Genomic DNA, 115,343 nt, shown 5'->3' with positions numbered 1-115,343 from the left:
TCGCTTTTTGTATTATCTGATTTATGTATAGGATTATCTTATGAGAATTATCGTATGCAAAATCTGAAGTAAGTTCATTATAACTGAAATGTACGATGTTAGGTGAATTGTTAATAAATTTAACCTTTAACCAATCAATTTCATACAATAATACTAATTTTTGAAAGTTGTCATCCGCATAAGGTAATTATGAAATTGATTCAAACATCTGCCTTTACACATGAATAACCTGAGCCATTGATTTTCTCGGACTCAGGTTATTTTTAAGAACATACTATGATTTATCCATCTAAATCCATTTTATGAAACAGAAGTAACGGCATTTTAAATACATATGCGGTTGCAATAAATACACCTAACGCCATCCCAATAATCACAATAAAACTACTAATTGATAGACCACCGATTCCTGGAATTACATTGGCAATATTGCATCCAGGTGCCATTCGTGATGCGATCCCCATCAGCAATCCTCCACCAATAGCATATGGCAATCTTACAAGCTTTGGCTTTCTAATTTTAAAGCTTTTACTTAATAGTGCTGATACAAAAGCACCAAATATCATAAAAATAATAAGCGTTTCTTCTGGTCCTAGCCCAATTGAAGGGAAGTCAGCAAACATACTGTTTAAATAAGCGTTTTGGTAGATAAAATCATCACCAAAAACAAAAGATAACAGTACACTAGCAATTCTTGTTTCAGGACCTGTAATACTAATGGAAGAAATAACAACAAATTGTATTGTTGCGATAATCCCTATTAATACAGCAACCATGCGAATATCCCAGTGGCTTTTGGTAAGCGGATTTCCTCTAAAATCTTTAAAGGACTCCTTTACTCCCTGCCCTAATTCCTTCCAACCAAATTGACGGACAGCTATTAGTAGCATTAATCCAACAACCAATATAGGAATTAATAAAAATGGCAGGTTTAATTGGTACAGGCTAAAACCTTGTTCTGTAAGTAGCAGAGGTTCAAAAAAATAACCTTCCACCCAAGGATCATAAACAAGTGCAAACAGTATATTTCCGACCATCATCGAAGCAATAACAATCCAAAACTGGATATACCCCATACCAGCACGATAAAGGGCACCAGATGCACAACTTCCTGCGATTGTCATACCAATTCCAAATATAACTCCGCCAATCAGATTGGAAAAACCGATTGGAACTGTCCAAACTTCACCTACTGTCTGGAGTCCAAGGGTTAGCACAAGTCCCCAGCCAATCATTGCTGTCGCGATTAACACAAGAACCCCTTTACCAATTCGACTATCACGAACACTAATCCAATCACGAATGGATGCTGTGAAGCAAAAATCAGCTTTTTGTAAAAGAAAGCCGTAGAGAAAGCCAAAAATTCCAGCAAGTATAAACATATCTAATATAAAACCCATGTTAATCTAACCCTTCGTCTTTACAACTTTTTCAAGAAGATTTTATACTCGCCACTTTGTGATAAGACACCTAATACTTCGGCAATTTTATTCATCTTCACAGCTGCTGGTATTGTCTTTGTTGCGATTGAATGATCTGTTTCTTCCATAACGATTTCACCTGTTTTTGCCTTTTTTAAAGCTTTTAACGCAATATTTAACGTGTGTGGACAAACTTCTCCGATTCCGTCCACGATATGATCTGGTTTTAGTATTGCTAATTCCTCATTACTTAAAGTCATTTTAAAAATCCTCCTTAATTAGTCAATTTCATAATCCTCAAACTATATGCGGATGACAATTGCTACATATGGTAATTATGAAATTGATTCTAATAAATATCTTTTACATCCTTCACAATATTTTCTTCGCCGACTTCAATAACCTCATCCCATTCAAGCATGCCGCCACTGAAGTTTTTCACATTGTCAATTTCGTTCATCTTGAAAAATTTCGATGTTTCCTGACTCCGTCTGCCACTACGACAAACAAGTACATATGCGCGGTCTTTCTCAAATTCATCAATTACGTCAATAATTTCACTCATTGGAATGAGTGGTAATCCTGGAATGTGAGCTGCCACATACTCCTCATGTTCCCTGATATCAATTACAATTGTTTCATTGTCTTTCAACGTTTCTTTTAGCTCTTTAACATCAATTTGAGTAATGCCTTCAATTTCAAATGCCATAATAATCACCTAGTTTTCTATATTTGTCGTTGGTGTGTTTCCATACTCAGCCCATGAACCTTCATACGGTTTAATAGAATCATAGCCTAATAATCTAAGTGTGAAATACGTATGTGCACCACGTACGTTTGTTTGACAATAAGGAATAATCGTCATATCTTTCGTTACACCTTTATCTTCATATAATGCTGTTAAATCTTCGAGTGATTTAAATGATGGTACACCATCTACTTCTGTAATAGCTTCGCTCCACTCAATGTGGACAGCATTTGGAATATGACCGCCACGTTCTGCACGCACATCTTCTCCAGAATATTCATCTTCTGATCTAGTATCTAAAATAATTGTATTCTCATTATCTGTTGAAGCTTGTAAGGTTTCTAAATCACAGACTAAATCCTCATTAATAGTAGCAACAAAATCACCTTCGACCGTTTCAGGTACTTCTGTGGATACATCTTTCCCTGAATTTAGCCAGGCTGTAAAACCACCATTGATTATTTTTAAATTTTGATGACCATAATATTCTAGTGCATAAAATAAACGGGCCGCAGTTAAACTTGAACCGTCATCATATAAGACAACCGTTTCATCCTGATTAATTCCAATTTCCTGCATCTTAGTTGCAAACGGATCAGCAGGTAATAATACCCCGTCAAATGCGCTGTCAGGGTCAACAATTTCAGAGGAAGAAAACTGTATTGCCCCAGGAATATGACCACCTTCATAGCCTTCACGACGTAAATCAATGAACTGGACATTCTCGTCATCCAAATGATTGGCTACCCACTCTGTATCAACTAATAAATCAGCATTTGGATAACTATCTGCTGATGCTTCGTTTTCTCCTGTCGTATCTTCAGCCGTTTCAGTTTGGTCCTGACCACAGCCCGCTAAAAATAGTGTTAGGATAATAGCTATTAAAAATAAACCACTTTTTTTCAACTTTACTTCCTCCTCGAGATGTATTATAGTTTTGATGTATAATAATAATACATTTAATCCGATAAGATTACAAGGGTTTAAAAGAACATCCGGAGGTCATAATTTATGAATAAACTTTACACCGTGATCATCATCATGATTATCCTATTACTATCAGGATGTGCAATGATTTCAAAGGAAGAAGCTCAAATGAGGGAAGATGCTGGCCAATTAACTAAAGTGCAATTTTATGTTCCAAGTGAGAATGAAGATAAAATAAGTATTATTGATATTCAACAAAGCCAACCAGTAGGGACAATTGACACAGGTGAGAAACCAACAAATCTAGTATTTGATAGCACGATGAGAACCGCTTATGTAGCAAATCAGAACAGCGGAACCATTGGTGTTATTAATAGCCAAACGTTAGAACAAGAATCTGAAATTGAAGTTGGACCTCTACCACATGGTTTAGTATTAAGTAACGATAATAAAACCCTTTATGTAGCAACAGTTGGAGATCAGTTTATCGATGTGATTGACACTGAAAAACAAGAAGTTGTTAATAGGATTGACCTTGGTGAAAATGCAAGATCAAATTATCCCTTGCTATCCGGAGATAAACTTTATATCACTGACCATGAAAATGATAGAGTTTATGTCATCGATACCGAAAGTCAATCAGTTATTGATACGATAGAAACTGGTCAAACACCACGTGTTCTCAGGTCAAATACTGATGGTACCAAACTTTATGTCGCAGCAAGTCAGTCTAACCAAGTGGAAGTATATGATGCATTGTCCTATGAGCAGCTTTCAATTATTAAGCTTAACGGGAATGCGACTGATGTTGTAATTTCTGAAGATGAGAGCATAGCCGTTGTCTCTGAGCTTGAAACTAATCAAGTGGAAATTGTTGATTTACAGACTAGTGAAGTAATAAAGACCATCCCAGACTTGGCTGGTGCTAAGCACCTATCTTTTAACCGTAAAGAAACAAAGGCCTACGTAACATTAAGTGGTACCAATGAAGTAGCAGTTATTGATATGGAAACAGAAGAATTAGTTGAGAGAATAAAAGTTGGAGATGCACCACATGGAATAGAAATTAAGGCCTTACCAGGAATAGGTGGTAGTTGTTAAGACTAATATTACCAAGCTACTAGTTTAAGCATTCCTTCCAGAAAATAATAAGATCAGGCTAATCCCTTTGTAAGGGGTTAGCCTGATCTTATTATTACAACCAATTAAAATTATTTCAGCTTTTCTGGCAAGGAAAGAATGGACTCTATCAACGTGTTTAGTTTTCCTTCCACTCGGTGTAACAAATAAAAGGTTACCGCAACAGGGAATCCGACGTCAGTGATTAATGCCACCCATGTTTCCTCCAACTTATGTCCTCCTTTCTTTTTATGATTTGGAAAAGGGAGCGACTATGCGCTCCCTCAAATTACACCTCGATATCAAAAACATTACGTTCAACGATTCGGGCACTCTTTTTGCTAACTAAATCACCACCAGATGAGTAGAAAGCATTTTGAGCAATGATTTCATCCATCGCTTGTTCGACTGCTACTGGATCAGCAGGTTCAATCGGACTATCTAATGTGATTGTCACTAATTTGTCTGTTTCATTTATGAATTTAAGTTCTAATGTTTTCACAACATTTCCCTCCTTTCTTTATAATTTAAACTGAATTATTCTTCTGTAACTAGTTCGGTATCGTTCCGTTTAATTGAGTAAAGTGTCTTTTGTTGTAATGCTACTAATGCAACGGTAATTGCTAGTAGTTGATCTGGAGTTGCTGAAGTTTTTATATTGTTAAAGCTTTTGTGCTTAACAATCACTCTACCTGTATTTGTAACGCCATCTTCAAATCCTAATTGTAGACGAGAATCTATTAACTGTGCTACTGCCATCTTACCTCACCTCCTTTTCATGTCTATAATCGATGAGAAGGGATGATTTGGTGTCTGTTAAATGGAGAATTAGGAAGATTGTAGCTCGGTATTAAAATAGAGCATTGTTTATTCAAGGTTTCCCCACCTTGAATTCTTATCTATTGACTCTATACAGATTTGTAAAAATATATACTAAAACAAGGAAATTAAAGAAGAATAACTAAATCTTTAGTCTCCCTCTTCTTTTTCAATGTCAAAATAGTGTACCTTTTTAGTCAATCTAGTTGCTATTCATTAGCTGTTTAAATCTTTATAATAAAATAATGAAAGCGATTACAAAAAGGTGGTGTAAAGATAATGAAAACAACTTTTGACAAGAGCACTAATTCTGAAACGGTTATAAAGACAAAAATGAAATCAATAACGAAGACCCAAAAAAGGATGAGGAAAATCCTGTCTTATGCTGCTTTTGTTGGACCAGCACTATTATTTTTCATTATCATTCAAATTATTCCTTTCTTCATGGGGGTTTACTATTCCTTTACTTCTTGGAATGGAGTTAGTTCTGCTGTTGAATGGGTAGGTTTTGATAATTACAAACAGATATTTACTAATGATGAACGCTATTATGATTCCTTTATTTTTACAACGAAATTTATGTTTGCTGCAGTTGTCATTAGCAACATAATTGGCTTCTCCTTCGCTTTAATCTTGGATGCAGCTCTGAAAACAAAAAATGTACTAAGAACTGTATTTTTTCTCCCTAACGTTATTGGAGGTCTACTATTAGGTTTTATCTGGCAATTCATTTTTGTCCGGGGGTTTGCAGCAGTTGGAGAAATTACAAACATTGGTTTCTTCCAATTACCTTGGCTTGGAGATGCAACAACTGCATTTTGGGGAATTGTTATCGTATTTGCATGGCAAATCAGTGGATATATGATGGTGATTTATATTGCTGCCTTACAAGGAATCGACACTTCTCTAATTGAAGCCGCAAAAATTGATGGTGCGAACTTATACCAAATGTTAACTAAAATCATTGTCCCCTTAATATTACCTGCCTTTACGATATGTTTTTTCTTAACAATTTCAATGGCATTTAAAATATTTGATTTAAACTTATCTCTAACTGGCGGTGGTCCATTCAACTCGACTCAATCTGTTGCCATCAATATCTATCAGGAAGCCTTTACTCTTAATAACTATGGCGTTGGATCCACAAAAGCTATTATATTCTTTGTTATTGTAGCAGTCTTTACAACTGTTCAAGTTATGTTAACGAAGAAAAAGGAGGTAGAAGCATAATGAGAGGAAAATATACTAAAAAGACATTCGCCCTTGAAATCTTTGCTATTTTACTGGCGTTAGTCTTCCTAGTACCGTTTTACTTTGTCATTGTTAACTCATTAAAAAGCTTTCCTGAAATTCTAGTGGATGCTGCCGCTTTACCTAGTAAACTACTGTTCTCTAACTACCGAGAGGTATGGGATATACTTAATTTCCCTAGGGTATTTGTTAATTCAATTGTTATTACTGTTTTCAGCAATATTGGCATTGTAATTATTAGTTCCATGGCTGCTTGGAAAATGGTTCGTTCGCCAGGAAATTTCAGCAAAATACTATTTGTCTTTTTTGTATCAGCTATGGTTATACCCTTTCAAACAGTGATGATTCCCCTTGTTAAACTCGGAGGACTACTTGGAATTATGAATAGTATTCCAGGAATTATCGTCATGTACTTTGGCTTTGGAGTACCGCTCTCTTTATTTTTGTATCACGGTTTCGTGAAATCAGTACCTATTGAAATCGAGGAAGCGGCAAAAATAGATGGATGTTCTCAGTTTCGTGTTTTTTGGAAAATTGTTTTCCCATTACTAAAACCAATAACTGTAACAGTTATTATTTTAAATACGTTATGGATCTGGAATGATTACTTGTTACCTTTACTTGTCTTACAAGATGCATCTTTAAGAACGATTCCATTAGCCACAAGTTCATTTTTTGCTCAGTACACAAAACAGTGGGATATGGGCCTAGCAGCATTAGTAATGGGTATAACCCCAATTATTATCTTTTTCTTATTTCTGCAAAAACATATTATTAAGGGTATTGCTTCAGGTTCTATTAAGTAACTTTATTGGTTTCAATCTTTTGTAGCCTTATGCTGCAAAAATGAAATAGAGTAAGATAACAATATAGGAATAGGGAGGTCATTATGTATGAAAAAAATATTCATGATTATTGCAATGTTGTTGGTTTTAGGTATTTTTGTAGGATGTTCAGCTGACGATGTAGATAGTACAACTGAAAATACAGATACTGAAACTGAAAAGACTGATTCCAGCGAAGATACAGACAGCACCGACGCCGAGAAGGAGGAAGTAACCCTAGATTTCTTCCAATTTAAAGTGGAAATCGCTGATCAATTACGAGCTATGTTAGATGAATTTGAATCAGAGTACCCACATATTACAGTAAATCTCGAAACAGTAGGTGGTGGAGCTGATTATGGAGCTGCACTAAAAGCGAAATTTGCTTCTGGGGAAAAGCCTGACATCTTTAACAACGGTGGATTTAATGAATTGGACTTATGGTTAGAGCATTTAGCTGACCTTTCGGATGAGCAATGGGTTGACAATTTACTTCCAATTGGTAAGGTACCAATGACTGGTGAAGATGGAAAACTTTATGGAATGCCAGTTAACCTTGAAGGTTACGGTTTTATTTATAACAAGGAATTATTCGCAGAAGCCGGAATCACAGAACCACCAGTAACATTTACAGACCTCCTTGCTGCTGCTAAGAAACTTGAAGAAGCTGGAATTACAGCATTCTCGGCTGGATATGCAGAATGGTGGGTTATCGGACAACATTTATTAAATATTCCTTATGCTCAACAGGATGACGCTGTCGCATTTATTGAAGGTTTATCTGAGGGATCAGAGTCCTTTATTAGTAATCCAAAATTTGAAGAATTCAAAAAGGTCATTGACATGGAAATCGAATTTGGAAATGATAATCCATTAACAACAGACTACAATACACAAGTAACTCAATTTGCGTCTGGTCAAACAGCGATGCTTCAACAAGGTAACTGGACAGAAAATATGATCTATGAAGTCAATCCAGACATTGATATGGCGTTCTTACCAATTCCATTAAATGATGACGCCAATGCAGACCGTTTACCAGTAGGTGTCCCAAATAACTGGGCTCTTCATAAAAACTCTGAGAATCTTGAGGAAGCAAAGTTACTTCTTGACTGGATGGTATCCTCTGAAACTGGTAAACGTTACATGACAGAAGAGTTTGCATTCATTCCAGCATTTGATAACATCGAGCCTTCAGGTTTAGGGGCATTGGGTGAATCAATTCTCGAGTACTCCGTTGAGGATAAAACCATACCTTGGACATGGTTTAGATGGCCAGACGGTGCGAACCAAGAATTTGCTGCCTTTATTCAAGAGTACGTAGCAGGACAAATTGATTATGACCAGTTACTTGAAAAGTTTCAATCTACTTGGGATAACTTAAAATAAAAATATACGAAGATACTCACAACTATAATCTTCCAAGTATTACAGCTTATTTTTGAATATCAATATACTAGGAAGCATGCTCTATACAGGAGCATGCTTTCTATCTTATACTGAGCATATAAATGAAAATTCAAATTGGTAGCGTTCTCTTCTCTTCCCACTACTTTGCAGATGAAAAATCGGATTTTTACTGCTGTTAGTGCCTTATAAATAATACCGGAGGCGATCTTCAATTGTTTAAAAATAGCATTCGAAATAAATTGATCGTCATACTATTATTAATTACGGTTATCCCTTTTGGAACCTCCATTTTTGTTACATTCCTTTACACGAAAGAATCATTAAAGGAGCAATCTGTCCAAGAAAATATTAACCTTCTATATCAAGGTAAGATTAATGTAGAAACTTATCTTAAAGAATTGAATAACCTTGTCCTATCCAATTATAACAATCAAGAATACATACACTACTTACGAACAGCTAATTCCACAAACAACTCTTCATCAATGAAATCTGTAAACCAAGTTTTACAATCTACTTTATATGGAAATGACAGTGTACAGAAAGTCTCCATGTCCATTGTGGGTAATAATAGATTAGTAACCACATCTAAACAGTCCACCATTATTTACTCTGAGCATGCTGGTAATATCAATACCGATAATTATAAGGTTGCAAGAGAAAGTGACTATAACCTTCACTTGGAATTATTACCTAGTGAAAATAAATTTATACTGCATCGTGCATATAAAAACGTACCCTCAGACGAAGTTCTCGCCTATTTTTCCATGGAAATTAAACTAGAAAAGATAAATCAACTAAGTCAAAACCTCTATATTCACGGGACAGAAGAATTTTATATACTCACACCGGAAGGGCAGTTCGTATTTAGTTCTGAACCATTTAGTCCTTCTAGTATGGAAGTTCCTTGGAAAGAGGAATTAATTAACGCAACTGAAGAAAACGGTCAACTGGAGTGGAATGATTCCTCTTTTCAAGGTGTGATGGTCTTTGACAAGATTTCTCAGGCTCAAGGTGGGTGGGTAATAGTAAAACGGCTACCTTTTACCACCTTATACGAGAGCGCCTACAGGGTTGCTACGATAAATATTGTTTTTGGTATTCTTGGTTTATCTCTTGTTATTTTTGCATCTATTTTAGTTTCATTCAAAATATCTAAGCCAATTAGGGTACTCGTTCAAAACATTAAACAAATTGAGAAAGGAAATATGAAAGTCCAATTTTCATCTCTAGGCAACGATGAGATAGGTATTTTAGGTCACAGATTTAAAATGATGGTAGAAAGACTTAATGATTACATTAATAGGGAATACAAACTTGAATTAGAAAATAAAACAAACCAATTAAAGGTATTACAATCACAGGTGAATCCTCACTTCTTATACAATACCTTACAATCTATCGGTACAATGGCACTTAAAAGTAATGCACCTGACATATATTCTTCATTGACCCACCTATCACAAATAATGAGATATAACATGAATATGGAGGAAAATATTGTTCCTTTAGTAAAAGAAATTAATTATACAAAATCTTACATGCTACTACTAAAGCAACGTTTTGGGGACGATTTATTCTACGAATTAAATGTTAATGAGGAAACCCTTGACGTGAACGTGCCGAAAATGATTTTACAACCAATTATTGAGAACTATTTTAAGCACGGCTTCCATGCTAGAGATTCTATCGGAAAAATAAATTTAGAGTGCAAGAAAAGTAATGATTATTTGTATATAAATATCTATGATAATGGTGTTGGTATGACAGAAGCAAGATTGAATGACATTCGCCAAGATTTATATTCAGATAAAAATAGCAACACTAACAACCACCATATTGGATTAAGAAATGTCCATAGACGGCTAAAACTCTATTATTCTGATCAAGCTACTCTAGAACTTGAAAATCGATCTGAGGGCGGCCTGCAAGTATCAATGAGGCTTCCACTAGGGATGGAGGATGGAATATATGAAGGCAATCATTATTGATGATGAAATACATGTAAGAGAAGGATTAATTCTATTAGCTGAATGGGAAAATTTTGGAATTACCACTATTTTAGAGGCAGCAGATGGCCTGGAAGCGATAAAGCTGATTCGAGAGCACGAGCCAGAGATTATATTCACCGACATGAACATGCCCAAATGCGATGGAATCGAACTAATCAAATGGATTCGTACAGAAAATATTAATTCAAAAACAATTGCTGTAAGTGGATACGATGATTTTAAGTATATGAAAAATGCTATTATGTATGGCGTTTTTGATTATTTATTAAAACCCATTCATAAAAATGACCTGAACGAAACCTTAATGAAGGCTGTAGAAGAATGGAAAAAGAAAAATAGCCTTCGATTGTTCAATAAATCAAACGATCAAGTAGTTTGGGATCATCTTCTTTCTGATGTATTAGACAAACCAAAGCTTACTATTCCAATAATAGAAGATATTGAAAAAGAATATCACCTGGATGTCTCCCATGAACCGTTTACAGTTGCCTTACTATCTATTAGAATGCACCGCACCAAAAAAGACCAAGAGAATATGGGGGTAGTTTTTTCTTCCATTCTATCTATATGTAACGAAGCAATAAGTAGGTATAAAAAGGGGATTGCTTTTCGGAACATGAATAAAGAGGATGAAATTGTTTTACTTTTATGGAAGCTGAACGACGAACATTATGTTATAAATCAAATTATTTCACAAATAAAACAGGCAACAAACCTACATTGTACGATAGCTTTAGGTCAGCAATTTTTGCAGCTCGTTGACGCCTATCAATCAGCACGACAAATATATGATAAACACAATTTAATAGAAATGAATTCACAAACTATTTTATCAACAATTCCAAAAAATGACCAAAAGCATATAAAACATCTCCTCGACTACTCTGAAGAAATTAAGTGGGCTATTCAAAGTGGCAGTATGGAACAACTAGATAAGGTTTTGAAGCAAATTTATGTCTCTTCTGAAAAGAATGAAATTTTCACTATGGAACAGCTAGAATTATGGGAATCACAATTTGATATACTGAAAAAACACTGGCTGAAAGAGTATGAAATAAATAAGCACAGCGATTTATACAAAGGTAATGATTACTGGGATGATCATGGATGTTTTGATTTCACTCGATTCCAAGAAGAGAAAAGAAAAGAATTTAATGGATTATTGGAAATGATATTTCAGGTTAATTTCAAGAAAGAAAAAAACAGCGTTCTGCTAATTGAAGAGTATCTGAGAAACAATTATCAAAAGGATATAACACTAAGTGATATTTCTGAACAATTTTATTTAAGTCGAGAGTATATTTCAAGAAAATTCAAACAACAATTCAATAAAACTATTACAGACTATGTCACAGCATTAAGGATTGAGAAAGCTAAGGAGCTGTTGGAGAATCCTTATTTAAAAGTATATGAAATTGCAAGCTCCGTTGGCTATCTAAACGATAAGTATTTTATTAAAGTTTTTAAAAAAACAGTGGGAATTACCCCAAAAGAGTTCCAAAAAGAATACGTTGTTAAACGAATGAACGTCTAAAATACAAAGTGCCAGTTACCTATCTATAGACGTTTGTACATAGATAGATAGGTAACTCACCCTGATTGCTTTCTATGAATTTCTAGAAAAATCTATAATCATTTCATGCGCTTTTTGTACTTCCTCATCAGGTACAATTAGATACCATATACCACCGATGTACGCACCATCACCATTCAACTGATAAGTATCGGTATTTTCTCTGGCACCACGATAGTCAGTTACTAATGTACTCATATCGGAAAAGTCCATGTTTGTGCTGACATTATCGCCTAACACATTCATTATTTCATTGATTTTACTTACTCCACTAAAACTAGCACCTCTACTGATGACACCCTCAATTACTTGGCGTTGCCTTTCATTACGTCCAATATCCCCTTGAGGATCTTCTTTTCTCATTCTAACAAAGGCCAATGCTTCTCTTCCATCAAGTTCTAGTTCACCCTTTGGAAATTCGAAACTACCATTTGTAAAAGCAAGATTATTATTTACTGTAACACCATCCACTGCATCTACTAGTTGTTGAAGTCCTTCCATGTTCACTCTTGCAAAGTAGTCAATTTCGATGTCAAGAAAATTTTCAACTGTATCAACCGACATATTACTGCCACCGAAAGCATATGAATGATTAATTTTATCTACGGTCCCGTGACCGATAATCTCAGTTCGCGTATCCCTCGGAATACTTACCATTTGCATACGATCATTTTGCGGATCTAATGTCATAACAATCATCGTGTCCGAACGACCTTTGTCATTTTCTCGTTCATCCACACCCAACAATAGTATGTTTAGGGGTTCTTTTCTGTCTGCTTTTTCCTTTGTCAAATCATTATCGATAGAAGTTACTGATTCATGTACATCGTTATCAACTGTGCTTTTCACATTATGATAGATAGAATAAAGATAAGCTCCTCCCCCTAATATAAAAAATGCAACAATCAATAATGTTATTTTCCACCAACTTTTTTTCTTTTTTTCCTTTTTCTTATGCTCTTTTCGATTCATACGTCCACCTCATTAAAATTAAGTAAATGCTACTCCTGATAGTATTTTCTAAGGGATATACTATCAAACAAATCAAATTTCACTCATGCAATTGTCCACAGCTTGATTATGATTGTAATGTTGATTATCACTAGTTAACCAAGCGACTTAAAGCTTGTTTTACATTAGACATCGTATCTAAAGAAGTTACATCGAGACGAGCTTCTACTGATTTCCTAGCAAGTTCAGGTCTTAATCCCGTATATACTAGAGAAATCCCTAATAATTTTATAATTGAGTCGATCTTATAGATGAAATTGACAACAATTTCATCTATATTATAAATTCCTGAAACATCTATTATTATATAATCCAGATTGTAATCTTGTAATTTTCGAGGAATGATTTCTAAAAGCTCTCTTGTTCTACATTCGTTAAGGTCCCCAATAAGTGGGATAACAGCAATCCCGTCATATACAGGAACAATAGGTGTCGCTACCTCACTCATTACTTGCTCAAGCTTTGATTCAGCTTCTCTTCTAGGTGTTATATCCCGAATAATAGATTGAATAGCTTTTGTTTCACCATATATAACTGGATGACAATAAAGCTCTACGTCAACGATAGTTCCATCAGTTCGGTAGATAGATGTTTCGATTAGCTCGCCAACTGATCTATCTTTTGATCCTTTGCGTATTCTTCCCACAATAAATTCGCGATATTGCTCTGTAAATACATCAACTACATTAGCTCCAATTAATTCATTTTTGCTTGCTCTTAGGAAATTAGCACCAGCTTCATTTATGTATAATACTTTTTGATTACAGTGAATAATTGTTGTCTCAAATGAATATTCAACTACTTGACGATATAATTCTTCTTTTTCTACAGTTTTCAAGCTGTTATTAAAGCTTTTTTCCAATTTTGCCACCCTCCTCATCAAGTACATGAAAGAATATACATTAAATGATACACCTTTTCTATTTTGTAATAAAGGGTTACTTTAGATCTACTTGCTCTTTCCCTCTATTTTTCTATGTTTATAATCTCACTTACGAGGGCGTAAAAAGACCTGACCCCGAACAAATAATTGTTACATGGTCAGGTCTTTTATTTTATTTTTCTGTTTTCCAAAACAATGCAAGCGTTCCTTCTCCTGCATGAACAGCTATAGAAGAACTGATTTCTCCAAAGACAATATCAACGCCTGGAATCTCTCGCTCAATCCTTTTCTTCAATTCAGTTGCTTTTTCTAACACATTACCATGCATAATCCCTACTTGTTTCACATTGGATTCTTCGCATGATTTTTTGAATAAATCTATTATCTTATTGGTCGCTTTCTTCTCTGAACGGACCCGCTCAAACATACCAAGCTCCCCTTCAGAATTAATACTAAGAATTGGCTTAATTTGTAGAACATTACCGAGTAAGAACTGGGCGCCTGACATTCTACCACCTCTATATAATTGCTCTAAGCTACCTAACAAAACCAAATTCTTAGATTTAGTTACTTCATCTCTAAGTTGATTGGCTATTTCCTTTATATCAACGTCTTGTTCTGCCAGTAAAATCCCTTTATCGAGAAGTGAGGTAATCCCGTGCGATATCGATAAGGAATCTATAATTTCCACATTAAAGCCAGCATGATCTTTTCCAGCACCAGAACTTGCAACTGTCCCACTTAATTTATTAGAAACATGAATGGCTATCGCATGATCATAGTCTATTTTCAGCTTTTCATATAGCTCTTGAAACTTACCAACTGATGGTTGAGAGGTTTTGGGAACATCTTTATTGTTACGAATCAGGTCATATAACTGTTCAGAGGATAGATCAATTCCATCTTCATATTCCCGTTCCTCTGAAATAACCACAATTGGCACCACATAAACGTCAGGATGCGCAAGCAATTCTTCAGTTAAATAAGCTGTACTATCTGTAACAAAAGCAACTCTTTTCTCTGCCATGTTTTTTCCTCCTCCTGAAATGAATCCGATTACTTTTTATTATACAGCGGATAATGAATAATACCAAGTATTAATATCAGGTGCTAAAAACAACATAGAACGAGCCTAATAAACTTCAATTTATTTACAATTATTACAATTTAATTTATACTTACTAGAAAACTGAGGTGATATGATTGGCGGTAGTTACAGTAGATTTTGATGGCACACTCTATCAGGGTAATTCCTTTAAGGTCATGTTTCAAATTGGTAAGAAGAGATTTACCATGAAAGAGTGGGGAGTTCTTTTCGTAGGACTGATTAAATCTTTAGGTTTAGGTCTTGTAAAAGGAAAAAATGCTTTCAAACACCAGTTTTTCAAGGCCTTTGCTAAGACATTCAAAGGGAAAACAAGTACAGAATTAGACGTATTTTTCCAAGATCTAGTCAATATCGGAAAAAAGGACGTCCACCAAGATCTCTTACTCCAAATCCAGAAACATCAAGAAAATGGGGATACAGTTATTATGGTATCAGGTGCTCTGCATCCATTTTTAGAAGCCTTCACAAAAGAACTTCAATTAGACGTGCATGTCATTAGTACCGAATTATTATTTGATCAAGATTCACTTTGCACTGGGGAAATTGGTGTGATTATTAATGGTGAGGAAAAAGTAACCAAAGTTCAACAATGGGTTGAACAGGAAAAATCCCTTTCAGATCAACCTATGGAAATCTGGGCTTATGCAGATAGCGAAAGTGATATTCCATTACTGAATTACGTGAATTATCCGATTGTTGTTAATCCAGACCACGAAATGAAAGTCATTGCCGATAGAAACAAATGGCCCATTTTCGCTTCTTAAAAACACTAAAACATGAAACAAGGAGCTTGTAATTACAAGCTCCTTGTTTCTGCAAATATATGACTAGCAATACATTCAGTAGTGAAATCACCATCACTAATTCACACATACTAGGCTGACTTTTAATTGATAGAATTCACTTTTGTTTCGTACTTCAAACCTAATCCATCTTCTATAATGACACGAAGTTCAACATTGTCCCCATGTTCTCCTATCTCTTTTCCAAGGCTTAGGGATTGATGGTAGGTAATGTTCTCACCTTTTGAATTGGAATGGAAATTTCGATTTTCTTTTAATAAATCTAATTCTTTTAATAGCTCTCCCTTTGCATAAAGAAAGGCTTTCGCACTTTTTATTTTAAAATCATCACTATTTTGAGCAAGCATAAATTCATGGTCTAAACGATTATGTATGTTTATATCCAATGTAAACTGTTCATGACCACTTGGATGTAAAAAAGCGTCTGTAATGATTCGATTATCCAACTGCTCCTTAAATTTTAACTCTAGTAAATCCTCACTTCTCTTTCCGTCGTCAGAAGTTGCTATTACTTGTGTTTGATAGTTTCCCTCCAAAGGGAATGTCCGGCTGGTTGAATAGTTTAGTCCATTATTATTTTTGACGTCAAGCTCCGTCCATTCATTCGTACTATCTTCACGATACAAAAATGATATTTCCTCTTGATCAAGTAAATCCCGTAAACTCCATTCCAGGGTTACGTCAATTGTATTTTTCTCTATATCAACTGCTGTTATTTGATATTCTTTTTCTGATATCCAGAGTTGTTCTTGTAAAAATTCGTCCATTTGCATATGTACTTCTCGGGATATACTTTGAACAGAACTATTCACATTTTGGATTTCATGTTGCATATTATCGATCGTATGCATTCGATTTTCTAGATTACTTATTTTGATGTAGCTTACAAGGCTAATAATAATTAGAGTCGCAAATACGATACTAAGACTAATATTTCGTTTCGACATTTTTTTCACTCCTCTTGAAAACAATATCTTTACCCCAGTTAAACTCTATATCTATGTATTTCACCTCAAATAATCCTATCAACTTCAACATATTACTACAAGATATCTGCTACCTCTCCTGAGCATGAGAAAAACAATTAATCAGTATTCATTTAGAATTAGAAAAGAAAGTTAACTAAAAAGTCAGTCAAATTTCAATCGATTGACAAATAATATTTAATAAGGATAATGGGATGTTACTCATCTAATTAAAACATTAGCAAGGAGCAGTATAATGAATAGATATTGGATATATGTTGTAATAGCTGCGTTATTTGAAATATTTTGGGTTGCTGGCCTTAAACATTCAACAAGTGGATTGGAATGGGGATTGACTATTCTAGCAATCATTACCACATTTACTATTCTTCCAGTTACCGCTAAATACTTACCGATAGGAACTGTTTATGCAGTTTTTGCAGGACTTGGGACCGCCGGAACTGTATTAATGGAAATTATTGTATATGGAGAGCCTTTCAATCTGTTAAAAGTTCTATTAATTGGAATCCTATTAATCGGGGTAATTGGTTTGAAATTAGTATCCGGTGAGCCTGAGAAAAGTAAAGGTGGTGCCTAAATGGATTGGTTTGCAATTATTGTAGCAGGTATTTTTGAGGTCATTGGAGTTATAAATATAAAGCGTTTAGCAATGAAAAAAAAGAATGCTGCCTTTTACCTCGTTACTACTTTTGGTGGGAGTCTCTTTCTTTTATCTTATGCCATGCAAACATTACCAATGGGTACTGTTTACGGTATCTGGACGGGTATTGGTACTGTCGGGTCGACGGTTTTGGGCATGTTATTGTACGGAGAACCTAGAGAGTGGAAAAGACTTTTGTTTATTGCAATGATACTCTCCTCTGCTGTAGGTCTCAAATTAATCTCATAATCAAAAAAATAATGTTTACAGTGAAAGGCAGTGGAATCAAACTTTGATTCCACTGCCTTTCATGAGTTTCATTTATTACTTCACTTTAGCCCCCATCTCAACAGCTAACATGACGATTGATTTGTTCAATTTCCAAACATAATAAAGATGGTGAATTAAATCAGGCTGAGACTCTTGTCCACGAGGGGCAAGGCGTTCAATTCGTTCTCTTTGTGCTGTTAAACTATAGACAATACCATAACTTTCCGTGCTAGTAATCAATTTGCTTAACAAATTAATGTTGTGATTCAATTGTTTTTCTATCTTTCTAAAATCCCCTTCTAACTCCTCTGGATATTCAAATTCTTTTTGATAGGAGGAAGCAACTAAATGCTTTGCATAATAATTAATTGCAGTAAATATTGTTATCCAATGGGCAAGCTCAGAATAACTAAGAGCACCTGGCCTCCTAAGAAGAGATTGAGCTGCATCCTTTATTAAATAAAGTTTTTGATCCAAATCAAAGGCATTTCCTGAAAGACGCTTTACATCCACATCTTCTCTAAAACTTCTTAAGTAGTCGTGAACATACGGATTCAGTTTAGTTAAATAATCAATAAAATTGTCAGAAACCTTCTCCGTTGTCTTTTTCGGAAAAACAAGTGCAGAAGCACCAAGAGCAATTCCAGCACCAACAATCGTGTCAATCACACGAGCAGCTAATAGTTGATAACTAATTCCGCCAAGTAAAATATCATACATAAACGCAATCAAAATTGTTATAAATAAACTCATTATCGTGTAGGATACTGTTAAAAAGTAAAACGCTAAAAACACAACTGCAAATAATAATGTTATTTGTATTTCCGTGTGGCCGGATATAATCTTTGCAAGTAAAAATCCTAAAATCGCACCAAATATCGTTCCTAGTGATCGTTGAAAACCCTTAATATAAGTTCGACCAACGGATTCTGTTCCTAGTAAAACAATAAAAGCAGTTAGAATAACCCAGTATGGCTGAATAGGTGAAATAATATAGCCAACAAAAATGGATAACGAACCGGCAACTAAAGCTTGATATGCCTTTCTTGTTGTCGGCTTCAAGCCTTTATCATTTTCCTCAGAAACCTCATTTCCTCCAAGTTCCTCCATATTTGATTCAACCATTTCGCCTACACTAAGGGACTGTTGAATACTTACCGCACTTTTAATAACATGATTGGCAATAGATTCTATTCGTCGAATTAAATATAGCCAATTTCTTGTTTTACTTGTATCTGCTTGAAGTTCTGTTAAGACAAGGCGGAGTCCTTGTACTGCTGTTTCAGCATCTTTTAAATTCTGTTTTTTATAGCTTGAGGCAAGCACCTCAGCATCGCGAACTGTTTTAACTACCCATGCCAGTAAGCGTCTCAATTCCTTCGTTTCTAGTGCATCTGCTGTTTTTAATTTTTCAAACGAATTTGTCAGTGTCTCGATAAGCATCGCTGTATCAAAAAGATACAGTCGTAACTGTGAGACGCCAAGACCTGGCCAAATCAATTGCACATCTTGTTCCGTTAGATCGTTTGAAACATTTCTCGCATATTCATTTAATTTGTGAACATTTTTTTCAAGGTTAGTTTTTCGTTTCTGACTCCTTGCTGGATCTTGGATCATTTCAATCAATATGTTAAGCGTAAGATTGGCTTGGATGTGATAGGACTGCATACTTCTTCTTAGCATGTGAGCAGAGTCTTTAAAAATGATAAAATTATACAAATAAGCAAAAAACACACCAAGTGCAATACCTAAATAAAACCATAAAAACTGATCTGGTGAAAGCTTTAAAACTGAAGCAATATAAGCCATCATAAAGCTAATCATACCAAGAGTGAAGTAACGAGATCCAAATCGTGAAAAATAAAAGGCACTAAACATAATAAGAACCATTAATGTTCCAATATAATAAGGGTTTTCTGCTAACATGGAGCCTAGCGTAAGTCCAATCGCCGCTGAAATACCTAATAATAAAGTAGTTCCTTTTTTTTCTTTTTTTCTTTCATCAGTAACAGCCATAATTCCAAACAAACCGATCATTCCGGCCACTATTGCAGGAGTAAATAATTCAAACCCTGAAATAGTCAAAATAAACAGCATGGAAAAAACTGATGATATCAAACTCATCGTTGCTTTTCCTGCTTGTTGAAACCTTTTTCTACCTGGATCAGACGCAACAAGTCTGCCAAGCCAGTGATACTTCATATGTAGTTGTTTCATTAATTTTATCAACCTTTTCAAAAACTTCATATAACGATCGAATAGAATAGTATCTTAGCCTATACTGAACGCTAATTCAAGTAGCGTCTACTATATTTCCCCCTTACCAATCGTCACTAAACAAGTTGTTTCCATCTATAGACAACATTTGATTTTAACACAACTAATTTCACTTAAAACCTATGTTTTTTAACTTGTCAAGAATATTTTTTAATCTTCACTAACTTGTCATAAATTTATTGCCTAATTGTGAAATTATGAACAAACTTATTTTATATACTTTTTATACATGTTAATATATAAATATAGAAAGACAACAAACAAGAATTCTTGAAGTTTTATATGTGAAATGATGAACAAATAAATTATAAATTGGGAGTGGATGAACATGTTTGAATTTTTAAGAAGAAATACTATTGTAGCTGGAGTATTAGCAATTATTCGTATCTATCTTGGGTATTCTTGGATTACAGGTGGTTGGGGTAAAATAACTGGTGGCGGTTTTGATGCAAGTGGATTCCTACACGGCGCCATCGCACAATCTACTGGAGATCACCCAGCCGTTCAAGGTTGGTGGGCAGCATTTTTAGAAAACGTCGCTTTACCAAATGCAGGACTATTTTCTTTCCTTGTTATGTGGGGTGAAGTACTTGTGGGTATCGCGCTAGTTCTTGGTCTATTTACTAACTTCGCTGCATTAATGGGGATTACAATGAATTTTGCATTCTTGTTCAGTGGAACAGTTAGCACAAACGGACAAATGATTTTACTAACAATCTTCTTACTAGTTGCTGGAGCAAATGCTGGAAAATACGGTTTAGATAGATATGCAATGCCTTACCTTAAAACGTTACTTGCTAAGAAAACGAATAAAGAGGTTAGAAAAACTGCAGAAGTTTAAAATTAAGCGTACAGCCATTATGGTTGTACGCTTTTTTATACATGTAACATTTAAGGCTGTTCCGCTAAAATTTTTGGACTCTCTTCTCTTTTAAATGCCATAAAATTGCAAGGGTACCTTCACCTGCATGAACAGCTAATGAAGAATTAACTTCACCAATTACAACATCAATCTCGGGTATTACTTTTTTAATTCTTTGTTTTAATGACTCTGCTTTATCTAAGACATTCCCGTGCATAATTTGAACTTGTTTAACAATGTTTTCTTCGGATGATTGCTTCAATAAGCCTACTATTCTATTTACCGCTTTCTTTTCTGAGCGGACCCGCTCAAACAGTCCTAGATTCCCTTCTGAATTAACGCTGAGAATTGGTTTAATTTTCAGGAAATTGCCTAGCAAAAACTGAATTCCAGACATTCTTCCACCTTTATACAATTGCTCTAAGCTATCTAACAAAATTAGGTTTCTTGACCGGCTTGCTTCTTCTCTTAGTTGATTAGCGATTTCCTTTACTTCAACATCTTGATTTACTAATTCTAGCCCTTTATCAATAAGTGTTGTAATCGCATAGGATAGGGATAATGAATCAACCACTTCTACATGAAAACCAACATGATTTTTTCCAGCGGTAGAGCTAGCTAAGGTACCACTTAACTTACTTGAAATATGAATAGCTATCGCATGATCATAATCCTTTTTCAGTTGCTCATATAACTTTTCAAACGTGCCTATAGACGGTTGAGAAGTCTTTGGAATTTCATTGTTACTTCGAATGATGTCATATAATTTTTCAGAAGATAAATTAACTCCATCTTCATATTGACAGCCTTCGGAAATAACAATAATAGGTACAACATAGACATCAGGATGCCTACGTAAGGATTCTGTTAAATAGACGGTACTGTCCGTTACAAATGCTATTTTCTTTCTATCCATCATATCCCCCGCTCCCTTTATTGTTTCCTTAAATTATACTGTAAATATCAGTAAGTATTAATACCAAGCGCTACTTTTTTGAATTAAAAGTGAATAAGCTTCCAAAATAAACTAAACCTGACTCCTCTGATGTTGGATTGTACTAACTTAACTAATCAATTACTGACCTGATACAGTATTGACAGGTGACATGAGGAACGTTACTATTATGTCATGCGATATATCGCGATACATAATAATGCGAATAGTAGAAGGTGATGAAATGCCAGGTAGCCAACCGACACCAATGACAGAAGCTATGTATTATGTTCTTTTAGCTTTAAGTAAACCACTTCATGGTTATGCAGTCATGGATGCCGTTAAACAGGTGTCAAATAATAGAGTAGATATGGGCCCTGGAACACTTTATGGTATATTGAAACGACTGCAAAAAGAGAAACTGATTGTCCTAGAGGAAGCAGATGGAAGAAGAAAGATCTATCAAATTTCTGAGCTTGGCCGACAAGCTTGGTTAAATGAATATCTTAGACTTAAACAGATGGTCTTGGATGGAAAGCTCTTATTTAAGGAGGAATAATCTAGTGGGGAATAAGCTAAAAAGAAAAGTAATGTGGCTTGATCTATGGGATATCGAAGAACAAGCAGACTGGTTTTCTCATATGGAATTAAGTGGATGGAAACTGATTGATATCGGCAAATGGATTGCAACATTTGAACAAACAGAACCACAAAAAGTGAAGTACCGCTGTGATGTATTTAAAATTCCTTATACATATGAAGATGAGAGAATTGAAATCTACAGACAATCAGACTGGAAACATGTAGCTTCTAGAGGATATATCCAGGTGTTTAGACAATTGAACCGGGAGTATAGTAATGAACTTCATACTGATCCATTTGAACAGGCGGAAACACTTAAACTCTTAAAAAAAGATCTTACTACTAGGGCAGTACTTGCTTTACTATTATCAACTATCATAATTGTATTAGCAATGTTAATGCTGCAAATTAGTCCGGTTAGAAATTATCTAGAAGATGACTTTCTATCACCATTTATAATAATAATATCCCATGTCTTTATAAGTTATACTATGGTTACTGGTATGATCCATATGTCAAAATTGATGAAACAGTTAGAATCTGGAACCTTACTTAAACACGGGGCGAACCATAATAAAAAAAGGAATCGAAATAAGTGGCTTGGAATGAGTTTAATTATCTTTCTATCTGCATTCTTAGTATTTAACATTCTTAAAACTATTAACCTTTCAGACAACTCATACCAGGATATACCAAATTATCAACTTCCTGTTGTCGAGATCTCTGACATCCTCGGTGAAACCAATTACAAAGAAATTCCGGATAATGACGAATTCCGTGGAAGCATTGATAATTATTATGCAGAGAATTCCAGCATTCTAGTACCTAAACAATATGAATTACAGCAAAAGGTAGAAGTTCCCGGTGTATTGTGGGAGGACGATAGTGGTACATATCAACCATCGATTAGGTCATATGGCTATCAGGTTAGAAGTGTCTGGCTAGCCAAACATTTCCTGCAAAATTTAAAGCAAGAAAACACCTATTTCAATGAGAACTATCAACTAGTAGATAGTCCATTTGATGAATTGTGGATTAAAGAAGAGGATACTATGATTGGTTTGATTGCCAGAAATAACAACATTGTCTATCATATTAGTTATTATGGAATGAATTCAACAAAAGATATAATTGCAGTGACAGAGGCTAAGGCTTTCTCCCTGAACTAATAGACTAAAAGAACAGGTGGATCTTTCCGCCTGTTCTTGCTGACAAGTTAAGCACTCATCCGTTCTAGAAATAGCACTTTTAATTGTTTCCTCGCTCTGTAAATCCTTGTTTTTACGGTACATGGTTTAAGGTCTAGGATACGCGCAATCTCTTGTTCCTTTAGCCCTTTCCATAACCGAAGGCTGAGCACATCTTGATAGTCGACCGTCAAGTTTTTGATGATGCTTTTAACTTGGTCAATGAATACAGCGACTTCAACTTCTTCCTCCACATTTTGCTTCATTTCTTTCCCTAAGAATTCAAGCATCTCCTGGTCCATAGGTATCCCCTGTTTTTTCCTCTCCTTGCGAATAAAATCAATCGCAGTTCTTGTTGCTATCACAGATAACCAAGCACCAATTTTGTTTTCTTCTTCAATTGATTTAACATGCTGCATCGCTTTGATAAAGGTTTCTTGAACAACATCCTCTGCAAGCTGTCGGTCTCTAATAATCGAGTAACTCAAATGAAACAACTTCTTATAATGCAAATGATATAAGTCTGTAAAATCAAACGTGCTCACAAATCTCGCTCCCCCAATCTAACGAAAAAATTAATTATCTTATTCCTGTAAATTCAAAAAGATACTTACCTTAAACAAATCACCATCAGTCTCCATCTCAAGACTGCCTCCATGAAGGTCGACGATCGATTGCGCAATCGCAAGTCCAAGCCCTGAACCTTCAGTGTGTCGAGATGTATCCCCTCGTTTGAATCGTTCAAATAGTTCATTATTATCCTCTGCAAGTTCATATTTCGAGATATTCTTAAAGGTAAGAACGGCCTGATTATCAAGTGTTGAAAGATTAATATAGACGCGTGAGTTTTCCAACGAATATTTAAGGATATTTCCTATTAAATTATCGAATACACGCCATAGCTTTTGTCCATCAACTTGTGAGTACACTTGTCTTTTAGAATTGGTTACTCTGAACTTAAGATTAGAGTCAATTATCGTGTCATCATATTCTGCTAACGCTTGTTGTAGCAACTGAACAAGATCCACCTTTTCCTTTTTCAATTCGATATTACCGCTAGCCATTTTTGATACTTCAAATAAATCCTCAATTAACACCTTCAAACGCTTTGATTTACGATCTATGATCTCAAGGTATGCTTTACTGTCCTCATTTGTTATTTCAACTGTTTTTAATAGCTCGGTATAAGTAATAATCGATGTAAGTGGTGTTCTGAGATCATGACTTACATTAGTTATCAACTCTGTTTTCAATCGTTCACTTTTTGCTTGTTCATTTTGTGATACTTTCACCCCATGTTTTAGCACATTAACATTACTAGCGAGCGTTGCAAGTGCAGATTTTCCTGTTATTTGTAGGTCTTGACCTAAATTACCAACAGCCAATTCATTCGTCTTTTCGATGATCCGATTAAAATAGCCAATACGATTAATCAAAACAATCGCTAGTGGTAGTCCAACAGCCCCAAGCAAGATGATATAGAAAATAACAAAAACCGGATGTACAAAAGTCATAATTGATGCTAATCCCAAGCCAAATACAATTCCTAATACGATAAACACTTGTGTTCCGGTACTCTGGTGTAAAAATGCTTCACTTAAGCCTCGGATGACTTTATTAAAAAACAGTTTTAAAAACTGCGTTGCTTCAAATAGGAAGCTTTTCTCCCATTCGTTTTTTAGATTCTTCCAATCTTTTACTTGTTCAATTAGAAATTTCGCTTGAATAAATGTTAGTGCCCAACCAATTGATGCAATCATCATTCCAACAGCTAAAGGCACTCCATAACTCAGTGGATAGTCGAATATATTATAGGATTGATCTGCTATTAAAAACATGGCAATAATAGTCACAATAGTTGTTAGTCCAAAAACAACTGCTCGCACGTCGATGGGAATCTTGTTGTAATATGACCTCCATTTACGAATCTCTTCGCGCATTCCCTTCCTAGTTTTCATTAAATAAAAGGATAGAAACAGCGCGACAATACTTGTTGCTACAACTGTCCAAAATATAATTTGCTCTACTTTATAGTTTTCATATTTCATCATATATTGGTTCGCAGATGTTAGTGAGTTAGGAATCCCTATCTTTCCTTCAAATGTTCCAGTTTTAGGATTTAATGAGAGTACAAAGTCTGGATAGCCTCTGCTATTGTTTAAGTGCGCTCTATATTCTTCGCTCATCTGATAACCGGTTAGATATATCATGTTTGTTTTATTTATATCAGCTAACGACGGTTCCCCTTCCACTTCATTCAAATTGGTATATACTTCCCCACTTGAGCTATTTTCAAAGTAGTACTGAAAGGTTTTTTTGTAGCTTGTGAATTCCTCTCGTTGATTTTCACGTTCCTCGTAATACTCCTTTAATTGTTGCTCTTTTTCAGCAACAACCTTTGCTTCGACATGCTCATCACTCTCAAAATTCTTAGTAATGTCATTAATTTTTTCATCTCTTTCAGCTATGTAAGCGTCCGCTACCTGCTGATTATCAGTATCAAGAGCCCCTTGAATTAAGTTTTGATATTGAAGATTTATCTCATCAATTTGTTGCGGGAGATCACCATATCGGTAACGATGTTCATTAATTTCTTCATCTGATACTGTTATTGATTTCTTTGCTTCCTCTAACGGGATATTATTTAGTTCATAGATAGTTAAATACCTTGTAAATTCATCAATGTCAGCTCGAAATTCAGATGTTTCAAAGTAATTTTCTTGAGCGTAATAATAACCGTTATTCGAAAGAAAAAAGAATCCACTTAAGCCAAAGGTAAACAGGAAAGCCGTTAGAATAATAGCAACTTTACTTTTCCATTTTGTAGCCAATTCCCCACACCACCTTTAGATATCTTGGATTTTTTGCATCAATTTCAATTTTTTCACGAATCTTGCGAATATGTACCGCAACCGTATTTTCTGCGTTATAACACGGTTCTTTCCATACTCGCTCATAGATTTCATTAATCGAGAACACCCGACCAGCATTTGTCATAAGAAGTTCAACAATTTTGTATTCAATTGGTGTAAATTTAACTACTTCCCCGTCAACCGCTACTTCTTTTGCAGATTGTTCTAATGTCAAACCATTAAGATTAATTACTTTGTTTATTCCTTCAAACGTCCCAAATGTTACATATCTTCTTAATTGTGATTTGACACGAGCAACGAGTTCCATTGGATTGAATGGTTTGGTAATATAGTCATCTGCACCCACCTGAAGTCCTAGTATCTTATCGGTATCCTCACTTTTTGCGCTTAAAATAATAATCGGTATGTTTTTCTTTTCCCGAATTTTATATGTAGCAGAAATCCCATCAAGCTTGGGCATCATGATATCTAAAATAATCAGATGGACTTGATGTTCACTTAATAGTTCCAATGCCTCAATTCCATCTTTTGCTTTTAAAACGGTTATGCCTTCATTTTTCAAGTAGATTTCAATACCATCTCGTATTTCCTTCTCATCATCCACAACTAAAACGTAATAATTGTCCATTTTCACCCTACTTTCATGCATCTGTATCACTAACCTAATAGTAAACAATAATTCTTAACATTTAGTTACTATAATTCTTAAGAATTTCTTAAGGTTTTTTAAAATCTAAATTTTTTCTCTATTAATCCTAAACTCTATTATATAATTCCTTAACAAAATAAAAATACCTGTATTCAAATTTCATCCTTAAAAAGATACCACACTTTCTCGGCAGTTTGGCTCTTTAACTTTTACAATGTTGGTTAGGAGTTTTAAACTGTAGTTACGACTATAAAAAAATTATCTACTAGAAAGAGGAGTGTTATAAGATGAATGTATCTACAAGTAGTTCATTACGTCATTTAGGACAATCATCAACAAAAATCTCTGCCTTGGGGTTAGGCTGTTGGCAATTTAGCAAAGGGCGCGGTATGGTTGGACGTTTTTGGGCCGCAATGGAGCAAAAAGATATTAATGAGATTGTTAGAATGAGTCTAGAAGGTGGAATAAACTGGTTTGATACAGCTGAAGTATATGGAAAAGGCGAATCAGAAAAAGCATTGTCTGAAGCACTTGATCACATCGAGCAACCTGGAGATGAACCGTTCATTGCAACCAAATGGTGGCCTGCTTTTCGTACTGCATCATCTATAACCAAAACAATTGATAATCGGTTGGGTGCACTAAATGGAAGACAGATTGATTTATACCAAATTCATCAGCCCTTTTCCTTTTCAAATGTGGAGCATGAAATGAAAGCTATGATTGAACTGCTTCAAAAAGATAAAATCAAACATGTTGGGGTGAGTAATTTTAATCCAACTAAAATGAAGCAAGCTCATCAAGTTTTAAAAGACGCCGGCTATTTCCTAGCTTCAAATCAAGTGAAATATAGTCTGTTAGACCGCAGAATTGAAAAAAATGGGACCTTGGACGTTGCTAAAGAACTAGGAATTACTATCATTGCCTATTCACCACTTGAACAAGGGATATTATCTGGCAAATTTCATAACAACCCTGAATTGGTCAAAAAAATTCAAGGTCCTCGCAAATATACATCCTTTTTTAAAGCTTCAGGCTTGAAAAAGACTCAGCCTTTAGTTGATTTATTGGCAGAAAAGGCTAGAAAATACAAAGTCAGCCAAACACAAATAGCTCTTAATTGGTTAATTCACTTTCATGGTGAAACCGTGGTAGCAATTCCAGGTGCATCAAAAATTCATCATGTGCAAGAAAATGTTGGCACACTACAATTCACATTATCAAAAGATGACCTTGATGAAATAGATAGGATGTCTCAACAGATTGCAATATTCGAGTAATATTTTGTTAACCTGAGTTTAATTTATCAACCTATCAAAATCCATTTTATCTAGATTTAACGTTATAAACAGTATTAACCACTATCACTTTTAATCAAACACCTTTATAATAGTACAAGTCTGAACTTTTTAAAGGAAAAGGTGTTTAACTATGAGTTTACTAACAGTTAGTAATTTAAGTCACGGATTCGGAGATCGTGCTATCTTTGATGATGTTTCTTTTCGTTTGTTAGCAGGGGAACATATTGGGCTTGTTGGAGCCAACGGTGAAGGTAAATCTACTTTTATGAATATTATTACAGGCAAATTAGAGCCTGATGCTGGAAAAGTTGAATGGTCAAAACATATTAGAGTTGGCTACTTAGACCAACACACTGTTTTGAAGGAAGGCATGACGATTAGAGACGTCTTAAGAACTGCTTATCAGTATCTTTTCGATATGGAAAAAGAGATGAATGGTCTATTTGGTAAGATGGGGGAAGTTGGCCCAGAAGAACTTGAACAGCTTCTTGAAGAAACTGGTCGAATGCAAGATTCCCTCACGAACAACGACTTCTATATGATCGATGCAAAAGTCGAAGAAGTTGCCAACGGGCTTGGGTTGAATGAATTTGGATTAGACCGTGATGTCAACGATTTAAGTGGTGGCCAACGAACGAAAGTATTGCTTGCCAAGTTGCTATTAGAAAAACCTGATATTTTAGTACTTGATGAGCCGACAAACTATCTTGATGTTGAGCATATTGAATGGTTGAGAAATTATCTAATTGCATACGACCATGCGTTTATACTAGTTTCTCACGATGTGCCATTTTTAAGTAGTGTTGCTAATATAATTTATCACATGGAAAACCAAGAACTAACTCGTTATCCTGGTGGTTACGATGAATTCTTGCGTATCTATGAAATGAAAAAGCAACAACTGGCATCAGCTCATAAGAAACAACAAAAGGAAATCTCCAACCTAAAAGACTTTGTCGCTAGAAACAAAGCAAATGCTGCAACAAGTAAGCAAGCATCATCTCGTCAGAAAAAGTTAGACAAAATGGATGTAATTGAATTAGATGCAGAAAAGCCAAAACCTCAATTTCGCTTCAAACAAGCACGAACACCTGGCAAGTACTTGTTTGAAACGAAGGATCTTGTAATTGGATATGATGAACCACTATCAAGGTCCCTTGATTTAGCGATGGAACGCGGACAAAAAATCGCCCTATCTGGAGCCAACGGGATTGGTAAAACCACTCTACTTCGAAGTATTCTTGGAGAAATAAATGCCGTCTCAGGTTCTGTTGAATTAGGTGAACACCTGCATATTGGCTACTTCGAACAAGAACTAAAGGAAACTAGTCAAAACACATGTATCGAAGAAATATGGGATGAATTCCGTCACCTCACCCAACAGGAAGTTCGTTCCTCATTGGCAAAATGTGGCCTTACCAGAAAACATATTGAAAGTAAGGTTCAAGTGCTAAGTGGTGGTGAAAAAGCAAAAGTACGATTATGTAAATTAATTAATAAAGAGACTAATTTACTCGTACTTGACGAACCAACCAACCACCTGGACATTGATGCGAAAAAAGAACTAAAACGCGCGTTAATAGATTATAAAGGTAGCGTTCTCCTTATCTCCCACGAACCAGACTTCTACCAAGGAATTGTCACAGACGTCTGGAACTGTGAAGATTGGACAACGAAAGTATTTTAATTTTTCTAAGTAAGCCTAATTTCTCATTGTTGAAAAAGAAATTAGGCTTACTTTTTTATTTTCACAAGATAGAACGGTAAGTATAGTAAAGAAAATGTAATTAGCGCGATAATTTCTAAAGAAATAATATAAAATGGCCATGATCCTAAATAATCAAAGACAGATGGATTAATAGGTTTTTTCATAATATACATGTAGTTTCCATTTATAGCGCTGTTTACAATAAATATCAGTAATGCATAACCATTCAGGTATAATATCGCCTTGAAAATAGACTTAAAAGTAGGTCGATAGCCTGTAACAAATATCATGAACATATTAGCGATCACAATTCCCCCATGAGAAATAAAGAAGTGAACATATCGAAAATGAGGGAACGTATAGGCGTGAATATCTGGTGTAACCATTGCTTGAATAGCACTTCCTATTCCAGCAAAATAAGTAAATTCGAACAGTCGATAGTTTTTTGTTATTAATAAAAGACCTGACAATAACAACGAAATACTACTTAAGTGAAGCGGCAAAGAATACCTAATTGACCAAGTTCCGATATAATTCTGCCACCAAATCAAGCTTACTTCAGAAAGAAATAAAACTGATGCTAATGAATATCTAAACACTTTGTTGGTTAACCCATACCTTAATTGTTTTCTGAAAAAATAAATCCCAAATGAAAGAGCAAGAATAATGACTAAAGTTAACAAGTGGGTGATTGAAAATAAAACGAATGGTTCACTTCCATCCTTAACGAATAAAGCGCTCATAATTCTCTCCTTTATTCCTCATGGTAAGACATTAACTTATTGCAATAAACCTGTCTCTTCTATTAATATGTGTCCCCAGTTAAAAAACTACTTTTCTGTCCAATTCCACACTTCAATTCCACCTAACTGAAAATTATGAAACATCTCTTCTTCCAGAAGTCGCTCAATTTCCCTAATTGGTCCAGTTACCATAGCTCCGAACACCTGAAAATCATTCGCTTTGATATATGCTAAACGCTGCTTATCAATGTCTTGCTCTTGGTAATTTCCGTTTTCAATCAGCCATTCGATATCTTTATAAAATTGCTTAACAGAAGACTCTATTGCCTCTTCCCCTGTTAAAGAGTGATACGAAGCGGAAGGTCTATTTTTATTATCATACTCCATGAATGGTCTTAACATTAAAGTTTGTGCAAATGTAAATTGACCTGCTCTTCCATAAGACACTTCTACTTCAGTGGTTTCACCTCCAAATACAGGCATCTGGTGAACCGTTACATCATACTCTGAAATTAGCTCATTAAGTTTTTGTGGTGACATTCCTTTTCTGGTAGAAAAGCGCGCCTGTGCAACATAACCATCTTCAATTTTTTCAAGCTGGTTCGCTATCATTAATTCTGATTCTGATTTGTCGTTTGAAATCGGCTTCCCCAACAAATCAGGTGCAATAATATAGGAAGAAGAGTCTTCATTTAAATATTTATTATTTAAATCAAGTTTGTAACGGATGGAGCCAAACAGCCACTTTTTCGCTGTAACCTCCCCAACAACAACTTCATAGTCCCCGACATTGCGATATAAGGTTGCTTTTGTACTCTGTGTTAACAATGGATTAATTTCTGCACTATGTCTCATTCCATACTTATCAACAGCAATGCCTGGATTTCTTGTTTCCACTAATGTCGATACTAGGCGATCAAACTCCGCAGCTTTCCCTGACATGTCATAATAAACACTCACTGGAATCATATACAAACAATATATTAAGAAAATGAAAAGAAGTGTTCGTAACACAGTGAAGCTAATGGAAAGCCTCGTTCGCCATACTAGCTTTTTTGCACTTTTCTTATCCACTTGTTCGTCTGATTGATTCCATTCTGAAAGTACATCATCTTTCTTCATCATTCATTTCTCCCTTCTTCAACCGATCATAATGTCGAAACTTCTCTCTAGCACGATGAAGCGTTACTTTCACTTGGCTTTCTGTTAAATTCATTGCAACTGTAAGCTCTTTATATGTAAAGTTCAGAATTTCTCGTAAATAGATAATTGTGCGCATCCGTTCAGGTAACAATTCCATGATTTCCTCTAACTCTGTCTGTCGATTTTTACTAGCTAACTGTTCTTGCGGATCGCCTAGGTTACTAGTAGAATCATATTCGATTTGGATTCGCTCCACCATTCTTTGTTCAGACTTTGATTTTCTAGTCCAATCGATATAAAGATTACGAGCTACCTTAAAAAGCCACGCTTTAGCTTGAACCGCATTTTTTACTTTTAATGAAATCATTGCCCGATAAAATGTTTCTTGAACAAGCTCCTCAGCAAGTTCACGATTTCGACTCATCTGGAACAAATAACGGTAGAGTGGGAGCCGGTACTGCTCAAATAACTCTGCGAATATATATTTTTTAAAAATCACTCCCACCCCCCCTTCTCCTATAAAACGAAGTTACTTAGATTATGTTACATTATTAAAGTAGAAAATAAATTAAAATATTAAAAATAAAACTCTTTTTAAAGTTAACGGATTACATTTTAGGGAGAAAACAATAAATTACACATTATTACAACATAGCATAACGTTTTGTGCTTCTATTTTACTGATATAACAACATTTATTGGTTTTTACACATGAATTGACATTATAAATGACAAGCTTGTTGATAAAGGAAAATGATAATTTTTAGTCTAGATTATGGTTTTACTATAAACGAAATGGTATATCGGAGCTAGGCACCATGTTGACAATCCAAACTTTTTTTATTATCCTTTAAAAAAGTAAATGAATTTAATAAAATTTCGTATAACTCCAATAATATGGTTTGGAGGTCTCTACCAGGAACCGAAATTCCTGATTACGAAGAATGTACAAGATTTGTATTTTCTTCGCAGTCAGGAATTTTTTTGTATTTTAACCTAAAAATTTTTTTCAGGAGGTCAAAAATGAACTTTTTATTATTGCCTAAAGTTGAACTTCACTGTCATTTAGATGGAAGCCTTAGGGTAGAAAGTATTATCGATATTGCCCAGAAAGAAGGAATTCAATTACCCTCTTTTGATAAGGATGAGCTTCAAAAAGAGCTGGTTGCTCCTTTAGAGTGTGAATCCCTTGATGAATATTTAAAAAGATTTTCTCTTCCAAATTTAGTCATGCAATCCAAGGAAAGCTTAAGAAAAATTACTTTTGAGCTATTTGAGAATGCAACAAGGGAAAATGTAAAATATTTAGAAGTCAGATTTGCCCCATTACTTCACACATTAAGAGGTCTTGAAGTTGAAGAAGTTATTCAATCTGTAATAGATGGCATGCGGGAAGCTGAAAAATGTTACGAAATCAAGGGAAATATTATTCTGTCTTGCATGAGGACAATGTCTGTAGAAAGCGCATTCGAGGTGGTTGAAAAAGGAAAAAAATTCCTTGGAACAGGCGTAGTGGCAATTGACCTATGCGCATCAGAAAAAGAAGGTTTTTGTGAAAAATTCGTAGATCCAATCGCATTAGCCAAAGAATATGGCTACAGAGTCACTATTCATGCCGGTGAAACGGGAATTGGTAAAAACGTTCTAGAAGCTGTGGAACTGTTAGGTGCTGAAAGAGTAGGACACGGACTATTTATTAATGAATGTGCTGACGCTTATAAAATCGTGAAAGAAAGACAGATAGTGCTTGAAATGTGTCCAACAAGTAATGTCCAAACAAAAGCTGTTCATCATTATGGTGAACATCCGATTTACAAGTTTCATAAAGATGGTATAAAAGTGACAATTAATACGGATAACAGAACGGTATCTGATACTACAATGGCAAAAGAAATCCAATTAGTTAACAAAGAATTTGATCTAAGCGAAGAAGATTACCGGCAAATTTATTTAAATAGTGTAGAAGCATCCTTTGCCGACCAAGAAACCAAAGAATGGTGCTTGGCACAATATTAAATTAGATTTAACAACAAAAATGTTCCTGAAATTGAACATACATTTTAAGATTTTGAAGAAACGCTCTTAAAGTAGCGTGTACACTTCCTTAATAGGGAACGTTTTTTATGGAGTGATAAATCGGCACTACGGTAATACACTTCGCTGGTATAGTAAAAAAAAGACTTTCATCTATAAATCTCCTATACTGATGGATTGGAGCGGAGGGGAGTCAGCTTCTCGAAAATACAAAGCGATTTTCTTCGTGCCATGTAGTGCTTTTGAGGTATTCCATGTCCTACGGGAAAAGCAACACGCTGTAACCGCAGGACATGGAAAACTTCAGTGGTTTTTCATCTTACGGAGGAAGTGTTTTCCTTTTCAAGGAAGCGGTTTTCTTCCGAAAAGCTCTTCCCGCAAAAAGGGACTGTCTGAAGCGAAAATCAACTCAGTAGTTAAAATGCATTCTATAATTTTTGTGTCAAAATCTTTTAGAAATCCGCCAAAATTAAAAAGAGGACCTTAATAGTTACGATCCTCCAAATTAAACTATGGCACAGGTCTATTATTCTAAGTTACTTGCCTGCAATATCCCTCTTATTATATCCAATAAAGCCCAGAACAGTCAGAATTACCGCAATAATAGTCAAAATGAAAAGCGGCAAGAATTCTATCTGCTCAATGGGATACTGCGGAACGTGCCCAAAAGGAGATAGTTTTCCTACCCAATCTAAAAATTGGAAAATACCACCCAAATAAAGAACAATAAAGGAATAAAAAACATAGAACCAAATAAAACTAGTCAATCTCGGAAGATTACCAATTAAAAATACCGCAATACTGATCATGACAAGCATAGCCGGATAATATGCCAACGCTCCACTATAGAGTGTACCAAATCCCAGGCTTTCTTCCATAGTTGCTGTTCCAGCAGACCATAGACCAATCGCAGCAAGTGAAATCATAATGAATGCATTAACCACCGACACGATTAAATATCCTGCTATTAACCTCGTTCGTGAGACAGCTCTTCCTAGTATATGTTCAATTCGATCTTTCTTCTCTTCTCCATATAGTTTATTGATAGCCATTATTGGAGGTATTGTTGCAAGAAGTGTGATTACGATCATTAACATTGGAATAAATTGCTCTGTTAACGAGACACCCTTTGCCGGTTTTAACATTTGTTCAATCATCTCATTGCTACCGAGGAACGATTCCAAATCACCCAATACCGATCCATAAGAGACTCCAAGTACGAACATACCTATAGCCCAGGCAATCATTCCTGTTCGCTGCAGCCTAAGTGCAAGACCCATTGGACTTTGTAAAAAGCGAGAGGCGTATCTATTACCCGGTTTCGCTGGTAAAAACCCACTCCCTAAGTCGCGAATAGCATTTAAATAACCTGCCAAAATAAAAAGAATACCGGAAACAGCGACCATCAATAACACCGCCCACCAATTATTGGTGGAATATGCTTCCGTTTTCGACACCCAACCTAAAGGAGAAATCCATGACAGTGCTTGATTACTTACATCGGTAATACCGCGAACGATGTAAGCCATGAGTAAAAAAGCAATTGAAAATCCAATCGTACCACGTGAGGTTTCAGTAAGCTGAGCAAAAACAGCCGTAACACCTGCAAAGAACAGACCTGTTCCGCCTAAAGTAGCACCATAAATCAAAGATCCTTCTAGATTGATCGTTTCAATCCCTAAAGCATATAAACCAAACCCTGTTATCAATGCTAAAGCTATATTGGTGCCACTTATCACGAGTAGTGTTGCATTTAGATACGACAATCGCCCTGCTGGTAATGACCGAATCATTTCAATACGACCATCTTCTTCATCTGCTCTCGTATGCCGAGTCACCAATAAGATGCTCATCAAACCAACAACAGCAGCAGTCATTAATAACATTTGATGGGCAGTCATCACACCAACGGTATAGTTCGCAAGATCACCAGGTCCTACCATTGCAATCATGGCCGGATTCGCCATTGTCTCAGCCATTACATCTCTTTCCTGCTGTGACCCGTAAAGATCAATAAAAGCGGTCGGTACAATTAAGGTAAAAAAACTTACTCCAATTATCCAAAACAAAATTCTTATTCGATCGAGTCGGAGGATAAATTTAGAAAGTTGACCAGTATGAGCACTTAGATTATTTGTCATCAGTTTACTCCTCCCACTCCTTGATCTGCTGTTTTATCCCTTCATAATGACTCATAAATAATTCTTCCAATGTCGGCGGCGAACTTTCAAACTTAACAATACCAAACGGAGAAATAAATTTAATAACATTATCCAGCTCATCGGTGTCTACTTGAAAAAACAAACCTTGTTCGTTTTCTTCTATGTCATGAAGCCCTTTTAACTGATGCAAGCCTGTAATCGGTTGCTTGGTTTTCACAAGAATTTGAGTTCGTGTTAAATGACGAAGTTCGTTTAATGAACCTGATTCTATGATTTTACCTTGGCGAATAATACTGACGCGGTCACATAACTTTTCGACTTCAGATAATATATGGCTTGAAAGTAGGACACTTTTCCCCTCACTTTTCACTTCCATAATACATTCCTGAAAGACAATTTCCATTAATGGATCAAGTCCAGACGTCGGTTCATCTAAAATATAAAGATCGGCATCAGATGAAAAAGCTGCGATTAAAGCGACCTTCTGCCTATTTCCCTTTGAATATGTTCTACATTTTTTTGTTGGATCTAAATTGAATTTTTTAATTAACTCTTCTCGCCTAGTTTGATTAGTTGAGCCACGCAATTTAACAAATAAATCAATTACTTCACCGCCTGTTAAATTCGGCCATAGATTTACATCACCTGGTACATAAGCAACCCGTTTATGAATTTCCACTGCATCATTCCAAGCATCCATTCCAAAAATGGAAACATCACCTTCTGTTGCTTTTAAAATGCCTAATAACACTCGAATTGCTGTTGACTTTCCAGCTCCATTAGGACCGATGAAACCAACCACTTCACCCTTTTCTACCTCTAGATTGACCCCAGCTAACGCTGTAAATTTTCCAAAAGTTTTTGATAGATTGTTAGTTTTTAAAATTGTCATTATTCATCCTCCTTTTTTTAGGAAAACAATTAAATTATGAAATATTTATACTTATATAGTTCACAATATAGGAGTGAACATCCAATTGCAATAACTATTTTTGAAATTAATTCGTTGTTTTATTTCAAAACTTTCATTACACTAAAAAGGGGTGATAATAGTGGACGGATTCGAACGAAGAAAAGAATTTAAAAAAACAAATATATTAGATGCCGCTTTAGATTTATTTATGTTACATGGTGTCCAAAAAGTATCGATTGCACAAATTGCTAAAAAAGCAAATGTCTCCCAAGTAACAATCTATAATCACTTCGATAGTAAAAATAAATTAATTGATAGAGTTATTATTTATTATGTAGATACGATGTGGTCGGAGGCGGAACAACTTCTTGATAGCGATATTCCTTTCCCAGATAAAATAAAAAAACTTATTTTCAATAAAAAAGAAACTGCAAATCAAATTCATCCAGATTTCTATAGCTATTTTATGAGAGAATACGGTTCAGGGAGCAATTATATTGAAGAATTTTATACAGAAAAATCACTCCCAAGGATGATAAATCTTTTTAATGAGGGAAAAGAAAAAGGCTATATTGATGTGGATTTATCGAATGAAGCGATTTTATTTTATATTGAAATGTTAAAAGGATATATGCAACAAGAAGATATTTACGAAAAGATTTTGCCGCTTTCTGAAGATATTACAAAGCTATTATTTTATGGAATCGTTGGGGAGAGGAAAGACTAATTATGACCTACTCCTCTCATATAAATAAATCTTTGTTTTCTTATAGAATTTCACCATTATCACTAACAACATTCTTATTAATTCCTCTGGATTGCAATTGTTAAAATTATTATTAAAAACCTGCAGAGTTAGCGAGAAAACAAAATGAGTATCTACTTTCATATCCTCCATTCACTTTTTTTACGAACTAAACAAATACTTTTAGACCTATTAGACATACTACCTCCTAAAGGCTAATCAAGGAGGTACAAAAAATGAACCCAAATACATCGTCTCATGAAAATGAAGAAGTACTTAAGAATGTCAAAGAGCATCAGCAAAACAAAAAATTAGCATCCTCTGAATTAGGGGATTTATTTGCGAATTATCTTGGTGATACTTTATTTACTTGTGTCTTTGAACATCACCTTCAAGTTGTTCAAGATGATGAAATTAAAGAATTTCTTGAATTTGCACTAGCAACTTCGAAAAAACACACTCGTATGATTAAAGAAATTTATCAAAAAGAAAATATTCCTGTACCTGTTGGTTTTGGAGAGCAAGATGTTAGAAAAGATGCACCACGACTTTTCAGTGATATGTTTATGGTTTTTTATACTACTGAAATGTCTAGAGCAGGTCTGATGACTTATGGAAGTGCGCTATCAAGTTCACTGAGACAAGACATTGTTGATTACTTTAAAATGTGTATAAACGATACAATTGTCACCTTTGAAAAAGGACTACATTTATTACTGTCTAAAGGTATGAATGTATTCCCTCCTACCATTCCTTATCCTAAGAAGATTGATTTTGTTGAGAAGAAAACCTTTATCTCAGCAATAGCAGGTAAGCTTCGACCATTAACTGGATTAGAGATTAAACATATACAAATAAATATCAATACGAACACATTAGGTAAGTCATTGATGCTAGGCTTTAGTCAAGTGGCAGCATCAGATAAATTACGAAGGTATTTCCAGGACGGTGCTAAAGTGGCAAATACACAAATTAAGCAGCTAGGCGCTTTCCTCATCAGTGATAATTTACCTACCCCAAGCATAATGGACGCTCATATCACTGACTCTACTACCCCTCCCTATTCGGATAAATTAATGCTTTATCATACAACACTTGCTAATGGTATTGGTATTTCAAATTATGGAACAGCTGTTTCTAAAATTATGAGACATGATTTACATGGTCAATTTGCCACATTAACAATGGATATTGGAAAATATGCAAATGAAGGAATGAATTTGTTGATTGATCTTGGTATGTTGGAGGAACCACCGACAGCTGCAGACCGCAAAAAACTCTCAAAAGAAGCAAAAGGAAACAACTAGAATAACTTACAAAATTCTTTTACTTTATTTGCGAAGAACAGTGTTTAAATCCTTAATTGAAAGAATTCCTTATTGAAAAAAAATTTCTGCGATGTTAGCGTAAGTTGTGATATATTTAATATAATTAACAATTATTCAAACAATTTAAAATAGGATGAAAAGTATGACTTTTATTGAATTTATCACTGCCTTAACACCTATATTATCTGTATTTATATTTCTAGTGGTCTTACGCATGCCGGCCACAAAGGCAATGCCTATAAGTCTAGTGGTAACAGCACTACTAGCTTTCTTTGTATGGAAGATTCCAATCATACAAATTGCTGCCGCTTCAATTGAAGGAATTATCATCGCAATTTCTATACTATGGATTGTTTTTGGTGCGATTTTGTTATTAAACACGCTTACGAAAAGCGGCGCCTTAGACTCTATTCGTAATGGGTTCTCTGGAATCTCAACAGATCGAAGAGTTCAACTAATCATTATTGCATGGTTATTTGGTTCTTTTATTGAAGGGGCTGCTGGATTTGGTACACCAGCAGCAATCGGTGCACCTCTACTTGTAGCACTAGGCTTTCCGCCCCTTGCTGCTGTTTCGTTAGCTTTAATAGCTGACAGCTCAGCTGTATCCTTCGGTGCAGTTGGAACACCTATGATTGTTGGGGTAAAGCAAGGGCTTAATGAAGGCTCTACTTTGGCTGATGTAGTAAGGACAGGTTTGGGTGACCAATCCATTAATGACTTTATCCAAGAAGTTGCAAGCACAGCCGTTTTTATTGATTTATTTATCGGAACATTTATTCCAGTTATTTTGGTTTGTATGCTGACTCGATTCTTTGGTGAAAATCGTTCATGGAAAGAAGGATTCGAAGTTTTCCCATTTGCAGTTTTCGCTGGTTTAAGTTTTACTATTCCTGCATTTGTAGTTGCAACTTTTCTAGGTCCAGAATTCCCGTCCATTATTGGTGGTCTAGTTGGGCTTGTGATTGTTGTACCCGCAGCAAAAAGAGGATTCCTTCTACCAAAAGAAGCATGGGATTTTAAGCAAGTAGAAAAAGAAACAGTAGAACCAAAACTTAATTTAGAAAAAGTAATGCCATTATGGAAAGCATGGTTACCCTATTTGCTTGTCGCAGCCTTATTGGTGTTAACACGACTAGAGATCCTACCTTTAAAAGAACGGTTACAAGCTGTGAAAGTTGGATGGGGATCAATACTTGGAACAGAGATTAGCACATACTTTGAACCTCTTTACTTACCTGGATCTATCTTTGTTGTTGTCATTCTCATCACTATTTTCATTCATAACATGAGTGTTTCTAACGTAAAAGAGTCGTTTACAAAGAGTTCCAAAACTATGGTAGGAAGCGTTATTGCTCTTGGAACTGCTGTACCTATGGTAAGAATTTTTATTAATTCTGGTTTAAATGATTCGGGTCTACTCAGTATGCCGATGGAACTTGCTACATATGTTTCACAAGTTGTCGGAACAAATTGGCCTCTTGTTGCACCATTAATTGGTTCCCTTGGCTCTTTCATATCTGGTAGCGCTACCTTTAGTAATATGATGTTTTCTTTGTTCCAATTTAGTATCTCAGATCAAATTGGTGTGAATCCTCGAACAATTCTTGCCCTACAAGTTCTTGGTTCTAACGCTGGAAACATGATTTGTGTTTTAAATGTTGTTGCTGCTGCATCTGTTGTCGATCTAGTAGGTAAGGAAGGCACGATTATTCGAATGACTTTAGTACCAATGATTTTCTATGCCTCGTTGGCTGGAATAATTGGATTCTTGTTGTTATAATCAACCATGACCTAACAGACGCTCATAATCATGAGCGTCTGTCTTTTGCCTTTATCAACGAATTTTTCTTAAATAAATCTTCTAAACTAGTCTTCTTCTTGATCAAGTCCAAAACTATCTAAGCCCTCTCTTATTCGGCTAAAAGCCAATTTCCTTTTACTAGCCCCTTCAGCCGTTTTGATGATTGAATCAACTAATGTTGAGTGAATTTGAAAATATTTTTTATGATTCAACTGCTTTCGAATACCTCTTAAAAAACTACTAATGGTAATCCTTGATAAAAATTCGAATAAAATTGAACTTCTTTTTTCAATCTTTCCATTTAATGTTTGTTGCCATTCCCCCGCTTAATCTTCTATCACCTATGCTTCGATAATTTGGCTCAGAAATTGTTCCACCCGTAATAACTAAAACGAGTAAAAATCTCCTCGTATATGCCCGAACCAAGTAGATACCCAAACTTAAAGTCAGGGGTTTTACACCGTTTTTGATAAACTTTCAATTGACACCCTTTTCATATTAGTGTACTATTCTACTAGTACACTAATACGGAGGAGTTCAGATGATGAATCCAATTAAAGGCTTGTTAATAAAAGACTATCGTATTTCTAGGTTTCACTTTTTAACATGGGTAGTTGCAATTATAGTATTACTTAGTTTTGGCGTCGTTTTTTCAGCATATACCAATCAACCAGCTGGAACATTTTTTATTTTTATATTAGTTGGGATATCTATAGTGGGAATTGCACCAATTATGATGCTCTCCTTATTAACTATTGAAGGAAAAAATCAGCTCTGGTTGTATAGTCCAAGGTCAAGCTACACTCTTTTACTTTCTAAGTTTGCTGTTATTCTCACATATCAATTTATTATTCAAATTCTTTTAACCATCTATGGTGCAATAAGTATGTATTGGTTCGGAAAGTCAGTCTACCAACAGTTAAGTACTGGGATGTTTATCGAACTGATCGCAGTTATTAACATTGCGCTCCTACTTACGGGTATCTACTTCACTTGCTGGTTAATCTTTTATTGGAGTATATACCACTCATTAAAGAAATATCCAAAAATCCGCCCCTTTCGTTGGCTAGTTATTATTGTTCTTTTTTTCGCCTATAACCTATTTGAAGCTTTTCTAATAAGGTTAGAAATCGTAAAAAACTTTGTTTCTCTTTACCAATTAAATATCGTATCTAACACTTCCCTAAATTATGTCGATGATGAGTGGAATGTCCTTTTTGATACAGCAACCATTCCTATTACACCGATTATCTATTATACGCTACTTGCTTTCCTTCTTTTTTTCGCAACCTCGAGATTCCTCGAACGAAAAGTGGAGGTGTAGGTGATGACAACCGAATTTCAATCATCAAAGCCTATTTATATGCAAATTGTTGATAGAATTATTATTGATATCCTACAAGAAAAACAAATACTTGGTGATAAATTACCATCTGTTCGTGAAAAGGCAGTCCAAATAGGTGTTAATCCTAATACTATTCAAAGAGCCTATTCCGAACTGGAAAGGATGAGTGTTGTGGAAACAAGACGGGGACAGGGTACGTTTGTAATAGAGAATAGTCACCTTCTTGATGAGTTAAGATTGTCGATGCAAACAGAGGTAATTAATGAATATGTAAAAAAAATGAAAGAAATTGGTATTACCAAACAACAAATGATTTCAGAGCTACAGCATTATCTTAAGGAGGAGGACTAAAATGTCAATTCTCATGCAAGATGTAAGAAAGAAGTATGGAAATGATTATGCCTTAAAAAATGTTAATTTAACCTTTCAAAAAGGGAAAATTTATGGACTTATCGGCCCCAATGGTAGCGGAAAATCTACCACACTAAAGCTAATAACCGGTTTAATTTTCCCAGACAGCGGAAATGTCACCCTTCATGGACATACGGTGACAAGGAAAACCAGTGTAGATATCGCTTATTTAACAGAGCTCGATATGTTTTATGATTCGTTTAGCGTTCAAGAAACAATCAACTATATTGCCAGCCAATTTTCTGACTTTAATCGTAACAAGGCTGAGTTACTAGTAAAAGAAATGAAATTAGAGAATAACAAAAAAATTAAATCACTATCAAAAGGGAACAGAGCAAGGCTTAAGCTTGTGACAACACTAGCTAGGGACGCCGATGTAATTTTACTAGATGAACCGTTTTCTGGTTTAGATCCAATGGTAAGAGACCAAATCGTAAAAAGTTTGCTCCAATACATTGATTTTGACAATCAAATTTTGCTAATTGCTACCCATGAAATTAATGAAATAGAACCACTTTTAGATGAAGCAATCGCCCTCTACTACGGAGAAGTTATTGGACAAGAAAAAGTAGAAGATTTACGAGAACAAAAGGGACTTTCTGTGCTACAGTGGTTCAAGCAAATAATTGGAACAATCGAGGAGGATAACTAAATGAGTGCAGTACTTACATTAGAAAATGTATCGAAAACAATCAAAGGAAAAAAAATAATAAATGATCTAAGCCTTTCCGTAAACGAAGGTGAAATTTTTGGATTACTTGGTCCAAATGGAGCTGGTAAAACAACAACAATTCGAATGATCGTTGGATTAATGGGAATCACCAAGGGAGATATTATCGTAAGTGGCAAAAGTGTAAACAAAGATTTTGAAGGTGCCGTGCAGCACATCGGTGCAATTGTCGAAAATCCAGAAATGTATAAGCATCTTACCGGATACCAAAATCTTAGACAATATGCCAGAATGCATAAAGGGATAACGAAACAAAAGATTAACGAGGTCATAAAGTTAGTTCAATTAAGCGAACGAATAGATGAAAAAGTTAGAACGTATTCGTTAGGAATGAGACAGCGTCTAGGTCTTGCTCAATGTTTGTTGCACGATCCAAAACTATTAATCTTGGATGAACCAACTAATGGACTTGACCCAGCAGGAATAAGAGAAATAAGAGATCACTTACGCATGCTCACGAAAGAGAAACAGATGAGCGTGATTGTTTCTAGCCATTTGCTATCTGAGATGGAAATGATGTGCGACCGTATTGCCATCATCCAACAAGGTTCACTAACAGATGTTCAACAGGTTAGAGGTTTCGTCAATGACGACCTACTCGATTATTTCATTGAAACAGGTTCACTAAATGACGCGATGGATTGGTTACAAACAGATTGGAATGCCGTCATCACAGCACAAGGATTTACGATTAAAGCCAAAAAAGAAGATATCCCTACTCTTTTGAAACGTCTGATTGATTCGGATATTGCTGTTTATAGTGCAAATCAAATTGTAAAAACGTTAGAAGACCGCTTCCTTGAAGTAACAGCACAGAAAGGAGAAATTGAGTAATGGGAAAACTAATTATCAACGAGTGGATTAAAATATTCCGCAAAATCAGTACAAGTGCAATGATTGGGATGCTGCTACTTTCAGTGATTGGAATAGGTGCATTGTTTAAATATCAAGAGGAAACTAATCCCATGCAAGATAATCCAAACTGGGAACAAGATATAGAAGCTCAAATTACATCTGATCAAGAAAACTTAACCAGTATCGGTGGAAATAATACCCAATTAAAAATGCATTATGAAAGACAAATTGCTCTGAATCAATACCGTTTACAACATGATATCGCTCCTGAATCCGAACAACATATCTGGTCATTTGTCGGTGATGCTCAGCCACTGATTAGTCTGGCAGGTTTATTTACTATTATTGTTGCGGCCGGTATTGTTGCATCTGAATTTTCATCTGGAACAATCAAATTACTATTGATCAGACCAATTAATCGAATGAAGATATTGCTTTCTAAATACCTTACTGTTCTCCTATTTGGGGTTTCTATGTTAGCAATTATTTATCTCTTTTCTTCTATTGTTGGGTTAATCCTATTTGGACTTCCCTCAAGCGATGTCTCACACCTAGCCTACAGTAATGGTGAAGTTGTTGAACGAAATGTTGCTATCAATCTAGTAGGTGAATATTTCTTAAGTTCAATTGATTTATTAATGATTGCCACAATGGCCTTTATGATTTCTTCGGTGTTTCGAAACAGCTCGTTTGCGGTTGGAATTTCCTTGTTCCTCTTATTTATGGGCGGTACAGCAACGATGTTACTTGCAAGTAGATTTGAGTGGGCAAAATATATTTTATTTGCCAACACAGACTTAAGCGTTTATTTTGACGGTGTCCCACCAATAGATGGAATGACACTTTCATTTTCAATTTTTATGCTGCTAGTTTACTTCTTTATTTTCCATTTATTTGCATTTGGTGTATTTGCCAAACGAGATGTGGCCGCATAAATTTAAAATTAATCTAGTCGAGTGGATCATACATCCACTCGACTATTTGTTACCTGTCCTAAGTTTAACTAGTTGCTTTAACTTGTATCAACTGGCAAGCTTAATATAGTACATTCATGTACAAAATATGATGATTGAAACTAATCCATATATGTTTAATTACATGATTGCGACAATATGAATACTAAGAGTGAGGGATTTATTTGAAACCATACGGCGCGTTACTAACACTTAGTTTTATTTGGGGGATGTCTTTTTTATTTATTAAATTACTTCTTCCCTACGCAGGACCATGGGCAATAGTCTTTTTACGATGTCTGTTTGGTGTATTACCTTTATACGCTATTTTGTTTTTAAAAAGAAGAGATGAGTTATCGAAAAAACAACCTTGGAAAGCCCTACTTATTGTGGGAATGCTAAACGTAACCGTACCTTGGATGCTAATCAGTCTGAGTGAAATGAAAATTATGAGTAGTACTGCTGCTATCCTTAATGCAACGACACCAATCTTAACTAGCTTGATTGGATTTTTATTTTTTTCTATATTATTATCGAATAAACAGTGGATTGGCATTATCATCGGATTTGTTGGTATCTTGATTTTGCTCGAATTTAACGTTATTCAGCTATTTGGTGATGATTTCATTGGAATTGGCACAATGCTTTTAGCTACTATTTGTTACGGGATTGCCTCACAGTATGCCAAAAAACATTTGAATCAAGATTCTGTCCTTGTAGTCTCCATAGCGACACTAACAGTAGGTACAGTCTTCAGTTTTCTCGGTATGACCTTAACATCCTCCTTTCCGTCAAGTGCATTTTCATCGTTAACTCCGATTGTTGCAATAATTGGTCTCGGTATTTTTGGATCTGGCATATCTAATATATTATTCTTTTATATGGTTAAAGAAAAGAGTGCAGAATTCGCAACATCCGTTTACTATCTAGTACCGGTTACCGCAATGTTATGGGGTGCTTTGCTTTTGGACGAGCCGTTATCAACCAATTTACTATTTGGGTTATTATTTATTTTAGCAGGTGTTTATTTATCAGGGAAAAAGAAGGTGAAATTAGAATATAATTAAATTTTCCCATTAATATGGTGTTCATATAAATAAAATTAGAACCTGTTAGTACAATAAGAAGGAGATATCTAATGTTAGTTATTAATGCTAATCAACAAAAAAGTGTTATGAATATGAAAGAAGTAATTGATGCTTGTGCAACCGCCTTACAAGAATACTCTGCTGGGCGAACAGAAACACCGATTAGAAGTACCCTTCCTGTTGAAAAGTTTCAAGGAAAGTCATTAACGATGCCATCAGTTGCTCCAGATGCTGGGGTAATGGGCCTAAAGCAGGTTAATTCCTTTCCAAATAATATAAAAGTAGGAAAAAAAAGCATTCATGGTGTTGTCTTCCTTTCCGACATCGAAACAGGTGAACCTTTAGCATTGCTAGAAGGATCTTATTTAACTGTTATCAAAACTGGAGCTGTATCCGGGCTTGCTACGAAATTGTTGTCCCGTGAAGACTCGAGTTCCTTGTCTGTGATTGGTACTGGAGAACAGGCACCAGGACTAGTTGAGGCTATCATGACTGTTCGATCAATTAAGGAAATATTCTTGGTGAATCGTACCCGGTCAAAGGCAGAAGAGTTTCGAGAGGAATTACTGAGACAATACAGTACTGATGACTTAACTATTACTGTACTAAGTGATGCCGATGAAGCGGTCGCCAAGGCTGATATTATCGTTACATCTACCGGTTCAACTACACCAGTTTTCTCCGCTGACAGCGTTAAGCAAGGCACCCATATTAATGCGGTAGGAGCATTCCAACCTACTATGCAAGAAATACCCTCACAAATAGTCGCCACCGCTGATAAAATTTTTGTGGAATCAATAAGTGCTGCCTTAGAGGAAACGGGAGACTTACAAATACCAATAAAAGAAGGTGTATTTCAAGCTAGTGACTTGGACGGTGAGTTAGGTACACTAATCGATGGTAAACTAACTGGCCGTATTAATGACCAAGAGATTACCTTGTTTGAGTCGGTTGGATTAGCTGTGGCTGATATCATCGTGGCTGATTTATTATATAAAAAAGCACTCAAGTCTGGTAACGGCACTCACGTAGATATTTGACATTCTATAGAAAATAATAAAACAACTTGGCTCTACGGGTTACCAAGGAGCCAAGTTGTAAATTTAGTTTTTATCCTTTAAACAACCGAGCATTAATTGCAACTACAACCGTACTTAATGACATTAATACAGCACCAACAGCAGGACTTAATACAATTCCTAACGGATAAAGAATACCAGCTGCAAGTGGGATGGTTACTATATTATATCCAGCGGCCCACCAAAGGTTTTGAATCATCTTTTTATACGTTGATTTTGATAGCTCAAGAATCGAAACAACATCTTCGGGATTACTTTTCACTAAAATCACATCAGCTGTTTCCATCGCTACATCTGTACCAGCTCCTACGGCTATACCAAGGTCCGCATTTGCCAAAGCAGGTGCATCATTAACACCATCACCTGTCATCGCAATTTTTAATCCTTGACTTTTTAATGCTTTTATTTTCTCGGCCTTTTCATGTGGTAACACTTCTGCGATGACTTCGTCTAATTTCAATTGATTAGCTACCCACTGGGCAACTTTAGAATTGTCTCCAGTCAACATGATCGATTGCACATGTAAATCCTTCAAACGAGAGACTGCTCGCTCTGCACTTTCCCTTACTTTATCTGCTAGGGCAATCATCCCTGCCAATTCATTACTTATTAATACGAATACAACTGTTTTACCTTCTTCGGAGAATTCCTCAAACTTTTGCGCTTGATAGCTTATTTGTTTTTCTTCCACATATCCTGGACTTACAATTAATATTTCTTTTCCGGCTATAACTCCTTTTAACCCTTTTCCTGTCATTGATTCGAATTTTTCAGGCTCAGTTAAAGTAAGTTTTTGGCTTTTAGCCTCTTCTACTATGCCTTTTGCAATTGGATGTTCTGATTGCGCTTCAAGTGAGGCAGCAATTTGTAACAAATCGTTTTTCTGATACCCTTCTTCAGTAACAATTTCTGTTATACCAAATTCACCTTCAGTTAATGTACCTGTTTTATCAAATACAATCGATTGTATATTTCTTGCTTCCTCAAAGTTTGCTCGATTTCTAATTAATAGTCCTCGCTTTGCCGCTAATGCAGTTGATCTCGCAACTACTAATGGCGCTGCCAGACCCAGTGCATGGGGACAAGCAATGACCATGACTGTTACCATCCGTTCTAACGCATAATCAAACGGAAAGCCTATCACTAACCAAACAATTAGTGTAGTGAAACCAGCAAATAGCGCTAGATAAAATAGCCATTTAGCTGCACGATTAGATAAGTCTTGTGTTTTAGAACGAGACTCCTGTGCTTCTTTTACCATTTTGACTACTTGAGATAGGTAGCTGTCTTCTCCAGTCTTTTCAACTTGGAGCGTCAAAGAGCCTTCCCCATTTATCGATCCTGCTATAACTTGATCATCTGTAGTTTTTTCAACTGGTACTGATTCACCCGTTAGCATCGATTCATTTACATCTGATTGTCCTTTTTCAATTAATCCATCAACAGGGACTTTCTCCCCGGGTTTGACAAGCACCTTATTTCCTTGCACTAATTGATCCACCTTAACATCTTTCATGTCACCATTTTCACCGATTAGATGAGCTTCTGAGGGGATCATTTTTACTAATTCTTCAAGTGCATTAGATGCACCCATTACTGATCGCATTTCGATCCAGTGACCTAGCAGCATGATAACTATAAGAGTAGCTAGTTCCCAGAAGAAATTACTCCCTGAAAGCCCAAATACGGTCAAGGAACTATATACATAGGCAACCACGATCGCTAGTGCTATAAGTGTCATCATTCCTGGATTCTTTTGTTTGAGTTCATCATAGGAACCGGTTAAGAATGGTTTTCCACCATAAAAAAAGATGAAAGTTGCTAAAGCAAATAAAACATACATAACACCAGGAAAGCTAAATTCATATCCCAAAAATGATTGAATCATCGGTGAAAAAATCAAAATAGGAATAGTAACTATTAATGAAATGTAAAATCTTTTTTTAAAATCATCAAGCATGTGGCTATGATCGTGCCCACCATGTCCATGGTTATCATGATCATGGCCTTGATCACCATGTTCATGATCTTTGTGATGATCATAATTGATATTATCCTCATGGTGTTGGTTGTTATCTACATGTTTATGATTATCATGTTTTGTATTGTTTTTTCTATCCTTTTCATACTTTTCATCCATATTAATCCTCCTTATTGTCAGTACTATTAATTATGAATTTAGAGTTATAATAGACAAATACCCCCTATATGTATGAGAAAAACATATGAAATTACACACTTCATTTATGGTTATTGTTTATTGTTCTTCATAATGTAAAGTAGATACAGTTTAAGCAGACATTCTTTTTGAAATAAGCAACCATTGGATGCTAAAGAATCCAATTTCTCTCTTTTTTAGTATTAAATGCAAACAAAACCACTCACCTATCAAATAGGTAAGTGGCTTCTTATACTAATCTGTATTGTTAGTGTCATCTAACTTGAAGATGATAAATAATCAATATCATAATAACCGCCATCAGGATACAACATATAATTGGGATATAGCTTGATATTGGTAATTATAAAATTGACTCACTATCCAAAAAATAAAATCATCTATTTAATAGTATCTTTTTTCTTATCCTTAAGGAAAAAAAGACGGCAACGATTACTATAACGAAAACAATTAGAAAGGTACCACTCTCTTGTTCGGATTCTTCCACAATTTTCTGATCTACTTTGTTTGTCTGCTTATCTTTTTCCTCATCTTCAACTTTCTTTGATAGCTTAAAAGTCACATTAAGATCATCCGATTTTTGATTTATGGTTAACTTCCCATCACTTGATAGCTTAGGTTTAACCTGTTCGCCTACAGACTGTGTGAAGTAAAGATCATCTTGAATTTCATATACTATTCCTTCTTCATCGGTATATTCTTTTCCTTGTTCGATTTTATTGGTCTTAAAATTATCAAAACCATAGTCCAATAATTTTGTTGTATCATTGTAGGCATCTACTTGCGGAGCTTTTAGAACAACGGCTATTAGACTAATATTATTACGTTGTGCAGTTGTTATTAAAGTAAATCCAGATTCCGTTACATATCCTGTTTTACCTCCCGTTATTCCTTCATATGGTTGTTCTCTCATTAATTTATGATGTGTATAAAGTGTCGTATCCCATGACTCACCATTCCAATTTAATTGTTTTGTACCAATTATATCTCTGAAGACTTTATTTTTCATTGCATATTGAGTTATCTTTGCGAGATCAGTTGCAGTAGTTACATGGGCTGGATCAAATAAGCCATGTGGATTTTCAAAATTCGTATTGTTAACACCTATGGTATTTTTCAGATACTTATTTAGACTATCCGAAAAATTCATAACCGAACCTTCAAGGTGTTCGGCAATAGCCACGCCTGTATCATTGCCCGAATTAATAATTAATCCTTCTACTAATCTTCTTAATGATAGTTGTTCTCCTTCATCTAAAAAAACACTTGAACCACCTGTTGACCTTGCCTTTCTACTAACTGTAACAATATCATCTAGGTCCCCTGTTTCGATTGCATAAATTGCCGTTGCAATTTTGGTCAAACTAGCAGGGTACATTTCATTATCTGGGTATTTTTCATATAAAACTTGTCCAGTTTTTTCATCTATTAAAAGCGCTGATTCACTTACTATATTTGGTGTCTTCGAACTTTGATGAGCATCTGCTTCTGCTATAGATAGCTGATTTATTAAAATAATTAATACAATAATAGTTATACACTTATTCATGTTGAACACCTTTCTAAGAAGTCAGTTGATTCCTAACAATAGTATAATTTAAATATGTACAGACTAGGTGTATTTTTTAAAAACGTCATATAGATGTTACTTTTGTTAACAAATTGAAATTATTTTGAAATCTAAAAAGCACACAGAAATTGCTGCGTAAAGTAGCGACTTCTGTGTACCTACAAAAAAATTACTGTTCAAATTTAATCTTAAAAGATCCACTTTTACCAATAAGTTAACGTGTCTAAGACTCCTAAGAAAATTAATACCCATCCGGCAGCAATTTGTACCATTTTACCTATTCTTCTTCCTTTTTTCATAAAAGTACCACCTAGTTCAAAATACCAAATTAAGAATATCGCAATTAATAGTGGCACTGAGGTACCAAGAGCAAAGACAGTTGGTAAAATTGCGCCATAAGTTGTAGATAGAACAATCGGCATAAGAGTAATAAAAAATAAGATAAACATAGTGGGACAAAACGCCAATGTGAAGCTAACTCCCATTAAAAAGCTTCCTAGTTTACTGTCCTTTATATATCTCTCTGGAATTTTTCCTAGATGAATACTCCAATGAAACTTTAAAAAACCGGCCAAGAAAATTCCTATAAGAATCAAAACCGGTCCTATTGCTTTTCTAATAACTGGGATAATTGCTGTAAAACTTGACTGAAACTCCATTCCTAGAAGCCAAACAATAAGTCCCAATCCTGAAAAAACAAGAATTTTACCAAGTATAAAAAAGCAGATATATACCCATGGTATATTTTTCTGTAACGAACGATTACCAAAGATAGTAATTGCACCTAAATTCCCGGTGAATTGACACGGGGCAACAGCCCCTACAATTCCAAGTAACAATGCTGATAAGATAGGAACTGCTTCCCATTGGTTAGCTAAACTTAGAAAAGGAGAACTAAGAAAGTTACTAATATTACTAAAAAATTGATACATATAATAATTCACTCCTAGAATTGCCTTGCTAAAGTCAACGATAACTTCTACATGTACTACTATTATTATAACGGAAAGATTCCATCAGTTTTCATATAAAACATCATAAGATTAAATTAGATTCATTCAGTTAAATTCTTAGTTAGACAGTCAATACCTATCAGCTTCTTAAAACACTGGACCTACTTGATTTATCCATAAAAGTACCATCCCAATAACTACAGTCAATTCAATAGGATATTTATTAACGTTCCCTGATTGTGTGACAAATTAATCTCCCCTTATTTAGAATTCCTACATATAGTATTCATGGGTAGTTATCCTTGGGACATAAATTTGACTACTTTATTCCATTTCAAATCAGCAAAAACCACAAAAAAAAATCCAGGAGTTGGATTCATCCCGGATTTTACAACTTAATATATTGGTGTATTTTCACTTGTCGTGTTTTCTAATAATTCTTTAACTCTAGCAAGGAACTGGCCGCATACTAAACCATCCAATACTCGGTGATCTAATGATAAACATAGGTTAACCATATCTCTTGCGGCAAACATATCATCGATGATTACTGGTCTTTTCACGATAGATTCCACTTGTAATATTGCTGCTTGTGGATAGTTGATTACTCCCATTGATTGAACTGAACCGAACGAACCAGTGTTATTTACCGTGAAGGTCCCATCGCTCATATCTTCTGAAGTTAATTTACCGTTGCGCGCTTTACCTGCTAGTGCAGCGATATCTTTAGCAATTCCTTTAATACTTTTTTCATCTGCGTACTTAATTACTGGTACAAATAATTCTTGGCCTTTTGCAACTGCGATTGATATGTTAATATCCTTACGCTGGATAATCTTATCCCCTGCCCACGAACTGTTGACTTGCGGAAATTCTTTTATGGCCTTTGCGATTGCTTTTACAAAGAACGCAAAGAAAGTTAGGTTATACCCTTCCTCATTTTTAAACTTATCTTTAACACTACTTCGGTATTTAACTAAGTTCGTCACATCAACTTCAACCATCATCCATGCATGTGGGATTTCCGTTGACGAACGGACCATATTTTGGGCAATGGCTTTACGAACACCAGTTACCGGAATTTCAGTGTCTCCATCGGCTGACTGAGCATAGTTCGTTTGTGTAGCTTGTTTATTTTCAACAGGCTCTCTTTCACCTTCAGTTGAAGAAACGGCTTTATCGCTCGCCGATGGGATAACACCTGAGTTGATAATTTTCTCAACATCTTTTCTTGTAATTCGTCCACTTTTTCCAGACCCGTTAACCTTGGTCAAATCAATATCATTTTCCTGTGCTAGACGCAGAACAGCAGGAGAATAACGCGTTTTCATTGATCGATCATCGGTAGTAAATGTTTCTTCGATTGCTTCATCTGCGGTCTGTTTTTCCTCAGGTTTATTTGCTTGTCCAGTGGTTTCTTCATTAGCAACTTCCATGTAACACATCAGTTCTCCAACAGAAATAGTGTCACCTTCAGAGACTACTATTTCCTTAATTGTTCCTGTAAAAGAGGATGGAACTTCCGCATTAACTTTATCTGTCATCACTTCAGCTAATGGATCATATTTATTGACATGATCTCCCTCTTTGACAAGCCATGTACTAATGGTTCCTTCTGTCACACTTTCACCAAGCTGGGGCATGTTAATTTTTTCTGAACTCAAGTTCATATCCCTCCTTATTTGTTAAAATTCAGCAAGTTCACGTATTGCTCGTTCTACTTTGTCCGGGTTTAACATGAATTCTTTTTCAAGCGTCGGAGCATAAGGCATTGATGGTACCTCAGGTCCTGCTAATCGTTTAATTGGTGCATCTAAATCAAATAAACAGTTTTCAGCTATGATCGCTGATACTTGTCCAATGATACTTCCCTCTTTATTATCTTCAGTAATTAGTAATACTTTACCAGTTTTAGAAGCTGCTTCGATAATTCCTTGCTGATCTAATGGATAAACAGTACGGAGATCCAACACATGGGTACTAATACCTTCTGCCTCAAGTTTTTCAGCTGCTTGTAATGCAAAATGAACACATAATCCATATGTAATGACGGTTATATCTGTTCCTTCACGCTTTACATCCGCTTTCCCAATTGGAAGGGTATAGTCATCTGTTGGGACTTCACCTTTTATTAGACGGTATGCTCGCTTATGTTCAAAGAAAAGAACAGGATCTTCATCCCTAATGGCAGACTTTAACAGTCCTTTTACATCATATGGGGTAGATGGCATCACAATCTTTAATCCAGGTTGGTTAGCAAAAATTGATTCAAGTGACTGTGAATGGTAAAGTGCTCCATGGACTCCGCCACCATATGGTGCTCGGATTGTAATTGGACATGTCCAGTCATTATTTGAACGATATCTAATTTTAGCTGCTTCGGATAATATTTGATTAACAGCAGGTAAAATAAAGTCAACAAACTGCATTTCTGCCACAGGTCTCATTCCGTACATCGCAGCACCAATTCCAACACCTGCAATCGCCGACTCCGCAAGCGGCGTATCTAATACCCTGGCTTCTCCAAATTGATCGTATAACCCATCGGTTGCACGAAACACTCCGCCACGCACACCAACATCTTCACCAAGGACAAACACTTTTTCATCTCGTTCCATTTCTTCTTTTAATGCGCGTGTGACAGCCTGTATATAACTCATTACTGGCATTGATAATCCCCCTCCTCACTCAGCGTAAACGTGGTCAAATAACGTTTTTGGGTCAGCATATGCTGCTTTTTCCGCATAATCGGTTGCATCGTTTATGACTTTCATAATCTCTTCTTTATACTTTCCTTCTATTTCTTCTGTTAATAAATTTAATTCTCTTAAATAGGTTGAAAATGATTTTAATGAATCTTTCTCTTTAGCTGTTTCAACCTCTTCTTTTGTACGATAACTGCGATCATCATCATCACTGGAATGTGGTGTTAACCGGTATGATACAGTCTCTACTAATGATGGTCCATCGCCATTTCTGGCCCGGTCCGCTGCTTGTTTAACCGCTTGATAAACAGCAAGAGGATCATTTCCATCTACAGTAACACCAGGCATACCATAACCCTGTGCTCGATCTGACACCTTTTCGCAAGCAAGTTGTTTACTTACTGGCACAGATATCGCATATTGATTATTTTCAACCATGAATATGACCGGAAGTTTTTGTACACCTGCAAAGTTAGCACCTTCATGAAAATCCCCTTGATTGGAGGAACCTTCACCGAACGTAACTAGACTTACAAAGTCTTTCTTCTCCATTTTTCCTGCTAACGCAATACCTACTGCGTGTGGCACTTGTGTTGTCACCGGTGAAGAACCTGTTACGATACGGTTTTTCTTTTGCCCAAAATGTCCTGGCATTTGCCGACCGCCTGAATTAGGGTCTTCAGCCTTGGCAAAGTTAGAAAGCATCAATTCCTGTGGTGTCATCCCAAACGCTAAAACGACACCCAAGTCACGATAATATGGAAGAACATAATCTTTTTCTCGATTTAATGCGAAGGCTGCACCAACTTGAGCAGCTTCTTGCCCTTGGCAGGAAATCACAAAAGGAATTTTCCCTGATCGATTTAGTAACCATAATCTTTCATCGAATTTTCGAGCTAAAAGCATTGTTCGGTATATATCCATTACTTGATCATCTGATAACCCTAACTCTTTATGCCTGTTCTTTGTCACGCTAGCCCTCCTAACTGAATTAGCCATGTATTTTTCTCCCCTCTATTGCCATCGCCACTTCACTAATTGATTCTGACAAGGTTGGATGCGGGTGAATACTCTCAGCTATTTCCAAAGGCGTTGCATCCAATAATTTTGCTAAAGAAGCTTCTGAAATCAAGTCTGTAACATGCGGTCCAATCATATGGACTCCTAACAAATCACTTGTTTTATTATCGACAATCATTTTGACAAAGCCATCTGATTCCCCATAAACAAGTGCCTTTCCTATTGCTTTAAATGATGTCTTAGCTGTTTTTATATCGTAGCCTTGTTCGATTGCTTGATTTTCCGTTAATCCAATTCTCGCTATTTCAGGATTGGAATAAACACAAATTGGAACATTTTGATAGTTCACCTGTATCGGTGATTGATCTGCCATATGTTCAACAGCAACCAATCCTTCATGTGAGGCAACATGTGCTAATTGCATACCGCCGATAACGTCACCAATGGCATAGATGTGAGACTCTTTTGTTTGATAGAACTCGTTTGTTTCTATATACCCGTTATCCGTTTTTAAAATGTCTGTATTTTCTAAACCAATGTTTTGAACATTAGGTTCTCTACCAATCGAAACTAATAGTTTTTCAGCTTGAAAGCTCTTATTATTGTCTTTATGTTCTGCTTGAATTTCTATTCCATCTTCCTTTTTTAACGTTTCCGGAAGCACTTTTGCATTGGTAACTATAGCAATTCCTTTTTTCTTTAATAACCTTTGAGTTTCTTTCGATATTTCTTCGTCTTCATTAGGCAGGATTCGATCGGCATATTCTAAAACTGTAACATCGACATCAAAATCAGATAGCATTGATGCCCATTCAATACCAATCACGCCACCACCAACAATAATGATTGACTTCGGTAGCTGATCCAATTCGAGTGCATGGTCTGAATTTAAAACAAATTCACCATCTGACTCTAAACCAGGCAGTTCTTTTGGCCGGGACCCTGTTGCAATTAAAACATTTTTCGGGATAAGCATTTCGTTTTCTTCCCCGTTATTCATTTCAACAGAAATTGTACCAGCGCTTGGGGAAAATATTGATGGACCCAAAATCCTCCCGAACCCGTGATAAATATCTATTTTCCCCTTTTTCATTAGACCTTGTACACCATTATGTAATTTTTCTACTATGTTATTTTTTCGTAATTGCACTTTTTCAAAGTTAATCGTCGGTTGACTTAATTCAACTCCGAATTCATCTGCTAGTTTTGTCTGTTTGTACACTTCTGCGCTTCGGAGTAATGCTTTTGATGGAATACAGCCTTTGTGTAAGCACGTTCCTCCAAGCTTATTACTTTCAACAATCGCAGTCTTTAACCCTAGCTGTGATGCACGGATAGCAGCGACATATCCACCAGTACCTCCACCGACTACAACTAAATCATATTCATAAGCCATAGTGAATACTCCTCTCTACCTAATTAGGATACTTCTTAGGAGCTTCCTCCTCTTTAAGTACACGTAATGTACCTTTAGCCAAAGCTTGCAATTCATTTTCACCAGGATAAACGAGTATATCCGCAATCCAATCAACACGCTTAGAAATTAATGAGATAAACTCTTTTGCATAAGCAAGACCGCCAGTAAGAGCTATTGCATCAACCTTACCCGCTAATACTGCACTCATCGAACCGATTTCTTTAGCGACTTGATAAGCCATTGCTTGATAAATCTGGTCTGCTTTTTGGTCACCATTTTTAATCCTTTTTTCCACTTCGAGTGCATCATTTGTTAGTAAGTGACCCATTAACCCACCGTGACCAACAATCTTCTTCATCATTTCCTCACGATAATATTCTCCAGAAAAACACATTGATATCAATTCTCCAGCTGGTACGGTCCCTGCTCTTTCAGGTGAGAAAGGACCATCCCCATGCAATCCGTTATTAACATCGATGACCTTTCCATTTCTGTGAGCACCGACCGTAATACCTCCACCCATGTGTACGACAATTAAGTTCACTTCATGATAAGAACTGCCAATATCAGTCGCAGCTTGCCTTCCAACTGATTTTTGGTTTAATGCATGGAATATACTTATTCTTGGGATTTCTGGAACACCTGAAACTCTTGCAATCTCGTCTAGTTCATCAACCACGACTGGATCGACTATATAGGATGGAATATTCAATCCACTTGCAATTTCAAAGGCAAGAATACCGCCAAGGTTTGAAGCATGCTCTCCGCTATAGCCAATTCGTAAATCTTCAAGCATTTCCCCGTTAACTTCATAGGTTCCGCCTTCTATCGGACGTAATAGCCCTCCCCGTCCACAAACGGCACTTAGTTTTGAGATATTAATTCCTTCATAATCTAATTCATCTAAGATAATCTTTTTTCTGAATTCATATTGATCGTTGACTCGATTATATAAGTTAATTTCTTCCACGTTATGTCTAATTACTTTTTCGAAAATACACGTTTCATTATCAAAGACACCTATCTTGGTAGAAGTCGATCCAGGGTTAATCACCAAAATTCGATTTTTGTGTTGCAAAACGATCCCCTCCACCTACTATCTTCTACTCAAAATATGGTGCTCGTTCATTAAGAATTGACTTCTAGATTGTTTCATGGTTAAAATCCGCTCTTCTGCCAATCGGTCAGCTGCAACATAGGTAGGGATACCGTCTCTTCTAGAAATCTCAAATACTCTTGATAAGTTATCATAAATCTTTTCAACACTTTTAAATGCTCTTTCTTTGTTGTAACCACTTAGTTCGTCGGCAATATTTATTACACCACCGGCGTTAATAACAAAATCTGGGGCGTAGACAATTCCTTTTTCATGCAGGATATCACCATGTTTTGTTTCTTGAAGCTGATTATTAGCTGCTCCTGCGACTACCTTAGCTTTAAGCTTTGAGATGGTATCATCATTAATTGTGGCACCAAGCGCACAAGGTGCATAGATGTCACAGTCAACTGCGTAGATATCACTTGGATCTACTGCTTTAGCACCAAAGGCTTCAACTGCTTTATTTACAGCTTGTTTGTTAATGTCGGTGACAATTAGATTTGCTCCTTCACCATGGAGATATTCACACAATGTATAAGCGACATTACCAACACCTTGGACCGCAACTGTTTTACCTTCTAACATGTCAGACCCAAAAGCTTCCTTAGCAGCTGCTTTTATTCCTTTATATACACCATATGCGGTTACTGGTGACGGATTACCGGACGATCCAAATGCTGGAGAAATCCCTGTAACAAAGTCTGTTTCTTCGTGAATAAGATCCATATCATATACAGTTGTTCCAACATCTTCGGCTGTTATATAGCGTCCATTTAACCCTTGAATAAATCGACCAAAAGCTCTAAACATCGCTTCATTTTTATCTACTTTCGGATCACCAATAATAACTGTTTTACCGCCACCTAGGTTTAACCCTGCGGCTGCGTTTTTATAAGTCATTCCTTTTGATAACCTTAACGCATCAACAATAGCTTCTTCTTCAGATGCGTAAGTCCACATTCTAGTTCCACCTAATGCCGGTCCGAGTGTTGTATCATGAATAGCAATAATAGCTTTCAAACCAGAATGTTTATCTTGACAAAAAACCAATTCCTCATAATCGTAGCTTTCCATATATTTAAAAATTTCCATAATTATTCCTCCTAAATCTTCTCTACGTTGTTTTAAAAAAGCGAAAACTCTTATTTCTATTTACTACTGCTAGTTAAGGCGACAAGAGGGCAAGTGATAAAGAATATAACTTACTATCAGATGTATCTGACCTAGAAGTTAATACAATTGGAGCTTTAGCACCGCATATCACTCCAGCCACTTTTGCTTTGGAAAAATAAATAAAAGACTTATATAAGGCATTCCCGACTTCAATTGTTGGAACTAATACTACATCCGCTTGACCTGCCACTTCAGAATCAACTTTTTTTTGCTTAGCCGCTTTAGCTGAGACTGCTACATCAAAGGCTAATGGCCCATCAACTAAACAATCTTTAATTTCTCCAAGCTGTTGCATTTGTTTTAACTTTGCTCCATCAGTTGTTGCTATCATAGCAGGATTGACAGTTTCCACAGCTGCTAAAACAGCAACTTTAGGATGATCTATATCTAAGCTCCTGGCTACCTCAACAACGTTATTTAAGATTTGCACTTTTTCGTTAAGAGTAGGAGCGATATTCATTGCTGCATCTGACAAAAAGATCAATTTTTCGTGATTAGGTATTTCAAACAAGGACACATGTGAAAGTATATTACTTGTCCTTAAACCAAATTCCCTATTTAGCACTGCTTTTAACAACAGCTTAGTAGGTAAATTGCCTTTCATTAAAACTTGTGCAACCTTATTGTCAACAGCTTTGACAGCCTGTACTGCAGCATCTTCATTTGAATCCACATGGACTACAGAAACAAATTCAGTTATCAAGTGTAAGTCTATTTCTGCTGCTAAGCGTTCAATATTCTGCTTATCACCGAACAATAAGAAATTACATAATTCTTGTTTAATTGCTGATTTAACGGTATGTAATACTTCAAGATCTGTTGCTTGTGCAACAGCAACCGTTTTCTTATTCTTGATAGCAATTCGTCCCAAAAGTTCTTCCAAGTTCTTCATCATTTACCTCCAGGAAACATGATATAGTAATATATCATGCAATTAACATGCCAACACTTGTTTTTTTAGCCATTCATTTTATAATTTTTCTATTTTGAATCAAATAAAACCCTTTTTTGCACTGTTTTGTATTTTTTTAAACTTTTAATTTAGATGTATAATAAACTAGTTATCATTTATTAGACTATGCAAAATCATTCATTTTGAAATATTTTGCATGTCATCTTTTTCAATTTTATATTTTTCCATTTTGTAATAAAGATTTCTAATCGAGATACCTAGAGCAATTGCAGTTTTCGTCTTATTGAAATTATTCGCGATAAAAGCTTGCTTAATAATTCGATGTTCGTGGGCCTCAACGGAATGCTGTAATGTTTCCAGGTTCCACTTAATTCCGCTCTCCTCTGGTTGTTTTATTTTTTTTGCAGGAATTAATTCCGGAATATGCTCTAGTTGAATCACTTCTTCATTAACCTCCATATAGATCATTGCTCGACTTACGACATTCTCAAGTTCTCTTATATTACCTGGCCAATGGTATTGTTTTAAATAATCAATCGCTTTACCCTCTATCGAATTGACATTTCTGCCGTAATCTTCATTAATTTTATAAATGGAATTATACACCAAATCTTCTAGGTCAGAGATTCTTTCTCTCAGAGAAGGTATATAAATTGGTAACCTATTCAAGCGATAGTATAAGTCTTCCCTGAACTCCCCTGTCATAATTGCTTTTTCTAAATTAACGTTCGTTGCGGTAATAATTCTTACATCAATAACGACCGGGTTTGTACCACCGACTCTAACAATTTCATTTTCCTGCAGAACACGTAATAATTTCGCCTGCATTTGAAGGGAAAGTTCACCAATCTCATCCAAGAAGATACTTCCATTATTCGCTTCTTCAAAGTAGCCTTTTTTACCACCTCGTTTAGCTCCCGAAAAAGCACCCTCTTCATAACCGAATAGCTCACTTTCCAATATAGACTCAGCAATTGCAGCGCAGTTTACACGAATGAATTTATTATGCCTACGATCGCTTTCATTATGAATAGCATGAGCAAACAATTCCTTACCTGTTCCAGAATCTCCTCTTAAAAGCACGATCGCAGGGGTTTTTGCCCCGACTTTAGCTTGTTCAACAGCCAACTTCATTTCATTAGAAGTACCGATGATATCATCAAACGTATATTTAGCTTCTAAGTTTCGAATGATTTGTCTAGCTCTTTTCAATTCACTTGTAAGTGATTGAATCTCAGATACATCATGCAAAACCCCTACACTACCTTTAAGTTTTCCATCTACGATAATTGGCGCTACATTTACTAAGACATCCCTATTAGAAGGACCTACTTTTAACCGAACACCTCTTACCGGTCTCCTTGTCTTCAATACCTTCATATGCATGCTTTCGCCTTCAGAAATATCCACTGAAGCAGGTTGTCCAACAATATCCTCTTCTGTTAAACCAGTTATCTTCGTGTAAGCCGGATTTACCATAATACCATTTCCATCTTCATCTACCACGCTAATCGCTTCGTCTGATGAATGAAATATTGCTTCCAACATTTTCTTGACTTCTTTTAAACCCGTTACTTCTTCTGCTAACTCAACAATCTCTGTTATATCTCTGAATACAGCAAAAGCTCCCTTTAAATTTTGTCTAGAATCAATAATCGGAATTCTTGTTGTGATTATTTTTTTGCCATTTTCTAATACAAGCTTTTGATTGACTTCTTGTTTTCTTGTTTTTAAAATTTGTGGAAGTCTTGATTTTTCTATCAATTGTCGGATTGGATTAGAAATAAAATCCGCTCTATTAATACCTACAATTTCTTCAGCTCTTTGATTTACAAACGTAACTCTCTCATTAAGATCAATGACAATCATACCTTCATTAATGTTATTAAGAATCAATTCCTGATTATCTGTTTGTAATTTCAATTGTTGTAAAAGTGTTTCTTTATCTTCCATTAATTCAGCTGTTATGTAAGCTACCGATCCGGGTATAACAACTGTATTGTGATTTCTTTTTTTAACAATTTCATTCAAAATTTCTTGCGATCCTGTTGTTTCAATGATTATATCGATATCTTCATTAATCCATTGACGCCAGTCATCACTAGTTTTAATATCATTTCTTTTTGCTAGTCGTAAACCAGGTGCATTTGCATCAATATCAACAATTGCCATAATTTTCATTCGTTCTACATCTTTGAGCAGCTTAAGTAGAGCCGTTCCGCCCTTACCAGCACCAATAATTAATACTTGCTTCATTCATTTATCACATCCTGCATTTTTTTGCATGTATTCATCTTATACCGAACTGCATAATTTGGCAAGAAGTCATCAGTTTTCATACTTCCAAGGCTTTGCTATACTAAAAAGGATGAGAGGAAAGGTGATGCAATGTGAGACTTGTTGCTTTAGTAATATTAGTAATCCCAGGGCTTGTTGCTACGCTTGGAATAAAGCTGATGCGTGACGCAGTTTTTGGTCTTTTCTATCCGATATTATTTCACTCAGCCATTCAATTTGTAGTGGGACTTCTGTTTTTTTTAGGCGGTATTGCTTTTATTGGAGGTTTTATTTTACATAGGGATAGAAAAAGAAATCTTACCAAAGGTCGATTTAAGAATAATGAGAATAATAAAAAATAAAGGTAGGTGGTGTATGTAATGGACAAATACTTTGATATGTTTAAAAACCAGTATCCCTTTAATTTATTAACCGACCAAGAATTCATTCAAATAACCGACGGCGCACAGGTAAGAGAATTTAGAGAGAACGAATTTATTATACACGAAGAAGATAATGAAGAATCAGTTGAGATACATTTTTTTATATCAGGGCTAGCAAAAAATATCATGCATCGTTCAAATGGGAAACAAGTGTCCATTCGCTTTTACTATCCTGGTGACCTAATTGGAATGATGATTATGCTTTCTAGTGGAGAAATGAGATTTTCTGTTCAAGCACTAGAAAACTCTAAAACAGTCCGCTTAAACAAAGCTAACTTTATGGAAGTAATGACAAACAATACAAACTTTTCGAAAGTAGTGCTAGACGGTATTAGTAATTTAATGAAAAGCTTATATCAAGAAGTAAAATACAAAAGTTCTGATACCGATAATCAGAATGAAAAAGAGTTATATAAAAAACGCGTTGATACTTTTATGGAATTACCCGTCTTCATTGATCCAAACCAATCAATTGAAGAAGCTGCAAGGTACCTCCAACAAAAGGAATTGGAAGGTTTGATTGTAAGTAACGGTAATGCTGAAATGAGCGGAATGATAGGCTACACGGAAATTTTAAAAGCTTATCTTCAAAATAATCATAAAAGCTCGGTAAGAAACTATATGAAAGAGGATATGTATTCGGTAACTGATCAAGATTTTATCTACGAGGCTCTAACCTATTTGAAGCATCATCCAACAGTAATAATTCCTGTCTTTCACAAGACAAAAGTTGTAGGGTTCTTAAGGCAATCATCTTTTTTTGATATTAAAGATTCTGTTTACTTCGACACTAGCTATCGAATATCAAATGCCAATTCAATTGAAGAGTTGAAAAATCTTTCTCCTTTAAATAACAAACAGTTTCAACTATTTGTTAAACAATTGATTGATGAAGGCACACTGGGATATGACATTTGCGAATTAATTTCAAGTTTAAATGATCGTATCCATAAACAGGTGATTCACATAGCTGAGGATGAAATGATTAAGGAAGGTTATGGCCCCCCTCAAATTAACTATTGCTTCATTGTAATGGGAAGTGAAGGTCGTAAGGAACAAGGATTTAGTACCGATCAAGATAACGGATTAATCTTGTCCGACTATAAACACTTTCAAGATTCTGAAAGGATTGATTTATACTTTAAGAAGATAAGTGAAAAAATTAATTTCATGTTAGAAAAATGTGGATTCCCCTTATGTACAGGTGGGATAATGGCTAAAGAAGATAAATGGAGAAAAACGTACTCGCAGTGGTCCAATGATTTAACTGATTGGGTAGTGAAAATAGATGCGGCTGAAATCAGAGATTTTACGATTTTCACCGACTTCCGCCCCATCTATGGTGATTATTCTTTAGCATATAAATTGAGAGATGAGCTTACAATAAAAATTAAAAAATCATTGAACCTTCACCAATTACTTATGAAAGACACTTTAAGATTTAAGGTTCCCATCCAACCATTTGGCAGGATGATTCGAATAGGAAAGAACAGAAATTTAAATTTAAAAAAATCGGCCACCATGCAAATTGTAAATGTCATCCGAATTTATTCGGCAAAAAATGGCATTGATGATCCCAATACAATTAATCGGCTTGATCAATTAGCTAAAGAAGAGAGATTTCACCCAAGAGATGCAGAAAATGCAAAGCTTGCTTTGCACAGATTACTGACGTTTAGATTAACTCAAAATTTAATTCAATTAGATAAGGAAGAATCATTAACAAATGAGATTGATGTTCAAAAACTATCTAAAGATGAAAAAAGAAAATTAAGAGAAGCACTATCAATAGCTAAACGACTACAACAAGTGATTGAATTAAGTTTCAACCGGAATCGGGTGGTATAATGTTACCAATCGATTTACAAATATTAAAATATTTCTTTTTTGAGAAGCCGATTTATCATTATAAAATTAAACCCTATTTTAAACTAGAAACATACGAAGAATTAACGAATGCACTCAATCAGTTTCAACGAAAAGAAGCTTTAGAATTCAGTAACCTTGATGAAACACCTTTTACAATTTTCGATTTAGAAACTACAGGTTTGATCCCGGAGGTTGGTCACGAAGTTATTTCGATTGGCGCAGTTCAAATAAACGGATTAAAACATTGTAGAATTGAAAGATTTCATGAAATAGTAAAACCCATTCGACCAATATCGAAAAAATCTTCCGAATTAACTGGGATTGATTATAAAGATATTAAGAACGCTAGGCCATTTATTGAGGTTTTCAAGGATTTTTTAGCATTCAGTAAAGACTCAATTCTAGTTGCACACCCAGCTAAATTTGATATGAGATTCTTGCAAACGATGCTAAAGAGATGGAAACTGCCCGTTTATCAGCCGTATGTAATCGATTCTCAGCTAATTGCTAGATGGGTATTACCTGAAGAAAATTATCAGTTAGATTCGCTAATTCGCCATTATAATATTGAGCAATTAGAAAGACACCATGCCTTAAACGATGCCATCATGACTGCAGAATTATTCGAAATTCTTTTAGAACAAGCAATTAACCGAAATATTCGAACCTATCAGGATTTAAACGACGCCTTACAGCCTTTCAAGTTTAATCGCAGTCCAGTAATAAAACATCGTGACTGGTCATAATTGACCAGCCACGATGTTTTATTTGAACTTATAACTCCAGACAGACTTAAAAGGTATCATTCAAAAAATGATTTATATAAGGCTTTAACTGCATTATTAACTCCAGAAGCTTTAATTCCAAACATTAATGATACCTCTGAAGAACCTTGATTAATCATTTCCAAGTTAACATTTGCCTCTGTAAACGCTGCTGTTGCTTTACCAGCTATTCCAATTGTGCTATTCATACCTTCTCCGACAATCATTATTAGAGCAAGATTGCGTTCGACATGAACCATATCAGGGTCAAGCTCTGCCTTAATTCTCTCGATTACCTTCTGTTCCTTCTCGACCGACAGTTGACTTTCTCTTATAATCACAGACAAATCATCAATCCCTGATGGCGTATGTTCAAATGAAATACATTCATCTTCTAAAATGTGTAAAAGACGACGACCAAAACCTAATTCTCTATTCATTAAGTATTTACTCACATACAAACTAAGAAACCCTGTATCACTAGCTATGCCTACTACTGGATTATCACCTGTTTCTTTTTGAGATACAATAATCGTCCCTAGGCCATTTGGATTGTTTGTATTTTTAATACATACTGGAATACTTGCTTTAAATGCAGGAATTAATGCTTCATCATGGAACACTGAAAATCCTGCATAAGATAATTCTCTCATCTCTTTATATGTTAAAGCAGTAATTTCTTTTGGATTATCAACAATAGTTGGGTTTACACAATAAACAGAATCAACGTCCGTAAAGTTCTCATATAGATCCGCCTTAATTCCAGCAGCAACGATAGATCCCGTTATGTCCGAACCACCTCGTGAAAAAGTGACTAATTTACCTTCCTTTGTATAACCAAAAAAACCAGGAATAACAACAATTTCTTTGCGCTCTCTTAATTTATAAATTTCATCGAAACTTTCGTCTAATATTTGTGCACTTCCTGGTTCATCACTTACAATGATACCAGCTTCTTGAGGACTTAAATAAGTTGCCTCTAACCCTAACGATTGTAAGTATGCACTAAGTACTTTAGCCGATGAATCCTCCCCGATTGCTTTTATTGCGTCAACTTTTAATTCATCACTATATTCAGATGCTAGCACTTTCTCTAAATCCTGCTTAATTTCCTTCAAAACATTTTCTGGCAATTGTAATTGCTCCGTTATCTCTTTAAAACGAACCATAACTTGTTCTAGTTGGTAATCATAAGAATCCTCATTGAAATACGCTTGACCGAGGTCAATTAGCAAGTCAGTAACTTTTGTATCTTCTTTGAACCTTTTACCAGGCGCTGATACAACAATTGCTCTACGATCTGAATCATCCATAATTATATTAGCAACTTTTTTTAATTGTTCTGCACTAGCTACAGAACTTCCTCCAAATTTTGCTACCTTCATAATTAACCTCTCCATTTATACCGTTTATTGTTTTTGTGTACAATTCAAAATATTAACATACTTCAGGAATAATTGTTATCCAAAAACAGTAGTATAAAGCAGTCTATGATGGAGAATTGCTCCGTTTTTAACCTTTAACATGGTTAATTTGTTAGATTTTACTGATATTTGACACTATTTACTAACTAAAAGACCTTGAAATAATATCAAGGCCTTTATCTAAAAATAATTTACACTAAAACACCTTTTGGTCATTTAGGTTGCAAATCGTCCTCATTTATAAACTATTTTTTTATAAACATTTGTGTCCAATAATAACCATCTTTAGTATAGCCAACTCCTATATGTGTAAAATTACCATTCAGGATATTTTTTCGATGGCCAGGACTATTCATCCAAGCTCTAACTACCTCTTGTGGTGTCCGTTGCCCTTTAGCAATATTCTCTGCAGCACTCCGATAACTTATCCCAAAGTCTTTCATCATTGTGAACGGAGATCCATAGGTCGGACTCGTATGTGAAAAATAATTATTATCACGCATATCTTCTGACTTATATCTAGCAACTCTTGACATTTGCCAAGCAGGCTTCAATGCAGATAAACCCTGCTTGGCACGTTCTTGATTCGTTAATTGAATAACTTGATGCTCAGTGTGCTTAATAGTATCAATGGTGGGTATATTCAATTTTTGGTTAGGGTAAATTAGATCAGGATTGTCTACCTGTGGATTAGCTTCAATGATCTCTGTTACTCCTCTTTTGTACTTAACTGCAATTTTCCACATACTATCACCAGGTTGAACTGTATAAGTTTCTGCTGCCAAAGCAGAAAGTGGTGTTAATATGAATAAAAATAATGCTAGAAATACTACTATGTTCTTCATATGTGAGCCTCCTTTTAATGATAAATTCCCTCAAATTGGTTAATTTTATTCATTAAAAGTCGAGAAAACGAAGCTATTTACATAATTGTTATTTTTTAAAAATAACAGGATTATATTTATGGATTTATGGGTATAAAAAGTATAAATACGAATATGGAGAAATCAAATATGTCAAAACTAGAAGCAAAGATCGTTAATCTAAGATTGGAAATGTACGAGGCTTACAATTTGAACCCCCACAGTGGTGAAGTATTAAAGATATCACAGGAATTAGATAAACTAATTAATGAATATATAAAAAAGAAAAGTAACCCCACCAGTAGTTAGGTGAGGCTATACATCAAAGTAAGTATTCATTCGTTATTTCAACCTGAAAATTAGCTAGCACGGTGATCTAAACGCAACCTGTCCGCTACCATTGCAATAAATTCGGAATTGGTTGGTTTTGCTTTAGTAAGACTAACAGTATAACCAAATAATGACGAAATGGAATCCATGTTACCTCGACTCCAAGCTACCTCAATTGCATGCCGTATTGCCCTTTCTACTCTTGAAGCCGTTGTATTATACTTCTTCCCGATATCCGGATAAAGAACTTTAGTAATCGATCCTAATAATTCAATATCATTATAAACCATTGTAATTGCTTCTCTTAAGTACATGTACCCTTTAATGTGAGCAGGCACACCAATTTCATGAATAATATGTGTGATGTTAGCCTCAAGGTCTATTTTTTTATCTCTATTCCCTCTTTGTTTTACCCCCTTTTTTTCTAACGCTGGAGTAATACCATACACTTGTCTAATCTGGTCACCTAAACTTTCCAAATCAAATGGCTTTAAAATAAAATAAGAAGCTCCTAAATCAACTGCCTTTTTTGTCACTTCTTCTTGCCCAAAAGCAGTTAACATAATTACGTTTGGATATTTTTTCCTTTCAAGACCTCTAATCTTACCAAGAACTGCCAGACCATCTACATGAGGCATAATAATGTCAAGAACCAAAACATCTGGTTCAATCTCTTCTAATAGTTCTAAGCAATCCTTTCCATTATAGGCAGTGCCGATAACATCAATATCTGCTTGACCCTCAAAATAATCCTCCATTAATTGAATTAACTCACGGTTGTCATCGACTAAACATACTTTAATTTTCTCCACATTCAGTTCCTCCTTAACGTATTGCGCTAATCTTCAAGTAACAGTTTCGACACAAGTTCGAAAAATCCTTCTTTTAATCAAAAAACATTATGTTTTTTTCCATTTACTTTAGTTTTCTTTAGTTTTCTTAGTTTTTCGATTCATTATGACAAATCACGACCACGGCCTGTCGAATAATCTTTATTTTAACATATAATCTTCAAAAGGAGAGAGTTCTTACCAATGTTGATAAGAACTCTCTTTAATCCACTTATATTAACTTGCTTCTTGTTTTTGTTTTTTATAAATGTCTATTCCTGCTTCATCTAACATCCATTCAATATGCACACCATAACCAGACGTTGGATCATTAACAAACACATGTGTTACAGCGCCGATTATTTTGCCATTCTGAATAATCGGGCTCCCACTCATTCCTTGTACAATTCCACCAGTTTTATCTAATAAATCTTGATCGGTTATTTTAACAATCATCCCTTTTGTTGCAGGGAATTTTTGTGGAACACTATTTACAATTTCGACATCAAATTCTTGAACTTCTTCACCATTCACTACTGTCAAAATTTTGGCAGGTCCTTGTTCCACTTGATTAGATAACGCAATTGGCATTGGCTCATCCATTTTTCCATTGGAAATACTCTGATTTAGTTTTCCAAATACCCCAAATGGACTGTTTTTCGTAATATCACCGATTGCATCATTACCACCTAAAAATTCTGCTTGCTTTTCACCAGGTGTCCCGTTGCTGCCTTTTTCAATTGATTTTATATTTGATTTTACGATTGTACCGTTATGGATTTCTATCGGTTTTCTCGTATCCATATCAGAAATAACATGACCCAAAGCACCATATTTCTTCGACTTGGGTTCATAGAAGGTCATCGTACCAATGCCTGCTGCGGAATCTCTAATATATAAACCAATTCGGTACTCGTCCTCCTTTGAATCAAGATATGGTTTTAATTCAGTGTTGAAAGTTTCTTTTCCTCTCTTTATTTTTACATCTAATGATTTATCACTTTTCCCTGCTTCTTCTACAAATGGAGCAACTTCTTGCATATTATTAATTTCTGTCCCATTTATTTCAAGAAGTGTATCACCAATTTGGATGTCAGCTTCCTCACCTGGAGAAACTTCACTTTCATCTGTCTTAATTAAGTGATGTCCTACAACTAACACTCCTAATGTCTGAAGGTTCACTCCAATTGATTGCCCACCAGGGATAATTTTGAGGTCGTCCAGAACGTCTACATTTACTTTCTTGATCGGGAGTCCAGCCAATTCATATACGATACTGCTTTCACCTGTTGCCAGCGTCTTAAACTCTGTTGAATTTAAAGCCTCGATCACTCGGTCTGATTCTGAGTTCTTCACATTGACACCTTGTCCCATGGCTGGGACACTTATTGAGTCTTGTTTATGAAAAGTAGTTATTTTGTCTGGTATTGAAAGATAAGTCTGTATCGGCGTAACAAATGGAATACACAGGAAAGCAACAAGGAGCAAGATGCCTATCCCATTTCTAAAGTTGTTGAATCTCAAGTAAATTCACTCTCCTCGTTCCTAACCCACATTTTTAATTTCTGTGTACTTCTAATTTGACCTTAGAATTGATTTTTTAAACCCTGAAAAGATGAGAAAAAAGGGTTATCTTTTCCTCTATTGTCTTTGAATTTTTATTAAAATCATGCATAGAATAGATAAAAACATGAAAAAGAAAAAAATAAAAAAACCTCACCATCATCAACAGACGGCAAGGATTTTTATTTATTCGTATCGTTTTTAAATTTATTAGCAAGCTCAATCAATTCTCTAGCATGTTTTATAGATGTTTCTGTTAACTCTGAACCTGTTATCATCCGGCTAACCTCTTCAACACTTTTCTCCTCAGTTAACTCATTTACAGTGGTGCTTGTTCTTTTGTTTGTTACGTTCTTTTCAATTAATAGGTGTGTATCGGCCATTGATGCAACTTGAGGTAAATGAGAGATGCATAACACCTGTGATCCACTAGAGATACCATGGATCTTCTCTGCTATCGATTGGGCAACTCTTCCACTTACTCCAGTATCTACCTCATCAAAGATTACACTAGTTACTCCCTGATGCTTCGAAAATGTTCGTTTTAGTGCCAACATAATCCTTGATAGTTCACCACCAGACGCAACTTTATTAATTTCTTTTAACGGTTCCCCTGGGTTTGTAGTGATTAAAAATTTAACTAAATCAAAACCATTTGTAGAAAGTTGAGTTGGTTTTTCTTCGTACAGAAAATCTTTATTTTGACCTTTTTTAGCAGTGATACTAACGTCAAAAGAAGCCTTTTCTAAATATAAATCTTTTAATTCCTTATGGATATCTAAAATTAAGGATTTTGCTGCTTTTTTTCTTATGTCATGCAAGTGTTTTGCTTCCAAAAAAGTATCTTCGGTTAGACTTGACAGTTCATCTGAAAGCTTAAGTAGGTGTGAATCTCTATTTTTTATTTCATCAATTTCCTCTTCAATTTTCGCTAAATATTCTAACATGTCATTGACCGTAGGTCCGTATTTCTTTTTTAAACGATTTAATTCACTGAATCTGCTTTCTATTTCGTTCAATCTTTCTGGATTAAACTCTAGTTGATCAAGAAAATTCCGAAGATCATAGGACATCTCTTCGATTAAGAAATAGTGATTAGAAAACTCTTCTTTTTTTATTTCTAGTTCCTTTTCATACTCACCTGCTGCTTCGAGGCCATTTAAGGCTAAGGATAACCAGTCAAGTCCCTTTTGGTCGCCATAAAGGGCTTGATATGCGTCATTCACTCCATTGTAAATTTTCTCATAATTAACTAATTTTTCACGCTCGGTAGACATTTGTTCATCTTCATCAGGCATTAATTCCGCTTCTTGTAATTCATTAAATTGAAATTCTAATAAATCTAACCGTTGTGCCATTTCCTGTTCATTTTCATTAAGGGTTTTATACCTTTTTCTTAACGCGGAAAGTTTTTTATATAAATGAGTGTACTCTTGTTTAATAGGGTCTATTTTGTCCCTTTTATACAAATCAAGTAGCTCAATATGTCGATCTACATCCATTAATGATTGTGTTTCATGTTGACTATGAATGTCGATTAAAGTTTTTCCGAATTCCTTCAATATACCAAGTGTTACAAGTTTTCCGTTAACTCGGCAAATGCTCTTACCACTAGAAGTGATTGTACGATTAAGCACAACCATCCCATCGCCCTCAATAGTAATACCATACTCCTTACCCTTCGCATAAACAAGGTGTTTAGAATCTTCAATAATAAAAAGACCTTCTAGGTTAGCCTTTGAAGTACCATAACGAACAAATTCTACAGAACCTCTACCACCAGCTAGTAATTCGACAGCATCAATTATGATTGACTTACCTGCGCCCGTTTCTCCAGTTAGAACCGTTAATCCTTCTTTAAAAGTAACGGTTATTTCATCAATAATTGCGAAATCTTTTATCGAGAGTTCAGTTAACACATTTCTCACCTCAATTTATGGTGTTTAAAATAATTAACAAATATTGAATTTAGAGCATTTCTAATAATCGATTTTTAATATCTTTGGTATCTTCTTCAGTTCTACATATGATTAATATTGTATCATCGCCACAGATTGTACCTAGAATTTCATGCCAATCTAAATGATCTATTAACGCACCAACCGCGTTCGCATTACCAGGCAATGTCTTCATAACAATGAAGTAACCTGCCTCATCAATCCGGACAAAAGCGTCCATAATTAATCTTCTTAATTTTTCCAGTGGATTAAAACGCTGATCAGCTGGAAGGCTATACTTATACCTACCATCTATCATGGGAACTTTTACTAGGTGAAGCTCCTTTATATCTCTTGATACAGTAGCTTGAGTTACGTTGTATTCTAGGTTTCGTAGGCGATTGACTAAATCATCCTGTGTTTCAATATCGTTATCTGTGATAAGTTCTCTAATTCTGATATGCCGTTGTCCCTTATTCATAGTCACCCTCCATTCAAGTGCACCTATTATTTATTGTTGTTAAAGAAGAAAAATTTTAACTGTCTAAACGAAATCTAGTCAGACTCTTAAGTTAAACTATCTACTGTTGTACAACTTAAATAAACTAATACAACCAACATAAACTGGACTACATAAACATATGTAGCCCAACAGTATCATGTATGACTGTGTGTTTGATGTGCTTTATCGACTACTCTGTCAATTTCGACATTATTCATTCCATTTCCTTCTTTTTGTTGTTTATCCCAAAATAAATTCACTAAAAACTCTATATTTCCATCGCCGCCAGTGATTGGAGAGAAGGTCAACGATTTAACTTGATATCCCTCTTGTTCAGCAAACGTTATTATATTGGTTAAAACTTGTTTGTGAATTAGAGGGTCGCGTACAATTCCTTTTTTGCCTACCTGACTTCTACCAGCTTCAAATTGTGGTTTAACAAGAGCAACTACATCACTACCACTAGCAAGTAACTTAGATAGTACAGGCAGAATTAATTTTAATGAAATAAATGAAACATCGATTGTTGCGAAATCCGGAATACCATGAGTGAGCTGATCAGGTGTTACATACCTGAAGTTTGTTCGTTCCATAACGACTACACGTTCGTCATTACGTAGCTTCCAGTCCAATTGATTATAGCCAACATCGACCGCGTAGCTCAACTCCACTCCATTTTGTAGAGCGCAGTCCGTAAATCCTCCAGTAGATGATCCAACATCAATCATTTTTCTTCCTGTGACATCAAGATTAAAAGCATCTAAAGCTTTTTCTAACTTCAAACCACCTCTTCCTACATATGGAATCAACTTTCCTTTGACAGTAAGAGGCAATTCTATATCAACCTTCACACCGGGTTTATCTAAACGAACATGCTCCGAAAATACTAAACCCGCCATGATGGTCCGCTTTGCCTTTTCTCTTGTTTCAATTAAGCCACGTTCAACTAATAAGATATCTAGTCTTGTTTTCTTACTCATAATGTAATCAAGCCCTCTGCCTTTTACTAGGCAACATTTGCCTCAAATTCTTGACAACTTCATCTTTGGTTAGACCAATTTCGTTTAACAGCTTCTTAACATCTCCATGCTCAATAAACTTATCCGGAATTCCCATTCGTTGAATATCTATATTTTTATAATTATTTACTTCATTAAACTCTAAAACTGCGCTGCCAAAACCACCCTGAAGAATTGCTTCCTCTATCGTTAGGATAGGTTTATTTTCAACCATTAATTCATGAAGCATCACTTCGTCGAGTGGTTTAATAAAACGTGCATTGACCACTTTAACAGAGTAACCTTGTTTGTATAATTCAGCTCTAGCTTCAAGTGCCATTTCAATCGTAGTACCGAATGTTAGAATTGTCGCATCATTACCTTCTTCTAATACTTCCCAGCTACCGATTGGAATCTCTTTAAAGGGTTCATCGTTTGGAACCCCGGATGCATTACCTCTTGGAAAACGCATCGCAATAGGACCATCTTGATACTCGATTGCAGTATGCACCATATCTTGACATTCATTTTCATCTTTTGGCATCATTAGTACCATGTTCGGTAAATGTCTTAAAAAGGCTATATCAAATACGCCTTGGTGAGTCTCTCCATCTGCACCAACTAGTCCTGATCGATCAATTCCAAAGGCAACATTTAAATTTTGCCTACACACATCGTGAAGTAATTGGTCATAAGCTCTCTGCAGAAACGTGGAATAAATAGCCAAGAAAGGTTTCATCCCCTGTGTTGCCATTCCAGCTGCCATTGTAGTCGCATGCTGTTCAGCAATACCAACATCAAAAAGCCGGTCTGGGAACTCCGCCTGAAATTTGTCCAGTTTTGAACCAAGAATCATTGCCGGTGTAATCACTGTCAGACGGCTGTTTGTTCTAGCTATTTTTTGTAGCGCACCACTTACAACCCCACTCCATGCAGGTGGAGCATTAACAGGTGTTATTTTTTCACCAGAATCAATCTTATAAGGTCCAACCCCGTGCCATTTGTCTTTCGTGTCCGACTCAGCTGGGTTATATCCCTTTCCCTTTTGAGTAATAACATGAATTAGTACTGGACCATCAGTTTTTTTTGCGTATTGTATATTCTCTTGAAGATTATTAAAATCATGTCCATCTACAGGGCCATAATAAGTAAACCCAAACTCTTCAAATAGCATGCCTGGAACCATAAAGTATTTCATGCTGTCTTTCACACGTTCTGCTGTTTGAGCAATTCGACCACCCACTGCTGGAATCTTCTTCATTAACCATTCTAATTCGTCTTTTACCCTATTATACTTCCCTGCACTTCGCATACGACCAAGTGCATTATGAAGAGCTCCGACATTATTAGCAATAGACATTTCATTATCATTTAAAATGACTATCATGTTCTTTTTCTCATGACCGATATGATTTAAGGCTTCAAGAGCCATTCCTCCGGTCAACGCTCCATCACCTATTATTGGAAGAACATAATTATTATCTCCCTTAATATCACGAGCAATTGTCATACCCATTGCCGCAGACAGTGATGTAGAACTATGACCTGCTTCCCACACATCATGTTCGCTTTCACTTCTTTTTGGAAAACCACATAACCCCTTATACTTACGTAAAGTATCAAATTGCGAAGTGCGTCCAGTTAACATCTTATGAATATACGACTGGTGCCCTACATCAAAAATCAGTTTGTCCTCTGGACTGTTAAAGTGTTTATGCAAAGCTAAAGTTAATTCTACCACACCAAGATTAGCACCTAAGTGTCCTCCTGTTACTGACAACTTTTCGATTAAAAATTTCCGAACCTCAAGTGCTAAACTGTCTAATTCTTCGTTTGATAATTTTTTTAGAAACGAAGGATCTTTAATTTTTGTAAGATCCATATGGGATGCCTCCCCTTCATGTTTTATTTCTAGTCTCTTTCTTTTCACTTGGCATTATTTTTATTTTAAATTTATCTTCAATAAATGCAATGGTTTTCCCAACAAAAAAAATAATGTTAGTAGAGCTATGGATAGCCAAAAATTTCCCTATTGCTTTTCCACCAACCGTTATCGCAGCAACCAAACTAGTTAAAATAACAGAAACAATTATATGGAAACTAGATCCATCCGCTTGTCCAAATCCGTTTGAAAATTGTATAACAACAATTGCAGAAGCTGTTCCACTAACAATCCCTGATATATCACCGATAACATCATTACAAAAGCTTGCGAATTTATCTGCATTTCTCACAATTGTAATCGCTTGCTTGGATCCATTTACCTTCTCGGCTGCCATTGCATGAAAAGGAACTTCATCAGCAGCAGTAGCTGCTATTCCAAGCATATCAAAGAAAACTCCGATTAATACAATTGTTAGAACAATTATTAAACCAAAAATCCATATAACGCCATTTAAGACTGATGAAGAGATGACTGAAAAAATAGCCGCTAACACAAACGTGATAACGGCAATAGATAAACTGAATCTAATCGACTTTTGCAACTGTGACTTTGACATTATGAATAACCTCAGTAATTTTTAAGTTTAAGTATTATGTAAGTAGGAATGGTCACTCAAAAGGTAAAAACTGCGGCTTAGGTCCAGTAGGTTTTCCCAAACAGGTACCGAATGTTGCCATTCTGGCGGTTCCCCTTTAAACCCATCTTAGCGTTGTTACCAACAGCTAGACTGAATTACCACTTAGTCCGCACTATAATCCCTTTTAAATGTCCATTTGGAACAGTCTAGGAGATTTCCTCAGCAGCCTTTTTAACCGTCTCCTAGCCTCTTTTGCAGAACTGATTTCATATGCTGTACATACGAATTGAAAGTGGCCACAATCTCTTCGTACTTATAACATAATCCCCTCAGACACCACTCAAGGCAGGCTACGCTACGAACAAGGATTCCCCATCCCAATTACGTAGGTTCATACCCCAGTCCATAGCAACTCCTGCTAAGAAGTCACCACAGAGATGGGCCTCCGCGGAAGCAGGGTCCTCGCCCACATGCCTTTGTGGATCGCCCTGCAACCTTAACTCCCAGCACCAACCCAAGGCTGGGCGCCTCAAGCCGGCACAAGGAACTTCATCGATGTGCCCTTTGGCGGATTTTTAGGCCCGCCTTCAGAAACGGAAGACTGACTAGAATACTGCACCATTCCTATATTATTTACAATATAACATATTATAGATAATTGCTCAATTATTTATTAAATCATGCAAATTAGTATTTTCTGTCACTTAAGTAGTCGGTTAACTGCTCAAGTATTGTCTCCTTAACTCCTGCTTCTTTAAGTGAATTTTTCGCCTGTTCTACATAAAACTCTTTTTGCGCTATCGCACCATTTAATCCCAATAATTTCGGGTACGTACTCTTGTCATTGCTTTCATCGCTTCCTACTGGTTTTCCTAGAAGAGAAGGATCACCCGTAACATCTAAAATGTCATCTTGTACTTGAAAAATCAGTCCCAAATAATAAGCAAATAAATTTAATGCTGCCATTTGTTCCTTTGATACATTTTTCATAAATGCACCACTGACAATAGCATACTTAATTAATTGCCCCGTTTTTGCTGTGTGAATTTCTTCTAATTTTTCTAAATCAACATTCTTTTTCTCCGCTTGCATGTCAAGAATTTGACCTGCTACCATACCTCTTGGACCACCAGCCTTTGCCAGTTGATTAACAAGAAATACCTTTTGTTTATCGGTGATGTTTGTTTGGTTTGTTATCAATTCAAAGCTATATGTTAGTAAACCATCTCCAGCGAGAATCGCTGTTGCTTCATCAAACTTTTTATGATTGGTTGGTTGACCTCTACGGTAATTATCATCATCCATTGCCGGAAGATCATCATGTATCAATGAATATGTATGAACCATTTCGAGAGCAACAGCTATCGGTAAGACGTCCTGATAACTACCACCATACGCCTCAACACTTGCCATCATTAAAATAGGTCGAAGTCTTTTTCCACCTGCTTCGATTGAATAAAGCATCGATTGTTTTAATCGATCTGGAATATTTAGCGCTTCAATCTGAATAACGATTTCAGTATTGAATGCCTCTTGCCTATCAGAAATATAATTAGCTAGAGTTTCTCTCACTTCTCTTCCTCCTGAATCGTGAATGGTTCAAATTCACCTTGCTCGTTGATGATTTGCTCCATTTGCTTTTCTACGCTAGTAAGCTTATCACTGCATAGCTTAGACAACTTCATGCCATCCTGATAATAATTAATTGCTTTTTCTAGAGGTACATCTCCCTCTTCAAGCTTCTCAACAATTTCTTCTAATTCTTTCATTGCTTCCTCAAAAGTTAACTCTTGTTTAGTCATTTTCTTTTTCCTCCTCAATGCCCCATACTTGGCAATCCAAAGAACCTTGATAAAGTTTTACAGTAATTTGTTCCCCTGGCTCTACTTGTTTACTTGAACGGATAACATCGCCTTTTTCAGAATAAGATACGGAATACCCTCTTTTCATAGTTGTAAGCGGGTTAAGGATTGCCAATTTTTCAAGCGTAGAATCAAACCTTTGGTTTAAAGATTGGTATTCGCTCTTAAATGCATGTTGAGTCCTCAGGGTTAATTGATTAATTTCATTCTTAAGCTGGATTAGTTGCTTCTTTGGATGTTGTTGGACTAACCGTTTTTGCAGATGTTGCCACTGTTTATTATTTGTACTGTTTAATACAGTCATTGATTTTGTAAGTTGATCCACTTGCTTGTCAAGCTGTTGTTCTTTTTGTTGTATTAATTGTGCGGGGTAACGGAAAGCGTATGACCTTGTCATCTGATCTAATTTTTCTTTGGCTGTCGCTAATCTCGAAATAGTCGCTCGATTTAGTGCTCGCTTATGTGCATTTAGCTTTTCTTTTAATTCTTGCTGAGATGGCACTGCTAGTTCCGCTGCACCAGTTGGGGTTGCCGCTCTTAGGTCTGCAACAAAGTCACTAATAGTAAAATCCGTTTCATGGCCAACCGCAGAGATAATTGGAACTTTTGAAGTCGCGATTGCGCGAGCCACTTTTTCTTCATTGAAACTCCATAATTCCTCTATCGACCCGCCACCGCGACCGACAATCAATACATCAAACTCGTTTAAATTATTGGCGAGCTCAATTGCTTTTACAACAGATGCAGCCGATTGTTCACCCTGCACTAAGGCCGGTATAATCGATATTTTGATGATTGGATATCTTCTTCTTATGGTTGTGATAATATCACGAATCGCAGCACCTGTAGGGGAAGTTATTATACCGATATGCTTAGGAAACTTTGGAATAGGGAGTTTCGTTGATTCATCAAATAATCCTTCCTTGGCCAATTTTTCCTTTAATTGTTCGAAGGCAAGATAAAGAGATCCAATACCATCTGGTTCCATTTGTTGAATATATAGCTGGTACTGCCCTTGTGGTTCATATATATTTATTTCACCTTTAATAAGAACGTTCATACCATTTTCTGGTCTGAATTTCATATATCGATTATTACCGGCAAACATTACCGCTTGTATTCTTGACTTATCATCTTTCAGCGTTAAATACATGTGGCCACGGCTATGGTGTTTAAAATTAGAAATTTCGCCTTTTAACCATATTTCCTTTAAATGTTTATCCAACTCAAACTTTCTTTTTAAATATTTTGTAAGTGCACTAACAGTTAAATATTTTTGATCCATTTTAGACACCTTCGTCTACTTTTTTTGTATTTTCAAAACTAGGATTGCTAGCTTTCACTTTTCATAATGGGGCCTCTAGATTAAATTTTCACTTTAGCTTTAGAGATTATTAAATTGACGTGCGGACTTGATTGTATTATGTAACAGCATAGTGATTGTCATTGGTCCGACACCTTTTGGAACTGGAGTTATATATGAAGCCTTCTCTTTAGCTGATTCAAACTCTACATCACCTGTTAGTTTTCCATTAGCCATACGATTAACGCCCACGTCAACTACAACTGCGCCTGTTTTTATATCATCACCTGTTAGAAAATGTTCTTTACCGACAGCTACAATTAATATATCTGCATCTTCAGTAAATTCTCTCATATTCTTGGTTTTAGAATGACAATAAGTTACTGTTGCATTTTCGTTTAATAATAACTGCCCGACTGGTTTGCCAACTATGTTACTTCTACCGACAACCACAGCTTTTTTTCCTTCTATTTCGATGTTCTTAGATTTCAGCATTGTAATAATACCGAATGGTGTACACGGAAAGAACGTATCTTTTCCCGAAATCATTCTGCCTATATTGATTGGATGAAAACCATCGACATCTTTTGATGGTGAGATTGCCTCGATGATGATTTGTTCATCTATATGCTTTGGCAAAGGTAATTGAACTAGGATTCCGTGATTCACCTTATCCTCATTTAACTGATCAATTAGATTTAATAGCTCCTGTTGAGATGTTGTCGATGGAAGCTCAATTAAATTTGACTCGACTCCCACTTCTTTCGATGCCTTTTGCTTACCACGTACATAGGATTTCGAAGCTGGGTCATCACCAATTATTACCACGGTTAACGTTGGAATAATTCCTTTTTCTCTTAATGCATCAACTTCGATCTTCATCTCACTACGTAAATTTGCTGCTAACTCACTACCATAGATTACTTCTGCTGTCATCTACTTCACCCCTATTTGATCATTTTTGAAAGGACACCATTTATAAATTTACCGGATTTTTCATCCCCATAGGTATTAGCCAACTCTACTGCTTCATTAATAGCTACACCTTGTGGAGTTTCTACACCGTAAAACATTTCAAATGCAGCGATCCTTAATAACGTTTTTTCAACAGACGCAAGACGCGAGAGTGTCCAATTTTCTAAGTTATCGGTAATTCTTGAATCAATTTCTTGTTTATTATCGGTAACACCATTAACCATTTGATTCAAAAAAGCGTCTATTTCCTGTTCTTTTTGATCTTCAAGTACATAGTCGATCGCATCTTTTGGTTCGATATCGTTTATATCCATTTGAAAAAGGATCTGAAAAGCCTTTTCTCTAGCTATTCTTCGTTTCATTCTTTACATTCTCCTTCATAACTTATCTTTACAAATGATAACATTTTCCACAATTCAACGCCATATACATCACTTTTACTTTTTATCCATTTAAGTAATCGTATTTGTTCGAATGATTAGATTTAAAGATTATAAAGGCTCTCCTATAGTGAAAAAAAAGAAAGGGCGCATAGGGAGAATATTTTGTCTCCCGTAGGCCCTTTTGGATTCCACCGCACCTTAAAAAAGCAGTGAGCCCCACTTATTTATTTCTGATAAACATGAAAAATAAGTGGAGGAACTACCATTAAAGGCCTGAGTGGCTCTTTTAACAATCAGTGAAAGTATTCACCAACTTGAAGTTTTACCTCATTCTTGGGTTTCGTTCGTCTCTACTCTTTGCTCCATATGCACTCCAACTACATGAATATTTATCTCATCAATCTCGAGTGCTGTCATATTCATTAAAGCCTGCCTAATATTGGTTTGAATTTTCTGAGCTATTTCTGGAATTGTGATACCATAATCTAATACAACAAAAACATCAATCAAAACTCCAGTTTCTGTTAATTCGACTTTTATCCCTTTTCCATGTGATTTTTTACCTAACCGTTCTACTACACCACTAGCAAAATTGCCACGCATTGCCGATACACCGGTTATTTCTGTTGTTGCAATCCCAGCTATTACTTCAATTACTTCAGGAGCTATTTCTACTCTACCTAAATTAGAATCTTCACTAACCTTCAACAAAGAGTTTTCACTCATTTTGTTCACTCCTTCTAAGTAGTACTATCACTTTCCATTATAGTATAATTCTCAAGAAATTTCGTGTTAAAATCTCCTTTTACAAAGACGGGATGTTCCATCATTCTACTGTGAAATGGAATTGTTGTTGAAATTCCTTCAACAACAAATTCGTCTAAAGAGCGTTTCATTCGGTCAATCGCTTCTTGTCTAGTCTTACCATAAGTTATTAATTTAGCTATCATTGAATCGTAGTATGGTGGAATTTTATAACCAGGATATGCAGCTGAGTCAACTCTTACTCCGAAACCACCAGGCGGCAGATACATTTGTATTTCACCTGGAGAGGGCATGAATTGTTTAAATGGATTTTCCGCATTTATCCGGCATTCGATTGCCCATCCTGTAAAGGTAACATCCTCTTGTTTAAAAGAGAGCTTCTCATTATTAGCAATATTAATTTGTTCCTTTATTAAATCAATTCCAGTTACCATTTCTGTAACGGGATGTTCCACCTGAATTCTTGTATTCATTTCCATAAAGTAAAATGATTCTTCATTTTTATCAAAAATAAACTCAATCGTTCCAGCTCCTGAATACTCTACGGCCTTGGCTGCTTTAACCGAAGCATTACCCATCTGTTCTCTTAGATGAGGTGTTATAGCAGGTGATGGCGATTCTTCAATTAATTTTTGTAACCGCCTTTGGATGGTGCAATCTCTCTCACCGAGATGTACGACATTTCCATGATTGTCAGCTAAAACTTGAATTTCAACATGACGGAAGTCCTCTATATATTTTTCTAAATAAACTCCAGGATTACCAAAGGCTGTCTTAGCTTCATTCTGTGTCATCTGAAGACCCTTAACAAACTCTTCTTTTGTTCTTGCTACTCTAATACCTTTACCACCGCCACCAGCAGTTGCCTTAATGATGACTGGATAACCTATTTGTTCTGCTACTTTTATACCTTCGTCTTCATCTTTAATAATTCCATCTGATCCCGGAACAATTGGAACTCCAGCTTGTCGCATTGTTTCTCTTGCTACATCTTTAGTACCCATTTTCTGAATTGCATATGGACTAGGTCCAACAAATATAATGTTACAAGCTTTGCAAATTTCAGCAAAGTCAGCATTTTCAGCCAAGAAACCATATCCTGGGTGAATAGCGTCCACTTCTGTTAACGTAGCCACACTCATAATATTCGTGAAATTTAAGTAGCTATCTTTACTATGTATCGGGCCAATACAATATGCTTGATCTGCGAGTTGTACATGAAGAGAATCTCTATCAGCTTCTGAATAAACAGCTACAGTTTCTATCCCTAACTCTTTACAAGCTCGTATAATACGTACAGCTATTTCACCCCTGTTAGCTATTAAGAGCTTTTTAATCACACTGTCATCCCCTTACTATGCTTTTACTCTGTATAATGGTTGTCCATATTCTACTAGCTCGCCATCCTCAGCCAATATTTCGACAATTTCTCCAGAGACTTCTGCTTCAATTTCGTTAAATAATTTCATCGCTTCGATTATACTTACCACTGTATCGGGTTTTACCTTATCACCTAGTTGAACATAATTATCTTTGTCTGGTGAAGGGGCTGCATAAAAGGTACCAACCATTGGAGAGACAATTTCGTAATCAAAATCACTCTGCCCGTCCTCTTGGTTTACTGGCGATTCGTTTTCTTCCGTCTTTGTTTCAGCCTTCTTAGGTAGCTCCACTTGTGGTATTGGAGGATTAATTGGTTCTGTAGAAATAACCTCACCTTTATGTTTTTTTAGTGAAACCTTAGTTCCATTCGTTTCATAAGCAAATTCATCAATTGATGATTCATCAATTAGTTTTATTAAGTCATGAATTTCTTGCATTTTTAACATCCTATGCACCCCTTTAATTTCGGCATTTAATAACAGGTACTAATAACTCCTCTTAACATTTTACGAAAAGGAGCTAAAAACTGCAACCATAATATAAAAAGTAGAGTATTTATTACCGATCTTCTTTACTATTGTAAGTAGATAGGTATTACTATTTCTTATTTTATCACCAAGCCTTAGTATATATAATAACACATTTATTAATTACTAAAAAATTGAACCAATTAATCAACGACAATATCTCTTTAATCGGTTAAAAAGCTGACTCCGGCGCATTCTAACACCAGAGTCAGCTTTTACAATTTAAAACTTATATAAAAGTGTACTTAACTTACAGGTTGAAATTTAACTTCCACATAAATTTCTCCAAATTCGTCTTTAGCCATTTGCATAATGTGGTTTGCATCTGTATCAGATAGTTCATCTGATTTTACTGTTACAACAACCTCATTATCTTTTGTACGGACGAGAACATCCGGATAACCCTTTTCTGCCTTAATATCATCTTCTAAAATTAATTCCTTTGTTGACAGACTATCCAGTTCCTTTATTTCATCATATGCTGCATTTACCTCTTCGGTAGATGCTACGCTTGAAGCAACAATATCATCTAATTGTTCAATTCTTCTGCTTCTTTCATCCTCAATTTTCATCCTTGTTGACGTAAATAATTCATCTGTTGAAATTGATGATGTTACCGTTCCTTCTTCACTATCCATTTCTAGTGTTTCTTCTGTTTCCTCTGTTGCATCAAGATTTTCTCCTTCTTCAACTAAATCAGTAGCCGCCGTTTGATCGTCTCCCTCAGTTTCTTGATCTAAGTATGCAATTTCTCCTCCATTTGGTGAACTCATGTAGTAAACACTAAGAACGATCATTAGACTTAACATGGTTAGCAACCAGACAGTTTGTTTTTTTAACATTTTTATTCCTCCCCTTTATTTTTAGGCATCACAGATATTTTATGAGACGGGACATTTAGCACTCGTGATACAGCTTCAACTACCCCTTGTTCCAATTCAATATGATCAACGCCCTTAGCCACTACGAACACACCTCTAACCTCGGGCTTTTTTGTTTGAACTACTAATGGGACCTCTTTATCGCCTTGCCTTACAATGACAACTTGCTGTTCTTTTGTTGCATCCTCCACATATCTTTCTCCACCATTTTGGTCTGTTTCTTCTGTTGTTTGGGTTCCGATAATTAGATTCTTTTCATAGACTTGTTGATTAGTAGAATCTAGATTTACCATCACATCTACGTCAGAAATTCCTTGGACCTTTTCTAGCAGGTTTATCAAATCAGTTTCATAACCCGTCTCTATTTCTTCCACCAAGCTAGTTTTATTATCTTCTTTATTCAAAAACGCCGCTTGTTCCTCACTTGATAATCCTTCATCCTGGCTAGATAGGGATAGATCAGGTTCATCTTTAGATGAAGATTGAAACAGGTTACTTACTATTAGGATTAGTAGCCCTATCAAAGCAATGATAAGTATATAACCTAACTTAGTTGGTTTTTTCCCATCTTCAGTTTTTAATTTATAATGAGAGAATAACTTCTCAAATGGATTACCCACTATATCCCCCCCTCCCATAGAATAGTTATTAATTCTTGATCAAGCTGCCATTGATCAGATAAGTAAGAGTTTATTTCTTCACTCTCCGGTGTTGGTTGTTCTGGTTTCTTGTACCTGTTAGTATCAATGACGACTTCATTAACAACGCCATCGCTTGACTTTTTTTCATCATTTTTTCTTAGCATTACATTAGTATTTTTCAATTTTTCCATATCTAGTTGATCATCTTTAAACTGATAGTTAATATCTACAATCTCTACTCCATACTCTTCAACCAACCCCTCTTCCACTTTATTTATCATTTGGACAGCCATCTCTTCTAAAACATATGCATCTTGTGAGGCTTGTATTTCCCTTTTTTTTAATTCTATTGAATTTTTCATCATTTCTTCTTCTCCAGATGTATCCAGAGTAGGGATTCCACTAGTGAACACATCCTCTACATCGACTTGAAATAGTTGAAAAAGCGGCTGAAGAAAAATTAAAATCAACAACAGACCAACAACCATATTAATATATTTTTTCATAGTTGAATTCGGCAAAATTAATTCAACAACCATAGCTAATAAGATAAATAATATAATTTGCGTTATCCAATCAGTAATAAAATCCAACCCGATAACCCCCTCCTTACCGCAGCATTAGGGTAAGATTACTGGATGCAACCAAAATTACAATTGCTAGAAAAAACATAAAAGATACTACAAGTAAAGCTGCGAAAATATATAAAATATGCTTACTTATTGTGTTCATAGAAGTTATAACCGGCCCATCCCCGATAGGTTGAAGTAAGGCAGAAGTTAATTTATAGATTAGAGAGATAACAAATATCTGTATTGCTGGGAATAGAACTAACCCAAGTAATATGATCACCCCAACTAAACCAACTGCATTTTTCAACAACAAAGATGCTGTTAGTATCGTATCGGTAGCGTCGGTAAACATTCTTCCAACGACTGGTATGAAGTTCCCTGTCACAAACTTTGCCGTTTTCATCGCTACACCATCTTGGACTGCACTAGTTGCTCCTTGTACAGAAATCACACCCAAAAAGATGGTTAAAAAAGCTCCTAGCAAACCAAGCCCAATGTTTTTAAGTAAATCAGCTAACTGTGTTACTTTATACTCTTCACTTAGAGTACTGACAATATTTAATAGCGCAGATAAGAAAAATAAAGGTATAACAACATTTGAAATTAACAGTACACTCGTATGAATTAAAAAAATAATAATCGGATGAAAGAAAGAAACAGCAACAACGTTTCCAAATGTTGCCATCAATCCCAACATCAGTGGTAATAACGCAATCATAAAATCACTCATCAAGTTGATCGTGTCGTTTACATAGGATGCCGCTAACTTAAAGCTGTTTAACGCAAGTACAATTAGCACAAGGTAAATAACGGCATATGCTACTTTACTAACTGTCTTACTTTCAAACGCTGTTTGCAGACTTTGTAGAATCACACAAAATAGTGTAAGCATAATCAGTGTTCCTAATAATTTTCCGTTGATTACTAACTCATGAAAGAAAAACTTTGTAATTCCTACTATCCATTCTTTTAGAGACAAAGAATGTTGATTTTGAATAAATTCAAGAAAGCTTGTTTTCTGAATTTCGGGTAGATACCCGCCATATTCATTAACCACTTTATCCCAATAGCCTTTTACTTCGTCAAAATTAATCGAGTTTACATCTAACACTTGAGACTTTTCTTCACTATCTACTTGAGGTGCTGCATCAGCCTGGAGAGGATAGAAACTACTTAGAATCAGAATTACTAGACCAGATATAGTTAAGATCACTAATCGCTTCATTCAATAAATCCCGCCCCCTTCCAAGACTTAAGCAGGGATAAACCCTATAATCGTTTCAATTACGGCAGTTAAAATAGGTACTGCCAGAACAAGAATAAGTACCTTTCCTGCCAGCTCTATTTTTGATGCAACTGAACTTAAACCAGCATCTCTCGTAATAGAAGCACCGAATTCTGCTAAATAAGCTATTCCTATTATTTGCAAAATAGTTTCGATATACATTCCGTTTACATTCGCCTTTTCTCCGAGGTAATATATTAAATTAAGAATCTCAGCGACATGTCCAATAATAGTTATGAAAATAAATATTCCTGTTAGTAAAATTAGAAAGAATGCGAATGAGGGTTTCTGTTCCTTAATTATTAAAACTAATAAACTCGTTATAATACCTAAACTTACAATTTGAATGATTTCCATAAGCTACCCCTGGAATAAGAATACAGATTTTATCTGTTGAAATAAGTCCGAAATACCATTTATTACGAATATTAAAACAATAATGAATCCTACTAAACTCGCAAACTGAGCATACTCCTCTTTTCCCATTTGTTTCAAAATCGTATGAATCATAGCCACAATGATGCCAATCCCTGCAATTTGAAATAATACTGATGCGTCACCTAGCATTTCGTCTTACTCCTTTCTTATTTAGATCAAGAGCAGTACTACTAATAGCCCAGTTAGAAACCCGAGTGTTTTGACCATTTTGCTGTAACGAAACTGGTAATCATGAGCTTCTTGTAATTCTCTATCTAAATGTGTTAAAGCTAAATGAATGTGTTTTTGTTGCTGTGTAAAATCATGTTGACCGAGCGTTCGGCCAAATTGACGTAAGATTTCTTTTTCATTGACTCCTAATGATACAATCGGCCAAAAACTATCCAGATTCTTCCGCCATATATCATACAAATTACCGGGGTGTTTTCTTAAGTCTTCGCTTATGCCTTTAAAAAGCAATGAGATTGGTTCAGGTAGCTGTCTTGATAAATTTTCACACGCTTCTATAATGGGGGATTGACCAAACAATATTTCAGCTTCTAATATCTGCAGTGCATTTTTTAATTGTATTATTTGTTTTGGTCGGTCGTTCAATTTCTTTGCAAGTTCAAACCCCACCCATGTGGTGGCGCTGAGCAAGAGAAGTGCCCCTATCCATTTCATCTTGTGTGCACCTCGGTTTCTTAAGAATATTATGTCCTTCTTTTGTTAGTATTCTATCTACCATTCCTGGTTTAGTATCCCGCGTGAGTATTACGTATCTATCGAATGCATTTTGGTGTAATAGTGGTTGGAGAGAAGGCCTTTGTCTTATTTCATCCAATGAATTACCATGTATCGAACAAACAATCGTTACCCCTGCATGAATCGATTCCATTAAAGCTTGTACATCTTTACTACCACCGATTTCATCAACTACTATTACTTCGGGTGACATCGACCTGATCATCATCATCATTCCTTCAGCTTTTGGGCAAGCATCCATAATATCCGTTCTGATACCCAGTTGGTGCTGCGGGACGCCTTTAATACTCCCCCCTAACTCAGATCGCTCATCAATAATCCCTGTTTTCTTGGCCCGAACATCACCCCATCCAGTGGAAATTAAACGTGCGATGTCTCGTAGTAATGTTGTTTTTCCTGTTTGTGGAGGACCAATAATTAAGGTATTCAAGTAGTTTTTTTGATATAGGTAAGGAATGTATCTAGCAGAAACTCCAATCTTTTCTTTAGCTATTCGAATATTGAAAGAAGCTATATGTTTCAACGCTTTTACGGCACCATCTACTGTGTTAACCTTTCCTGCTATTCCAATACGATGGCCGCCAACAATTGTAATAAATCCTTCTCTAAGTTCGTCTTCCATTCGATACAAGGAAAATTGACTTAATTGGTTAATTACATGCATGCCATCTTGTTCAGTTGGACATACATTATCTAGCCATTGTTCATGACCATCAAAAATAAGTTCAATCGGTCTTCCTATCCTAAATCTTATCTCCTGTAAGCTTGTCCATCTTAAGGAGATTGCAGTAGAGATCTTATCTTGTAAGATTGGTGGAAATAGACGGATAATTTCTTCCATTGTCTAACTCACTTCTTCCGTTAGTCTTTTAATATTCCTTTAATCTAAATGTATGCTGACTAGATTTGTTTATGACTATTAAAGAGCTTAGTAATGTTATCGAGATTTCATGATTGTTTTTTTCGCTATCTGATTACGTATAAGAAAGACATAGACAATGATTTAGCTTTCAATGACAGATCACAAAGGCGCTGGAGTTGGAGCAGGAAGTGGCAAAATCCTATCATTAGTTATCCACATGGCAACCACTTTATAGTTTCCTGACAATAAAAAAAGATCCATTGTCACTAGTAAATGACAATGAATCTCTATTTGAATCAATTAAATAAATCTGTAAGACACGGTTCTGATTACTCTAGTGAACCGCTATTATTATGCACGTGATACATATTTCCCATCACTTGTATTTATTAGCAATACATCACCTTCATTAATAAAGAAAGGAACTTGTACGCTTAGTCCTGTTTCTACTGTTGCTGGTTTTGTTCCCCCACTCGCTGTATCACCTTTAATACCTGGTTCCGTCTCTGTTACCTTTAATTCAACATTGTTAGGAAGGTCAACTCCGAGTGTCTCACCATGATAGGTCATAATTGTGACTTCCATATTCTCTTTTAAGAATTTCAATTCATATTCTATCTGGTTAGTTTGTATTTCCATTTGATCAAAAGTAAGATTATCCATAAATGTATGTGCATCACCTGAAGCGTAAAGGTAGTTCATTTTTCTATTTTCAATATGGGCTTTACTTACTTTTTCACCCGCTCGAAATGTTTTCTCTTGAACATTTCCATTTCTAAGATTGCGAAGTTTCGAACGAACAAACGCAGCCCCTTTACCTGGTTTTACATGTTGGAAATCCATCACTTGCCAAATACTATTGTCTACCTCTATTGTTAAACCAGTTTTAAAATCATTTACAGAAATCATCTATTTTCCTCCTTGTACCTATTACTATAATTATAATTTAATTAGTTCTTTTGTTGCAAAATTTAGCCTCTCATTGCCTTCTTTTGTCACGATTGTATCATCTTCAATTCTACAACCACCAACACCTTGAATATAAATTCCAGGTTCTACTGTTACTACCATACCCTCTTCTAGTACTTGATTAGACCGGAAAGATAAACCTGGCCCTTCATGAACTTCTAACCCTAGTCCATGACCAGTTGAATGTCCAAAATAGTCACCAAAACCCTTTTCTTTAATATGATCTCTTGTTAGAGCATCTGCTTCTTTAGCGGTAATACCTGCTTTTATACCTTTCATACCTTTTAACTGAGCTTCGAGAACAGTATGATAGATTGTATTTAACTCTTCACTTATTTCTCCAACAGCAACAGTTCTAGTAATATCTGAACAATAGCCGTTATAAAGAGCACCAAAATCTAATGTTACCAGTTCTCCAGTTTTTATCTTTTTGTCAGAAGCAACACCATGTGGTAACGCTGATCGATAGCCTGACGCTACAATAATATCAAAACTTGAGGATGTTGCACCGAGCTTCCTCATATAGAATTCTAGTTCATTAGAAACGTCAATTTCTTTTACTCCAGGTTTTATGAAAGTAAGAATGTGTTCAAATGCTTTATCAGCTATTTCAGCTGCCTTTTTCATAATTTTTATTTCATCTTCAGTTTTTACTAACCTTAATTTTTCAACCAAACCTCGTGTCGGTACTAGTTCAGCTGCAATATCATCCTTGTATTGTTCATAGATGCCATATGTAAGATCATCTTTTTCAAAGCCTACTCGCTTTAAGTTCAGCTGTTTCACTTGTTCTGAAACCTCTAAGCTTATCGGTTGCTTATGTTCAATAATCTGAAAGCCTTTCGCTTGCTCTGTTGCTTGTTCAATATATCTGAAATCGGTAATTAACATAGCAGCCTCTTGACTTAACAAAATCAGTCCAGCAGTACCGTCAAATCCAGATACATACCTTCTGTTAATAGAGCTCGTAATTAATAATCCATCCAATTGTTGATCGTTCATTGATTTACGTAGCTTTGTTAATTTATCCATTCTCCTCTTCCTTTCTTTGTTTATTCTTCTAGGAGCGCTATAGCGGCTAACTGATAACCTTTTGGTCCAAGACCCACTATTTGGCCTTTGCATACAGGTGCAAGTAAAGAAGTATGACGAAAAGACTCCCGTTTATGAACATTTGAGATATGAACTTCAATTACTGGAACTGTAATCGAACTGATCGCATCTCTTATAGCTACACTAGTATGAGTAAATGCTCCTGGATTAAAAATAATCCCTTGATAACTTCCATCCGCCTCTTGGATTTTATCAATCAATTCTCCTTCATGATTTGACTGAAAGGAATCCAGTTGATAGTTATATGTTTTTGTTAATTTACTTAGATTCCTCTCAATGTCTTGTAGTGAAGTCACACCATAAATACCTGGTTCACGTTTTCCTAACATATTAAGATTAGGTCCATTTAATAATAACAACCGTTCCATTAACAAATCTCCCCATCCTATTCCAGAATATATAAGCACCATTACTATTTTATCATAATTGAATTTATTTGTACTTTTATATCCATGTTAAAACAGAACTAACATTGAAAAAGAGTACTACCTGAAGCATTTGTTATATTGTTTATCATTTATTGATTAGTAGAATTGTTAGCATCCTGATATTCGTAAGCAATAGAGTATCCTATAAACGTACCGTATAATACGAATAAACATAAGGTAGTCAGAATCGTATCACTGCTTAAATGTGTCATGTGTTCCACATTTGGAAATATTGGTTGTAATAAATAAAAAACGACAAACCAAAGAGCGATACCAAAGGAAACACTCGGCCAAATACCTTCTACTTTTTTAAGCAAGCCGTAATATAATAATGCAGTGAGTACAGATAATAATCCAATCACCATTATTGATATTAACTCTCCCAGCCAACCATCTGACCAATCTGTTTGAAGCCATGACCTAAGCACAAACGAAGCAGGAGAAACGGTTGTGAAATTAAAGTAAGAGGCTAACGCTCCAAAAAAACTCCAAAGAACGCCTCCAATAAAACCAGTTAACAGTGATTTACTAAGAATTGGAATTGGTTTCTCGTGTTTATTTTGTTCCAATTTTTCTTTTTCCATAAAAAACACCTCCATTACTTAGAATGACCAATTGATAATAGTTCAATCCAAAAAAATATATGCTAGTGATTATAATAATTTTCTAGTAAAATAAAAGGAAAGAACAAGATAAACATACTCTGTTGGTAAATATGAATTAGGGACTAAACTTAAGTTATCGTGACACATTAAATCGTTGATGGAAAGAAATTTCTTATTAACAGTCATTAGGAAAAAATAACACTATGAATATTTTTCTTAAAAATCGGAAAGAATCTAGGATAGCTAGATATTTTCAGAGAAAGCCTGTTAAATAAGTTGACTAATTGCATTTATTCTGATTACAAATAGCTTACACTCTGATAAACACAGTCCATTCCTGTTACAAAATTCGGGAGGATAGACGATTTCAGTTCAATAATAATTAGGATCAATTCGGACTCGTAGCTACAATTACTAACTACTCATTAGACCTAAGGGGGACTGAGCAAAAAATTACTAACTAAACCAGTCTGGTGAATGCTTGGACGTACTACACCAAAAATCAGATTTTTAAATTAGAATAATTAGTGGTATAGGATTAGGAAGAAAATGTATTAGTAAGAAGGTCCAATAAGGAAAGGAGGATTTGTTAAATGTTTCGCAATAAGCTATCCCTACTCATTTATGTGCTTATAGGCCTTGCCGTATTAGGCTTCGCTACTCAACTATTAACGAATACTGCTTCACTTTTGATGAATTTACTACTAATGGTCGTGTTTGGTGTTATTATTTATGGTGTCATTTACTATGCGTTCTTAAGAAAACGTAGTTCTAATGACATCAAGAAATATAAAAAAGCAGTGAAGCAATCAAAAATGAAATATAAGAAAGATCAACCCAGTCAAAAAACATATGCACAGGTTACCAAAAAATCATCGCCATTAATAAACAAAAGAAAATCCACAACAAAAGCTAAACCTACTCACTTAAAGGTAATAGACGGTAATAAACCAAAAAGAAAAAATCGAGCTTCTTTTTAAGAAGCTCGATTTTTTTGTACAATCTAATTATTAGTTTTCCCTAATATGCCTAATATGTACTTCATGATGAAAATTTAAAAAAATTAGAAAAAGCGCTGAATTAATATACTCAACGCTTTCTCAAATTAAAACTCTTATTCCTCATTACTTTTATGTAATTGATTAAGTTCGCTTATTCTAGTTGGATTTTCTTCAAAGTATTGAAGTAAATCACCAATACGATCGATTGAATCCCAACTTAGATGATGCTCGATTCCTTCTACATCTTCATATATATTTTCTTTATTAACACCAATCAACTCTAAGAATTGTTCAAGTAATTCATGTCGATAAACTAATCTCTTACCTATTTTCTTCCCTTTAGTTGTTAAAATTAATCCTCTATATTTCTCATAATTCAAATATTCATCTTTATCGAGTTTTTGAACCATTTTGGTAACGGAGGATGGGTGAACTTGAAGTGCTTCTGCTATATCTGAGACTCTTGCATATCCTTTTGCTTCGATTAGCATGTATATTTGTTCAATGTAATCTTCCATACTGGGTGTTGGCATATAGCTCCTCCAATTCTTGCGCAAACAAGTAAATATCTCTTAATAAAAGAATACACTAGTTTTTTACGTGAAACAAGCAGATTACAATGCTAATCAAAGAAAAAAAGACGACAATTACGTCGCCTTTTCACTTTGATTTTGCTCTATAAACCACATTTTAATTGTGCATTACAATTTGTACATGTATTACAACCACCGATATCTTCCACCGTGCCTTTACGGCATACAGGACAAGTATCGCCAACTTCGGATCCGATAGTAACATTTGTTTTATCTAGCTCTTGAATCGTATCCATTAATACAACGTGGGGTTTATTACTCAATCTACTTTGATCGTTATCTTCTTCAAAACTATTGTCTTCTGCCTTTAAAGTAAGAACTTGCGAATCACGACTTCCATCAACATAAACTGTTCCGCCTTTTGCTCCACCATTGTATAATCTGCGATAGACGCCTTCTACTTGTTCAACAGCGTAACCTCTTGGAGCGTTAACCGTTTTAGAGATCGAGCTGTCTACCCATTTTTGTATCACACACTGCGTATCAGCATGTGCTTCTGGTTTTAAATTCATCGCAGTCACGAACCATTTAGGAAGATTATTGGGATCCTGATCTTTATTCTCATCAAGGTATTCCTGAACAATATCGGCCTTCACTTCAATAAATTTACCCAATCTTCCGCTTCTATAATAAGAGAAAGAGAAGTAAGGCTCAAGCCCCGTTGATACGCCAACCATTGTCCCTGTGCTTCCAGTAGGAGCAACAGTTAGTAAATGGGAGTTTCTGATACCATATTTCAAGATATCTTGACGGATATCTTCAGGCATTTTACTCATGTAACCAGTGTTGATAAATCTTTCCCGTAGTTCATTTGTTTCTTGCTCTGTTTGACCAACTAAGAATGGAAAGCTTCCTTTCTCCTTAGCAAGTTCAACTGACTCCCTGTAAGCTGTAGTAGCTATCGTCTCAAAAATCTGGTCTACTAACAGGTTTCCTTCTTTAGATCCGTATTCTGTTTCGCAATAGATTAATAAATCGTGAAGCCCCATAACTCCAAGTCCTACACGGCGTTCACCCATTGCTTGTTTTTTGTTTGGTTCAAGAAAATATGGTGTCGCATCAATAACGTTGTCTTGCATCCGGACACCTGTTTTAACTGTTTGTGCTAACTTTTCGAAATCTACTTTTTTATTCTTCTTATCTGCAACTGACGCTAAGTTTACAGCAGCCAAATTACATACAGAATAAGGTGCTAAAGGTTGTTCCAATTTGTTATCTCAAAGGCTTTTTATCCTTTGATTCTTACACTTGTTTTTTGTGCAAGTTCAGCATATCTTTTCATTACAAATGTTTGTAATGCTGCGGCCTCGTGGCAGGATTATATCTTTTCACCTGCTATGCGTTGCCCCTGACTGTACTTAGTACAGCCTTCGGTTCGGATTAGCGTTTCAGCCTCCCCGCTTCATTCCGCAGTGTTTTACATGAGGCAAACTATTTACCACATGGATTTGTTGCAACAACTTGTTGACCATATGCCTTAGCATTTGTCATATCGTTCGCATTGTCGATGAAGAAAATACCAGGCTCTGCTGAGTATGTTGCACAAATATTAATTAAATTCCAAAGTTCTTTTGCTTTAATTCGGCGATACACACGAATATCGTATCCCTTTTCTTCCCACTTCCGAACATCGCCTATTTCATGCCACTCTTTATTATATACTTCCATATCCTCTTTTGAATAGCTCTCGACATGCGGGAACCTGAGATCATATTCGTCATTATTTTCTACTGCATCCATAAATTCTTTTGTTAAGCAGACAGAAATATTGGCACCTGTAAGGAATTCTGCATTATGAACACTATATGTGCCGCCAGTTTTTAATTTTTCCTCTGCTTCTTTGATTGCGCGTTCCGGGAAGCCACCTAGTCCTGGCATTGTTTTATAGTTAGCAATTCCCTGGTACATATCAATTTCTGTATCTGTTAAGGGAATAAAATTTAATTTTTCTTTTGCTAAGTGTCTAATTGTCTCATCCTCTGAATTTTCAATAAGAAACCTTAGGATTCGTGGGTTCTGCATTTTAGAAATAATAAATTCAATTATGTCAGGATGCCAATCCGCTAGCATTATCATTTGAGCTAATTATGTTACATTAGTTCGCTACACTAATTCTTTATGTCACCATAAAGTTCAGACCATATCTTACACCTATTAAGTGTCCTCGCGCTTCGGAACTGCTTAGTTCCTACTCTACTTCCTTCCGTCCTAATAGACGTGGTTTCGATGGTCGTTGAACCTTCCCCATATTTGATAACTTAGGGGCTTGGCTGCTGATTGTCTTCAAACTGAGATTTTTCAAGCTATCACGTTTATCGTTTCCGATTACGTTGTAGCACCCAAGTTTGGTTAAGAGTTTCCAGCAATTCACGAGGTTTTTTTTAGACGGAGCACTCAAACAGCTTTTTTACCCCGTCTTGAACCACCTTGTTCAACAAGATGAGTCAATTTTGCAATATCATCGAGCCAAGAGACAGAACCCGACGATTTACCATTAACACCACGCGCCAGTGTATTTCTTGGCCTTAGTGTTGAACCATTAGTACCTACTCCACCGCCACGACTCATAATTTCCATAACTTGTTTTCTATGATCAGAAATTCCTTCACGTGAATCCTGAATATAAGGCATGACATAACAATTAAAATAAGTAACGTCCGTATTTGCACCCGCACCATAAAGTACTCTTCCAGCTGGAATGAAGTTTAAGCTAGATAACTCCTGATAGAACTTATCAAACCATTTTTGTTTGTTCTCTTCAGTTGTTTCGACACTTGCAAGACCAGTTGCATTTCGCATCGCTATTTGCTCATAATAAACCTCTAATGGCTTCTCAATTACATCTAGAGATCTTTTTACAACACCAGTCGCTGCTTCTTCTTCATTATCTAGTACTGTTACAAACTCTTTATCCACTTGGACTTCTGCCTGTTTGTTTTTCCAATCAATCGTTTTAATGAAACCAAGTCCTCTTGCTGGGAATTTCGGATCTGCTTTTACAGTTAGCACTACAAAATCACCTTCTGATAAAGTAGTTTTTTCTGTATCTTTAAAAGCATAACGATCTAGCATAACAAGTCTAGAAACTCCTTTATGAGTCAGTTTCATATCACTTGTTACCGGATGCACCTGTTTAAATAAACTAATGTCTTTATTTAACATTTCGACATTAATCTCATTTCTAACCTCTGTCATTGTTCCCATATTTCACATCACTCCTCTAATAAACTAGCTAAATATTATATGTAAATCTGATGATGAGATAAAATATTAATATTTACTATCTAATTTAACACAACTAAAAGAAAAAACAATATATTGTGCTTTATTTTTTAAAATAATACTATATATTGTAAAAAAGAACAAATGATTTCTATTTTGTCAAACTAGAAAAATCTATAAATTCCATAGAAATAGAGAGATATTTAAAGGTATCTTATAGATTTATAACGAATAATATAGTTTTTGTCATTTGCATTTTCTTCGTTGAAAGTTATACCAAATCTTCTGCATTACGACAAAATATAACAACGCTAAGTTATTATATAGGATAACCGAGCTATATTTCAATTAGTGTATTCGCTTTTTGTTAAAAGAAATAATTGTTAATTTTTGAGCACTGCTTATTCGATGAAGAAAAATACTTTGAAAAATGATATAATCAACAATATAATAGATTAGTGAGAGCTAAAGAAAATGGGGGAATTACAAATGGAATTAACAATTCTAATTACAGCAACGGTAGCTTTTATACTATTTAGCGTATATAGATACTTCAAACAGAAAAAAATACTAACAACATTAACAGAAGAAGAATTCCGCGAGGGTTATCGTAAGGCTCAGCTTATTGATATAAGAGAACCAAAGGAATATGATGGCGGCCATATTCTTGGAGCTAGAAATATTCCATTGTCACAGATGAGACAACGGATGAAAGAACTTCGTAAAGATCAACCAATCTATTTATATTGCCAAAGCGGGGCGCGATCAGCGAGAGCTGCGATGTTGTTGAACAAGAAAGGTTATCAAGACATAAACCACTTAAAAGGTGGTTTCAAAAAATGGGACGGCAAAATCAAGAAACCGAAAAAATCACAATATTAAACTAAAAAAACAATCCCCTCAATTTTTGAAGGGATTGTCTTTTTTAGTTTATTCTTTAATGTAACGTAAAATTGGTTTTCTGGCTGCCCTAGTCTCATCCATCCGTTTAACAATAGTTGTATGTGGTGCTTCTTGAACTAATTCCGGACTCTCTTTTGCTTCTCTAGAAATCTGTATCATCGTTTCAATAAATCCATCTAACGTTTCTTTTGATTCCGTCTCCGTTGGTTCAATCATCAATGCTTCATCGACATTCAATGGAAAGTAGATGGTTGGTGGATGATAACCAAAGTCTAATAGCCGTTTAGCAATATCCAGTGTGCGCACACCTATTTTTTTCTGCCTCTTTCCTGATAAAACAAATTCATGCTTACAATGCTGTGGATAAGGCAAATCATATTCTTCTTGCAAGCAACGCATCATATAATTTGCATTTAAAACTGCATATGCACTTACCTTCTTAAGCCCCTCAGCACCCATTGTACGAATGTAGGTATATGCTCTCAGATTAATGCCAAAGTTACCATAGTATGGTTTTACTCTTCCTATCGAATCAGGTCGGTCAAAGTCAAAAACAAACTCATCTTCTCGTTTGGCTAGTACTGGTTTCGGTAGGAACTTAGCCAATTCACTTGATACACCTACTGGTCCAGAACCAGGTCCGCCCCCACCATGTGGTCCTGTAAAGGTTTTATGAAGGTTTAAATGAACAACATCAAATCCCATGTCTCCTGGCCTAGCATAACCCATAATTGCATTTAGATTAGCTCCGTCATAATAAAGTTTGCCTCCTGCATCATGAACAATCTGTGCCATTTCGACAATTTGTTCTTCAAATAAACCTAACGTATTAGGGTTCGTTAGCATAAGTGCTGCTGTATCGTTACCTACCACTCTTTTTAAATCCTCTAAATCGACTAATCCTCGTTCATTTGATTTAACTGTAATAGCTTCAAACCCTGCAACAGAAGCAGATGCCGGATTTGTACCATGGGCTGAATCAGGTATAATTACCTTCGTCCGGTTCCTATCGCCGTTTGCTTCATGTAATGCACGAATCATCATTAGTCCGGTCCACTCACCTTGAGCTCCCGCAGCTGGTTGAAGTGATACTTCGGCCATCCCCGTTATTTCAGCTAATGATGTTTGCAGGTCATACATGACTTCAAGCGCACCTTGAACTGTTTTTGTGTCTTGATACGGGTGAATTTGACTAAACCCTTCCAATCTAGCAACATCTTCATTCATTTTCGGATTATACTTCATCGTGCAAGAACCAAGTGGATAAAATCCTGAATCAACACCATAGTTCCGTCTCGATAGGCCAGTATAGTGTCTGACAATCTCTAGCTCACTTACTTCTGGTAAATCAGGTTCAGTCTCTCTTATATAAGCAGATGCTAATTCATTATTTAAATCTATTTCTGGCACATCAATTTCTGGTAAACTGTAGCTCGTTCTACCTGCCTTACTGTGTTCAAATATTAATGGAAAGTCTTGATTAGCCACGGATATCCCCCACTTCCTTAACAAAAGCATCTATCTCAGCCTTCGTACGAATCTCAGTGATCGCGATTAACATTTTCCCTTTAAATTGTGAATCAAATTTCTCTAAATCATAACCACCGATAAACCCAAGCCCGAGCAGTTGATCATTAACTTTAGATACCGAATGCTTTACATCGACTACTATTTCATTAAATAAAGCTCCATTAAATGTAACTGGAATCTGATGATCATTTAATCGCTTTTTCATATAGTAAGCTTTTTGCATATTTAACCAAGCCATTTTTTTAATCCCTTGTTTACCAAGGGAACTCATCGCTACTGATGATGCCAGCGCATTTAACGCTTGATTGGAACAAATATTTGATGTAGCCTTATCTCTTCTAATATGTTGCTCTCTAGCCTGCAAAGTTAAAACAAAACCACGTATTCCATCTTCATCAACTGTTTGTCCTACCAATCTGCCCGGAACCTTTCGCATTAGTTTTTTTGTTGTAGCAAAATAACCACAATGTGGTCCGCCATATTGTGAAGGTATCCCGAATACTTGAGTATCTCCTACGACAATATCAGCACCAAATTCTCCGGGTGGAGTTAGGTAACCTAATGCCAAAGGATTACTTGAGACGATTAACATCGTTTTCTCATGTTCCTTAAGTAGCTCTTCAACTTCTTTTAAAGGTTCAATTTGCCCGAAAAAGTTAGGATATTGAAGTACTACACTAGCAGTATGTTCATCGATTTCCTTTTTTAATGCATCTAAATCTGTCACCCCGTCCTTATGATCAATCTCTACGACTTCTACTCGTTGACCACTTGAGTACGACTTGATGACCGCCCTTGATTCAGGATGAACCGCTTTAGAAACTAAAATTTTGTTTCTTTTTGTTTGAGCAGCACTTAAATTTGTTGCTTCTGCAAGCGCTGTAGCTCCATCATACATAGATGAATTAGCAACATCCATGCCAGTTAATTCACAAATCATTGTTTGAAATTCAAAAATCGCTTGTAATTCACCTTGAGATATCTCAGGTTGGTATGGAGTATAGGCAGTATAAAATTCAGAACGAGAAATAATATGATCAACAATAGATGGAATATAATGGTCATACACTCCGGCACCTAGGAACGATGTGTGAGTTTTTACATTTACGTTTTTCTTGGATAAAGCAGTTAACTCACTCATAAGCTGTGGTTCACTTGTCGGAAATTTCAGATTCAAATCCTTTTTCAATCTTACTTGTTCAGGAATATCAGAAAACAATTGTTCCGTCGAACGAATGCCTATCTTTTCTAGCATTGCTTTTTTATCTTCGTCAGTCATGGGTAAGTAACGAAATTCCATATTCTCTCCCCCTTGGTATCTATTAGTTAGGACGTTTATAAAATGGTGTCGGTACAACTACTGCTTTCAACCTGTTTTTTCTTACTTGAACATATAGTTCGCTACCTAATTGTGCATTTTCTGTACGAATCAGCGCCAAGCCTATATTCTTATTGAGTGTTGGTGACTGTGTACCAGTAGTAATAAAGCCAATCTCTTCTTCGTCAAAAAACACCTGATAGCCATGACGAGGAATTCCCTTCTCAATCATCTCAATTCCAACGAGCTTTCGTTTAGTTCCATTTTCTTTTTGTTTTTTTAATACTTCTTTTCCAATAAAATCAGAGTCTTTGTCTGTTTTAACAGCAAATCCTAAACCAGCCTCAATTGGAGAAATATTCTCAGTCAACTCCTGACCATACAACGCGAGCTTTGCTTCAAACCTCAACGTGTCTCTTGCTCCAAGTCCGACTGGCTGAATTCCCTCTGATTCACCTGCATCCATTATTCTCCTCCAAAGCAAAGGACCGGCTTCAGCTTGAAGATAGATTTCAAACCCATCTTCTCCTGTATATCCTGTACGAGATACGATAGCATCTACATCTATTCCGTCAAATCTAACTTTATTTTCAAACCCAAAGAATTTGATTTCTGATAAGTCTGTTTTGGTTATTTTCTGTAAGACTTGATTTGCTTTAGGTCCTTGCAGAGCTAATTGGACAAAATATTCCGAACAATTTGTGATTAAAACACCTTCTGTTTGATGCGTTTTTAACCATTGGTAATCTTTTTCTGTATTTGAAGCGTTAACTACGAGCAAGTATTTGTTTTTTTCGAGTTTATAAACAATAAGATCGTCTACTGTTCCCCCATTTGGATAGCACATCATCGTGTACTGGGCTTTTTTAGGAATTAATTTAGAAACATCGTTTGTTAGCATGTTTTGCAAATACGTTTCACTTGTCTCACCTTCAACTAAAATTTCTCCCATATGCGAAACGTCAAATAATCCAGCCGCTTTTCTTGTTGCATAATGTTCCTGTTTAATACTTGAAAATTGTACTGGCATGTCCCATCCACCAAAATCAATCGTTTTAGCACCTAGTTTTTTATATTCTGGATAAAGTGGCGTTCGTTTTAATTCAGACATTTAATCAACTCCTATTTATTTTTATTGATAATAAAAGTAAGCAGAAAAAAACAGAGAATCCACCAATAATAAGTGAATTCTCTGTCCTTTTACCAGAAAGTTTCGCACAAGATAAATAGTACAGCTTATTTATCAAAGCATGCTTCTTGGGTAGTTTACTAAATGTAAACATTCTCCAGAGTTGCGTCATCCAAGAGTCTTTTTGCCTGAGAGATTCACGGGTTTGTTTGCTCCTTCGGCGCTACCTAAGTAGTCTCTCCTCTTGAAATCATACGCTACATTTTAAATTGTCCAAACATGGGCATACTACATGCAATCAATTGTATTTTTAAATTAATTATCTAACAAATCAAAATCATTATATCATAGCGTATCTTATCTGTGTAAAAGAATGTTGTGTTTACTAGTTAAAAATTAATTCTAGAAAGGTGAGTTATGATGAACATTCAACTAAATCGTGACCAAGAATTTATAGATGAACTTGATACGAAATTAGAAAACGAAGGCTCCTTTAGCTCTTGGGATCTTTTTCGAATGTCATATCGTTCTGCATTGGCTACTACAAATCCAGATTTCAAGGGTTTATCAGCTCCTAAGCGTTTACCGCATGTGAATTTCCTTCAACATCAATTGGATTGTGCACAGCAAGTGGTTGAAGAAATGAACGGTAGAGGACTTCTTGCTGATGAAGTTGGTCTTGGTAAGACGATAGAAGCTGGTTTAGTTTTAAAGGAATATATGATTAGAGGACTCGTTAAAAAAGCGTTAATTCTTGTACCAGCATCCTTAGTTAATCAATGGGTAAATGAATTAAGTCAAAAATTTTATATTCCGGCAATCTCTCAGAGAAGAAGACCTGTATGGGATCAGCAAAATATAGTTGTTACTTCTATCGACACAGCAAAACGCCCACCGCACAGGGATATTATTCTAAAACAAGAATATGATTTTGTATTAATAGATGAAGCACACAAACTGAAGAATCACAAAACAAAAAATTACGAGTTTGTTCGTTCATTAAAGAAAAAATACTGTTTATTGTTAACTGCAACTCCTGTCCAAAATAAGTTAATTGATATATTTAACCTTGTATCTATTTTAAAGCCAGGCCATCTGGGTAACTATGAAGATTTCACTGATTTATTCGGGAAGGATCGTAAAAACTTATTTAATGATGCTCATCTTAAACAACTTATTCAAAAAGTAATGGTGCGTAACCGTAGAGAAGACACCGGGATTGACTGGACGAAACGAAACGTCGAAACTATTTGGATTGATTTCACACCAGAAGAACAATCCGCCTATCAAGAATTAAGTAGAATTTCAAAGGAGTCACCAAATTTTTCGTCAATTACTTATACAAGAGAATTATGCTCATCCAGAGAAGCATGCTATCTATCTTTAAGAAAATTACTAAGCCAAGATAGAGAGATTTCTAATCGAGCAGATTATGATAATTTGATGAAACAAATTGAACAACTTCCACACCACGCAAAGGCACATAAAGTTATTGAGTTGATCGAGAACACAGATGAGAAATTTATCATTTTCACCGAATATCGCGCAAGCCAATTATATTTACAATGGTATCTGCAACAACACGGCATCTCATCTGTACCTTTTCGAGGTGGCTTTAAACGCGGAAAAAAAGACTGGATGAGACAATTATTTGAGAATCATGCTCAAGTTTTAATTGCAACTGAAGCTGGAGGAGAAGGAATTAATTTACAGTTTTGCAATAACATGATTAATTATGATCTTCCATGGAATCCAATGCGTCTTGAACAAAGAATCGGCAGAATTCATAGATTCGGGCAAGAATCTGATGTAAACATATACAATTTTGCTATCAGGGACACGATGGAAGAACATGTACTAAATTTATTATATGAAAAAATCAAATTGTTCGAGCGTGTAGTTGGTAATTTAGATGCAATTTTATCTGAATTAGATATTAATGATGTTGAAAGCGAAATAGAAACAATTTTTAATGAATCAAAAACTGACGGCGAAGTTAAAATTAAATTAGATAACCTTTCTTCCGTCATTTCATTTGCACAAGATAATCAAACAGAGGAGGACTTCAATGGGACTCGAGAATCTTCATGATTTCCTAACAGATTATTTCACAGCGAACCAATGTGACATTACTGAGAATAATAATGGTAAATTGAGTGTTCAATTAACAGCTGAAATGGATGAAATACTCATGAATCGTCCATTTTATTGGCAATACGTGAAAACACTTGGATATCCGGGTGAGCCGATGGGAATTACTTTTATTACAAATCCAGATCGGAGAGATGAAGAAGGGGAATGGATACATTTCGGAAGTCCAAGACTACATCAAATATTCAACACGTTGATCTCACAAGGAAAATTCACAAAAATTTATCAACAAATAGCACCCACACAAAGAACAGCGCTTGTTCCTTGGTTGGTTATCAATAGTAAAATAAGTTATACAGGTAAGCATAAAAAAGACGAAATTAAGTCGATTGGACTTCAGTTAATTAATGGAGCAATGATCACTCATATTATGGACGAGTTAGATGCAATGACATTACAATCATCCATTCCTGACTTTTGCTACACAATCACACCGCTTATCCGTCCAAAGAGTGGCTACCTGAGAATAATTCAATATATTGAAAGCTACTTACAAAATTACGATCACTCTTGGGCCGAGGAATCTTGGCGGTATTTAGAAGAAGAACAAAAATTACTCGAACACTTCTATAAAAACACGAACGAAGATGATGAATATAAAAATCAAATGACACAAGAATTAGTAGCTATTGAAAATCGGTTTAAACCACAAATAAGTATCGAGGTAGTTAATGGCGGTATCTTCTATTTGTCTCAAAAATCTTCAAACAAATTGACAGGGAAAAATTAAGTTTGACTTTTTCAAAACAAATGTGTAGGGCGCCTTTCACCCAAGAGCAATAAGACAAGCCTCAGCGTATCGATTTTTGTCACAGAGAGGATTGACTTAAGACCTCAGGCGCTGGAGCTTGGACGCGGTTTAACCTTGTCAAAAATCATCCACACGACATTTTTAATTTCCTAAGCAATTAAAAATAGCAGGGTCCACTAAAACATGGAGCCCTGCTATTGCTTTTTTTTCTTAACTAATAATTTAAAAGCAAATGGCAATAAACCAAACCAGCGACCTGAGATATTGTTTTCTTTGGACATACGCTGTTTATTTTTCCTTTTTTTTCGTTCATCTTGTGGAGTATCCATATACTTTACAATCTCTTGTGTCATAAATTTCACATAATCATTTCCTGACATATAATCACCTCAAGGGGAAAGTTAGCTTATACCCTTAGTATAACCATAAAGAGTTACACTAACCCAAACCTAATAGTCAGTAAATATTTTTTAAAAAATAAATTTCCTTGAAGGACTTTTAAAGTTTATGTCGAATATTGTACAACTATAACAGAAAAAGAGGTGAATTTAAGGTTGAACCCTGCTGCAGTATATTCTAAAAATCTTCTCCTATCCGCTATTCAAGCTACCGCATCTGATATTCATTTTTGCCCCTCTTCAAATAAAACTGAAATATTTTTTAGAGTTCATGGAAAAAGAATATTTCATCAATCCATCCCTAAAAAGCAATTCGAAACGTTATTAACATATTATAAGTTTACTTCTGGGATGGACATTGGAGAAAAAAGAAAACCTCAACACGGTACGATTTCATTTCATACACATCATTTACAGTTTTCATTACGTCTATCTACTCTTCCGGTAAATACCTCGGAAAGCCTTGCAATTAGACTACTACCTCAAAATGATGCACACCAACTAGAACAATTGTTTCTGTTTCCAAATCAATTAGCTACAATAAAAAGTTGGATTTCAAAGCGCTCTGGAATTATCCTATTCACTGGTCCGACTGGAAGTGGTAAAACCACCACCCTATATGCATTACTCCAATCTTTGCTAAGAGAACAATCCTTTCAAACCATTACTCTTGAAGATCCAATTGAAAAGGAAATGAGTAACATTCTCCAGGTACAAGTGAACGAAAAAGCTGGCATTACTTATAACGCAGGACTTAAGGCAGCACTTCGTCATGACCCAGACATCATAATGGTCGGTGAAATTCGCGATAAAGAGACAGCCCATTTTGCTTTTCACGCCTCTTATACTGGCCACCTCGTTTTAAGTACACTACATGCAAAGGATGCCGTCGGAACAATTCACCGTCTGTTGGAAATGGGAATTAAGAAAACAGACCTTGAGCAAAGTTTAATTGCAGTAGCATCATTGCAGTTACTCCCAATTAATACAAATGATTTTCTCCCATCACGAGCAGCAATTCTAGAATTGCTAGACAAAAAACTCCTGCACCAAGTGATTAATCAAGGATCACTGGAAATCAATGAATATTTTGATTCCTTTGATCGGTTAAGGAGGAAAGCCTTTGCCTATGGTTTCTCTACAAAGGAAGTTTTTAACATGGTTGGTAAATAACAAAAAGTTATCATTAAAAGACCAATACAACTTTTTATACCGCCTTAGTCAATTGATACAAAATGGCTACACACTTCTTCATGCCTTAGATATATTAAACTGGGATAGTAGATGGGCTATTTATACTGAGCGAATACGTGATAAGTTACAAGAAGGCGCTTCTATTGATCAAGCATTAGAAGGTGCCAACTTCAATGAAAAAGTAGTATCATTTATGTATTTTTCGAATTCAAATAGTGATTTAAACGGAACTTTAAATCATTGTTGCGTCATGCTAAAACAACAAATGGAAAACATTAAAAAATTCCAACAGACATCAAGATATCCATTTATACTACTTCTGTTAATTTTAGTATTGCTATACTTTGTAAAGACATCCGTTTATCCATCGTTTCTTCAGTTATTCTCCTCAATGAGCAATGCTTCAGCTATAACAAATACATCAGTTATTGTTATTAATGTTCTTTTCAATGCATTGTTAATTCTCATTGTACTCATCACAGCCATAACCTTGTCTTGGCAACTTTTTAAAACTAAATTTAAAACTAAACTTAAAATACAAATTTATAACGCAATACCAATTGTTAGAAGCTTTATTAGATTAAATACAACATTTCTCTTTTCATTGCATCTAAGTTCCCTACTTAAGGCTGGATCTTCCCTTAGAGAGGCTTTACAAACGCTCAAAAAGCAACCAAAAGAGTTTATAATAGCATACTACTCTGACCAAATGATCCAAGAAATTGAGAAAGGCTTTGAACTCTCTGAGATACTACCGTCTTTTTTATTATTTGAGGAAGAGTTATCAACCATTTTCCAGGAAAACATCAACAACCATACACTAGAAAAAGATTTACAAATTTATTCAGAATTTCTTATTGATCAAATCCAGGAAAAGGCTAAAAAACTATTATCGCTAATTCAGCCTATTTTCTTTATATTAATGGCAGGTTTAATAATTTTTATTTACTTGTCTTTAATGCTCCCAATGTTCCAATTAATACAGTCGATATAAGAATTAACACAACCTATAAGAATTGAGGAATCTAAATGACAAATCAAAAAGGATTCACATTAATAGAAATGTTAATTGTTTTAACAATTATTAGTACGTTGCTCATATTATTAATACCCAACCTCGCAGAAAAAAACACTCAAGTGCAAGATAATGGTTGCAAAGCCTTGGCTCAAATGACCGAAAGCCAGCTCCAAGCCTATGAAATTGATACGGGAAAAAAAGCAGAGGATATTCAAACATTAATAACTTCAAAATATCTAAAAATGGATACTTGTGCAAATGGCACCCAAAAAGTACAGTTAACAGAAAATAATACAGTCGAAGTTGTAGAAGTAATCAAGTGAGCAAATGAAAAATACTAATGGATTTACATTAATAGAAGTTTTAATCGTACTTAGTGCTTCCATTGTACTTTTATCAATTGGCTCTCTTTTCCAGACACATGTCATAAAGCATTATCAAGAAGATCAATTTTTACAACTTTTTCAAAGTGATGTGTTGTACATGCAATACATCACTTTGATTAAAAGAGAAACATTTAATATGACGATTCATCCAGATCAACATAACTATATCATTCGAAAAGGAGGCACTGGAAAAATAATAACAAAACGTAATATACCATCCAACTGGAATGTCCAACTCATGACACTTACTATGCCAATCTCCTTTACTTTCAATGGCACGATTAAAAATCCAGGCATGTTCTCCATCAAGACGGGAGAATCTCATTATCAGGTGTTCCTCCCTTTCGGTAAAGGAAGGGGCTATATAATTGAAAAATAATTCTAGAGGCTATTTCCTGATTGAGGCACTAGCCTCACTAAGTATTGTTTTAACAATTACATTTACATTTATTCCTATTTTAAATCAAATAAAACTAGAGGAACACATATTAAGTCAACGTCGATCTATTCAATCTACTTTACACGATGAATTACAACTTTATATATGGAAAACATTCAAGTTGCCGGTAAATCATGAAATGAAAGTAAATAAGAGGCAGGTGACATTCACCTTTACAAAAGAAGATAATTTAGTTAAAGGATGTGCTGAATGGAACAATGAAAAAGACATACTCGAAAATTTTTGTTTATATGGATTTCCACAAGAATGAAAAAGGGTTTACACTCATTTCTTTATTATTAGCAACTTCGATAATTTTCATTACTTTACCAATCCTTCCTTACATCATAAACACAATCCAACATGAATCTTATTACGAGGATTTATCAGTGAATCAATTTTTCCATTTCATAAATGAAGAGTTTCATATCGCTATATCATATTCAGTTGAGGATTCTGTAATAACCCTACAGCAAGAAAATGGAGAAACAGTAACGATAGATAAATATCAGTCTTTGGTTCGGAGAAGAGTGGGCAACTTAGGACATGAGATCTTACTACGCAACGTAAGCGAGTTTTTGATTATCCCCTTAACAACTGGAATTAAAATTGCAATCACAACAATTGAAGGAGTACATTATGAGAAAACGTTTAGCTTTTATTAATGAGTTCTTCGCTAATAGGGATGGATTCATATTTCCTTATGTAGCTTTTATTGTTGTTCTAGTGTTAGTAACAATAACTGGGAGTATAAACTTATATCGCAACAACATTGAAATGACAAATTTCAACGAAGAGCAATTAAAAATAGATACGTTATTTCAAATGGGGAAATCGCAATTTAAGCAAGAGCTTTTACCCGAGAATTTAAATACCTCAAATCAATACACATTTTTCTTTCCGCACGGCTCAGTTGACATTACGGTATTATCTTACACAGAGAAAAATATTTATGCAAAATATGATATCTCTACAACCAAACAAAGTAAGTACGTCACATTTTCTAGCATTCACCTTGAATAAAAAAATGTTAACTAAAATGAATATTGCCCGAGCAAATCGCAAACGATAGTAGATGAAGAAATTAATGGGCTATAGCCAAGTGGTAAGGCAGCGGATTTTGATTCCGTCATTCGTTGGTTCGAATCCAGCTAGCCCAGTAAATCCGATAACTATTAAATTTGTTTTAATTTTAAATAATCAAGTTTTTGTGTGAAGATTAATTTACATTCTCTTTTTCCTCGTATATAATAACCATGATACATACCTTTTGTAAAGGAGGGGGAAGTATGGACAGAACGTTTCGAATGCTTTCTTTTTGGACAGGAATATTCGCTGTCATGTTTTTTGTCGGTGAAATGCAAAGCATGGCTTTCCTATTTTTAGCTCAAACCGTTTTCTTTCTAGGAGTTGGATTCTTGAATTTGTCTGAAAGAATGTATATGTACTTATTTGGTGCATATTGCACTATATTTTTTATTGGATTTACTTACTATTCAAACTTCATACTAGTTCCCGGATTTGGACATTAATAAAAAGGCTCTAATCATTTTTAGGTGATTGGAGCCTTTTTATTATTCACTTATAATATTCTGACTATTGACAATAATTGAATTAATATATAATATAAATATAGTAACTTAACTTTATCCCATCCAACAAAGAGAGCACATCCCCCTCAATAATCTCTTCCTTATGAAAGGGAGAGATTATTTTTTACTAGGTTAAAAAAGGATTATGCTCCTGTTCTTCTTTAATTGTAGTATCCTCCCCATGGCCAGGATGAACAACAAAAGAATCCTTTAAAGTAAATAGTTGTTTTCTGATACTATTAAGTAACTGTTGATGATTACCTCCTGGCAAATCAGTCCTCCCTATCCCTGATTGAAATAAACTATCCCCACCAATAATATGACCATCTCCATGAAAAATAAAGACAACACCACCTGGGGAGTGTCCTGGTGTATGCCTAATTTCAAACTGCATGTCCCCTATCGTCATGTTGCCAACATCTAATAAATAATCAGGACTTTTCGCGGTAATTTGACCAACAGGAAAAAGAGCTGATCCATTTAGGTTCGGATCTTCTAACCACTCTGCTTCCCGCTTATGAATATAGACTGGAATATTAAAATATTCGCGTACGTGGTCAACGGCACCAATATGATCAAAATGACCATGAGTTAATAAAATTGCTTTTGGGTTCAATTTAACTTTCTCCAGGTAGTTTATTATCTTATAACTATCGCCTCCGGGATCAAATATGATAGCGTCAGTTTCATTGGATACTAAGTAACAATTAGTCCCTAAAGGACCTAAAGACATTTTCGTTATATTCATAAAACTTCTCCTTCTTTTTTAAATAGAATTTTATCTTTTGATATACTCGACAAATTTAAAATTTTGTTTTAGAATGTATGAGGAGATCATATCTACTACATAATAATAAATATAAGTCCCTATATCAATTTTTGGGTTCGGGAGACTCACAAGGAGGTCTGAGAATAATGGAATTGGCAATAATCTTTTTAGTTATAGCAATATTATGTGCAGTTGCAGTTTTAAGAGAGTTAAAAACTAAAAACTTCTTTGCTGTCGCTTTTGCCGGTGCTTCTACACTAGTATTTGGTTGGTTTTCAGTCATGACAATTTTTTCTCCATTGTTCTAATAATAACCTAAAATCCTAAGATCTTTTACTATCATAAGTAAAGGATCTTTTATTTAGATTGAATAGTAATAAAACCACAAGTTATAATGGTTTTTCTTATCCTTTTTCCGTGTTAATAAAGGACGCCATATTTATTATAGAACCCAACTTTATTACTTCTAACTAGTAAAAAACGAGTATGAAACCAATTGGTTTCATACTCGTTTTTCTATTTCTGTTGAAGCTATTTGTTAGTCATTCGCATTGAATTTATAAAATCTAAACAGATCACCATATATGATTTGATCTGAGTAAGATAGTTCTTTATCAACTTTTTCCTTTATCGGTTGACATGCATTCTCTGCATCATCTTCAACACCAGTAGTCTTCGCATAAATTAATTCCCCTGACTCACGGTCAAAACATTGATCCTTCGAATAAACATAGTCTTCACTTATAAAACTACCGTCTCGCAGTGCAATAAAGTCTTTATTATTAGCAGCAAATAAATCAGTACCAAACGTTATGTCATCCTCATTCTCGATACCAAGTAAACGAAGTAAAGTAGGCTTCACATCTATTTGCCCTGCGACATCAGATATCACCCTGCCTTCTTGACCTGGTATGTGAATAAAGAATGGTACTCGTTGTAATTGAACATGATCATATGCGGTGATTTTTTCTTTATCCAAGTACATACTCATTGCTTTATTATGGAAATCACTTATTCCATAGTGATCCCCCAAAATAACAAATATCGAGTTTTCGTATTCTCCAGACTCTTTTAATTGTTCAAAGAACTGCTCTAATGCCTCATCAGTGTAACGTACAGTCGGGAAGTATTGATTTAGTGTTCTGGAGTTAGAATTGTATTGATCAATAGAAGCGTCCTCTTCACTTAATTCAAACGGATAATGGTTTGTTAAAGTGATAAATCTTGAATAGTATGGCTCCGGTAAAGATTGTAGATACTTAACGGATTGTTCAAAGAACGATTTATCCTTTAGACCCCAACCAATTGAATTTTCTTCATTAATTTCATAAGCACTTTCTTCATAAAACTGATCATAACCAAGATTTTCATACATTACATCACGATTCCAGAAGCTCTTATTGTTAGCATGGAACACCGAAGAATAATAGCCATGTTCTTTTAGAATCTCTGGTGTTGCATTGAATTCATTTTGGCCATGTGTAAAAAATACAGCCCCTCTTGGTAGTGGGTACATAGAATTATCAATTAAGAATTCATGGTCGGAAGTCTTACCCTGCTCCGTTTGATGGTAAAAGTTTTCAAAATAATAACTTTCCTCAATCAAATCATTCATAAAAGGAGTTACTTCTTCGCCATTAACAGTGTTATTTATAACAAAACTTTGAACAGATTCTAGTGAAATAAAAATCACGTTTTTATTTTTTGCTATACCAAATAACTCAGATTCCTCTTTACTTGTAGCATTCTCATCAACATAACTCTGAATATCAGGCATTTCATTCCCATCAGCTAAAACACGTTGTGCTTTAGACTTTGAGTGTAGAGCAACATCATAAATATGATAATTAAACAGCCCTATGTTCTTTACCAGATATTCTCTATCAAATGTACGTTGTAATAGTTGTGGTCGTTCAATCTCAGCTAAAACATAGTTTCCTAATAGAAAAAGAATTGAGGCACTTAAAACAATCGCTCTATTTCTTTTATTATAATTTACCGATACAGAACCATCGTATCGTTTACTCAATATCCAGATAATAGCAACATCCAAGAATAAGAGTAAGTCTGATAGATGAATCAAAGCAAGAGCACTCGATCCTAAATCAGCCGCATTACTTCCTTGAAATAAAACCGGAATTGTTATGAAATCAGTAAAGTTCCGATAAAAAACAAGATTAAAATATAAAATTAACGTACCAATCAACGTACCGTACCGCAAAAATTTCATTTGCCTTCTATTTTTAAACCACACACTTATTGCAAAAAATAGAAATGCAGAAGCGAATGGGTTTATAAACAAAATAAGTTCTTGCATTACATTTTCAATTGAAATATTAAACATAAATCGATAAACGACGTACGTTTTAATGCCAAATAAAATACTAGCAAGTATATATAATGGTAGTTGAATTCGACTTAGTGACCTTAATAACATACTTACTTCCTCCTCAACACGATAACCTAAATTTACATTAAATTAACATTATTTATTATATTCCACCACACACAAAAAATAAACCACTACAACTATGACGATATAGCGTAATGAAAAGTTTCATTTTTGCACTGTTTTATTTACATTTTTTTATTTTAGTAGATGAATGAAAAAAAATAAACCCTATTATTAGGGATCATTTTTTACTAGCGACAACTATTTTCATTCCAATATTTACCAGCATAAGATACTTTATAGATAAATACGGGTGCTGATATATTATAATTGATTTTTGTAGATTTAACAATGTTTTTATTTTTTTTGAAAAGAACTGCCTTGTTTCTTAACTAAAAATGCTCCTCCAATAACACCTGCATCATTTCCTAATTGAGCACTTACAAATTCACATTCCTCACTAATTCTTGGCAGAGCATAATTAGTAAATGACTCCCTTAAAGGTTTTAACAACTGATCACCAGCTTTAGAAACACCACCGCCAATGACAATTTTTGAAGGATTAATTAGTGTAGCAGCATTGGCAATTGCAAGTCCAAGGACATCTGTAACATTATTAACAATCTTAATTGCATAAGCGTCCCCTAGTTTTGCTTTATCAAAAACATCTTTCGCTGTTATATCACCATGAGCCTGGTAGTGGTCTTTTAAAAGTGAATTAACGTCTGTATTTATGATGTCTATGGCCTGACGTACTATTCCAGTAGCTGAAGCAATTGTTTCTAGACAACCATTTCTTCCACAATTACATGGAGCCCCACCAGGTTTAACGGTAAGATGACCAATTTCCCCAGCTGTTCCATTAAAACCGCTAATCACTTTACCATTAGTAATAATTCCACCGCCGACACCTGTTCCTAAAGTGATAGCTATTAAATATTCCGCTAAGTTCCCAGCACCTTTCCAATTTTCTCCCAAAGCCGCTATGTTTGCGTCATTATCAACAAAAACAGGTAGACCAGATAATGCTTTCAATTTCGATCCTAACTCAAAATCTTTCCAGCCAATATTTACTGCAAGCGCAACATTACCAGTTTCTGAATCAATGAAACCCGGAGCACCTGCGCCAATTCCGTTAATACTACTTTTATCAATATGTGAATTTTCTAGTTTTGATTGTATAGATGCCCAAATATCTTCAGGAATGGAAACACCATCGTTATCTTTGTTTGTTGGAATCTCCCATTTACTGCTAATTTGTCCATCATTATTTACTATTGCAATTTTTATTGTTGTTCCACCAATATCAACACCAATGAAATAATTCATTTCCATTACAACCCGCTCCTCTATGATTCACGTAACTTCCTTGTTTCTTGTCTCAGAAGTACTATCGCCATTTGATATTCTTTTATCTCTATAAATTGTAATTGATATAATTCCTTAATTTCATCTTCCATCAATTCAAGATCCGCTTGTCGATTACCTGTATAAATAAATGAACCAAACCTTTTTAATAATTGTTGAACATCAAATATCGTTTTCATTTTATCACCAATATCATTATAGCAATCGTTCGTCAGAAAATAAACGATTAACATTAATAATTTATCTCTGTGACAAATACATGATTAATTTATTAAAACAGAACAAAAGCTTGTCGGAGGTAGGCGCTGGATCTGGACGAGGTTAACTTAGTAATCCATTATCCACAGAGCAATCCATTTTATAATTTCCTCACTAGTGTTGCATTAAAAGATAACGACAATGTCAAGTGTTCATTTAATTCAATTAAATGGAAATTATGGGAGATTATAGTATTCATAAAATCAAAAAAAACCCTTATAATTAGTGGCAGAAGGTACTAAGTCCTGTCCAAATCCTAATTATAAGGAGTTCACATGGACAATAATAACACAAAATCTGTTTTTAAAGAATACCTTCATCCAATTGATGATC

General features: G+C 35.4%; 112 protein-coding genes, 1 tRNA gene, 3 pseudogenes and 2 riboswitches. Of the genes and pseudogenes, 43 read left to right on the top strand and 73 right to left on the bottom strand.

The window, feature by feature from the left end; translation table 11 throughout:
- Positions 1–281: 281 nt before the first annotated feature.
- The 4 genes from LD272_RS03090 to LD272_RS03075 form a co-directional block, all read right to left on the bottom strand.
- The gene (locus LD272_RS03090) at positions 282–1,400 is read right to left on the bottom strand and encodes a YeeE/YedE family protein (RefSeq protein WP_226035129.1); all 1,119 of its coding nucleotides are present in this window, start codon (positions 1,398–1,400) and stop codon (positions 282–284) included.
- A gap of 20 nt (positions 1,401–1,420) precedes the next feature.
- Entirely contained in the window at positions 1,421–1,681 is a 261-nt protein-coding gene (locus tag LD272_RS03085; RefSeq protein ID WP_226035128.1) for a sulfurtransferase TusA family protein, read from the bottom strand.
- 89 nt (positions 1,682–1,770) lie between these two features.
- Positions 1,771–2,130 (bottom strand): rhodanese-like domain-containing protein, encoded by a 360-nt coding sequence (locus tag LD272_RS03080; RefSeq protein WP_226035127.1) that lies wholly within the window; start codon positions 2,128–2,130, stop codon positions 1,771–1,773.
- Positions 2,131–2,139: 9 nt separating this feature from the next.
- Positions 2,140–3,075: a sulfurtransferase gene (locus LD272_RS03075; RefSeq protein ID WP_226035126.1), complete on the bottom strand. Its 936-nt coding sequence runs from the start codon at positions 3,073–3,075 to the stop codon at positions 2,140–2,142.
- Positions 3,076–3,180: 105 nt separating this feature from the next.
- Between LD272_RS03075 and LD272_RS03070 the strand changes: the two genes are divergently transcribed.
- Positions 3,181–4,197, top strand: coding sequence for a YVTN family beta-propeller repeat protein (locus LD272_RS03070; protein WP_226035125.1), 1,017 nt, complete (start codon positions 3,181–3,183; stop codon positions 4,195–4,197).
- A gap of 110 nt (positions 4,198–4,307) precedes the next feature.
- On the opposite strand, the gene LD272_RS03065 is transcribed toward LD272_RS03070, so the two are convergent.
- The 3 genes from LD272_RS03065 to LD272_RS03055 are packed head-to-tail and all read right to left on the bottom strand — an operon-like array spanning position 4,308 to position 4,974.
- Positions 4,308–4,445 (bottom strand): YvrJ family protein, encoded by a 138-nt coding sequence (locus LD272_RS03065; RefSeq protein ID WP_226035124.1) that lies wholly within the window; start codon positions 4,443–4,445, stop codon positions 4,308–4,310.
- 59 nt (positions 4,446–4,504) lie between these two features.
- Positions 4,505–4,717, bottom strand: a complete 213-nt coding sequence (locus tag LD272_RS03060; protein WP_226035123.1) for a DUF2922 domain-containing protein — start codon at positions 4,715–4,717, stop codon at positions 4,505–4,507.
- A gap of 35 nt (positions 4,718–4,752) precedes the next feature.
- On the bottom strand, positions 4,753–4,974 hold the full coding sequence (locus LD272_RS03055) for a DUF1659 domain-containing protein (protein WP_226035122.1): 222 nt from the start codon (positions 4,972–4,974) through the stop codon (positions 4,753–4,755).
- A gap of 393 nt (positions 4,975–5,367) precedes the next feature.
- Here LD272_RS03055 and LD272_RS03050 point away from each other — a divergent pair, with 393 nt between their 5' ends.
- The 5 genes from LD272_RS03050 to LD272_RS03030 all read left to right on the top strand — a co-directional run bounded on the left by LD272_RS03050 (position 5,368) and on the right by LD272_RS03030 (position 12,065).
- The gene (locus tag LD272_RS03050) at positions 5,368–6,264 is read left to right on the top strand and encodes a carbohydrate ABC transporter permease (RefSeq protein ID WP_226035308.1); all 897 of its coding nucleotides are present in this window, start codon (positions 5,368–5,370) and stop codon (positions 6,262–6,264) included.
- Positions 6,264–7,091, top strand: a complete 828-nt coding sequence (locus LD272_RS03045) for a carbohydrate ABC transporter permease (protein ID WP_226035121.1) — start codon at positions 6,264–6,266, stop codon at positions 7,089–7,091. Before LD272_RS03050 ends, LD272_RS03045 begins: the two co-directional genes overlap by 1 nt.
- 87 nt (positions 7,092–7,178) lie before the next feature.
- On the top strand, positions 7,179–8,498 hold the full coding sequence (locus tag LD272_RS03040; RefSeq protein ID WP_226035120.1) for an ABC transporter substrate-binding protein: 1,320 nt from the start codon (positions 7,179–7,181) through the stop codon (positions 8,496–8,498).
- Between the two features lie 233 nt (positions 8,499–8,731).
- Positions 8,732–10,510 (top strand): sensor histidine kinase, encoded by a 1,779-nt coding sequence (locus tag LD272_RS03035; protein WP_226035119.1) that lies wholly within the window; start codon positions 8,732–8,734, stop codon positions 10,508–10,510.
- On the top strand, positions 10,491–12,065 hold the full coding sequence (locus tag LD272_RS03030; RefSeq protein WP_226035118.1) for a response regulator: 1,575 nt from the start codon (positions 10,491–10,493) through the stop codon (positions 12,063–12,065). The genes LD272_RS03035 and LD272_RS03030 overlap by 20 nt, the downstream gene beginning before the upstream one ends.
- 72 nt (positions 12,066–12,137) lie before the next feature.
- Here LD272_RS03030 and LD272_RS03025 read toward each other — a convergent pair whose 3' ends face one another.
- The 3 genes from LD272_RS03025 to LD272_RS03015 all read right to left on the bottom strand — a co-directional run bounded on the left by LD272_RS03025 (position 12,138) and on the right by LD272_RS03015 (position 15,025).
- On the bottom strand, positions 12,138–13,076 hold the full coding sequence (locus LD272_RS03025) for an LCP family glycopolymer transferase (RefSeq protein WP_226035117.1): 939 nt from the start codon (positions 13,074–13,076) through the stop codon (positions 12,138–12,140).
- Between the two features lie 130 nt (positions 13,077–13,206).
- Entirely contained in the window at positions 13,207–13,977 is a 771-nt protein-coding gene (locus tag LD272_RS03020) for a PAS domain S-box protein (RefSeq protein ID WP_226035116.1), read from the bottom strand.
- A gap of 193 nt (positions 13,978–14,170) precedes the next feature.
- Positions 14,171–15,025: a DegV family protein gene (locus tag LD272_RS03015; protein WP_226035115.1), complete on the bottom strand. Its 855-nt coding sequence runs from the start codon at positions 15,023–15,025 to the stop codon at positions 14,171–14,173.
- A 176-nt stretch (positions 15,026–15,201) separates the two neighbouring features.
- Between LD272_RS03015 and LD272_RS03010 the strand changes: the two genes are divergently transcribed.
- Positions 15,202–15,870: an HAD family hydrolase gene (locus LD272_RS03010; RefSeq protein WP_226035114.1), complete on the top strand. Its 669-nt coding sequence runs from the start codon at positions 15,202–15,204 to the stop codon at positions 15,868–15,870.
- A gap of 122 nt (positions 15,871–15,992) precedes the next feature.
- Here LD272_RS03010 and LD272_RS03005 read toward each other — a convergent pair whose 3' ends face one another.
- Complete coding sequence (locus LD272_RS03005) at positions 15,993–16,856, bottom strand: hypothetical protein (protein ID WP_226035113.1); 864 nt, start codon at positions 16,854–16,856, stop codon at positions 15,993–15,995.
- Positions 16,857–17,130: 274 nt separating this feature from the next.
- Between LD272_RS03005 and LD272_RS03000 the strand changes: the two genes are divergently transcribed.
- Together LD272_RS03000 and LD272_RS02995 are read left to right on the top strand one after the other, a co-directional pair.
- Complete coding sequence (locus LD272_RS03000; protein WP_226035112.1) at positions 17,131–17,472, top strand: DMT family transporter; 342 nt, start codon at positions 17,131–17,133, stop codon at positions 17,470–17,472.
- Positions 17,473–17,784 carry a DMT family transporter gene (locus LD272_RS02995; RefSeq protein ID WP_226035111.1) on the top strand — a complete coding sequence of 104 codons (312 nt, stop codon included), beginning with the start codon at positions 17,473–17,475 and terminating at the stop codon, positions 17,782–17,784.
- Between the two features lie 75 nt (positions 17,785–17,859).
- On the opposite strand, the gene LD272_RS02990 is transcribed toward LD272_RS02995, so the two are convergent.
- On the bottom strand, positions 17,860–20,022 hold the full coding sequence (locus tag LD272_RS02990) for an FUSC family protein (RefSeq protein ID WP_226035110.1): 2,163 nt from the start codon (positions 20,020–20,022) through the stop codon (positions 17,860–17,862).
- A gap of 388 nt (positions 20,023–20,410) precedes the next feature.
- Between LD272_RS02990 and LD272_RS02985 the strand changes: the two genes are divergently transcribed.
- A complete protein-coding gene (locus tag LD272_RS02985; protein ID WP_226035109.1) occupies positions 20,411–20,923 on the top strand; it encodes a DoxX family protein in 513 nt (170 codons plus the stop codon).
- 64 nt (positions 20,924–20,987) lie between these two features.
- Here the strand turns inward: LD272_RS02985 and LD272_RS02980 are convergent, their stop codons facing one another.
- A complete protein-coding gene (locus LD272_RS02980) occupies positions 20,988–21,863 on the bottom strand; it encodes a DegV family protein (RefSeq protein WP_369413919.1) in 876 nt (291 codons plus the stop codon).
- A 259-nt stretch (positions 21,864–22,122) separates the two neighbouring features.
- Here LD272_RS02980 and LD272_RS02975 point away from each other — a divergent pair, with 259 nt between their 5' ends.
- Together LD272_RS02975 and LD272_RS02970 are read left to right on the top strand one after the other, a co-directional pair.
- Complete coding sequence (locus tag LD272_RS02975) at positions 22,123–22,437, top strand: PadR family transcriptional regulator (protein ID WP_226035108.1); 315 nt, start codon at positions 22,123–22,125, stop codon at positions 22,435–22,437.
- 4 nt (positions 22,438–22,441) lie between these two features.
- Complete coding sequence (locus LD272_RS02970) at positions 22,442–23,629, top strand: DUF2812 domain-containing protein (RefSeq protein ID WP_226035107.1); 1,188 nt, start codon at positions 22,442–22,444, stop codon at positions 23,627–23,629.
- A gap of 47 nt (positions 23,630–23,676) precedes the next feature.
- On the opposite strand, the gene LD272_RS02965 is transcribed toward LD272_RS02970, so the two are convergent.
- Genes LD272_RS02965 through LD272_RS02955 form a run of 3 tightly spaced genes read right to left on the bottom strand, consistent with a single transcriptional unit; the run spans position 23,677 to position 27,148 of the window.
- Positions 23,677–24,192, bottom strand: coding sequence for an RNA polymerase sigma factor (locus LD272_RS02965; protein ID WP_226035106.1), 516 nt, complete (start codon positions 24,190–24,192; stop codon positions 23,677–23,679).
- A gap of 39 nt (positions 24,193–24,231) precedes the next feature.
- Positions 24,232–26,478, bottom strand: coding sequence for a sensor histidine kinase (locus LD272_RS02960; protein ID WP_226035105.1), 2,247 nt, complete (start codon positions 26,476–26,478; stop codon positions 24,232–24,234).
- On the bottom strand, positions 26,456–27,148 hold the full coding sequence (locus LD272_RS02955) for a response regulator transcription factor (protein ID WP_226035104.1): 693 nt from the start codon (positions 27,146–27,148) through the stop codon (positions 26,456–26,458). Before LD272_RS02955 ends, LD272_RS02960 begins: the two co-directional genes overlap by 23 nt.
- 308 nt (positions 27,149–27,456) lie before the next feature.
- Between LD272_RS02955 and LD272_RS02950 the strand changes: the two genes are divergently transcribed.
- Both LD272_RS02950 and LD272_RS02945 read left to right on the top strand, forming a co-directional pair.
- Positions 27,457–28,449 (top strand): aldo/keto reductase, encoded by a 993-nt coding sequence (locus tag LD272_RS02950; protein WP_226035103.1) that lies wholly within the window; start codon positions 27,457–27,459, stop codon positions 28,447–28,449.
- Positions 28,450–28,600: 151 nt separating this feature from the next.
- Entirely contained in the window at positions 28,601–30,157 is a 1,557-nt protein-coding gene (locus LD272_RS02945; protein ID WP_226035102.1) for an ABC-F family ATP-binding cassette domain-containing protein, read from the top strand.
- A 47-nt stretch (positions 30,158–30,204) separates the two neighbouring features.
- Here the strand turns inward: LD272_RS02945 and LD272_RS02940 are convergent, their stop codons facing one another.
- From LD272_RS02940 to LD272_RS02930, 3 genes are all read right to left on the bottom strand, one after another.
- On the bottom strand, positions 30,205–30,921 hold the full coding sequence (locus tag LD272_RS02940) for a YwaF family protein (protein ID WP_226035101.1): 717 nt from the start codon (positions 30,919–30,921) through the stop codon (positions 30,205–30,207).
- A gap of 87 nt (positions 30,922–31,008) precedes the next feature.
- Positions 31,009–32,043, bottom strand: a complete 1,035-nt coding sequence (locus LD272_RS02935) for an anti sigma factor C-terminal domain-containing protein (protein ID WP_226035100.1) — start codon at positions 32,041–32,043, stop codon at positions 31,009–31,011.
- On the bottom strand, positions 32,030–32,563 hold the full coding sequence (locus tag LD272_RS02930) for an RNA polymerase sigma factor (protein WP_226035099.1): 534 nt from the start codon (positions 32,561–32,563) through the stop codon (positions 32,030–32,032). The genes LD272_RS02935 and LD272_RS02930 overlap by 14 nt, the downstream gene beginning before the upstream one ends.
- Positions 32,564–32,923: 360 nt before the next feature.
- Positions 32,924–33,022: riboswitch (purine riboswitch) on the top strand.
- A gap of 65 nt (positions 33,023–33,087) precedes the next feature.
- On the opposite strand from LD272_RS02930, the gene add reads away from it, so the two are divergent.
- A complete protein-coding gene (add, locus tag LD272_RS02925; RefSeq protein ID WP_226035098.1) occupies positions 33,088–34,080 on the top strand; it encodes an adenosine deaminase in 993 nt (330 codons plus the stop codon).
- Between the two features lie 554 nt (positions 34,081–34,634).
- On the opposite strand, the gene LD272_RS02920 is transcribed toward add, so the two are convergent.
- A complete protein-coding gene (locus tag LD272_RS02920; RefSeq protein ID WP_226035097.1) occupies positions 34,635–36,239 on the bottom strand; it encodes an ABC transporter permease in 1,605 nt (534 codons plus the stop codon).
- A 4-nt stretch (positions 36,240–36,243) separates the two neighbouring features.
- Positions 36,244–37,152, bottom strand: a complete 909-nt coding sequence (locus LD272_RS02915) for an ABC transporter ATP-binding protein (protein WP_226035096.1) — start codon at positions 37,150–37,152, stop codon at positions 36,244–36,246.
- Positions 37,153–37,312: 160 nt separating this feature from the next.
- On the opposite strand from LD272_RS02915, the gene LD272_RS02910 reads away from it, so the two are divergent.
- The 10 genes from LD272_RS02910 (at position 37,313) to LD272_RS02865 (ending at position 47,472) form a co-directional block, all read left to right on the top strand.
- On the top strand, positions 37,313–37,900 hold the full coding sequence (locus LD272_RS02910; protein WP_226035095.1) for a TetR/AcrR family transcriptional regulator: 588 nt from the start codon (positions 37,313–37,315) through the stop codon (positions 37,898–37,900).
- A gap of 254 nt (positions 37,901–38,154) precedes the next feature.
- The gene (locus tag LD272_RS02905; protein WP_226035094.1) at positions 38,155–39,225 is read left to right on the top strand and encodes a DUF3231 family protein; all 1,071 of its coding nucleotides are present in this window, start codon (positions 38,155–38,157) and stop codon (positions 39,223–39,225) included.
- 163 nt (positions 39,226–39,388) lie between these two features.
- Positions 39,389–41,029 (top strand): L-lactate permease, encoded by a 1,641-nt coding sequence (locus tag LD272_RS02900; RefSeq protein ID WP_226035093.1) that lies wholly within the window; start codon positions 39,389–39,391, stop codon positions 41,027–41,029.
- 562 nt (positions 41,030–41,591) lie between these two features.
- Positions 41,592–42,374 (top strand): hypothetical protein, encoded by a 783-nt coding sequence (locus LD272_RS02895; protein WP_226035092.1) that lies wholly within the window; start codon positions 41,592–41,594, stop codon positions 42,372–42,374.
- 3 nt (positions 42,375–42,377) lie between these two features.
- Complete coding sequence (locus tag LD272_RS02890) at positions 42,378–42,746, top strand: GntR family transcriptional regulator (protein WP_226035091.1); 369 nt, start codon at positions 42,378–42,380, stop codon at positions 42,744–42,746.
- 1 nt (position 42,747) lies between these two features.
- Positions 42,748–43,458 carry an ABC transporter ATP-binding protein gene (locus LD272_RS02885; RefSeq protein ID WP_226035090.1) on the top strand — a complete coding sequence of 237 codons (711 nt, stop codon included), beginning with the start codon at positions 42,748–42,750 and terminating at the stop codon, positions 43,456–43,458.
- Complete coding sequence (locus LD272_RS02880) at positions 43,459–44,370, top strand: ABC transporter ATP-binding protein (protein ID WP_226035089.1); 912 nt, start codon at positions 43,459–43,461, stop codon at positions 44,368–44,370.
- Positions 44,370–45,326, top strand: a complete 957-nt coding sequence (locus tag LD272_RS02875) for an ABC transporter permease (RefSeq protein ID WP_226035088.1) — start codon at positions 44,370–44,372, stop codon at positions 45,324–45,326. Before LD272_RS02880 ends, LD272_RS02875 begins: the two co-directional genes overlap by 1 nt.
- A gap of 203 nt (positions 45,327–45,529) precedes the next feature.
- The gene (locus LD272_RS02870; protein WP_226035087.1) at positions 45,530–46,411 is read left to right on the top strand and encodes a DMT family transporter; all 882 of its coding nucleotides are present in this window, start codon (positions 45,530–45,532) and stop codon (positions 46,409–46,411) included.
- A 71-nt stretch (positions 46,412–46,482) separates the two neighbouring features.
- The gene (locus LD272_RS02865) at positions 46,483–47,472 is read left to right on the top strand and encodes an ornithine cyclodeaminase family protein (protein WP_226035086.1); all 990 of its coding nucleotides are present in this window, start codon (positions 46,483–46,485) and stop codon (positions 47,470–47,472) included.
- A gap of 70 nt (positions 47,473–47,542) precedes the next feature.
- Here the strand turns inward: LD272_RS02865 and LD272_RS02860 are convergent, their stop codons facing one another.
- The 11 genes from LD272_RS02860 to LD272_RS02810 all read right to left on the bottom strand — a co-directional run bounded on the left by LD272_RS02860 (position 47,543) and on the right by LD272_RS02810 (position 62,796).
- Positions 47,543–49,651, bottom strand: coding sequence for a heavy metal translocating P-type ATPase (locus LD272_RS02860; protein WP_226035085.1), 2,109 nt, complete (start codon positions 49,649–49,651; stop codon positions 47,543–47,545).
- 415 nt (positions 49,652–50,066) lie between these two features.
- Positions 50,067–51,239 carry a D-alanyl-D-alanine carboxypeptidase family protein gene (locus tag LD272_RS02855; RefSeq protein WP_226035084.1) on the bottom strand — a complete coding sequence of 391 codons (1,173 nt, stop codon included), beginning with the start codon at positions 51,237–51,239 and terminating at the stop codon, positions 50,067–50,069.
- A gap of 224 nt (positions 51,240–51,463) precedes the next feature.
- Positions 51,464–52,192 (bottom strand): urease accessory protein UreH domain-containing protein, encoded by a 729-nt coding sequence (locus LD272_RS02850; protein ID WP_226035083.1) that lies wholly within the window; start codon positions 52,190–52,192, stop codon positions 51,464–51,466.
- A 416-nt stretch (positions 52,193–52,608) separates the two neighbouring features.
- Positions 52,609–53,877: a dihydrolipoamide acetyltransferase family protein gene (locus LD272_RS02845; protein WP_226035082.1), complete on the bottom strand. Its 1,269-nt coding sequence runs from the start codon at positions 53,875–53,877 to the stop codon at positions 52,609–52,611.
- 21 nt (positions 53,878–53,898) lie between these two features.
- On the bottom strand, positions 53,899–54,882 hold the full coding sequence (locus LD272_RS02840; RefSeq protein WP_226035081.1) for an alpha-ketoacid dehydrogenase subunit beta: 984 nt from the start codon (positions 54,880–54,882) through the stop codon (positions 53,899–53,901).
- Positions 54,883–54,897: 15 nt separating this feature from the next.
- Complete coding sequence (locus tag LD272_RS02835; protein ID WP_226035080.1) at positions 54,898–55,917, bottom strand: thiamine pyrophosphate-dependent dehydrogenase E1 component subunit alpha; 1,020 nt, start codon at positions 55,915–55,917, stop codon at positions 54,898–54,900.
- Positions 55,910–57,334, bottom strand: a complete 1,425-nt coding sequence (lpdA, locus tag LD272_RS02830) for a dihydrolipoyl dehydrogenase (RefSeq protein WP_226035079.1) — start codon at positions 57,332–57,334, stop codon at positions 55,910–55,912. The genes LD272_RS02835 and lpdA overlap by 8 nt, the downstream gene beginning before the upstream one ends.
- 19 nt (positions 57,335–57,353) lie before the next feature.
- On the bottom strand, positions 57,354–58,433 hold the full coding sequence (gene buk / locus LD272_RS02825) for a butyrate kinase (protein WP_226035078.1): 1,080 nt from the start codon (positions 58,431–58,433) through the stop codon (positions 57,354–57,356).
- Positions 58,434–58,451: 18 nt separating this feature from the next.
- Positions 58,452–59,546: a Leu/Phe/Val dehydrogenase gene (gene bcd, locus LD272_RS02820; protein ID WP_226035077.1), complete on the bottom strand. Its 1,095-nt coding sequence runs from the start codon at positions 59,544–59,546 to the stop codon at positions 58,452–58,454.
- A gap of 73 nt (positions 59,547–59,619) precedes the next feature.
- On the bottom strand, positions 59,620–60,519 hold the full coding sequence (locus tag LD272_RS02815; RefSeq protein ID WP_226035076.1) for a bifunctional enoyl-CoA hydratase/phosphate acetyltransferase: 900 nt from the start codon (positions 60,517–60,519) through the stop codon (positions 59,620–59,622).
- A gap of 198 nt (positions 60,520–60,717) precedes the next feature.
- Positions 60,718–62,796 carry a sigma-54 interaction domain-containing protein gene (locus LD272_RS02810; RefSeq protein ID WP_226035075.1) on the bottom strand — a complete coding sequence of 693 codons (2,079 nt, stop codon included), beginning with the start codon at positions 62,794–62,796 and terminating at the stop codon, positions 60,718–60,720.
- A gap of 134 nt (positions 62,797–62,930) precedes the next feature.
- On the opposite strand from LD272_RS02810, the gene LD272_RS02805 reads away from it, so the two are divergent.
- From LD272_RS02805 to LD272_RS02795, 3 genes are read left to right on the top strand one after another with little or no spacing between them, the layout of a single operon-like run.
- The gene (locus LD272_RS02805; RefSeq protein ID WP_226035074.1) at positions 62,931–63,179 is read left to right on the top strand and encodes a DUF2627 domain-containing protein; all 249 of its coding nucleotides are present in this window, start codon (positions 62,931–62,933) and stop codon (positions 63,177–63,179) included.
- A gap of 18 nt (positions 63,180–63,197) precedes the next feature.
- On the top strand, positions 63,198–65,108 hold the full coding sequence (locus LD272_RS02800) for a DUF294 nucleotidyltransferase-like domain-containing protein (RefSeq protein ID WP_226035073.1): 1,911 nt from the start codon (positions 63,198–63,200) through the stop codon (positions 65,106–65,108).
- Positions 65,108–65,875: a 3'-5' exonuclease gene (locus LD272_RS02795; RefSeq protein ID WP_226035072.1), complete on the top strand. Its 768-nt coding sequence runs from the start codon at positions 65,108–65,110 to the stop codon at positions 65,873–65,875. Before LD272_RS02800 ends, LD272_RS02795 begins: the two co-directional genes overlap by 1 nt.
- Before the next feature lie 56 nt (positions 65,876–65,931).
- On the opposite strand, the gene LD272_RS02790 is transcribed toward LD272_RS02795, so the two are convergent.
- Positions 65,932–67,278 (bottom strand): aspartate kinase, encoded by a 1,347-nt coding sequence (locus tag LD272_RS02790; RefSeq protein ID WP_226035071.1) that lies wholly within the window; start codon positions 67,276–67,278, stop codon positions 65,932–65,934.
- A 284-nt stretch (positions 67,279–67,562) separates the two neighbouring features.
- Entirely contained in the window at positions 67,563–68,162 is a 600-nt protein-coding gene (gene safA / locus LD272_RS02785) for a SafA/ExsA family spore coat assembly protein (RefSeq protein ID WP_226035070.1), read from the bottom strand.
- Positions 68,163–68,330: 168 nt separating this feature from the next.
- Here safA and LD272_RS02780 point away from each other — a divergent pair, with 168 nt between their 5' ends.
- On the top strand, positions 68,331–68,489 hold the full coding sequence (locus LD272_RS02780; protein ID WP_226035069.1) for an aspartyl-phosphate phosphatase Spo0E family protein: 159 nt from the start codon (positions 68,331–68,333) through the stop codon (positions 68,487–68,489).
- Positions 68,490–68,539: 50 nt separating this feature from the next.
- Here the strand turns inward: LD272_RS02780 and spo0A are convergent, their stop codons facing one another.
- The 27 genes from spo0A to LD272_RS02645 all read right to left on the bottom strand — a co-directional run bounded on the left by spo0A (position 68,540) and on the right by LD272_RS02645 (position 92,577).
- Positions 68,540–69,322, bottom strand: coding sequence for a sporulation transcription factor Spo0A (gene spo0A / locus LD272_RS02775; protein WP_226035068.1), 783 nt, complete (start codon positions 69,320–69,322; stop codon positions 68,540–68,542).
- A gap of 255 nt (positions 69,323–69,577) precedes the next feature.
- A complete protein-coding gene (gene spoIVB, locus LD272_RS02770; RefSeq protein WP_226035067.1) occupies positions 69,578–70,864 on the bottom strand; it encodes a SpoIVB peptidase in 1,287 nt (428 codons plus the stop codon).
- 221 nt (positions 70,865–71,085) lie between these two features.
- Positions 71,086–72,822 (bottom strand): DNA repair protein RecN, encoded by a 1,737-nt coding sequence (recN, locus tag LD272_RS02765; RefSeq protein ID WP_226035066.1) that lies wholly within the window; start codon positions 72,820–72,822, stop codon positions 71,086–71,088.
- Between the two features lie 49 nt (positions 72,823–72,871).
- On the bottom strand, positions 72,872–73,321 hold the full coding sequence (gene ahrC, locus LD272_RS02760) for a transcriptional regulator AhrC/ArgR (RefSeq protein WP_226035065.1): 450 nt from the start codon (positions 73,319–73,321) through the stop codon (positions 72,872–72,874).
- A gap of 176 nt (positions 73,322–73,497) precedes the next feature.
- Positions 73,498–74,325, bottom strand: coding sequence for a TlyA family RNA methyltransferase (locus LD272_RS02755; RefSeq protein WP_226035306.1), 828 nt, complete (start codon positions 74,323–74,325; stop codon positions 73,498–73,500).
- A 4-nt stretch (positions 74,326–74,329) separates the two neighbouring features.
- Positions 74,330–76,222 (bottom strand): 1-deoxy-D-xylulose-5-phosphate synthase, encoded by a 1,893-nt coding sequence (gene dxs, locus LD272_RS02750; protein WP_226035064.1) that lies wholly within the window; start codon positions 76,220–76,222, stop codon positions 74,330–74,332.
- A gap of 16 nt (positions 76,223–76,238) precedes the next feature.
- Positions 76,239–76,841 (bottom strand): hypothetical protein, encoded by a 603-nt coding sequence (locus tag LD272_RS02745; RefSeq protein WP_226035063.1) that lies wholly within the window; start codon positions 76,839–76,841, stop codon positions 76,239–76,241.
- 708 nt (positions 76,842–77,549) lie between these two features.
- Positions 77,550–78,434, bottom strand: coding sequence for a polyprenyl synthetase family protein (locus LD272_RS02740; RefSeq protein ID WP_226035062.1), 885 nt, complete (start codon positions 78,432–78,434; stop codon positions 77,550–77,552).
- Positions 78,431–78,664 carry an exodeoxyribonuclease VII small subunit gene (locus LD272_RS02735; RefSeq protein WP_226035061.1) on the bottom strand — a complete coding sequence of 78 codons (234 nt, stop codon included), beginning with the start codon at positions 78,662–78,664 and terminating at the stop codon, positions 78,431–78,433. The genes LD272_RS02740 and LD272_RS02735 overlap by 4 nt, the downstream gene beginning before the upstream one ends.
- Positions 78,657–80,009: an exodeoxyribonuclease VII large subunit gene (gene xseA, locus LD272_RS02730; protein WP_226035060.1), complete on the bottom strand. Its 1,353-nt coding sequence runs from the start codon at positions 80,007–80,009 to the stop codon at positions 78,657–78,659. Before xseA ends, LD272_RS02735 begins: the two co-directional genes overlap by 8 nt.
- A gap of 99 nt (positions 80,010–80,108) precedes the next feature.
- Entirely contained in the window at positions 80,109–80,963 is an 855-nt protein-coding gene (gene folD, locus LD272_RS02725) for a bifunctional methylenetetrahydrofolate dehydrogenase/methenyltetrahydrofolate cyclohydrolase FolD (protein ID WP_226035059.1), read from the bottom strand.
- A gap of 11 nt (positions 80,964–80,974) precedes the next feature.
- The gene (gene nusB, locus LD272_RS02720) at positions 80,975–81,364 is read right to left on the bottom strand and encodes a transcription antitermination factor NusB (protein ID WP_226035058.1); all 390 of its coding nucleotides are present in this window, start codon (positions 81,362–81,364) and stop codon (positions 80,975–80,977) included.
- Positions 81,365–81,712: 348 nt separating this feature from the next.
- Positions 81,713–82,111: an Asp23/Gls24 family envelope stress response protein gene (locus LD272_RS02715; protein ID WP_226035057.1), complete on the bottom strand. Its 399-nt coding sequence runs from the start codon at positions 82,109–82,111 to the stop codon at positions 81,713–81,715.
- A gap of 14 nt (positions 82,112–82,125) precedes the next feature.
- Positions 82,126–83,490 carry an acetyl-CoA carboxylase biotin carboxylase subunit gene (accC, locus tag LD272_RS02710; RefSeq protein ID WP_226035056.1) on the bottom strand — a complete coding sequence of 455 codons (1,365 nt, stop codon included), beginning with the start codon at positions 83,488–83,490 and terminating at the stop codon, positions 82,126–82,128.
- A 15-nt stretch (positions 83,491–83,505) separates the two neighbouring features.
- Positions 83,506–83,979, bottom strand: a complete 474-nt coding sequence (accB, locus tag LD272_RS02705; RefSeq protein WP_226035055.1) for an acetyl-CoA carboxylase biotin carboxyl carrier protein — start codon at positions 83,977–83,979, stop codon at positions 83,506–83,508.
- A 326-nt stretch (positions 83,980–84,305) separates the two neighbouring features.
- Positions 84,306–84,902 (bottom strand): SpoIIIAH-like family protein, encoded by a 597-nt coding sequence (locus LD272_RS02700; RefSeq protein ID WP_226035054.1) that lies wholly within the window; start codon positions 84,900–84,902, stop codon positions 84,306–84,308.
- Positions 84,903–84,904: 2 nt separating this feature from the next.
- On the bottom strand, positions 84,905–85,561 hold the full coding sequence (gene spoIIIAG / locus LD272_RS02695) for a stage III sporulation protein AG (RefSeq protein WP_369413915.1): 657 nt from the start codon (positions 85,559–85,561) through the stop codon (positions 84,905–84,907).
- Entirely contained in the window at positions 85,561–86,175 is a 615-nt protein-coding gene (spoIIIAF, locus tag LD272_RS02690; protein WP_226035053.1) for a stage III sporulation protein AF, read from the bottom strand. Before spoIIIAF ends, spoIIIAG begins: the two co-directional genes overlap by 1 nt.
- A gap of 16 nt (positions 86,176–86,191) precedes the next feature.
- Positions 86,192–87,379: a stage III sporulation protein AE gene (gene spoIIIAE / locus LD272_RS02685; RefSeq protein WP_226035052.1), complete on the bottom strand. Its 1,188-nt coding sequence runs from the start codon at positions 87,377–87,379 to the stop codon at positions 86,192–86,194.
- Between the two features lie 27 nt (positions 87,380–87,406).
- Entirely contained in the window at positions 87,407–87,796 is a 390-nt protein-coding gene (gene spoIIIAD, locus LD272_RS02680; protein ID WP_226035051.1) for a stage III sporulation protein AD, read from the bottom strand.
- 3 nt (positions 87,797–87,799) lie between these two features.
- Positions 87,800–88,006: a stage III sporulation protein AC gene (gene spoIIIAC, locus LD272_RS02675; protein WP_226035050.1), complete on the bottom strand. Its 207-nt coding sequence runs from the start codon at positions 88,004–88,006 to the stop codon at positions 87,800–87,802.
- Positions 88,007–88,027: 21 nt separating this feature from the next.
- Positions 88,028–88,516: a stage III sporulation protein SpoIIIAB gene (gene spoIIIAB, locus LD272_RS02670; protein WP_369413914.1), complete on the bottom strand. Its 489-nt coding sequence runs from the start codon at positions 88,514–88,516 to the stop codon at positions 88,028–88,030.
- A complete protein-coding gene (gene spoIIIAA / locus LD272_RS02665; protein WP_226035048.1) occupies positions 88,485–89,462 on the bottom strand; it encodes a stage III sporulation protein AA in 978 nt (325 codons plus the stop codon). The genes spoIIIAB and spoIIIAA overlap by 32 nt, the downstream gene beginning before the upstream one ends.
- A gap of 372 nt (positions 89,463–89,834) precedes the next feature.
- On the bottom strand, positions 89,835–90,392 hold the full coding sequence (gene efp / locus LD272_RS02660) for an elongation factor P (RefSeq protein ID WP_226035047.1): 558 nt from the start codon (positions 90,390–90,392) through the stop codon (positions 89,835–89,837).
- A 30-nt stretch (positions 90,393–90,422) separates the two neighbouring features.
- On the bottom strand, positions 90,423–91,484 hold the full coding sequence (locus LD272_RS02655) for a M24 family metallopeptidase (RefSeq protein WP_226035046.1): 1,062 nt from the start codon (positions 91,482–91,484) through the stop codon (positions 90,423–90,425).
- A gap of 20 nt (positions 91,485–91,504) precedes the next feature.
- Positions 91,505–91,933 carry a type II 3-dehydroquinate dehydratase gene (gene aroQ, locus LD272_RS02650; protein ID WP_226035045.1) on the bottom strand — a complete coding sequence of 143 codons (429 nt, stop codon included), beginning with the start codon at positions 91,931–91,933 and terminating at the stop codon, positions 91,505–91,507.
- A gap of 149 nt (positions 91,934–92,082) precedes the next feature.
- On the bottom strand, positions 92,083–92,577 hold the full coding sequence (locus LD272_RS02645) for a YqhR family membrane protein (RefSeq protein WP_226035044.1): 495 nt from the start codon (positions 92,575–92,577) through the stop codon (positions 92,083–92,085).
- Between the two features lie 614 nt (positions 92,578–93,191).
- Between LD272_RS02645 and LD272_RS02640 the strand changes: the two genes are divergently transcribed.
- Positions 93,192–93,578, top strand: a complete 387-nt coding sequence (locus LD272_RS02640; RefSeq protein ID WP_226035043.1) for an SA1362 family protein — start codon at positions 93,192–93,194, stop codon at positions 93,576–93,578.
- A gap of 134 nt (positions 93,579–93,712) precedes the next feature.
- Here the strand turns inward: LD272_RS02640 and mntR are convergent, their stop codons facing one another.
- From mntR to LD272_RS02620, 4 genes and pseudogenes are all read right to left on the bottom strand, one after another.
- The gene (gene mntR / locus LD272_RS02635; protein ID WP_226035042.1) at positions 93,713–94,132 is read right to left on the bottom strand and encodes a transcriptional regulator MntR; all 420 of its coding nucleotides are present in this window, start codon (positions 94,130–94,132) and stop codon (positions 93,713–93,715) included.
- Positions 94,133–94,275: 143 nt separating this feature from the next.
- Positions 94,276–95,397 (bottom strand): annotated as a pseudogene (locus LD272_RS02630) (ribonucleotide reductase barrel domain-containing protein); the annotation flags it as partial.
- A 229-nt stretch (positions 95,398–95,626) separates the two neighbouring features.
- A pseudogene (locus tag LD272_RS02625) lies at positions 95,627–96,274 on the bottom strand (ribonucleotide reductase barrel domain-containing protein); the annotation flags it as partial.
- A 327-nt stretch (positions 96,275–96,601) separates the two neighbouring features.
- Positions 96,602–97,387, bottom strand: a pseudogene (locus tag LD272_RS02620) (ribonucleotide reductase barrel domain-containing protein); the annotation flags it as partial.
- A 516-nt stretch (positions 97,388–97,903) separates the two neighbouring features.
- Here LD272_RS02620 and LD272_RS02615 point away from each other — a divergent pair.
- Positions 97,904–98,296 (top strand): rhodanese-like domain-containing protein, encoded by a 393-nt coding sequence (locus tag LD272_RS02615; protein ID WP_226035041.1) that lies wholly within the window; start codon positions 97,904–97,906, stop codon positions 98,294–98,296.
- A gap of 48 nt (positions 98,297–98,344) precedes the next feature.
- Here the strand turns inward: LD272_RS02615 and gcvPB are convergent, their stop codons facing one another.
- Genes gcvPB through gcvT form a run of 3 tightly spaced genes read right to left on the bottom strand, consistent with a single transcriptional unit; the run spans position 98,345 to position 102,276 of the window.
- Positions 98,345–99,805, bottom strand: coding sequence for an aminomethyl-transferring glycine dehydrogenase subunit GcvPB (gcvPB, locus tag LD272_RS02610; RefSeq protein WP_226035040.1), 1,461 nt, complete (start codon positions 99,803–99,805; stop codon positions 98,345–98,347).
- Positions 99,798–101,147 (bottom strand): aminomethyl-transferring glycine dehydrogenase subunit GcvPA, encoded by a 1,350-nt coding sequence (gcvPA, locus tag LD272_RS02605; RefSeq protein WP_226035039.1) that lies wholly within the window; start codon positions 101,145–101,147, stop codon positions 99,798–99,800. Before gcvPA ends, gcvPB begins: the two co-directional genes overlap by 8 nt.
- A 22-nt stretch (positions 101,148–101,169) precedes the next feature.
- The gene (gcvT, locus tag LD272_RS02600) at positions 101,170–102,276 is read right to left on the bottom strand and encodes a glycine cleavage system aminomethyltransferase GcvT (RefSeq protein ID WP_226035038.1); all 1,107 of its coding nucleotides are present in this window, start codon (positions 102,274–102,276) and stop codon (positions 101,170–101,172) included.
- Positions 102,277–102,460: 184 nt separating this feature from the next.
- A riboswitch (glycine riboswitch) is annotated at positions 102,461–102,548 on the bottom strand.
- Positions 102,549–102,714: 166 nt separating this feature from the next.
- Here gcvT and LD272_RS02595 point away from each other — a divergent pair.
- Positions 102,715–104,385: a DEAD/DEAH box helicase gene (locus LD272_RS02595; protein ID WP_439647374.1), complete on the top strand. Its 1,671-nt coding sequence runs from the start codon at positions 102,715–102,717 to the stop codon at positions 104,383–104,385.
- Positions 104,363–105,175: a YqhG family protein gene (locus tag LD272_RS02590; protein WP_226035036.1), complete on the top strand. Its 813-nt coding sequence runs from the start codon at positions 104,363–104,365 to the stop codon at positions 105,173–105,175. Before LD272_RS02595 ends, LD272_RS02590 begins: the two co-directional genes overlap by 23 nt.
- A gap of 215 nt (positions 105,176–105,390) precedes the next feature.
- On the opposite strand, the gene LD272_RS02585 is transcribed toward LD272_RS02590, so the two are convergent.
- Positions 105,391–105,576, bottom strand: coding sequence for a YqzE family protein (locus LD272_RS02585; RefSeq protein ID WP_226035035.1), 186 nt, complete (start codon positions 105,574–105,576; stop codon positions 105,391–105,393).
- Positions 105,577–105,750: 174 nt separating this feature from the next.
- Between LD272_RS02585 and comGA the strand changes: the two genes are divergently transcribed.
- The 9 genes from comGA (at position 105,751) to LD272_RS02540 (ending at position 110,163) form a co-directional block, all read left to right on the top strand.
- Entirely contained in the window at positions 105,751–106,767 is a 1,017-nt protein-coding gene (comGA, locus tag LD272_RS02580; RefSeq protein ID WP_226035034.1) for a competence type IV pilus ATPase ComGA, read from the top strand.
- Complete coding sequence (gene comGB / locus LD272_RS02575) at positions 106,724–107,782, top strand: competence type IV pilus assembly protein ComGB (RefSeq protein ID WP_226035304.1); 1,059 nt, start codon at positions 106,724–106,726, stop codon at positions 107,780–107,782. The genes comGA and comGB overlap by 44 nt, the downstream gene beginning before the upstream one ends.
- Before the next feature lie 35 nt (positions 107,783–107,817).
- Complete coding sequence (gene comGC / locus LD272_RS02570; protein WP_226035033.1) at positions 107,818–108,129, top strand: competence type IV pilus major pilin ComGC; 312 nt, start codon at positions 107,818–107,820, stop codon at positions 108,127–108,129.
- A gap of 4 nt (positions 108,130–108,133) precedes the next feature.
- Positions 108,134–108,571 (top strand): competence type IV pilus minor pilin ComGD, encoded by a 438-nt coding sequence (gene comGD / locus LD272_RS02565; RefSeq protein WP_226035032.1) that lies wholly within the window; start codon positions 108,134–108,136, stop codon positions 108,569–108,571.
- Complete coding sequence (locus LD272_RS02560; protein ID WP_226035031.1) at positions 108,561–108,902, top strand: hypothetical protein; 342 nt, start codon at positions 108,561–108,563, stop codon at positions 108,900–108,902. Before comGD ends, LD272_RS02560 begins: the two co-directional genes overlap by 11 nt.
- Complete coding sequence (locus LD272_RS02555) at positions 108,850–109,296, top strand: competence type IV pilus minor pilin ComGF (protein ID WP_369413913.1); 447 nt, start codon at positions 108,850–108,852, stop codon at positions 109,294–109,296. The genes LD272_RS02560 and LD272_RS02555 overlap by 53 nt, the downstream gene beginning before the upstream one ends.
- Positions 109,271–109,654, top strand: a complete 384-nt coding sequence (locus LD272_RS02550) for a hypothetical protein (protein ID WP_226035030.1) — start codon at positions 109,271–109,273, stop codon at positions 109,652–109,654. The genes LD272_RS02555 and LD272_RS02550 overlap by 26 nt, the downstream gene beginning before the upstream one ends.
- Positions 109,655–109,719: 65 nt before the next feature.
- A tRNA-Gln gene (locus LD272_RS02545) sits at positions 109,720–109,791 on the top strand.
- 129 nt (positions 109,792–109,920) lie between these two features.
- Positions 109,921–110,163 carry a DUF2626 domain-containing protein gene (locus LD272_RS02540; protein ID WP_226035029.1) on the top strand — a complete coding sequence of 81 codons (243 nt, stop codon included), beginning with the start codon at positions 109,921–109,923 and terminating at the stop codon, positions 110,161–110,163.
- A gap of 187 nt (positions 110,164–110,350) precedes the next feature.
- Here the strand turns inward: LD272_RS02540 and LD272_RS02535 are convergent, their stop codons facing one another.
- Positions 110,351–110,971 (bottom strand): MBL fold metallo-hydrolase, encoded by a 621-nt coding sequence (locus LD272_RS02535; protein WP_226035028.1) that lies wholly within the window; start codon positions 110,969–110,971, stop codon positions 110,351–110,353.
- A gap of 167 nt (positions 110,972–111,138) precedes the next feature.
- Between LD272_RS02535 and LD272_RS02530 the strand changes: the two genes are divergently transcribed.
- Positions 111,139–111,300, top strand: coding sequence for a DUF2759 domain-containing protein (locus LD272_RS02530; protein WP_226035027.1), 162 nt, complete (start codon positions 111,139–111,141; stop codon positions 111,298–111,300).
- 230 nt (positions 111,301–111,530) lie between these two features.
- Here the strand turns inward: LD272_RS02530 and LD272_RS02525 are convergent, their stop codons facing one another.
- The 3 genes from LD272_RS02525 to LD272_RS02515 all read right to left on the bottom strand — a co-directional run bounded on the left by LD272_RS02525 (position 111,531) and on the right by LD272_RS02515 (position 114,931).
- Positions 111,531–113,429, bottom strand: a complete 1,899-nt coding sequence (locus LD272_RS02525) for an LTA synthase family protein (protein ID WP_226035026.1) — start codon at positions 113,427–113,429, stop codon at positions 111,531–111,533.
- Between the two features lie 312 nt (positions 113,430–113,741).
- The gene (locus tag LD272_RS02520) at positions 113,742–114,719 is read right to left on the bottom strand and encodes an ROK family glucokinase (RefSeq protein ID WP_226035025.1); all 978 of its coding nucleotides are present in this window, start codon (positions 114,717–114,719) and stop codon (positions 113,742–113,744) included.
- Between the two features lie 14 nt (positions 114,720–114,733).
- Complete coding sequence (locus LD272_RS02515; protein ID WP_226035302.1) at positions 114,734–114,931, bottom strand: YqgQ family protein; 198 nt, start codon at positions 114,929–114,931, stop codon at positions 114,734–114,736.
- Positions 114,932–115,343: the final 412 nt, after the last annotated feature.

The sequence above is a fragment of the Aquibacillus saliphilus genome (assembly GCF_020404745.1).
Classification (GTDB): domain Bacteria; phylum Bacillota; class Bacilli; order Bacillales; family Amphibacillaceae; genus Aquibacillus; species Aquibacillus saliphilus.
The sequence above is the reverse complement of the archived record's forward strand: the minus strand, read 5'-3'. Positions and strand labels throughout refer to the sequence as shown.

Coding starts and splice junctions, on each gene's coding strand:
- LD272_RS02655 (WP_226035046.1), bottom strand. CDS start 91,484: ATGGATAAATTAACAAAGCTACGTAAATCAATGAACGATCAACAATTG.
- LD272_RS02885 (WP_226035090.1), top strand. CDS start 42,748: ATGTCAATTCTCATGCAAGATGTAAGAAAGAAGTATGGAAATGATTAT.
- ahrC (WP_226035065.1), bottom strand. CDS start 73,321: ATGAATAAGGGACAACGGCATATCAGAATTAGAGAACTTATCACAGAT.
- LD272_RS02525 (WP_226035026.1), bottom strand. CDS start 113,429: ATGTTATTAAGGTCACTAAGTCGAATTCAACTACCATTATATATACTT.
- mntR (WP_226035042.1), bottom strand. CDS start 94,132: ATGCCAACACCCAGTATGGAAGATTACATTGAACAAATATACATGCTA.
- lpdA (WP_226035079.1), bottom strand. CDS start 57,334: ATGGCTTATGAATATGATTTAGTTGTAGTCGGTGGAGGTACTGGTGGA.
- comGB (WP_226035304.1), top strand. CDS start 106,724: ATGGTTTCTCTACAAAGGAAGTTTTTAACATGGTTGGTAAATAACAAA.
- LD272_RS02700 (WP_226035054.1), bottom strand. CDS start 84,902: ATGTTAAAAAAACAAACTGTCTGGTTGCTAACCATGTTAAGTCTAATG.
- LD272_RS02995 (WP_226035111.1), top strand. CDS start 17,473: ATGGATTGGTTTGCAATTATTGTAGCAGGTATTTTTGAGGTCATTGGA.
- bcd (WP_226035077.1), bottom strand. CDS start 59,546: ATGGAAATTTTTAAATATATGGAAAGCTACGATTATGAGGAATTGGTT.
- LD272_RS02950 (WP_226035103.1), top strand. CDS start 27,457: ATGAATGTATCTACAAGTAGTTCATTACGTCATTTAGGACAATCATCA.
- LD272_RS03005 (WP_226035113.1), bottom strand. CDS start 16,856: ATGTCGAAACGAAATATTAGTCTTAGTATCGTATTTGCGACTCTAATT.
- LD272_RS02810 (WP_226035075.1), bottom strand. CDS start 62,796: ATGAAGCAAGTATTAATTATTGGTGCTGGTAAGGGCGGAACGGCTCTA.
- LD272_RS03055 (WP_226035122.1), bottom strand. CDS start 4,974: ATGGCAGTAGCACAGTTAATAGATTCTCGTCTACAATTAGGATTTGAA.
- LD272_RS02985 (WP_226035109.1), top strand. CDS start 20,411: ATGTTTGAATTTTTAAGAAGAAATACTATTGTAGCTGGAGTATTAGCA.
- nusB (WP_226035058.1), bottom strand. CDS start 81,364: ATGAAACGAAGAATAGCTAGAGAAAAGGCTTTTCAGATCCTTTTTCAA.
- LD272_RS02515 (WP_226035302.1), bottom strand. CDS start 114,931: ATGAAAACGATATTTGATGTTCAACAATTATTAAAAAGGTTTGGTTCA.
- LD272_RS02835 (WP_226035080.1), bottom strand. CDS start 55,917: ATGGCTAATTCAGTTAGGAGGGCTAGCGTGACAAAGAACAGGCATAAA.
- LD272_RS02975 (WP_226035108.1), top strand. CDS start 22,123: ATGCCAGGTAGCCAACCGACACCAATGACAGAAGCTATGTATTATGTT.
- LD272_RS02540 (WP_226035029.1), top strand. CDS start 109,921: ATGGACAGAACGTTTCGAATGCTTTCTTTTTGGACAGGAATATTCGCT.
- accB (WP_226035055.1), bottom strand. CDS start 83,979: ATGTTAAAAATGCAAGAAATTCATGACTTAATAAAACTAATTGATGAA.
- LD272_RS03080 (WP_226035127.1), bottom strand. CDS start 2,130: ATGGCATTTGAAATTGAAGGCATTACTCAAATTGATGTTAAAGAGCTA.
- LD272_RS02595 (WP_439647374.1), top strand. CDS start 102,715: ATGAACATTCAACTAAATCGTGACCAAGAATTTATAGATGAACTTGAT.
- LD272_RS02850 (WP_226035083.1), bottom strand. CDS start 52,192: ATGTATCAATTTTTTAGTAATATTAGTAACTTTCTTAGTTCTCCTTTT.
- LD272_RS02615 (WP_226035041.1), top strand. CDS start 97,904: ATGGAATTAACAATTCTAATTACAGCAACGGTAGCTTTTATACTATTT.
- LD272_RS02875 (WP_226035088.1), top strand. CDS start 44,370: ATGGGAAAACTAATTATCAACGAGTGGATTAAAATATTCCGCAAAATC.
- add (WP_226035098.1), top strand. CDS start 33,088: ATGAACTTTTTATTATTGCCTAAAGTTGAACTTCACTGTCATTTAGAT.
- LD272_RS02735 (WP_226035061.1), bottom strand. CDS start 78,664: ATGACTAAACAAGAGTTAACTTTTGAGGAAGCAATGAAAGAATTAGAA.
- LD272_RS02815 (WP_226035076.1), bottom strand. CDS start 60,519: ATGAAGAACTTGGAAGAACTTTTGGGACGAATTGCTATCAAGAATAAG.
- LD272_RS02520 (WP_226035025.1), bottom strand. CDS start 114,719: ATGGAAATGAATTATTTCATTGGTGTTGATATTGGTGGAACAACAATA.
- LD272_RS02645 (WP_226035044.1), bottom strand. CDS start 92,577: ATGGAAAAAGAAAAATTGGAACAAAATAAACACGAGAAACCAATTCCA.
- LD272_RS02555 (WP_369413913.1), top strand. CDS start 108,850: ATGAAAAAGACATACTCGAAAATTTTTGTTTATATGGATTTCCACAAG.
- LD272_RS02795 (WP_226035072.1), top strand. CDS start 65,108: ATGTTACCAATCGATTTACAAATATTAAAATATTTCTTTTTTGAGAAG.
- LD272_RS02990 (WP_226035110.1), bottom strand. CDS start 20,022: ATGAAACAACTACATATGAAGTATCACTGGCTTGGCAGACTTGTTGCG.
- LD272_RS02980 (WP_369413919.1), bottom strand. CDS start 21,863: ATGATGGATAGAAAGAAAATAGCATTTGTAACGGACAGTACCGTCTAT.
- safA (WP_226035070.1), bottom strand. CDS start 68,162: ATGAAGAACATAGTAGTATTTCTAGCATTATTTTTATTCATATTAACA.
- LD272_RS03090 (WP_226035129.1), bottom strand. CDS start 1,400: ATGGGTTTTATATTAGATATGTTTATACTTGCTGGAATTTTTGGCTTT.
- folD (WP_226035059.1), bottom strand. CDS start 80,963: ATGACAGCAGAAGTAATCTATGGTAGTGAGTTAGCAGCAAATTTACGT.
- LD272_RS03070 (WP_226035125.1), top strand. CDS start 3,181: ATGAATAAACTTTACACCGTGATCATCATCATGATTATCCTATTACTA.
- LD272_RS02535 (WP_226035028.1), bottom strand. CDS start 110,971: ATGAATATAACGAAAATGTCTTTAGGTCCTTTAGGGACTAATTGTTAC.
- gcvT (WP_226035038.1), bottom strand. CDS start 102,276: ATGTCTGAATTAAAACGAACGCCACTTTATCCAGAATATAAAAAACTA.
- comGC (WP_226035033.1), top strand. CDS start 107,818: ATGACAAATCAAAAAGGATTCACATTAATAGAAATGTTAATTGTTTTA.
- gcvPA (WP_226035039.1), bottom strand. CDS start 101,147: ATGGAATTTCGTTACTTACCCATGACTGACGAAGATAAAAAAGCAATG.
- LD272_RS02920 (WP_226035097.1), bottom strand. CDS start 36,239: ATGACAAATAATCTAAGTGCTCATACTGGTCAACTTTCTAAATTTATC.
- spoIIIAD (WP_226035051.1), bottom strand. CDS start 87,796: ATGGAAATCATTCAAATTGTAAGTTTAGGTATTATAACGAGTTTATTA.
- LD272_RS02550 (WP_226035030.1), top strand. CDS start 109,271: ATGAGAAAACGTTTAGCTTTTATTAATGAGTTCTTCGCTAATAGGGAT.
- LD272_RS02955 (WP_226035104.1), bottom strand. CDS start 27,148: ATGGACAATTATTACGTTTTAGTTGTGGATGATGAGAAGGAAATACGA.
- comGD (WP_226035032.1), top strand. CDS start 108,134: ATGAAAAATACTAATGGATTTACATTAATAGAAGTTTTAATCGTACTT.
- LD272_RS02715 (WP_226035057.1), bottom strand. CDS start 82,111: ATGAGTGAAAACTCTTTGTTGAAGGTTAGTGAAGATTCTAATTTAGGT.
- LD272_RS03040 (WP_226035120.1), top strand. CDS start 7,179: ATGAAAAAAATATTCATGATTATTGCAATGTTGTTGGTTTTAGGTATT.
- LD272_RS02905 (WP_226035094.1), top strand. CDS start 38,155: ATGAACCCAAATACATCGTCTCATGAAAATGAAGAAGTACTTAAGAAT.
- LD272_RS02640 (WP_226035043.1), top strand. CDS start 93,192: ATGTTTCGCAATAAGCTATCCCTACTCATTTATGTGCTTATAGGCCTT.
- dxs (WP_226035064.1), bottom strand. CDS start 76,222: ATGGATCTTACAAAAATTAAAGATCCTTCGTTTCTAAAAAAATTATCA.
- LD272_RS02745 (WP_226035063.1), bottom strand. CDS start 76,841: ATGTCAAAGTCACAGTTGCAAAAGTCGATTAGATTCAGTTTATCTATT.
- LD272_RS03000 (WP_226035112.1), top strand. CDS start 17,131: ATGAATAGATATTGGATATATGTTGTAATAGCTGCGTTATTTGAAATA.
- LD272_RS02530 (WP_226035027.1), top strand. CDS start 111,139: ATGGAATTGGCAATAATCTTTTTAGTTATAGCAATATTATGTGCAGTT.
- spoIIIAC (WP_226035050.1), bottom strand. CDS start 88,006: ATGCTAGGTGACGCATCAGTATTATTTCAAATTGCAGGGATTGGCATC.
- spoIIIAE (WP_226035052.1), bottom strand. CDS start 87,379: ATGAAGCGATTAGTGATCTTAACTATATCTGGTCTAGTAATTCTGATT.
- aroQ (WP_226035045.1), bottom strand. CDS start 91,933: ATGGAACGGTTGTTATTATTAAATGGACCTAATCTTAATATGTTAGGA.
- LD272_RS02865 (WP_226035086.1), top strand. CDS start 46,483: ATGTTAGTTATTAATGCTAATCAACAAAAAAGTGTTATGAATATGAAA.
- efp (WP_226035047.1), bottom strand. CDS start 90,392: ATGATTTCTGTAAATGATTTTAAAACTGGTTTAACAATAGAGGTAGAC.
- LD272_RS02855 (WP_226035084.1), bottom strand. CDS start 51,239: ATGAATAAGTGTATAACTATTATTGTATTAATTATTTTAATAAATCAG.
- LD272_RS02840 (WP_226035081.1), bottom strand. CDS start 54,882: ATGCCAGTAATGAGTTATATACAGGCTGTCACACGCGCATTAAAAGAA.
- LD272_RS02890 (WP_226035091.1), top strand. CDS start 42,378: ATGACAACCGAATTTCAATCATCAAAGCCTATTTATATGCAAATTGTT.
- LD272_RS03025 (WP_226035117.1), bottom strand. CDS start 13,076: ATGAATCGAAAAGAGCATAAGAAAAAGGAAAAAAAGAAAAAAAGTTGG.
- LD272_RS02780 (WP_226035069.1), top strand. CDS start 68,331: ATGTCAAAACTAGAAGCAAAGATCGTTAATCTAAGATTGGAAATGTAC.
- LD272_RS03045 (WP_226035121.1), top strand. CDS start 6,264: ATGAGAGGAAAATATACTAAAAAGACATTCGCCCTTGAAATCTTTGCT.
- LD272_RS02880 (WP_226035089.1), top strand. CDS start 43,459: ATGAGTGCAGTACTTACATTAGAAAATGTATCGAAAACAATCAAAGGA.
- LD272_RS03015 (WP_226035115.1), bottom strand. CDS start 15,025: ATGGCAGAGAAAAGAGTTGCTTTTGTTACAGATAGTACAGCTTATTTA.
- spoIIIAA (WP_226035048.1), bottom strand. CDS start 89,462: ATGGAAGAAATTATCCGTCTATTTCCACCAATCTTACAAGATAAGATC.
- LD272_RS02900 (WP_226035093.1), top strand. CDS start 39,389: ATGACTTTTATTGAATTTATCACTGCCTTAACACCTATATTATCTGTA.
- LD272_RS02945 (WP_226035102.1), top strand. CDS start 28,601: ATGAGTTTACTAACAGTTAGTAATTTAAGTCACGGATTCGGAGATCGT.
- xseA (WP_226035060.1), bottom strand. CDS start 80,009: ATGGATCAAAAATATTTAACTGTTAGTGCACTTACAAAATATTTAAAA.
- LD272_RS02860 (WP_226035085.1), bottom strand. CDS start 49,651: ATGGATGAAAAGTATGAAAAGGATAGAAAAAACAATACAAAACATGAT.
- LD272_RS02585 (WP_226035035.1), bottom strand. CDS start 105,576: ATGTCAGGAAATGATTATGTGAAATTTATGACACAAGAGATTGTAAAG.
- LD272_RS02895 (WP_226035092.1), top strand. CDS start 41,592: ATGATGAATCCAATTAAAGGCTTGTTAATAAAAGACTATCGTATTTCT.
- LD272_RS03050 (WP_226035308.1), top strand. CDS start 5,368: ATGAAATCAATAACGAAGACCCAAAAAAGGATGAGGAAAATCCTGTCT.
- LD272_RS02935 (WP_226035100.1), bottom strand. CDS start 32,043: ATGAAGAAAGATGATGTACTTTCAGAATGGAATCAATCAGACGAACAA.
- LD272_RS02915 (WP_226035096.1), bottom strand. CDS start 37,152: ATGACAATTTTAAAAACTAACAATCTATCAAAAACTTTTGGAAAATTT.
- LD272_RS02790 (WP_226035071.1), bottom strand. CDS start 67,278: ATGAAGGTAGCAAAATTTGGAGGAAGTTCTGTAGCTAGTGCAGAACAA.
- LD272_RS02590 (WP_226035036.1), top strand. CDS start 104,363: ATGGGACTCGAGAATCTTCATGATTTCCTAACAGATTATTTCACAGCG.
- LD272_RS02940 (WP_226035101.1), bottom strand. CDS start 30,921: ATGAGCGCTTTATTCGTTAAGGATGGAAGTGAACCATTCGTTTTATTT.
- LD272_RS02800 (WP_226035073.1), top strand. CDS start 63,198: ATGGACAAATACTTTGATATGTTTAAAAACCAGTATCCCTTTAATTTA.
- LD272_RS03030 (WP_226035118.1), top strand. CDS start 10,491: ATGAAGGCAATCATTATTGATGATGAAATACATGTAAGAGAAGGATTA.
- LD272_RS03085 (WP_226035128.1), bottom strand. CDS start 1,681: ATGACTTTAAGTAATGAGGAATTAGCAATACTAAAACCAGATCATATC.